Source organism: Parviterribacter kavangonensis (genome assembly GCF_056863335.1).
Genome location: NZ_JBXPJA010000002.1, coordinates 111636 through 220617, shown reverse-complemented (window position 1 = coordinate 220617; position 108982 = coordinate 111636). Strand labels below are relative to the sequence as shown.

The following is a 108982-nucleotide window of genomic DNA, read 5'->3' as shown; positions in this document are numbered from 1 at the left end:
AAGACCGGCGCCAAGGCGGTCGACCTCAACGGGCAGGTGAGCACCGCGGTCGGGCAGGGCGTCGACTACGTGACGATCCTGATCGGCGCGAACGACGCGTGCACGGAGTCCGAGGCGACGATGACGCCGGTCTCGACGTTCCGCTCGCAGATAGACCAGGCGCTGACCACGCTGTCGACCGGGCTGCCGAACGCGCGGATCTTCGTCTCGAGCGTGCCGAACGTCTACCAGCTGTGGCAGGTCGGCCACACCAACGGCTACGCCCTCGCGGCGTGGAGCGGCTACGACATCTGCCAGTCGCTGCTCGCCAACCCGACGTCGACCGCGCAGGCGGACGTCGACCGCCGCGCACGCGTGCGCCAGCGCGTCGTCGACTACAACACCCAGCTCGCCCAATCGTGCGCGCTGCGGGCGCACTGCAAGTTCGACGGCAACGCGGTCTTCAACTACGCGTTCAAGCTGTCGCAGGTGAGCGGCTGGGACTACTTCCACCCGAACAAGTCCGGGCAGACCGCGCTCGCGACGGTGACCTACGCGGCGGGCTTCGGCTGGTAGCCGCGGAGGCTCGCCTCGTACGCGACGATGTCGCGCACGTAGGTGCGGGTCTCCTCGAAGGGCGGGATGCCCTTGTGCTTGACGACGTTCTGGGCGCCCGCGTTGTACGCCGCGAGCGCGAGCTTGACGCTGCCGAAGCGGACGAGCATCGCCTTGAGGTAGCGGGCCCCGCCGTCGAGGTTCTCGGCCGGGTCGTAGCGGTGCACGACGCCCAGCTCCTTCGCCGTCGCCGGCATGAGCTGCGTCAGGCCGCGCGCCCCGGCCGGGCTCTTCGCCTTCGGGTTGAAGGCCGACTCCTTCCACACCAGCGCGGTGAGGAGCGTCGGGGCCAGGCCGTAGCGGCGCGCCGTCGCGTTGATGAGAGCCGCGTACGGGACCGTCCCCGGCGCGGAGGGCCCGGAGACGGCAGTGGCGGGCAACGTCGCTCCCGGCGCGGAAGGAGCGGCTCCAGCCGCGGTGGTCTTCGCCGGCGCGGTGGGCGTGGGCGAGAAGGGCGCGACCCCTCCGACCTGCGCGCTCGTGGCGGGCGCGGCGTCCTTCGCCAGCGTCCCGCCGGTCGTGCCGGTGACGACCGGATCCTCGGCGGCCTCGAGGCCGCCGGAGCCGGTCGCCGCGGCCGCCGCGGACGGCGCCGCGAGCGCGGACAGGGCGAGCGTGATCAGCAGCAGGCGGCGCATGGCGACGTCCCGGTGGTCGACGGCTCGCGGGTGGGTCTTGATGGCCGCTCAGCGGGCCTGGACGGCTGCAAGCGGCCCTGCAGACCGTCCACCGGCGCACGATGCACCGCTTCGTGGTTGTCTCCGTCCCGGTCGTCACATGTTGTGGACCGATCCGATGAAGAACGTCGCTCTCGCCGTCCTCGCCGCCTCGCTCCTCGCCGCCGCGCCCGCCCCAGCGCAGTCGCTCGACGAGACCTGCGTCCTGCCGCTCACGAACCTCGACGCGGGCGCGACGAACGTCCTCTACCCCGACGACTCGGCCGCGTACTTCAGCGGCGCGTTCGCCGCGGTGCCGGGCACCGAGATCCGCATCACCGGCCGGTTCCCGCATGCGCGCTACATGTCGTTCAACGTCTACGACGCCGCGCTGCGCCCGATCGACGGCCTCGCCGACGCCGCGCTCGAGCCGGATCCCGGCTCGACGAACCCGTTCCGCGCCGGCGCCGACCGCACCGCCGCGCACCGCTCCTACACCGCGCACGTCTCGTTCGCGACCACGCCGCCGCCGCAGCGCGAGCGCAACACGCTCTACGGCGCCGCCGGCCAGGGCGGCACGCCGAACCCGATCGGTCTCTTCACCTACCGCATCTACGTCCCCGACCGGGGCCGCGACGACTACGGCAGCGTCGGGCTGCCGACCGCCGAGGTCGTGCAGGCGGGCAGCGACGCGCCCGTGTCGCCGAGCGTCTGCAACGAGGTCCGCAAGCCGACGACGACGGTCCTCAACGACGCGCTCGCGCAGGCGCGGTCGATGCCGCAGACCGAGCCGGCGCAAACGGCGACGGGCCGCAACCCGCCGCGCTGGCGGAAGTTCGTCAACGTCGCCGCGGCGCTCGGCGTCGCGTTCACCGACAACCCCACGTTCAACGGGTTCGGCCAGTCGACGCTCGACGAGCGCGGCGGCAAGGGCGGCTTCCTCTCGAACACCGACAACGCGTACGTCAGCGCGCTCATCCACCGCGGCTTCGGCCCGGTCGTGGTCACGCGCTTCCGCGCGCCGAGCTTCCCCGACACCCGGCCCGGCCCGGCGCGGATGCCCGGCGGCGACCTGCGCTACTGGTCGGTGTGCCAGAACGACCCGATCACGCAACGCTTCGTCGCGTGCATCAACGACGACCGCGCGGTCGTCGGCCGCGACGGCTTCGTGACGTACGTGGTGTCGACGCCGAACGAGCGCCCGGCGAACGCGACGCGCGAGTGCGGCGTCAACTGGCTGCCGTGGGGGCCGAACGTCCGCGGCGCGCTCATCTACCGGCACATGCTTCCGTCGCCCGGCTTCGCGCAGTCGGTGCAGGCCGCCACCGCCGACAAGGAGGCCTCGACGATGGGCGACGTGTTCCCCGTCTCCGAGTACCTGCCCGACGGCGCGGCGTTCGCCGAGCGGGGCTGCGCCCGCGCCGCCTCCGGGACGCCGTCGCAGGCGGCCAAGCGCTGCGCGAGCAAGCGCCGGTTCGTCGTGCACGTCCCGCGCGGGACGCGGCGGGTCACGCTGAACGGCCGGCCGCTGCGCATCCGCAAGGGCCGGCGCGTCGTCGTCGACCTCCGCGGCCGCTCCAAGCAGGTCGTGAAGCTGCGGATCCGGCTGCGCTCCGGCCGCATCCAGACGCGCACGTACCGCACCTGCACGCCCGGCCGCCGCGTCTGACGCCTTACCTCCGAGGTCATCGACGGGCCGCGCGCGGTGGTCCACCGTGTCGGCCCATGACGACCACCACGGACCTCACCACCACCATCGACGGCTACCTGACCGCGTACGCCGAGCCGGACGCCGCGCGCCGCGCCGACCTGATCGCGACGGTCTGGGCGCAGGACGGCCAGCTGCTCGACCCGCCGCTGACCGGCGACGGCCACGACGGGATCAGCGCCGCGGCGGACGCGCTGCAGACGCACTACGCCGGGCACACGTTCCGGCGCACGAGCGCGGTCGACGCGCACCACGACCGCGCCCGCTACACGTGGGAGCTCGTCGCGCCCGGCGGCGACGTCGTGCTGAGCGGCATGGACGTCGCGGAGATCGCGGCCGACGGCCGGCTGCAGCGCGTGACCGGGTTCTTCGGCGAGCTGCAGGCCCAGTAGCGTCGGACGCCGTGAGCACCGCCGCCGACACCTCCCGCGTGGGTCCGATGCTCCGCGACTGGCGCCGGCGGCGGCGCCTCACCCAGCTCGACCTCGCGCTCGAGGCCGACGTGTCCGCCCGCCACCTCAGCTTCATCGAGACGGGCCGCGCGCGGCCGAGCGCCGAGATGCTCATGCACCTCGCCGATCGCCTCGACGTGCCGCTGCGCGACCGCAACCAGCTGCTGCTCGCCGCGGGGTACGCGCCGGCGTACGGGCAGCGCGACCTCGACGCGCCCGAGATGGCCCCGGTGCGCGACGCGCTGGAGCGCGTGCTGACCGGTTACGAGCCGTTCCCCGCGCTCGCCGTCGACCGCCACTGGGGCCTCGTCGCCGGCAACCGCGCGGTCCCGCTGCTGACCGCCGGCGTGGCCGGCCACCTGCTGGAGGAGCCGGTCAACGTCCTGCGCCTCGCGCTGCACCCCGAGGGCCTCGCGCCGCGCATCGCGAACCTCGGCGAGTGGCGCGCGCACCTGCTCGACCGCCTCGGCCGCCAGGCGGTCGCGAGCGGCGACCCCGCGCTCGCCGCGCTGCACGAGGAGCTGGCGGCGTACCCCGGCGGCGGCCCACCCCATGCCGCGACGGACCTCGTCGCGGGCGAGATCGCGACGCCGCTGCGGCTGCGCCACCCGGACGGGGAGCTCGCCTTCATCAGCACGGTGACGACCTTCGGGACCGCCGTCGACGTGACGCTGTCGGAGCTGGCGATCGAGGCGTTCCTGCCGGCCGACGCGGCGACCGCCGACGCGATGCGCCGCGCGCTCGCTCAGTAGACGCCGCCGACCTGATCGGCCAGCGACCAGAGGAAGGCGATCCGCCGCTGCACCTCGGCCAGCGGCGTCCCGTCGACGCCGGCCTCGATGTCGCGCAGCCGCTCCGTGTCATCGACGAGCTGCTCGCGCAGCATCAAGCGGAAGTCCTCGACGTCCGCGGCGTCGAGGCGCAGGGCGACGGAGGTGGGGGCGGCGGCGTTCACGCACCCGAGCATCGGCGATCCGGACGCGAGCATTCGGCCGTTCGGCGCAACTTGGCGCGCGATGATCCGAGAAGGGCACCGAACTCCCCCGATCGGCCGATCGGCCGGCGGAGGCGAGGACGTCCGATCGACGGAACCGGCGCCGCGCTCACGATCCGCGGACGCCGGCCGATCACTCGGGCGACCAGAGCAAGGAGCTACCCGTGATCGTCGCCGCCCTCATCGCCACCCTCGGACTCACCTCGGCTCTGATCGCTGTCGGCATCCTCATCGGCGCGGTCGGCGCCTTCGTCGTGCGCCTGCTCGAGCTCGACGATCCGAGCGTGCTGCTCAGCGATCCCTCCGCGCGCCGCGGCCTGCTGCACTACCAGCAGCACTGACGCCGACGGGCACCGCGGCTTCTCAGCCGACGACGCGCAGGATCAGCCGCGTCTCGGTGTCGCGGACGCCGCCCTGCTCCTTCATCAGCCGGATGAGGTCGTCGAGCTCCTGCGTGACCGAGCAGCCGACGCGCACGACGTAGTCCGCGCGACCGGTGAGGTGCATCGCCTCCATCACGATCGGCGAGCGGCGCATCATCGTCTCGAACCGCTCCGCGGCGTCCGGCGTGCGCAGGCGCACGTCGACGAGCGCCTGCAGCCGGCGGTCCGACCACTCCGCGCCGACGCGCGCATGGAAGCCCTCGATGACGCGCCGGTCGACGAGCACGCGAACGCGGTCGCGCACCGCGTTCGCGCTCAGCCCCACCTGGTCGCCCAGCTCGCGGTAGCTCATCCGCCCGTCGGCCTGCAGGAGGCGGACGATGTCGCGATCGATGGCGTCCACGGGGCGATCCTAGGGATGAGCGTGCATCCTTCGAGCCCGTGACCGACCGCGGCATCGAGTCCTGGCTGACGGACATGGACGGCGTTCTCGTCCGCGAGGAGCAGGCGATCCCGGGCGCCGACCGCTTCCTCGCGCGGCTGCGCGAGCTCGACCTGCCGTTCCTCGTCCTGACCAACAACTCGATCTACACGCCGCGCGACCTGTCGCTGCGGTTGGCGATGAGCGGGCTCGACGTCCCCGAGGGGTGCATCTGGACGTCGGCCCTGGCGACCGCCCGGTTCCTGGCCGACCAGCGCCCGCGTGGCACCGCGTTCGTCATCGGCGAGGCGGGGCTGACGACCGCGCTGCACGACGTCGGCTACACGCTGACCGAGCGCACGCCCGACTACGTCGTGCTCGGCGAGACCCGCACGTACAGCTTCGAGCGGATCGCCCACGCGATCCGGCTCGTCCTCGCCGGCGCGCGGTTCATCGCCACGAACCCCGACGTGACCGGCCCGACGCCCGACGGGCCGCTGCCCGCGACGGGGTCGGTGGCGGCGCTCATCAGTCGCGCGACCGGCGTCGAGCCCTACTTCGTCGGCAAGCCGAACCCGCTCATGATGCGCTCCGCGCTGAACGCGATCTCCGCGCACTCCGAGACGGCGGCGATGATCGGCGACCGCATGGACACCGACGTGAAGTCCGGCCTGGAGGCGGGCATGCACACGGTGCTCGTCCTCACGGGCTCGACGCACCGCGACGAGGTCGAGCGCTTCCCGTTCCGTCCCGGCCTCGTCGTCGAGTCGATCGCCGACCTCGTCGACGGCCTCGGCGCTTGATGCCGGCCAGGGGGCGTCGACCTGGTGCTCTTCGGCTCCTTCGTCTACTTCGCCTTCAACCCGTAGCCGCCGGCTGGCGCTGGTTGGCGACCGCCCACTCGAGCGCGAAGTCGGCGACCTCCTCCCAGCCCTCCTGCGACGGCATGAGGTGCGCGCGGCCCTCGTACTCGACGACCTCGGTGATCGTGTCGGACTTGTAGTGCTTCGCGTTGGAGCGCTGCACCGACGGCGGCATGAGATGGTCCTCGCCGCCGCTGATGAAGAGCAGGGGCGCGCGGTCGTCGTTGTGGTAGTCGACCCACGTCTCCTGGTGTCCGGGCTTGACGTTCGACAGCACGTTGTCCCAGAAGATCCCGCCCGACGCCGGCACGTGGTAGCGCTCGTACAGCGCGCGCGACTGGTCCTCGGGGAAGCCGTTCGTGAACGCGTAGCGCCACTGCTCGTACGAGAAGCCCACGGCGCGGTGGCGGTTCGCCGGGTTCTTCAGCACCTCGAACGTCGCGCGGATCTGCGACAGCGGCACCACCTTCACGCCCTCCGTGGGCGCCGAGTTGATCGCCACGCCGACCGATCCGTACCCGCGGTCCATCAGCAGCTGCACCATCACGCCGCCCGCGGAGTGGCCCATGAGGATCGGCTGCGTCCCCGTGCTCTCGATGACCGCGGCGAGGTGGTCGACGATCGCGGGAACGGTGAGCTGCTCGATCGGCGCCGGGTCCTCGTTGAGCGCCTCGACCTCGACCTCGAGCCCCGGGTACGCGGGCGTCAGCACGCGGTGGCCGGCCGCCTCGTAGCGGGCCTTCCACTCCTCCCAGCTGCGCGGCGTCACCCAGAAGCCGTGGACGAGCACGATGGTCTGCGGGGCCTGCGGCGCGGCGCTCATCGGGCGCCTCCTCTCTTCGGGGTCGGGCGCTCGGGCGACCCTACTTCCGCACCCCCGCCGCGCCTATGCCGCGAGGGCGCCTTTCGGCGCCGCTCGCGACATGGAGTGCGAAGCTACTTGCCGACGGGGTCGGGCACGATCCGCATCCACGGACGCGGCGCCTCGAACCCCTCGGGGTACTTCTCCTTCGCCTGGTCGTCGCTGACCGAGCCGGCGATGATCACGTCGTCGCCCGGCTGCCACTGCGCCGGCGTCGCCACCGCGTGGTTCGAGGTGCGCTGCAGCGAGTCGATGACCCGCAGGACCTCGTCGAAGTTGCGGCCGGTGGTCATCGGGTAGATCAGGACGAGCTTGATCTTCTTGTCCGGGCCCACGACGAAGACGTTGCGCAGCGTCGCGTTCTGAGCCGGCGTGCGCTCCGTCGGGTCGCCGGAGACGTCCGGCGGGAGCATGCCGTAGGCCTTCGAGACCTCGAAGTCGGCGTCGGAGATGATCGGGTAGTTCGGCGCGGTGCCCTGCGTCTCGGCGATGTCCTGCGCCCACTTCTCGTGGTTCTCCAGGGGATCGACCGAGAGCCCGATGATCTTCACGTTGCGGCTGTCGAAGTCCGGCTTGATCGACGCCATGTAGCCGAGCTCGGTCGTGCAGACCGGCGTGAAGTTCCTCGGGTGCGAGAAGAGCACCGCCCAGCTGTCCCCGATCCAGTCGTGGAAGCGGATCCGCCCCTCGGTGGTGTCCGCTTCGAAATCGGGCGCGGTGTCACCGATCGTCAGGCTCATGCGCATTCCTCCTTTTTGCAACCGGGATCAAAGGGTTTCTCTCTGGTCCCTACGGTACGACACCGCTCAAGCGGCGCGTCCGGCCCTCACCACGTTGGCGGGATCGGGCTTGTCCTCCGGCCCCGCGGTCGAGTAGTCGCCGAACGGCGCGTCGCGCTCGGCGACCAGCGCGCGGACGCTCTCGGTGCCCGCCCGCTCGATGAAGTCGAGCGCTTCGGGCGTGTTGCGCATGATCGAGTCCATCACCGATCCGAGGTACTGCGTCGCCCCGAGGCCCATGTTCTCGTAGGCCTGGTTGACGACGAGCTTCATGCACGCGAGCTGCGAGAGCGGGATCGTGGCGAGCTGCTCGGCGAGCGCGCGCGTCTCGTCCTGCAGCTGCGCGAACGGGACAGCCTTGTTGATGAGCTGCAGCTCGGCGGCCTCGACGCCCGACAGCGGGCGGCCCGTGAGCGCGAGCTCCTTCGCCTTCGCCAGCCCGAGCCGGTAGACCCACATGCCGGCGTGGTGGCAGCCCCACATGCGCGAGTACGGCGTGCCGATGCGCGCGTCCTCGGACGCGATGACGATGTCGCCGCACAACGCCATCTCGCTGCCGCCGCCGACCGCCCAGCCGTGGATCTGCGTGATCACCGGCTTGGGCGAGCGCCACAGCGACATCATGCGCGGCACCCAGCCCGTCGCGTGCGACGTGGTCATGATCAGGTCGGCGCCCGCGTCGTAGCGGCCGTCCTCGGTCGCGATCTGGTCGTTCCAGTACGTGAAGCCGCCGGCGAAGTTGAAGCCCGCGCAGAACGACGTGCCGGCGCCCTGGAGGATGATCACCTTGACCTGCTTGTCGCGGATCGCGGTGGTGACGGCGGCGTCGAGCTCCTCGAGCATCGGCGGCACGATCGTGTTCAGCTCGTCCGGGCGGTCGAGCGTGATGACGGCCGTCGTGCCCTCGACGTCGTAGGCGATCGTCTCGTACATCGCAGGTCCTTCCTGTCTCAGGTGAAGCCGTAGGGCCGGTACGGCCCGAGGACGTGGTGCTCGAAGTGCGCCATGCCGCCGGCGCCGTCGGGCGTGGTGATGCGGCAGGGGAACTCGGTCGGGCCGAGCCGGCGCCCGTCGGGCAGGTGCGGCGGGCCGCTCTTGCCGCGCTCCGGCCCGACGGGGTAGCTGTCGTGCTCGACGACTGGGCCGACGCCGCGCCACACCCCCGGGCTGCCGCCGTCGTGCCAGCCGCCGTAGTAGCCGAAGCCCTGCACGTCGGCCGGCGTGCCGGCGGGCTCGAGCCGGTGCTCGCGCCAGTCGCCCTCCTCGTCGAGCAGGCGCAGCACGCCGCCGGTCACGTACTTCGTGCCGGGGTGGTACTGCAGCTCGTGCTTGACCGCGACGAGCCGCACGCGCGACCCATCCGGGTACGTCAGGTGGCCCTCGAAGTCGAGCGTGTTCCCGTCGCCGTCCTCGTGGGTGTGGAAGAACCCGGCGTACCGGTCGGTGCCGAACGGAACCCAGATGCGGAACGCGCGGTGGTCGAGCTCGTCCGGGTCGCGCTCCCCCGTTCCCCCGTGCGGCGTCCGCGGGCCCATCATCGAGCGCACGCCCCACGAGTGGTCGCGGATCGCGTCCCAGCCGTCGACCGCCACCTCCTCGCCGCGCCACGTCACGGTTCCCGAGGTGCGGCACACCTGCGTGTAGCGGACCATGTCGTGGATGAGGTGGCCGTACTTGCGGTGCTGGTAAGGCGCCTCCAGCAGCGGCTCGTCGCGCGCCTCGAAGACGAGCTCGAAGCGCAGGTCGATCGGCGTGTCGGCCAGGCGCAGGCGGCAGCGTCGCATTGGCTCCTCGATGTCGACGCGCAGCGGGCCGACCTCGAGCTCGGTGTGCCGCGGGCGCAGCACCCGCGACGCGCGCACGACGTGCTGATGGCCGTCGCGAGCGAGGCCGACGAAGCAGTCCATGACGTTCGTGTTCGGGTGCAGCCGCAGCCCGGCGGCGACGTACCAGCCCTCCGCGAAGGTCGCGAACCAGTAGCCGTCGTTGAAGTGGACGTCCGACGTGCCCACGACGTTGAACGGCGTCGCGACCTGGTGGAACGGATAGTCGTCGAAGCTGGTGAGTCTCACGTCGGGCCTCCGCCGCGCGATCATGGCGGACCGGATGACCCATGACCACGACGACTTCCCTGAGCGCTTGTGGAGGTGGGCAGAGGCGCACCTCGGCGACGACGCCCGCATCGTCTCGACGCGACGCCTGCCGGGCCACTCCGGGATCTCGTTCGCCTTCGACGTGCGCACCGACGGCGACGGCGCGCTCGAGCGGCTCGTCATCCGGGTGCCGCCCGCCGGCGTGCGCCGGTCGGGCATCACCGACGTCCTGCGCCAGGTGCCGCTGCTGCAGGCGGTCACCGACGCCGGCGTCCCCGCTCCGCGGCCGCGCTGGTGGGGCGACGACGAGCGCTGGTTCGGCGTCCCGTACCTCGTCGTCGACCTCGTGCCGGGGGCGACGCTCGGCGACGTCTTCGAGCAGCCGCTCGCGACCACGAGCGACGAGGCCCCGCAGCTGTGGCGCCAGGCGGTCGAGGCGCTGGCGCGGATCCACGCGATCGACTGGCGCGGCCGGCTCGACGGCTGGGACAAGCCGCGCCCGCTGACCCGCCACGTCGAGCGCTGGTCGCACCTGCTCGAGCGCTCCCCCGAGCCGTCGTGGCTCGAGCCCGGCCGCGCGCTCGCCGAGCGCCTCGCGGGGTCCGCGCCCGACGACCGCGCGCTCGGCCTCGTCCACAACGACTTCTACTCGAACAACTGGATGTTCGACCAGGGCCGCCTGACCGGCGTCCTCGACTGGGAGGGCACGTTCATCGGCGACCCGCTGCTCGACGTCGGCTGGGTCTGCATGATGAGCGACCGCGCGAGCTGGTCGCCGGCCCACCGCGAGCGCATCGCGCCGAGCCCCGACCCCCAGTTCCTCGCCGACGTCTACGCCCGGGCGACGGGCGCCGACCTGTCGAACCTGTCCTGGTACCGCGCGTTCGCGGGCCTGCGCCTGGCGTCGCTGACGGCGTACTACCTCGACCTCCACCGCCGCGGCCGGCGCCGAGACGAGATCTGGGAGGACATCGGCGCGTCGGCGCCGTTCATGCTCGCGCGGGGCGCGGAGATCCTGCACAGCTGACGGACGTGGCTTGACTGCCCCCGGGGGCAGATCTCCCGTTGACGGCGCTGTCACGAGACAAGAGGGTCCGTGGGGTCCACCGAAAGGAGGCGCCATGCGCCACCGCCTGATCATCCCGGCGATGCTGCTCGCTCTGGCGGTGGTGATGCCTGCGAGTGCATCGGCGGCCGCCCCCGACTTCAAGGACCGCTTCGACGAGACGTTCGTCGACGAGGACTTCTGCGGGACCGGTGCGGACGTGCTCGTGCACGACCAGGGCGTGGCGCAGGGCTACGACGACGGCATGGTCTTCCGCATCTCGTTCAGCGACAGGACCACCCTGACGTTCGAGGGCAAGACGGTGTACGTCCAGAACGCCGGGCACATCCTCGCCGTGTCGCAGGACAACCCGTTCGACGAGCCGCACACCGAGATCATCGACGAGACCGGGATCCGCTCGAAGGTCCGTCTTCCCGGCCAGGGCACCGTGACCATCGATCACGGGCTCCTCTCCTACGAGATCTCGTTCATCGCGAACCCGAACTTCCCCGGCGAGGACGAGCCGCCGGTCATCCCCGACGAGGTCACGGTCTTCAAGGACGCCGGTGGCCACCCCGACTTCTACGACCCCGTGTGGTGCGAGACGATCACCTCGTACTTCGGGATCCCCTTCACCCCACCCGAGGAGTAGGAACCATGCGCCGTCGCATGCTCATCCCGGTCGTCCTGGTCGCCTTCGCGGTGGTGATGCCTGCGGGTGCCTCCGCGGCCGCCCCCGACTTCAAGGACCGCTTCGACGAGACGTTCACCGACGAGGACTTCTGCGGGACGGGCGAGGCCGTGACCATCCACGACCAGGGCGTGGCGCAGGGCTACGACGACGGGATGACCTTCCGGATCTCGATCAGCTCGCGGACGACGCTGACCTACGGGGACAAGACGGCGTACCTCCAGGGCGCCGGGCATGTCGTCGCGCAGTCGATCGACGCGCCGTTCGACGAGCCCCACACCGAGATCTCGTTCGAGGCCGGCCTGCGGGCGAAGATCCGGCTGCCCGGGCAGGGCGTCGTCACCAGCGACCACGGACTGCTGAGGTACAGCATCACGTTCGTGCCGAACCCGGACTTCCCGGAGTTGAGCGACAACCCGCTGATCGAGGGCGACATCGAGGTGATCAAGGACGCCGGCGGTCACCCGGCGTTCGACAGCCCGCTGGTCTGCGAGGTGCTGACCGACTACTTCGGCATCCCGTTCGACCCCTCGATGCTCGACTGATCCGCATCAGCCGCCGATGAGCTGCGGCGCCCGCGCGAACGCCTCGGCGACCGCGCGGGCGTCGGCCATCGCGGCGCTCCGGCCGGCGTCGGCGTCGGCGGTGACGAGGTTCGGCTGGAAGCGGATCTCGGCGACGTCGTCGATGCCCGCCCAGCGCAGCCAGTCGTTGAAGTACGAGCGGTGGAAGTCGCGGCCGAACGAGAGCGGCGCGCCCTCGTAGTACACGGCGCCGGTGTAGACGGCGACCGCCCGCTTGCGCTCGAGCAGCCCGGTGTAGCCCTCGGCCGGATCGAAGCCGAACACCATCCCCGGCTGGCTGATCGTGTCGATGAGGTGCTTGAGCACCCACGGCACGCTGTGGTTCCACATCGGGACCGTGAAGAGGTACTCGTCGGCGCTGTTGAAGCGGTCGAACAGGGCGCGCACCTCGGCCCAGGCATCGCCCTCCGCGCCGGACGGCCTCTCGCCGGCGAACACGGCCATCTTCGCGCCGACGCCGCGGCCGCCGAAGACGGGCAGGCGCTCGGTCCACAGGTCGAGCAGCTCGACCTCGACGCCGGGACGGTGCTCGCGGTAGACGCGCAGGAACTCGGCGGCGAGGGCGCGGGACTCGGACTTCTCCTCGCGCGGCGAGGAGTTCACGTACAGGAGCTTGGTCATGCATCGGAGCTTCGGCGCGGGCGGCGCCGGTGTCCAAGACCGGCTTCGTCTCGTGCTAGACGCGCCCGCTCTCGCGCAGCTCGCGCGCCACGCCGAGCACCGCCTCGAGTGCGCCCGACCGCGGGCCGCGGCGCCACAGGAGATCGAACGGCAGCGTCACCGGCGGGTCGATCGGGACGAAGGCCGAGCCGGTGAGCTCGTCGGCGAACGCGGTGCGCGGGTAGACCACGACGCCGAGCCCCTCGCGGATCGCCTGCAGGCCGAGGTTGGGGTACGGATCGGCGACCGTCTCGGGCTCGAAGCCCGCCCGGCGGCACAGCTCGACGACCGTGGCGGTGTAGCCCGCGGAGTCCTTGCCGCCGGCGACGACGAGCGTCTCGTCCTTCAGATCGGCGAGCGCCAGCCGGTCGCGTTGCGCAAGCGGGTGCGACGCGTCGACGTGCACGACGGCGGGCTCGTCGCGCAGGCGCTCGCGCTCGAGCGCGTCGTCGGGGGGCGCGCAGAACCCGACGACGAGGTCGAGCCGCCCGGCGCGCAGCTCGCGCAGCAGGACGCCGGTGGTGTCCTCGCGCAGGTAGACCATCACGCCCGGCGCGCGCGACGCGCAGGCCGCCGTCAGCTGCGGCCCGATCCCGAACCGCGCCGGCGGCGCGATGCCCAGCGCTACGCGCCCGACCGGTGAGCGCTCCACCTCGCGGACGGCGGCGAAGACGCGTTCGGCGCCGGCGAGCAGCTCGGCCCCGCGTTCCTGCAGGAGCCGCCCGGCGGCGGTGAGCTTGACCTCGCGGCTGGTGCGCTCGAACAGCTCGACGCCGAGCTGCTCCTCCATCTGCCGGATCGCCGCGCTCAGCGGGGGCTGCGCCATGTGCAGCCGCTCGGCCGCCCGCGTGAAGTTCAGCTCGTCGGCGACGGCGAGGAAGTACCGCAGCTGGCGCAGATCGGGGTCCACTGCTCGCGAAGTATGGAGCGAGAGCCAGCCGGTCTTGGACGCGCACCGCTCCCGGCCCGACGATCCCTCCCATGACCAGCACCATCACCCGCCAGCAGCTTGAGCGCGAGATCGCCGAGGGCACCGTCACCGTCGTCGAGACCCTCGGCGAGCTGTACTACGCCGCCGCCCACCTCCCCGGCGCGATCAACGTCCCCCACACGAAGGTCCGCGAGCTCGCTCCGTCGCTGCTCCCCGACCGCGACGCCCCGATCGTCACGTACTGCTCGAACACCGCGTGCCACAACTCGGAGGTCGCCGCCAACGAGCTCCGCGCCATGGGCTACACGAACGTCCGCAAGTACGCCGAGGGCAAGCAGGACTGGACCGAGGCCGGCCTCCCGGTCGAGTCCGCCGCCGTGGCCGTCTGAGGCCGCGGGGTGCCAGGAGGCCGCGAGGCCGCGCCGGGGGTGCCAGGCACCGGGGTGCCTGGCACCCCGGTGCCACCCCGGCGCCGCGGACTTGACTCCGGCTAACGTTGTTAGCTACTGTCTCTGCTAACAGGGTTAGCCACCGATGTTGGAGCCGCTCATGTCCGCCACCACCCTTCCGCTTCACCGCCCGTCCGGCGCCGCCCCGCGCCACCTCTCGGGCCGACTCGCGTTCGCAGTCGTCTTCATCGCCGCGCTCGTCGCGGGGATCGCCTGGCAGGGCGCGGGGACCCTCGCCTTGTGGGCGCCGCTCGTGCTCGCCGACGTGCCGCTCGCCGGCCTGCGCGACGGCGTCCTGCGGCCGCGCTGGGTTCCGGTCTACAACGCCGTCCACGCGGTGCCCGGCCCGCTCCTCGCCGGCGCGCTCGCCGCGGCCACCGGGTCGGCCATGCTCGGCGCGATCGCCCTCGGCTGGCTCGCCCACGTCGCGATGGACCGCGCGGCCGGCTTCGGGCTGCGCACCGCCGACGGCCAGCAGCGGTGAGCCGCCGCGACGAGCTCGTCGCCCTCGCCCTCGGCCTGCTCGAGGCCGAAGGCGAATCGGCGCTGACGATGCGGCGGCTCGCCGGCGCCGCCGGCATCCGCGCGCCCTCGCTCTACAAGCACGTCGCCGACAAGGCGGAGCTCGAGGCGCTGCTCGCCGCGGAGGGCCTGCGGATGATGGAGCGCGAGACGCCGCCCGGGGCGACGCTGCGCGAGCTGCTCGTCGCCTACCGCGCCTTCGCGCTCGCCCGCCCGGCGCTCTACCAGCTCATGACCGACCGCCCGTTCCCGCGGGAACGCCTCCCTGAGGGACTCGAGGACCGCGCGGCGGCACCGCTCGTCGCCGCCGCCGGCGGAGAGGACGCGGGCCGAGCCCTCTGGGCAGCCGCCCACGGCCTCGTCGTCCTCGAGCTCGCCGACCGCTTCCCGCGCGGAGCCGACCTCGACGCCGCGTGGGACGCGCTCGCGGACGCCTTCGAGCGGCGGCGCCGTGGTTCGCGAGCGCGTGCCGGCGGCTGACGGCCCACGGCTCCTCGACCGCGGCGCTGCCGCCGCCGCGGCGCACGGGCTCAGCGGCCGCGAGGACGCGCCCGTCGGGCAGGTGCTCGATGCCGGTGACCGCGCCGATCTCGGGGCTCGGCCCGAAGACGTGGCCGTAGTCGGAGGCGAGGACCTTCGCCTCCGGCGACGCGGCGAACGCGGCCTCGGCGAGCGTCGTGATGATCGTCGAGCCGCCGGGCGAGCCGACCGCGAGGAACGGCTTGCCGTCCTTCGTGACGATCGTCGGGCTCATCCAGCTGCGCGGCGGTCGGCGGCGAACTCGTCGGAGAGCAGGCCGCGCAGCGGCACGTCGAAGAACGCCGGGTCGGCGACGTAGGCGTTGCGGTCGGCGAAGCTGAAGCGCGACGCCTCGAGGAAGAGATGCAGCGCGCGCGTGCGGTCGGCGGCGAGGTCGCCGTAGCCCTCGAGGATGTTGAGCGCCTCGCCGACGGTCGAGCCGCCGCTGGACGGCAGGCCCTGTTCCAGAGGTCGAGGCCGCGGTCGCCGTCGATGCCGGACGAGAACGGCTCGGTGAGGCCGAGGACGCCGGCGGCCGCCACCGCCGCGTCGACCGCGTTGCCGCCGTCCCTCAGCGCGTCGACCGCCGCCTTCGTCGCGAGCGCGTCGACCGTCGCCGCGCGGCCCCGCCTCTTCCGACTGCCGTCAACTGCTTCTCCTGCTCAGTCGCGTGGGCGGTCACGGTCGCGTGACGGCTGCACGCGCTTCGGCTCGCCCGGCATCTTCGGGTAGTCGGGCGGATACGGCATGTCGCCGTCGCCCTGGCGCTCGTAGTGGTCGAGCAGCGGCTGCAGCGAGTGCGCCTTGTCGTCGATCGCCGCATGCGGGTCGCCGATCTCCGCGAAGCGCGCCGGCATGGTCGCGACGGTGAAGTCCTCGGGCTGCACGCTCCCGAGCTCGTCCCAGGCGAACGGCGCCGACACGGGAGCGCCCGGCTTCGGGCGGATGCTGTACGCCGACGCGATCGTGCGGTCGCGGGCGTTCTGGTTGTAGTCGACGAAGATGCGCTCGCCGCGCTCCTCCTTCCACCACTTCGTCGTCACCTCGCCCGGCAGCCGCTCCTCCAGCAGCCGGCCGAACGCGATCGCGGCGTGGCGGACGTCGGTGAACGTCCAGCGCGGCTCGATGCGCACGTAGATGTGGATGCCGCGCCCGCCCGACGTCTTCGGGAACCCGGTGTAGCCGAGCTCGCCGAGCAGCTCGCGCGCGACGCCCGCGACGCGGACCGCGTCGGCGAAGTCGGTGCCCGGCTGCGGGTCGAGGTCGATGCGCAGCTCGTCCGGGTGCTCGACGTCGCCGTCGCGCACCGGCCAGGGGTGGAACGTGATCGTCCCCATCTGCGCGCACCACCCGACGACCGCGATCTCGGTCGGGCAGATCTCGTCCGCCGTGCGCCCGGACGGGAACGCGATCTGCGCCGTCTCGATGTAGTCCGGTGCGCCCTTGGGAACGCGCTTCTGGTAGAAGGCGTCGGCGCCGCGCCGGTCCTCGCGCGTCGCCAGCACCATCCCCGGGTGCACGCCCTTCGGCCACCGCTCGAGCGTCGTCGGCCGCCGCCGCAGCGCCCGCATGATCCCGTCCTCGACGGCGAGGTAGTACTCGACGACGCCGAGCTTCGTGATCGCGGGCGTGCGGTCGGTGGCGGGGAAGATGACGCGGTCTCCGCTCGTCACGCGGAGCGGGCGACCTCCCGCGTCGATGACGGTCTCGTCGGCCCGTGCCACGAGCGCAGCATGCCAGTCATCGGTCCGACGCGAGCCTCGGGCGGTGGCTCGCGGCGCGCGCCGACGCGGAGGGCCGCGTGGACTTGAGCGGCCGGATCACCGACTTCGACGACGGCTGCCCGAACAGCTCCGGGTGCAGGTAGCGGCCCAGCTCCGCTCCGGTCTTGCGCTGGACGGCGCTGAACGGGTGCGCGTCGGCGTACGCGTCGTCGCGCGTGCCGGTGACGCTCCACGACACCTTCGTGCCGCCGTGCTCGCTGCGGACCGTGAAGCGGCCGTCGTGCATCTCGCGCTCGACGATCGCCTGCCCGAACTTCCCGATCGGCGTCAGCTGGTACCGCCAGTCGCCCGCGATCGCGTCCGCGTAGGCGGGCAGGCGAACGGTGGCGCGCCCGTCGGACCCCGTGCGGACGTTGCCGGTGTAGACGACGGTCATCGCGTCGCTCTCGACCGGCGTGTGCGTGAGCGTGCTGTGCGCCGGATCGAGCGGGTCGTCGATCCGGAACCCGGACTTCGTGCCCGTCACCGTGAGGTTGCCGTTGATCTGCACGTTGCCGTCGAAGAGGCCGGCGAGCGCGGCGGCGTTGCTGGAGGTCTCGACGCCGTGGACGCCGGCGCCGGGCCCGTTCGTCGCGCCCACGACGGCGTCGCCGGCGTTGGCCGCGTTGATGTTCTCGCCGCGCAGGCCCGTGCCGGTGCCGCCGCTGACGCCGGCTTGGCCGAGGACGCCGATGCCCCCGTTCGGGTCGGTGACGAAGCCGCGGACGCCGAAGCCGCCCCGGCCGTCATGGCGCCCGACGACGGCCCCGATCCCGTTGCACGAGCCGCCGGGGCCGGCCTCGCAGACCGCACCGTTCGCACGGGCGACGATGCCCTCCCCCGACGAGGTGTCGCCGATGACGGCGGCGGAGGAGATGCTGCCGGTCACGCCCCAGATGCCGTTGCCGCCGACCGCGTTGGCGAACACGCCGGGACCGGTGCCGAGGTGGTTCACGCTGATGCCGCGTGAGCCGTTGGTGTTCGGCATGTCGACGGTGAGTCCGTTGTTCGCGCCGGTCTGGGTGAAGTTGGCGACGTCGCTCGTGGCCGCCGTCAGGGCGAGCGGGACCGCGATGCCGAGCGTCGCGTCGCCCGACGTCGCGCCGCCGGTGAGGCCGGTGCCGGCGACGACGCTCGTGATGTCGCCGCCGCTGTTCGCGTCGGTACCGCAGCTCACGGTGCCGTTGGCGGCGACGCTCTGGATGTACTGACCGGCGCCGCAGGTGCCCGTGACGCGCTGCTGAAGAGCGCTGAGCGGGGAGCCGCCGAGCAGGTCGGCGTCGAGGCCGGAGCCCGCGCCGTCGACCGTCTTGAGCTTGGCGAGCACGTCGCCCGGGGTGTCCGGCGAACCCGCGGGACCGGTGTCGCCCTTGTCGCCCTTCAGGCCCTGCGCGCCCTGATCGCCCTTCGGACCCTGGTCCCCCTTGGCGCCGGGAGCGCCATCGGCGCCCTTCGCACCCTGCGCACCGGTGGCACCCTTCGTCCCCTTCGCGCCCTTCGGACCCCGCGGCCCGATCGCGTTGAACGAGATCTTCCGCTGGCCCTCGGGGCACTTCGCGGCCCTCGTCGTCAGGTTGAGCGTGCTGAAGCTCTTCGTGACGCACGCGTAGAAGACGCGGGGCTTCGTCGCGGCTGCCGAGGGCGACGACGTCACGGCTGCGAGGACCGCGAACGCGGCGATCACCGCGACGAGGCCGTGGGCATGGCGACCGAGGTGGGCCGCCGATCCGATGGGCATGAGGACCTCCGAACGGGGGATGGGTCGAGCCTGCCGACACTACGTCCGCGTTGAGTGCCGGATCAATCACTTCGGCGCGTCGGCGGCGTCCCTCCCGACGCACCCGCAGACCGGCGTTCGTCGCACCGATCGGGCTGTCACGGGAGGGGCCCGTTCTTCAGTGAAGGGCGACGTGCGCTCCGGCGGCGGGGCGCACCGACGGCAGCGCCGCGACGACCCCGGCCGCCAGCGCGGCGGCGATGACCGCTCCGGCCACGAACGCGTCCTGGTAGCCCTCGACGAACGCCGCGCCGCCGGTCGCCCCGCCCGCGCCGAGCGCGATGGCCGACAGCAGGGCGACGCCGAGCGCCGCGCCCACCTCGTGGGCGGTCGCCATCAGGCCGGACGCGAGGCCGGCGTCGGAGTCCGAGACGTCGCTCATGGCCGTGACGTTGGCCGCGGGCAGCACGAGCCCGACGCCGAGCCCGAGGAGGACGAACCCGGGCAGCAGGTCGGCGGCGTAGCTCGCGTCCCCGGGCACCGTGGCGAGCAGCGCGGCGGAGGCGACCATCAGGCCGAGGCCGGCCAGGGCCACTCCTCGCGTGCCGAGGTGGTCGAGCAGGTGCCCGGCGAGGTGCGCGGACACGCCGATGGCGACGGCGATCGGGAGGAACGACAGCCCCGTCTCGAGCGCCGAGGCGTCGAGCACGGTCTGGAGGTACAGCGTGTTGAGGAAGAACCCGCCGACGAGCAGCGCGGTGCCGCCGAGCATCAGCACGGCGCCGCCGGTGAGCGGCCGCGAGCGCCAGGTGCTCGGGTGCACCAGCGGCTTGGCGACCCGCCGCTCGACCGCCGCGAACGTGGCGAGCAGCGCCGCCGCGACCGCGAGCAGCCCGAGCGTGCGCGTCGAGCCCCAGCCGTGCTCGGCGGCGCCGTCGAGCGCGTAGACGAGCGTCACGAAGCCGCCGAGCGCGAGCGCGGCGCCCGGGATGTCGAAGCGGCGCCCGCGCTCGACCGGACGCGACGGCGCGACGACGTGCAGCGTCCCGAGCGCGAGGGCGACCCCGATCGGCACGTTGATGAGGAAGACCCACTCCCAGCTCGCCCAGCTCGTGAGCATGCCGCCGAAGAGCATCCCGGCCGCGGCGCCCGCGCTGGCGATCGCGCCCCAGGTCGTCAGCGCCGTCTTGCGCTGCGCGCCCGTGTAGGTGGCGGTGACGATCGACAGGGCGGCCGGCGTGAGCAGCGCGGCGCCGAGCCCCTGCGCCGACCGGGCGACGATGAGCGCCGTCGGAGAGGGCGCCAGCGCGCTCGCGAGCGACGCGCCGGTGAAGACGAGCAGCCCCGCCAGGAAGACGCGACGACGGCCGAGCATGTCGGCGAGCCGGCCGCCCAGCAGCAGCGCTCCACCCGTGAAGAGGACGTAGGCCGTGACGACCCACTGCAGATCGGCCGGGGCGAAGCCGAGCGCGTCGCCGATCGACGGCAGCGCCACGTTCACGACCGTCACGTCGAGCACGACCATGAACTGGGCGACGCTCAGGAGCAGCAGGACGGTCCACGGCACGTGCGGCGGGTCCGAAGGGTGATGAGGGTGGCGGTGGTGGTGCATCTCGCGATCCAGGGTTGACAGCGTTGTCAAGCCCGGACGCTACGCCTGGCTTGACAGCGCTGTCAACTGTGCGTGTGCTCACGCTTGTCACTCGTGTCAACCGTGGGCGTTAAGGTCGCGCCCATGGCCGTCGACCACCGCCGCGCGATCGCCGAGCGCAACGTCGAAGCTACGCTCGACGCGACCGAGCGCCTGCTCGCTCACGGCGGCGCGCCGAGCATGTCGGCCGTCGCCGCCGAGGCCGGCATCTCACGCCAGACGCTGTACGCCCACTTCGCGGACCGCGGTCAGCTGCTGAGCGCAGTCGTCGACCGCGCCGTCCGCCGCTGGGTCGACGCGACGAACGACGTCGAGCCGGATCACGGACCCGCCCCGGAGGCGCTGCAGCGCCTCCTCGAGGCCGGCTGGGAGCAGATCTCGAGCAGCTCGCACATCGCCCGCGCCGCCTCCGAGGAGCTCGACCCGGAGACGGTCCGCCAGGCCCACGAGACCGGCGTCGCGCTCCTGCGCCGCCTCGTCCGCCGCGGCCGCCGCGACGGGAGCTTCCGCACCGACGTCCCGGAGGAATGGCTCGTCAGCGCGTTCTTCGGCCTGATCCACACAGCCCGCGACGACGTCCTCGCGGGCCGCCTGACCTCCCGATCCGCGCTCCGCGCGCTGACGCGGACCGTTCCCGACCTGTTCGGCGCTCCTACGGCCAGCGCCGGACGCGCCGTCCCCGCCGGCCGCCCATGAAGGTCAGCGGCAGCAGGAAGAGGAGCGGCAGGAACAGCACATGGCCGTCGGTCGCCAGGTAGATCACCGCTGCGAGGATCAGCCCGAAGAGCAGGAATCGCATGGGAGCTTCCGGGTGCCCGCCGCCGGCCGGGGCGCAAACACGAGCTCCGCTCAGCGGTTCGCGGGCAACCGAGCGGTCTGCCGCCCCGGTCGAGCGGGTAGACGAACCGAGGTGAAAGCGCTGTTCCGCTACTTCCTCGGCCGCCGGCTCGCCCGCTTCCTGCCGGGCGGGTGGTTCGCCGTCCTTCTGCTCAGCCCCCGGACGCGCGCGCTGGCCCGCGCCCTGTGGGCTCGCCGCGGCGCAGCGGCTCGCCGTAGCGCTCGAGGAACACGAGTTCCTCGACGGGCCGCCGCCTGAGCTTCGTCGTCAGCTTCCCCTCCGGCCAGCCGATCGCGATCGTGCCGGCGACGCCGATGTCCTCCGGCATGCCGAGCATGTCCTTGATCTCGGGCTCGAACTGCGCGAGCAGCGACGTCATGGTCGCGCCGAGCCCGCGGGCGCGGCAGGCGAGCAGCAGGTTCTGCACAGCGGGGTAGACCGACGCCCCGCCGACGATGCTCGGCCGATCGAGCTGCGCGTCGGTGATGTGCAGGTCGGAGTGCTTCACGCCGATGACCACGAGCACCGGCACCTGGTCGAGCGTGTTCGCGAAGTGGTCGGCCTCCGCCACGACGCGATCGCTGTTCTCGTTGCCGATCTGCCCGCTGCGCGACTTCTCGAGGTACGCGTTCCACGGAACGAGGTACAGGTCCCGCAGCCTGCGCTTGACCGCCTGGTCGCGCACCACGATGAACCGGTACGGCTGCCGGTTGCCGCCACTCGGCGCGAACCGCGCCAGGTCGAACAGCTCCCACAGCACGTCGTCGTCGACCGGGTCCGGCCGGAACGCCCGGCACGCCCCGGTCACCCTCATCACCTCATGCAGCTCCATCTCGCGACGAAGCCTGGTTGCGGCGGAGCGTCCTCGCAAGCCGGAGATCGCGATGGCTGGTGAGAACCACCGCGACCAGCCGCCTCTCACGCGGGCGATCGGCGCGCGCCGGCCGCGCGCAGGATCCGCGCGATCTCTCGGTACCCGCGTTCCTCCGCGTGGGCGAGCGGCGTGACGCCGTCGCCGTCCGGCACGTTCACGTCGACGCCGCCGTCGACGAGCGCGCGCACCGTGGCGACGTGGCGGGGCCCGCCCTCCCCGAGCACGATCGCCTCCAGCAGCGCCGTCCAGCCCAGCCGGTTGACGTGGTCGCGGTCGATGCCCGCCTCGAGCAGCCGGCGGACGATCCGCGCGTGGCCCCGTTCGGCCGCCCGGATCAGACCGGTGCCGTTGTAGCTGTCCTTGTCGTCGACCTTCGCTCCGTTGGCGAGCGTCAGCTCGAGGAGCCGCGGGTCGTCGCCCACCTCGCTCGTGGCGATCAGGTACGCGCTCTGCTGGGTGTCGTCCTTCGTGTTGACATCGGCGCCCCGGGCGATGAGGTCCCGGGCGCGGCCGACGTCGTTCGCGAAGGCCGTCGCGATCAGCCGGCGGTCGAGGTCGGCCGAGCTCATCCGTCGCTCGTCGCCGTCCGACCCGCAGCCGGCGAGAACGACCAGCGTGAGCATCGCGAGGAGGAGGCGGCGGCGAGGGATGCCGTCCAGTGAACCAGGCGTAAGGCTCCAGCCTGCCGTGACGCTCATGGGACATGACCACCGTGAGCCGGATCCGCCAGCTCCACGAGGCCGGCGTGTCGGTGTGGCTCGACGACCTCTCCCGCCCGCTCCTCGACGACGGCGTCCTCGCAGGCCTCATCGCGCACCACGGGGTGAGCGGCGTCACGTCGAACCCCGCGATCTTCGCCGCCGCCCTCCGCAACAGCGACTGCTACGTGCCGCGGATCGAGGAGCTCGCGTCGCAGGGCACGCTCGACCCGCGGGAGCTCTTCTTCGCGCTGGCGCTGGAGGACGTCGGCCGAGCCGCCGACCTCCTGCGCGACACCTACGACCGCAGCGGCGGACGCGACGGCTACGTGTCGTTCGAGTGCACGCCGGACGTCGCGCACGACGCCCACGCCACGGTCGCGCAGGCGAAGGACGTCTGGTCGCGCGTCGAGGCTCCGAACCTGATGATCAAGGTCCCGGCGACCGACGCCGGGATCGTCGCGATCGAGCAGCTCACCGCGGCCGGGATCAACGTCAACGTGACGCTGCTGTTCGGCGCGGGCCGCTCCGAGCAGGCTGCGCGCGCCTACGTGCGCGGCCTGACACGGCGCGCCGGACGCGGCGAGCCGGTGGAGCGTGTCCGGTCCGTGGCATCGGTCTTCGTGTCGCGTGTCGACGCCCGCGTGGAGCAGCTGCTGTCGATCGAGCCCGAGCTCGCCGACGGGTCGTTCGGCATCGCGAACGCGCGGCTCGTGCACGCCCGCGCTCGCGGGGTGTTCGCCGGACACGACTGGCAGGCGCTTCGCGAGCACGGCGCGCGCTGGCAGCGACCGCTGTGGGCGAGCACCGCGCCGAAGAGCGCCGGAGTCCGCGACGTGGCCTACGTCGAGGCGCTCGCGCTGCCGGACACGATCGTCACCGTCCCCGCGAAGGTCCTCAACGCCTTCGCCGATCACGGCCTCCCGCGCCTCGCGACCGCCGAGGTCGCTGCCGCGCGGGAGGTCGCCGCGGCCCTCGCTCACATGGGCATCGATCTGGAGACCGTGGGCCACGAGCTCGAGGTCGCCGGCGTCGAGGCCTTCGGCCGGGCCTACGACGAGGTGCTCGGCGCACTGCAGGATCGGGTGCGGGCCACGGCGCCGGCAGGCCGTCGATGAGCGTCGCGTTCGTGCTCTCCGGCGGCGCGAGCCTCGGCGCGATCCAGGTCGGGATGCTCCGCGCGCTCGCCGACCGCGACATCCGGCCCGACCTGATCGTCGGCACGTCGGTCGGCGCGGTCAACGGCGCCTTCCTCGCATGCCGCGAGTTCGGGCACGAGACGGTCGCGGAGCTCGAGGAGCTCTGGCTCGGCGTGCGCCGCGGCCAAGTGTTCCCCGTCGAGCCGTTCTCGGGGCTGCTCGGGTTCCTCGGCGCGCGCCGCAACCTCGTCCCGGCCGGCGCGCTGCGCCGCCTCATCACCCGCAACACCGACTGCGAGCTGCTCGAGGAGACGCCCACGCCGCTGCACGTCATCGCCTGCGATGTGCTCAACGGCCGGGAGGTCCGTCTCTCCGAGGGCCCGCTGATCGACGCGGTCATGGCCAGCGCGGCCATCCCCGGCATCCTCCCGCCCGTCGAGTGGGGCACGCGTCTGCTCGTCGACGGCGGGGTGATGAACAACACGCCGATCACGCACGCGATCGAGCTCGGGGCCGACGAGATCTACGTCCTCCCGACCGGCGGCCCGTGCTCGCTGACCGAGGCGCCTCGCAGCGCGATGGGCATGATCGTCCAGGCGACGAGCCTGATGGTGTCCCACCGGTTCGCGGACGAGGCGGAGGCCTACGCGGACCATCCGGGCCTCACGATCCTGCCTCCCCCTTGCCCGCTCGACGTCCAGCCGATGGACTTCGGACACGCCGCGAAGCTGATCGCCCGCGCCGAGGCCGACGCCAACGCGTTCCTCGAGGAGCGCTCCCGCCGAGTCGTCCCGCTGCCCCGTCGACGCGCGTCCGCGAGCTGACGATGGAGCGCCTCTCCTACGAGGTGCGCATCTGGCGGGAGACCGTGCTGATCCGAGCCGGCTTCGAGCCGGTGCTCGCCCACGGCCTGGCCGCGGAAGCGGAGTACGACCTGCACGAGCTCCTCGAGCTCGTCGACCGGGGCTGCCGGCCCGACCTGGCCGCCCGGATCCTCGCGCCGTTGTAGAGCGCGCGCGGCCACCGCGACGGAGGGGGAGGGATTCGAACCCTCGGTAGCGGGGTTGCCGCTACAACGGTTTTCGAGACCGCCCCGTTCAACCACTCCGGCACCCCTCCACGGGCCCTGCGAGACGGGCGGTCAGGGAGGATAGCCGGGCCCCCCTGATCGGGAGTGCCGCTACGCGAGCGGGCCGCAGGCCTCCTCGGCGAGGTCTCGGACGCGACCGCCGGCGACGAGCGCGACCGCCTCGTCGATCGCCGGCGTCATGAACCGATCCGGCCCCGGGCCGCCGGCCGCGTGGCGCAGCGCGGCGGCCACGGCACCGGTGCCGGCGGCGGGCTGCAGGGGCGCGCGGAGGTCGATGCCTCGTGCCGCGGTGAGCAGCTCGATCGCGAGCACGCGGGTCAGGCCGTCGACGGCGCGGCGCAGCTTGCGGCCCGCCGACCAGCCCATGGAGACGTGGTCCTCCTGCATCGCCGAGCTCGGGATCGAGTCGACCGAGGCGGGAACGGCGAGCCGCTTGAGATCGGACACCAACCCGGCCTGCGTGTACTGGGCGATCATGAACCCCGAGTCGACGCCGGGGTCGTCCGCGAGGAACGCCGGCAGCCCGTGGTTGCGCGCCGGATCGAGGAAGCGGTCGGTGCGCCGCTCGGCCATGCTGGCGACGTCGGCGATGACGATCGCCAGGAAGTCCAGGACGTACGCCAGCGGCGCGCCGTGGAAGTTGCCGTTGGACTCCACCCGCCCGTCGAGCGTGATGACGGGGTTGTCGATCGCGGCGGCCAGCTCGTGCTCGGCGACCGCGGCGGCGTGGGCGACGGTGTCGCGCGCTCCGCCGGCCACCGCCGGCGCGCACCGCAGCGAGTACGCGTCCTGCACGCGCGTGTCCTCCGGGCCGCGGTGGCTCGCCACGATCGGGCTCGAAGCGAGCAGCGCGCGGATGTTCGCCGCGGACGCCGCCTGGCCCGGATGCGGCCGGAGCGCGTGGAGGTCGGCGGCGAACACCGCGTCGGTGCCGAGCAGGCCCTCGACGCTCATCGCCGCCGCGATGTCCGCCGTCGTCAGCAGCAGCCGCAGGTCCTCCAGCGCGAGGAGCAGCATCCCGAGCATCCCGTCCGTGCCGTTGATGAGCGCGAGGCCCTCCTTCTCGGACAGGACGACCGGCTCGATCCCGGCGTCGGCCAGCGCCTCGGACGACGGGCGCAGCGCGCCGGAGGCGTCCCGCACCGGCCCCTCGCCCATCAGCGCGAGCGCGCAGTGCGCGAGCGGCGCGAGGTCGCCGGAGCACCCGAGCGAGCCGTGCTCGTGCACGACGGGCGTGATCCCCGCCGACAGCATCGCCGCGTACGCCTCGGCGGTCGAGCGGCGCACGCCCGTGCGGCCGGTGGCGAGGGTCGACAGCCGCAGGAACATGAGCGCGCGCACGACCTCGCGCTCGACCTCCGCTCCCGAGCCTGCCGCATGGCTGCGGATGAGCGAGCGCTGGAGCTGCGTGCGCCGCTCGACCGGGATGTGCCGCGCGGCCAGCGCGCCGAAGCCCGTGGAGATGCCGTAGTGCGGCCGCGCGTCGCCGGCGAGCGCCTCGACCACCGCACGACCGCGGTCGATCTCCGCCAGCGCATCGCCGTCCAGGCGGACGACCGCGCCGCCGCGGGCGACGGCGATCACGTCCGCCGGCGCAGGAGCCGCGACGCCGATCGTCACGGCGGTGGGAGCGACACTGCTCATGCCGGTCATTGAACGCCACGATCGGCCGCATGTCATGCCGGATCCGTCTCGGATACGAGACACTGGACGGCGATGACGAACGTCCCCGCCGCCGGCCACGCGCTCGACGTGCTCGCGCTGCTCGGCCGCCACGTCGCGCCGATGCCCGCGTCGGCGATCGCGCGCGACCTCGGGCTGCCGCGATCGACCGTCTACCACCTGCTCGCCGTGCTGCGCGACCGCGGCTTCGTCGTCCACCTCCCGGCCGAGCGGCGCTACGGCCTCGGGCCGGCGGCGCTCGAGCTCGGATCGGCGTTCTCGCGCCGCGAGCCGCTGCGCTGGATCGCCGGGACCGTGCTGTCGAAGCTGGTCGCCGAGACGACGCACAACGGCCACTTCGCGGTCCTCGACGGGCGCGACACGCTCTACCTCATCGAGGAGCGAGCGGCCGGCCGGCCGAGCCTCGTCACCGAGGTCGGCGTCCGCCTCCCGGCGCCGCTGACCGCGAGCGGGCTGGCGATGCTCGCCGCGCTGCCGCCGCAGCAGGTCCGCGCGCTCTGGCCGTCCCGGCGCGACCTCGTGCGCCGGCAGGACGCCGGGCCGGCGACGCTGACGGAGCTGCGCCAGCTGCTCGCCGACGCGCGCCGGGAAGGCTTCGCGTGGGAGGACGGCTCGATCACGCCGGGCTACGCCTCGGTCGCCGCCGCGGTGCGCGACCACGGCGGCCATCCGCTCGCGGCGGTCGCGCTGACCTTCCCGGCCGGCGAGGTGGACGGCGCGGCGCGGCGCGCTCTGGCCGGCGAGGTCATCGCCGCGGCCGACGCCGTCGCACGGCACATCCGCGGCCGCCCGCTCGCCGGCGGCTAGAGGCGCCGCGTCACGGGGCGGGCGCGGGGTCGGCGACGACCGCCGCCGATGCGCACGTGGCGAGCGCCCGGGGCACGTCCTCGACCTCCATGCCGGCGAGCTGCGGATGACCGAGGTCGACAACGATCTCCGGACCGGCGGTTACACCGAGGCTTGCCCGCCCGTTGGCGACCAGCTCGGCCCACAGATCGCCGTCCGGCGCGCCGGACAGCAGCCCGAAGCGCAGCTCGCGCTCCCGCCGCGCACCGGTCTCCAGCTCGCGCACCTCCTCGAACGGGTCGACGCGGACCTGCGAGTCCGACCCGATCGCCATGCGCACGCCCGCCGCGCGGTATCGCATCGCGGGGAACCAGCCGTCGCCGAGGTTGCCCTCCGTCGTCGGGCAGGACACGACGATGGAGCTCGTTCGGGCCAGCAGTGCCACGTCGGCGTCGTCGACGTGGATGCCGTGGATGACGCTCGTCGCCGGCCCGAGGAAGCCGGTCCGCTCGAGCAGCGTGATCGGCGAGCAACGGTGCTCCGCGGCGCACTCGGCGAGCTCGCGGCGCTGCTCGTGGGCGTGCACGTGGCGCGGGAGCCCGTGCGCATCGGCGTACGCCGCGATCGCCTCCAGCCAGGCCGCCGGGACCGCCCGCACGCTGTGGGCCGCGACCGCCACGTCGACACCGGCGCGGCCCTCGGCCCACGAGCGCAGCTCGTCCACGCGCGCGAGGAACGTGTCGACGTCCGGATCGCAGAAGCGCCGCTGCCCGGACACGGGCGGTCGGTCGGCGCCGTCCCATCCGTTGCGGTGGTACGCGGCCGGGATCAGGACGATCTCGAGGCCGGCGTCGCGCGCGCCGGCGGCGACGGCGTGCGCCATCGCGTTCGGCTCGGCGTACGGCGTCCCGTCCGGCTGGTGGTGCACGTAGTGGAACTCGCCGACGACCCCGTAGCCCGCCGCGCGCATCTCGCCGTACACGCGCGCCGCGACGTCGCGCATCCGATCGGGATCGAGCGCGGCCGCGGAGGCGAACATCGCCGTGCGCCAGCTCCAGAAGTCGTCGCGCGCGTGCGCGCCGGGAGCCGGGCGCTCCGCGATCCCGCGGAGGTCGCGCTGGAACGCATGCGAGTGGGCGTTGACCATGGCGGCGACCGCGTACGTCATGCGAGCCGCTCCAGCGCGGCCGCGACCGCTTCGGCGGCGACGGCCGCGTCGGCGACCGCGACCTCCTCGGCGGGGCTGTGGCTGATGCCCGTCGGATTGCGGACGAGGACCATACCCGCGGGCCGGCGCTCGCCGATCACGCCGGCGTCGTGACCGGCGAAGCAGACCAGCTCGGGTACGTCGCCCGCGCCCGCCGCGAGCGCGGCGCGAACCGCGTCGTCGAACGTGACGCCCGCGCTGCGCGACGCCGTCGCAATCCGGATCGCGACCCGCCGCCCGTCGCCGATGCCAGCGGCCGCGTCGTCGAGCGCGGCCCGCCACGCGTCGACGTCCTCGATCCGCGGCGCGCGCGCGTCGAGCCACAGCCGCACCGACCCGGCGATCGTCGACAGGGCGTTCGGCTCGGCCAGGATCCGCGTCGGCGTGACGACGAACTCGGAGTTCGAGGCGGCGAGCTCCTCGGCGGCGACGATCACCCGCGCCGCCGCCGCGAGCGCGTCGCGCCGCTCGGTCCGCCGGGTCGTGCCCGCGTGGTCCGCCTCGCCATCGATCTCGAGCGCGACGCGCATGCGCCCGGCCAGCGCACGGACGACGCCGATCGGCGCGCCCGCTTCCTCGAGCGCGCGGCTCTGGTCGATGTGGATCTCGAGGAAGCCGCGGAGCCGGTCGAGCGCGCGAGGCGCGTCGCGCAGGCCGCCCGGGTCGACCCCGGCCCCGGCCATCGCATCGGCCAGCGTCACGCCCTCGGCGTCGGTGCGCGTCAGCACCTCCTCGACGTCGAGCCGGCCCACCACCGCCCGGCTGCCGAACGTCGGCGTGTTGTAGCGCGCCCCCTCCTCGTCGGCGAACGACAGCACCGCCACCGGCCGCGCGACGGCGGCCGCGACCGCAAACGCGCACGCCACGCCGAGCGCGCCGTCGTATCGGCCGCCGCCGGCCACCGTGTCCAGGTGCGAGCCCACGCCCCACCACGGCCCCGGCGCGTCCGGGATCGCCCAGAGGTTGCCGGCGGGGTCACGCTCGACGCGCAGCCCCAGCGCTTCGGCCTGCGCAGCGAACCACGCGGCGGCGGCCCGGTCCTCGTCCGTCCAGGCCAGACGCCGGAAGCCGGTTGCACGCCGGCCGATCGCGTCCAGTCCCGCCAAGCGCGCCTCGATCTCGCCGGCGCCGATCACGACTGCAGCCGCCACGCCTGGTCGGGACGCACGTGCACGAGGCGGCCGCCGGCGAACGCGAACGCGACCGGGTCATGCCCGAGGCGGTACGGCAGTGCCTCGATCGGCCCGTCGAGGACGAGCACGTCAGCGCGCTTGCCGGCCTCGAGCGACCCCGTCACGTCCGACCGGCGCAGCACCCACGCCGCGTTGAGCGTCGCGGCGAGCAGCGCCTCGCGCGCGGTCCAGCAGTAGCGGCGCACGGCAAGGCCGGCGATCAGCGGCATCGAGACGATCGGCGACGTCCCCGGGTTCGCGTCGGTGGCGAGCACGCCGATCGCCCCCGCGTCGGCGAGAGCACGGCCGGGCGCGAGCGTCTCGTCGCCGAGCACCTCGGCCCCCGGCAGCAGCACGGCCGCGCACTCGGCGGTGCCGAGCGCCGCGACGTCGTCGTCGTCCGCGCACGAGAGGTGGTCGAGCGACCGCGCGCCCGCCGCCAGCGCGACCGGCACCGAGCCGTGACGCGCGAACTGCTCGACGTGCGCGCGCAGGTCGAGGCCGTGCCGCGCGGCAAGCGCGCCGACGCGCTCGAGGTGCGCGTTCGTGAACGCGACCGACTCGACGTAGACGTCGAGCGCGCTCACCGCCGTCGCGCCGAGCAGCTCGGGAAGCGCGGCCTCCACGGCGTCGAGCCAGCCGTCGGCGTCGAAGCCGTCCGGCACGGCGTGCGCGACGAGCGCCGTCGACGCGACGTCCTGCTCGGCGTCGCGCGCCAGCTCGCCGGCCAGCCGCAGGGCGCGGATCTCGGCATCGACCGCCAGGCCGTACCCGCTCTTCGTCTCGAACGTCGTCGTGCCGAGCGCGAGCATCTCGGCGGCCAGCGCGCGCGCCTGGCCGAGCACCTCGGCGTCGGACGCCGCCGCCAGGGCCCGCGCCGATGCGCGGATGCCGCCTCCCGCCCGGGCGATCTCCGTGTACGGCCGCCCCGCGACCTTCATCGCGTACTCCTCCGCCCGCCAGCCGGCGAACGGCAGGTGGGTGTGGCAGTCGACGAAGCCCGGGATGACCGCGCAGCCGCGGGCGTCGATCCGCTGCGCCGCGCCGCCGCCGCCCTCGAATCCGGCGATCCGCCCGTCGTCGAGCACCACGGAGCCCGGCTCGGCGATCAGCTCAGCCGCGCGGTCGTGGCGGAGGTACGGCAGCCCGTCGGCCGGCGGCCGCAGAACCTGGTCCGCGTCTTCGATGACGACCGTCACGCGGCGGGAGCGGGGTCGAGCATCGGCAGCTTGAGCTCCGGGTGCTCCTCGGCGAACGCGATCGCCTCGGGGTAGCCCGCGTCGACGTGACGCACGACGCCCATGCCGGGGTCGGCCGTCAGGACGCGCGTGATCCGCTCGGCCGCCTCGCCCGTCCCGTCGGCGACGATCACCTGCCCGGCGTGGATCGACTTGCCCATTCCCACGCCTCCCCCGTGGTGGATCGAGACCCATGTCGCGCCCGACGCCGTGTTCAGCAGCGCGTTGAGCAGCGGCCAGTCCGCGACGGCGTCCGACCCGTCGCGCATCGCCTCGGTCTCGCGCTGCGGGGACGCGACGGACCCCGCGTCGAGGTGGTCGCGCCCGATCACGACGGGCGCGCGGAGCTCGCCGCTGGCCACCATCTCGTTGAAGCGCAGGCCCGCGCGGTGGCGCTCGCCGTAGCCGAGCCAGCAGATGCGCGCCGGCAGGCCCTGGAACGCGACGCGCTCGCGTGCCATCCCGATCCACCGCGCGATGTGCTCCTGGTCGCCGAACAGGTCGAGGATCGCGTCGTCGGTCGCCGCGATGTCGGCCGGGTCGCCGGACAGCGCCGCCCAGCGGAACGGCCCCTTTCCCTCGCAGAACAGCGGCCGGATGTAGGCCGGCACGAAGCCGGGGTAGTCGAACGCGTGCTCGTCGCCGTGGTCGGCCGCGACGCCGCGCAGCGCGTTGCCGTAGTCGAACGCCTCCGCGCCGGCGTCCTGCAGCGCCCGGATCGCGCCGACGTGGTCGAGCACCGACGCGCCGACGCGCCGCAGGTACTCGTCGGGGTCCGCGGCGCGCAGGGCGTCCGCCTGCTCGAGCGTCAGGCCCGCCGGGATGTAGCCGTTGAGCGGATCGTGCGCCGACGTCTGGTCCGTCACCACGTCGACGTGGACGCCCCGCCGCGCGAGCTCGGGCAGCACCTCCGCCACGTTCCCGAGGAGACCGATGGACAGCGGCCGGCGCTCGCGGATGGCGGCCTCCGCGCGGGCGAGCGCGTCGTCGAGATCGGCAGCGCGCTCGTCGAGGTACCGGGTCTCGATGCGCCGTTCGATGCGGTGCAGGTCGACCTCGACGCACAGCGCGACCCCGTCGCACATCGTGATGGCCAGCGGCTGCGCGCCGCCCATGCCGCCGAGCCCGGCCGTGACGACGAGCCGGCCGGCGAGCGAGCCGCCGAAGCGCTTGCGCGCGACCGCCGCGAACGTCTCGTACGTGCCCTGCAGGATGCCCTGGGTGCCGATGTAGATCCACGACCCCGCCGTCATCTGGCCGTACATCATCAGCCCGGCGGCGTCGAGCTCGCGGAAGTGCTCCCAGGTCGCCCAGTCGCCGACGAGGTTCGAGTTCGCGATCAGCACGCGCGGCGCGTGCGCGTGCGTCCGGAACACCGCGACCGGCTTGCCCGACTGGACGAGCAGCGTCTCGTCGTCCGCCAGGCGCATGAGCTCGCGCTTGATCGTCGCGTAGCTGCGCTGATCGCGCGCGGCCTTGCCGATGCCGCCGTAGACGATGAGCTCCGACGGCCTCTCCGCGACGTCCGGGTGCAGGTTGTTCTCGAGCATGCGCAGCGCGGCCTCCTGCTGCCAGCCTCGGCAGCGCAGGTCGCTCGCGGAGAGGGTCCGGTCCATGCGGCCGAGTCTCCGCTCGCCCGGCGGGACGCGCAAGGGATCGGGCCGAGGACGTGTCTCGGATCCGAGACAGCAGCGCCCGCGCGCGAACCGCCGGTCGGGTGACTAGCGTTCGTGGCATGACGCGCGATCTCGATGTGGGCGGCACGCTCTCACGCATCTTCGGCATCTACGGCGATCAGGCGGCGGTGCTGCTTGGGGCGGCCGCGGTGGTGTTCGTGATCGAGGCCGTCGTGGCCGCGGTGCTCGTGTCGATCTCCGGCGTGCTCGTCCTGGTGGCGCTCATCGTCAACGTGATCGCGTCGACGCTCTACGGCGGCATGGTCGTGAAGCTCGTCGAGGACGTCCAGGACGGCCGGCGCGACCACTCGGTGGGCGAGCTCGTCAGGGCCGTCACGGGCGTCGTCGGGATGCTGATCCTCACCGGCATCGTCGTCGGCGTCCTCGTCGCGATCGGGTTCGTCCTGCTGATCGTCCCGGGCCTGATCCTGCTGACGATCTTCTCGGTCGTCGCGCCGGTCGTCGTGCTGGAGCGCAAGGGCACGTTCGACGCCATGGGCCGCTCCCGCGAGCTCGTGAAGGGGAACGGCTGGCAGGTCTTCGGCGTGATCGTCGTGGTCTTCCTCGTGACGATCGTGCTGTCGTCGCTCATCGCCGGCATCGGCGCCGCGGGCGGCACCGTCGGGCGTGTCATCGGCCAGATCATCGGCAGCACGCTGACCGCCCCGATCGCGGCACTCGCGTCCGCCGTCCTCTACTTCGAGCTGCGCCGCACCAAGGGCGAGGTCGGGCCGGCGCCGGACGCGCCCGGCCGCGACGGCGTCCAGGGCCCGGACACGACGACGCAGGCGTTCCCGCCCGACGCGCCCGGCCCCGAGGCCGCGTTCGGCAGCCGCGAGTAGCCGCCCTCCGCGCACCATCCGGGGACTGTCCCCGGTTGGTGCGTCAGCGGCGGGCGCGGAAGAAGGAGCGGATGAGCTCGGCGCTCTCGTCGGCCAGCACGCCGGGGACGACGAGCGGGCGGTGGTTGAGCTGGGGCTCGCCGAGGACGTCGAGGACGCTGCCGGCCGCGCCGGCCTTCGGGTCGGGCGCCGCGTAGACCACGCGCGGGATCCGGGAGAGCACGATCGCCCCCGCGCACATCGCGCAGGGCTCCAGCGTCACGTACAGCGTGGACTCGAGCACCCGCCACGAGCCCAGCTCCGCCGCCGCGACCCGCAGGGCGAGGACCTCGGCGTGGGCCGTCGGGTCGCCCAGCAGCTCGCGCTCGTTGTGGCCCGTCCCGATGACGCGGCCGCCGTGGATGACGACCGCTCCGATGGGCACGTCGTCGTGCTCCAGCGCCTTCGACGCCTCCGCCAGCGCCAGGCGCATGTACTGCTCGTCACGAGGGTCGGGCGGGCTCAATCGCGGCACAACTTCCGCCGATGTTGCACGTTAAGGACCCCGCGCATGCGCCCGCCCTCGTTCCCCCGCCGCCGCCTCACGCTCACAGCGACGCTCGCCGCCGCCTGCCTGGCGCTGCCCGCGGCCGCCCAAGCGACGGAGATCGTCCCGAACGAGGTCGTCGTCAAGCGCCACGGCGAGGCCCCGCAGGTCAAGACGGTCACGAGCGTCCCGAAGGCGCTCAACGCCCTGAACAAGAGCGACGGCGTCGAGTACGCGGCGGCCAACCCGATCGCCCACGCGGCCGCCTTCTACCCGAACGACCCCGGCTTCGGGAACGGCTGGACGACCGTGCAGTGGAACTTCCTCGCCGAGGACGGCGTCAACGCGCCCGACGCGTGGCAGCACGCGATCGACGCCGGCAACCCCGGCGGGCGCGGCGTGCGGATCGCCGTGCTCGACAGCGGCGTCGCCTACACCGACCGCGGCAAGTACCGCCAGTCGCCCGACCTCGGCCAGACTCACTTCGCCCGCGGCCACGACTTCGTCGACGACGACACGACCCCGGCCGACGAGAACGGCCACGGCACGCACGTCGCGAGCACGATCGCCGAGTCGACGAACAACGGCCGCGGCCTCACGGGCCTGGCCTACGGCGCGACGATCGTGCCGGTCCGCGTGCTCGACCGCAACGGCGAGGGCGACGCCGCCCGCATCGCCGACGCCGTCCGCTGGGCCGTCCGCCAGGACGTGCAGCTCATCAACCTGAGCCTCGAGTTCGGCACCGACGTCGGCGCCCGCGAGATCCCGTCGCTGCTCGACGCGCTCGCGTACGCGCGCAAGAAGGGCGTCCTCGTCATCGGGGCGGCCGGCAACGAGGGCGACCGCGTCCTCGCGTTCCCGGCCCGGTCCGCCAACGTCCTCTCGGTGGGAGCGACCACGGAGCACGGCTGCCTCAGCGACTTCTCGAACCTCGGCCGCGGCCTCGACATCGTCGCCCCCGGCGGCGGCACCGACGCGGCGCTCGACGACCCGAACTGCGACGCGCAGGGCTACCCCGGCCGCCCGATCTACCAGGTGACGCTCGAGGGCGGCAGCCTGCGCCGCTTCGGCACCCCGAACGTCTACGAGGGGACCTCGATGGCCGTCCCGCACGTCACCGCGACGGCCGCCCTCGTCATCGCCTCGCGCGTCCTCGGCGCGCGGCCGAGCGTCGATGCGCTCACCAGGCGCCTCCAGAGCACGGCCCGCGACCTCGGCCAGCCGGGCGCCGACACGAAGTACGGCGCCGGCCTCGTCGATGCGGGCAAGGCGACCGAGCCGAACACGAAGGCCGCGCGCGCCGCGATCCGCGCCGCCGCGCGCAAGCGGCGCTGAGCGACCTACGTCGTCCTGATGATCAGGACCGAGCAGGGCGCGTGATGCGACACCTTGTTCGGCACCGACCCGAGCAGGAACCGGCGCGCGCCGGTCATGCCCTTGTTGCCGACGACGATGAGATCGGCCTTCGTCTCCTCGGCGACGTCGAGGATCGCGTCCGCCGGATCGCCCTGCCGCGCGTAGCGGGAGACGTCGACACCGGCCTCGGAGGCGACCTCGCAGGCGCCGTCCAGCGTCGAGTCGACGTCCTCGCGCGGGTTGACCATCCACTGCATGTCCTCGGGGACCTGCTGGGACTCCTCGCGCAGCCGCTGGTTCGAGACCGGCTCGTAGGCGCTCACCAGCTCGAGCTTCGCTCCGGTCGCCTTCGCGAGCTGCACGGCCTGCCGCACGGCCTCGCTGGCCGTCTCGGATCCGTCAGTCCCCACCACGATCGACCGGAACACCACGCCTCCTTCTCGAGCAGCCGAAGAGGGGCGAGACTCTACCCTCCGACGCCGTGATCGACCTCCACACCCACGTCCTCCCGGGGATCGACGACGGGCCCCCGGCGGTGGACGGCAGCCTGGAGCTCGCCCGCGAGGCCGCGCTGACCGGCGTGACGACGATGGCCGCAACCCCGCACATCACGTGGGACCTGCCCAACACGTCGCGGACCGTCGCGGAGGGGATCACCGAGCTGCAGCCGCAGCTCGACCGGGCCGGCATCGGGATCCGGCTCGTGCAGGGCGGCGAGATCGCCGCGTCCCGCGCGCGCGAGCTGCCCGACGAGGAGCTGCGCGGCCTGCGCCTCGGCGGCGGCGACTGGCTGCTCGTGGAATGCCCGCTCAGCGTCGCGGCGATCGGCTTCGACCAGGTGCTCTACGAGCTGCAGGCCCGCGGCCACCGGATCGTGCTGGCCCATCCCGAGCGCTCCCCCGCCCTGCACCGCGAGCCGCACAAGATCGAGGCGCTCGTCGGCGCGGGCATGCTCGCGCAGATCACGGCGGGGTCGCTCATCGGCCAGTTCGGATCGACCGTCAAGCGCTTCACCCACGAGCTGATCGAGCAGGGGCTCGTCCACAACCTCGCGTCCGACGCGCACGACGCCATCCGCAGGCCGCCGTCGATCGCCCATGCGATCGAGGCCGTCTGCGAGGAGCTCCCCGGCGCCGAGCCGCACACGCAGTGGTGGACCCGGGACGTCCCGGAGGCGATCCTGGGCAGCGCCCCGATCCCGCCGGCTCCCGGTCCCCCGCCCGCGCGCAAGCGCCGGCGGCGCCTGTTCAGGCGAGCTGGATGATCGCGATGACGATGCCCATGAGCACGAAGAAGACGATCGCGCCCTGGACCCAGAGCCACACCGGGTTCACGAGGCCAGCGTAGTGAGCGGGGAGCTCGGCCCCGGCGCTCGGACGCTGCTTGACGCGATCGAGCGCGAGGTCGCCGCGCGCGCCCGCGGCCTCTCGACGGTCGCGGCGGCCGACGCGCCCACCGCGCCGCTGCGCCCCGACGCCACGCTGCTGGCCGCGCTGGAGCTGGCGGTCGCGGGCCGCTCCCGCGAGCAGGTCGCGGACGAGCTTCGCCTTCCCGCCGACGCGCCCGCCCTCAACGGCGTCTTCGGCGCCGGCGACCGCCTCGAGCGGCCGCGGTGTGCCACGGTCTCGTGATGGCGCCCCGCCCCGTGTACGTGGCCGCGATCGCCGGCTGCCCGCTGTTCCCCGCCTCGAACCCGTGGAACCAGCGCGTCGACGACAAGCCCGTGCACCCGCAGTCGGCCGCGATCGTCCGCAGCATCGGGCTCGGAACGAGCGTGCACCCGGACTTCGGCTCGGGCAGGTGGGAGGGCCGGCCGATCGGCATCCCCTTCAACGTCGTCGGGCGCTCGCAGCCCAAGCAGCGCGTGCGCTTCGAGTACGCGGACGAGTCCGACCGCGGCCCGTACCCGCTGCCGGCCAGGCCCCGGATCGAGGGCGGATCGGACCGCCACGTGCTCGTCGTGCAGCGCGGGACGTGCAGGCTCTACGAGCTCTTCGCGGCCGCCCGCAACGGCGGCGGCTGGCAGGCCGGCTCGGGCGCGATCTTCGACCTGCGCTCCAACCGCCTGCGGCCGAAGGGCTGGACGTCGGCCGATGCGGCGGGCCTGCCGATCCTCCCGGGCCTGGCGCGCTACGCGGAGGTCGAGCGCGGCGCGATCCGCCACGCGCTGCGCTTCACCGCCGCGCGCACGCGGCGGGCGTACCTCTTCCCCGCGCGCCACTACGCCTCGTCGCTGACCGACCCGGACCTGCCGGCGATGGGCCAGCGCGTGCGGCTCAAGCGCAGCGTCCGCGCGGCGAGCTTCCCGCCGCAGGCGCGCGTCATCGTCCGCGCGCTGCAGCGCTACGGGATGCTGCTCGCCGACAACGGGTCGAACTGGTACGTCAGCGGCGCGCCGGACCCGCGGTGGGACAACGACGACCTGCACACGCTCGGCAGGCTCAAGGGAAGCGACTTCGAAGTCGTTAAGAGCTGAAGATGTCCCTCGTCGCGTTCCCCGCCGCGCTGGCCACCATCGCCGGCTGCCCGCTCTTCCCGGCCACGAACCCGTGGAACCAGCCGGTCGAGGGCCTGCCCGTCGCCTCGAACTCGAAGGCCATGATCAAGAACATCGGCGCCGGCGCGCGGGCGTGGCCGTCGTTCGGCTCGGGCCGCTGGCAGGGCGCGCCGGTCGGCATGCCGATCAACGTGGTCGGCCGCGACGCGAAGACGTCGACCGTGCGCTTCCGGTACGCGTCGGGGTCGGACCGCAAGCCGTATCCGATCCCCAGCGGGCCGAAGCTCCAGGCCGGCGCCGACCGCCACCTCATCATCGTCCAGCGCGAGACGTGCGCGCTCTACGAGCTGTTCGACGCGCGCAAGCGCGGCGGCAAGTGGACCGCGGGGTCGGGCGCGATCTTCGACCTGCGCACGAACGCGCTGCGCCCGGCGGGCTGGACGTCGGCCGACGCCGCGGGCCTGCCGATCCTGCCCGGGCTCGTACGCGAGGAGGAGCTGCGGACCGGCTCGATCGACCACGCGCTGCGCATCACCGTCCCGCGCACGCGCAAGGGCTACCTCTTCCCCGCGCGCCACGACGCCTCGTCGCTGCGCAACAAGGACCTGCCGGCGTTCGGCCAGCGGCTGCGCCTCAAGAAGAGCGTCAACGCGGCGAAGTTCGGCCCGCAGGCGCGCATCATCATCAAGGCGCTGCAGACGTACGGCGCGTTCGTCGCCGACCACGGTCAGGCCTGGGTGCTGTCCGGCGCGCCGAGCGAGCGCTGGGACAACGAGGACCTCCACCGGCTCGACCGGCTGAAGGGCAGCGACTTCGAGGTCGTCAACACGAGCTCGCTACCGGTGCCCGAGGTGCCGGGGACGCCGAAGCCCGCGGTTCCGGTCATCCCGCCGCTGCCCGACCTCCCGCTCCCCGCTCGGCCCACGTAGACCGGCGTCGCCGGTCACCGGTAGCGTGCGCGCTGCGGATGATCGACGTCGTCCTCCCGGTGGTGAACGAGCACGGCGCCCTGCCGGGCGTGCTGGGCGCGATGCCGCGCGGCTACCGGCCGATCGTCGTGGACGCCGGGCCTGACGACGGGGCGGCCGAGCTGGCGCGCGAGCTCGGCGCGACCGTGGTCGCGGCGCCGCATCGCGGGCTCGGGGCCGCCTGCGCCGCGGGGCTGCTGGCCGCCGACGCCGACGTCGTGTGCTTCATGGACTGCGACGGCTCGCTCGACCCGCGCGACCTGCCGCGCGTCGCCGATCCGGTGATCGAGGGGCGGGCCGACATGGTGCTCGCCGCCCGGCGGCTCGAGCCGGGCGCGCTGTCGGCGCCGGCGCGGCTCGCGAACCGCGCCCTCGCCTTCGAGCTGCGCCGTCGCACCGGCCGGCCGCTCACCGATCTGGGCCCTATGCGTGGGGCGCGGCGCCGCCAGCTGCTCGCGCTCGGGCTCCGCGACCACCACGTCGGCTGGCCGCTCGAGATGGTCCTGCGCGCCGCCGACGCGGGCTGGCGGATCGAGGAGACGCGCGTGCCGTGCCGAGCGCGGCGCGGCCGTCCGGAGCCGGCGGGCACGCTGCGCGGAACGGTCCGCGCGATGCGCGACATGCGGGCGGCGTTCGCCGCGGCGCGCTAGCCGCGCGGGCGGCGGCCGCACAGCGCGCCGCGCGACGGGCGCAGCTTGCGCCGCGGCGCGGTGGCGTCGCGCGGCTTGGCGGTCGCCCGCGCCGGCCGGTCGCGCCCGTCGTACGACGCCAGAAGCTCCATCACGAGCAGGAAGAGGACGACGTCGCGGGGGAGCTGCCAGGCGGGATGCAACGCATCCGACGCTACCGGGTCGCTCAGACCCTGTGGTGTGGCTCGTTCCAGTCGGTGTCGAGCGGCCCGAGCGGGATGATCCGCTTCGGGTTCAGCATGTCGTGCGTCGTGTAGTAGTGGCGCTTGATCTGGGCGAAGTCCGTGGTCTCCGCGACGCCCGGCCACTGGTACAGCTCGCGCGCGTAGGCCCACAGGTTCGGGTGGTCGACGAGCCGCCGGCCGTTCGCGCGGAAGTGGACGTAGTAGACGGCGTCGAAGCGCACGAGCGTGACGAACAGCCGCCAGTCCGCCTCGGTGATCCGGTCGCCGGCGAGGTAGCGGCGCTCGCCGAGCAGCTGCTCCAGCGTCGCCAGCCGGTCGAAGAGCGCGGTGAACGCCTCCTCGTAGGCCTCCTGCGTCGTCGAGAACCCGCACTTGTAGACGCCGTTGTTGACCTCGTCGTAGATGCGGTCGTTCAGCGCGTCGATCTCGGCGCGGAGGTCCTCCGGGTAGAGGTCCGCGCCCTCCGTGCCGGCCGCGTTGAACATGCGGACGATGTCCTGAGACTCGTTCGAGACGACCACCTGCTCCCGCGTGTCCCACAGGACCGGGACGGTGACGCGGCCGTCGAACTTCGGGTCGGTCGCCTCGTAGCCCTCGCGCAGGAACGACCAGCCGTTGAGGTCGTCGCTGAAGTCCTCGCCGTCGAACGCCCAGCCGCGCTCGTCGCGGTACGGGTGCAGGTAGGAGACGCCGACGACGTCCTCGAGGCCCTTCAGCTTGCGGACGATCACGGCTCGGTGCGACCAGGGGCAGGCCAGCGCGACGTAGAGGTGGTACCGGCCGGGCTCGAGGTCGTCGACCCAGCCGCGGAACGTGGACTCCTGGCGCTTGAAGCGGCCGTCGCGTTCGACCTCGCGGCCGAGGGAGAAGGTCTGGTTCACCCAGCCCGCGCTACCCGCCGAAGCGGACCGGCAGACGGACGTAGCCGTAGATGCCGTTGATCGAGTCGAGCTCGGGCTCGCCGGCCAGCTCGATCTGCGGGGCGATGCGGACGAGGTGGTGCAGCGCCTCCTCGAGCTCCGCCCGCGCGAGGTTCGCTCCCAGGCAGTAGTGGATGCCGGCACCGAACGTGAACGGCTTCGCGGCGCCGCGGTCGGCGGTGACGTCGAAGCGCTCGCCGTCGTCGACGCCCTCGCGGTTGGCGGTGACGGCGCCGACGAGGACGATCGTCCCGGCCGGGAAGAGGACATCCCGGTGTTCGACGTCCTCGAGCATGATCCGCGCCGTGAACGGCGTGATCGGCTCGTAGCGGAGCACCTCCCAGACCGCGCGCGGCACGTACGTCTCCGGGTCGTCGCGGACGATCGCCCACTGGTCGGGGTGGTCGGCGAAGAGCCGGACCGCGTGGGCGAGCTGGCTCTGCGTCGTGTCGACCCCGCCGACCAGCACGTTGAGGACGAGGTTGACGAGCTCGACGTCGGAGAGGCGGTCGCCATCCTGCTCGGCTGCGATCAGCGTGGAGATGAGGTCGTCGCCGGGCCGGGAGCGTTTGGTCGTCAGCAGGTCGCCGAGGTACGCGTAGAGCTCCTCGCACGAGCGCTCGACGCGGTCGCGATGAGCGAGCAGCGTCGGCCCGTCGAACTGGCGCTGGATCCAGTTCGACCACTCCGCGAGGCGGCCGGCGTCCTCGCGCGGCGCGCCCATCACCGTCGCGATCGTCAGCGCCGGGTACGGCTTGCACACCTCCTCGACGAGCTCGACCTCGCCGGGCCGGATGAGCTCCTCGATGAACCCGCGCATCACCGGGCGCCAGCGGTCGGCGGCGCGCGGCGTGAAGGCCGGGTTGACGAGGTTGCGCAGGCGGCGGTGGTCGTCGCCGTCGATGTGGAGGATGTTGCGGTCGATCTCCTCCTTCAGCGGCCCCTCGGCGATCCCGAACAGCTCGGCGATCTGCTTGCCGGGGAACGACGCGCTCTTCGTGCGCAGGAAGAACGCGGCGGCCTCGCGCTCGAGCACCGCGTACGCGAGCGGCGACTTCGCCAGCCACGACCGGTCGCGCAGATCGCGGACGACCGCGTGGTACCGGTCGCCCTTGAGGTCCGGGTCGAACGGGTCGAACTCCGGGAGGTCGACCTCCGAGACGAGCACGGCGCGAAGCTACACGAATGGACCATCACGCCTCGTCAGCGCGAGATCCTCACGTCGTCCGTGCAGCGCGGCTTCTCCGGGACGCGGACTTCCGCCGGCAGGAGCGTGCCTTCCTGCTCGATTCGAGGTCGTTGGTCGACGAGGCCATCTCCGCCGGCGTCCTGATGGAGACGCTGCTGACGGGCGGGGCGGACGCGCTGCGGGCGCTGGCCTTCGCGGGGCAGCCCCCGGAGGTCGTGGCGGTCTGCCGGATGCCGGACGAGCCGGCGGACGGGCTGCCGGCGTCGTCGCTCGTGCTCGCGCGCGTGGACGACGCGGCGAACGTCGGGGCGATCCTGCGGACGGCGGCGGCGCTCGGCCTTCCGCGCGTCACGCTGACGCCCGGCTGCGCGGATCCGTGGTCGCGGCGGGCGCTGCGCACGGCGCTGGGAGCGTCGTTCTCCCCCGGGCTCGTCGCGACGGAGCGGCCGCTGGATCGCCTGGGCTCGCTGCCCGGCCGGCCGCCGCTGGCGGCGGCGCTGCCGCGGGGTGGCGTCGCTCCTCACGAGCTGCCGCACGACGCCGTCGTCGTGCTGGGGTCCGAGGCCGCCGGCTTGAACGAAGCCGAGCGCCGGACCTGCGACCTCGCGGTCACGATCCCGGCGCCCGGCTTCGAGTCGCTGAACGTCGCCGCCGCGGCGGCGATCCTGGGCTGGGAGCTCACGCGGCGACGGCCGGACGCGTGAGGAGGCGGCTGCGCCGGCGGCGGCTGTTCGTCGCGCCGACGTGCGCGCGCAGGAGAGCGACGACGCCGTCGGTGCGCTCGAACGGGTCGGCGTAGACCGTGCCGTCCTCCAGGGCGACGGCGGCGAGGAGGTAGCCGTGGACCTCGGCGACGACGTGGTCGCCGTCACGGGCGGTCTGGCTGTCGAGCTGCGCGAGGCGGTCGAGCGCGGTCGCGTCGGCGCTGGTGGCGAGGCGGATGGTGAGGGGGGTGCTGGTCATGGACAGGATGTTCGTCCTGTCGAGGCATAAGTTCAAAGCACGATGTGCTCTAGACGTGATAACGTGCCGTTATGCTCGATCTGCGCCTCCTGGAGACGTTCCGCGAGGTCGCGACGCGCGGCTCGTTCTCCGCCGCCGCCGAGGCCCTCAGCTTCACCCAGCCCGCGGTCTCGCAGCACGTCGCCCGCCTCGAGAAGCAGGTCGGCGCGCGCCTCTTCGACCGCGACGCGCGCGGCGTCTCGCTGACGCCCGCGGGCGACTCGATGCTCCGTCACGCCGAGCTGCTGCTCGACGCCGCCCGCCGCGCCGAGGCCGAGGTCCGCGCCGCCGCGGGCGCGCACGCGCCGATCGTGCGCGTCGGGTCGTTCGCGACCGCCGCGGGCGGGCTCGTCCCGATGGCCTTCCAGGAGCTGCGCGCCGCGCACTCCGACCTCGAGCTGAAGCTGCGGATCCTCGAGCCGGACCAGTCGATCGAGGAGCTCTGCCGCGACCGGCTCGACGTCGCGCTCGTGATCGACTCCGAGGTGCAGCCGTTCACGGCGCCGGAGGGAACGGAGGCGGTGGAGGTCTTCCTCGACCCGATGTTCGTGCTCCTGCCCGCGGGGCACCAGCTCGCCCGGCGCCCGAGCGTCCCACTCGAGATGCTGCGCGACGAGCAGTGGCTGCTGCCGGACGTCGGCGGGACGTGCGAGGACTCGAACATCGTGCGGCGCGCGTGCTACCGCGCGGGCTTCGAGCCGCAGGTCCACTACGAGACGGACGACTACCAGGCGCTGCAGGGGCTGACGGCCTCCGGCATGGGCGTCGCGCTCATCCCGAGCCTCGCCGCGCAGTCGATCCGCAGCGACATCGCGGTCAAGCCCGTCGAGGGCGAGCCGCCGATCCGCCGGGTGCTCGCGATCGCGCGGCCGGACCGCTCGCCCGCGGTCGACGCCGCGCTCGACGCGCTGCTGCTCGCCGGCCGGCGGCTCTCGCTCGGGACGCTCAGCGCAGTCGCCGCCTGAGCGCGTCGACGCGCGCGACGGCCTCGCGCAGGCGGCGCTCGAACCGTGCGTCGCGGCGTGCGCTCGCGGCGAGCGCGCGGAGCACGGGGAGGTACGACCCGCGGCCGGTCGTGAGGATCAGGTCGTTGCCCGCCGCCATCGCGCGCACGGCCGCCGCCGGCGTCGACGTCCGCGTGACGACCGCCTTGGCCTCCATCGAGTCGGTCACGACCACGCCCTTGAAGCCGAGGCGCTCGTGCAGCAGTCCCGTGACGATCCGGCGCGACTGCGACGCGATCGTCGTCGGGTCGAGGTCGGGGTAGAGCGCGTGGCTCGTCATCACGACCGGCACGCCGGCGGCGATCGCCGAGGCGAACGGCGTCAGCTCGCCGCGGCCGGGCGCGGTGACCTGCGTGAAGTCGGTGTTGCCCCGCGCGCGGCCGAGGCCGGGGAAGTGCTTGACGGTCGGGAGCACGCGCGAGCCGCCGTACGCGCGGACCGTCGCGTCGACCAGCCGCGCCGTCGTGCGCGCGTCGCGCGAGAACGCCCGCGAACGCATGACCGACCCGTCGACGGACGCGACGTCGGCGACCGGCGCGAGGTTCACGGTGATGCCGGCGTCGCGCAGGCCCGCAGCGGTCGCCCGTGCCGTCGCCGCTGCCTCCGCGGTCGTCGAGACGGTCGGCGGCGCCTCGCTCGGCGGCGCCCACGGCACGTTGCGGATCGCGCCGCCCTCCTGGTCGATCATCACGATCGCCCGGCCGCCCGCGGCACGGTGGAACGCGTTCGTCATCGCCCGCAGCTGCGGCCGCGAGACGACGTTGTCGCGGAAGAGGATCACCCCGGCCGCCCGGCGCCGCCGCAGAGCCCGCGTCACGTAGGCCGGCGCCGTCGTCCCGCGGAAGCGCAGGATCACCGCGCTGCCGGCCAGCCGCTCGAGCGCCGCCCGCGAGAGAGGTCGCGAAGTCTCCGCCTCCACGCTCGTCGTCGCCGCCCGCGGCCGCTCGGCGGGAAGAGGGTCGTCCCCACCCCAGCCCGCGCCGACCGCGATGCCCACAAGCGCAGCGAACCCGCCGATCACGCCGAGCGCGGTGAGGCGCCGCCGGCGAACGGCGCGCCGCGAAGACTGCGCGCGGCGGCGGCGGAGGAGATCGGGGTCGAGGGAACGGCGGGAGGGGTCGGGGTCGAGGGGGTCCTCGGGGTCGTGAGGTGCGCGGGGCACGCCGTGAGGGTGGCAGGATCCGCGGCATGCCCGACCGTCCCCCGCCGCGCTTCGCGGCTCGTGGTGCCCTCGGGGCGCGGCGGGCCGTGCTCGCTCTCGCCGATCGCCTGCTGCCCGCCGACGTCGCGACGTTCTTCGCGTCGAACGGCTTCATGGACTCGCGCGTCATCGCGACGTTCTGCGAGCTGGAGCTCGGCGACGAGCTCAAGCGCGGGCCGGCGACCGCGGCGGAGATCGCGCAGCGGCGGGGCCTGCACGCGGACGCGCTGCACCGGCTGCTGCGGTACATGGCGCTGCGTGGCCACCTCAAGCTCGACAAGCGCGGGCGGTTCCGGCTCACGCGCACCGGCCGGGTCCTGGCGAAGGACGACCCGCGGTCGATCTGGCCGTGGGTGATGTACCAGATGCTCCCTTCGACGCAGGCGGCGTGGGCGCACCTGACCGAGACGGTGCGCACCGGCGAGGACGCGTTCCCCGCGGTCCACGGCCGGTCGGTGTGGGACCACTTCGCGGCGAACCCGCGCGAGGAGGAGCTGTTCGCCGCCGCGATGCGCCGCGCGACCGGATTCGACCTCCCGATCGTGACGACGTCCTACGACTGGCCGGACCACGGGCGCATCTGCGACGTCGCGGGCGGCGTGGGGACGCTGCTCGCAGGCATCCTGAGCACGCGGCCCGACCTGACCGGTGTGCTCGTCGATGCGCCCGGAGTGATCGAGGAGGCGAAGGGCCACCTCGCCGAGGCGGGCGTCCGGGACCGCGTCGAGCTCTCCGCCGGCAACATCTTCGAGCGCGTCGACGCGAAGGCGGACGTCTACCTGCTCAAGGACATCCTCCACGACTGGGACGACGCCCGGTCGCTGCAGATCCTGCGCACGGTCCGGGCGGCGATGCCGCCCGGGTCGAAGCTCGTGCTGTTGGAGAACCTGCAGGAGCCGAACGTGCCCGACCCAGTGGCGACGTTCGTCGACCTGCAGATGCTCACCCAGTGCGACGGCGGCCGTCAGCGCTCGGCGAAGGAGCTGCAAGCCCTGCTCCGGCAGGCGGGCCTCACGCCCGGCGCGGTCCGTCTGACGGCGGGACCCGCGCTGGTAGAAGGCCTGGCGAACTAGGCGGCCTAAGCGGCGAGCCCGTCGCCCTCGGCGTACGCGGAACCTGCTCCGCGCGTGTCCCGGAACTCCGACGGCGCCATGCCGTGGTGGATCCGGAAGGCCTTCGCGAACTGCGCCGGCTGGCGGTAGCCCACCCGGGCCGCCACCTCCCGCACGGTCACGCGGCCGGTCGCCAGCATGTCCGCGGCGCGTTCCATGCGCACGCGGGTGAGCTGGTCACGGAACGTCGTGTTGCCGACTTCCGCGTAGATCCGTTGCAGCTGTCGTCGTGACGTGGCGATGCGCCGGGCGACGTCGTCGAGGGACAGATCGCTTCCGTAGTCCTGCGCCACCACCGCCGTCGCGTCGTCGAACAGCGCTGCTCTGGTCCTGATCGTTGCTGGTCTCACTCCACTCATGGGTGAGGCCAGCATCTTCCGTACAGATGTTCGGATGCAACGAACCTGGCGCTTACGCGCGCCTGAAAAGAGGAGCCTCAGCTAGAACGAGTGGCGGGCCGGGAACCGCCTACGGGCAACGGCAGACCCCTTGCCGCCTGATGGGCCGCGAAGAGGATGAGGAGCCCGTTGACCGGATGCAACCCTCCCAGCACGCCGACGTCCTCGCCGGCAGCGCCGAGCGCGTGCTGGACCAGCATGAGGACGAACAGGACGATGCTCGCCTGGAACGCCTCCCGCCGCCCGATCCACGCGAGGATCGCGAGCACCAGCGCGACGACGCTCAGCAGCGACCCGACACCGGAGTGCGCGTCGAACGACTCCGCGCCGAACGCGCCGAGGCCTGCGAGGAAGAACTGCACGAGCGCGGCCACGCCGAGGAAGACCCACGCCAGGCCGCGATGGAAGGACGCCACTCCGCTTTCCGAGGTCATGGCCACATCCTCCCGGGTGCACCGGCGTAGGGTTCGTCCATGAACGGGCCGCTCCGCGTGTTCCTGTGCGACGACATCAGCGACTTCCGCAAGCTGATGCGCCTCGCGCTGGAGGACGACGGGCGGATGCAGGTGGTGGGCGAGGCGGGCGACGGCGAGGCCGGCGTCCACGGCGTCGCGCAGACGCGCCCCGACGTCGTGCTCCTCGACATCTCGATGCCGCGGCTCGACGGCATCGCGGCGATCCCGCTCATCCGCGAGGCCTCGCCGGACAGCGGCATCGTCGTGTTCTCCAGCTCGACGTACGAGGACGCGGGCGAGCACGCCATGAGCCGCGGCGCCGACCGGTACCTGCAGAAGGGCGCGGACCTCGACGAGATCCGGGCCACGCTGCACGCGGTCGCCGACGAGCGCCGCGCGGCCTAGCCGTCGGGCGGGACCCAGCCGCCGAAGCGGCGCTCCAGCTCCAGCGCCACCGCGATCGTCACGTGGTCGCAGCCCTCGGCCGCGGCGACCTGCACGCCGACCGGCAGTCCCGACGGACCGAGGCCGAGCGGCACCTGGGTCACCGGGAAGCCGAGCAGGTTGAAGACGGCGCAGCGGCTGAGCGTCCAGGGGCGGCCGATCGTGCCGTTGTGCCGCGGCGCGACGCGCGCGAACGGCGGGTGGAGCATCACGCCGTCGCCGAGCACGCCGACGACCTCGCGCTCCAGCGCCTCGCCCGCCTCGATCGCCTTGCGCGTCCGCGCCTCGGGCAGCCTGCTCTGCAGCCTCTCCGCGCTCAGGGTGATGAGCATCTGCAGCGTGTGGTCGCCGCGCCCGCGCGCGGCGTCGGTCCAGCCGCGCGGGCCGCGCGTGAACCGCTCCTCCGCGACGACCTCGGACAGCGACGTGGTCGCGCCCGCGCCGAGCGTCGCGAGGTACAGCTCGAGCACACGGCGCATCGGCCTCAGCGAGACGGTCTCGACCTTCGCGCCGGCACTCGCCAGCGCGTCGGCCGCACGATCCCGCGCCTCGCGCAGCTCGCGCGACGGCGGCAGGAACGACCCGTCGTCGTTGACGAGCACCCGCCGCCCGGCGAGCGTCACGTCCGCCGGATCCGCGAGCGCCCGCTCCTCGACGCAGCGCCGGTCCGTCCCGTCCGGGCCGGCGATGAGCCGCAGCACGGGCATGAGGTCCTCCGCCCGTCGCGCGAGCGGTCCGATCGACAGCAGCCGGGCGGCGTCGCCCTCGGTCGACGGGAACTGCCCGGTGTTCGGCACGAGGTCGGCCGACGGCTTGTGGCCGAAGACGCCGTTGAAGAACGCGGGCAGGCGGATCGAGCCGGCGATGTCCGACCCGAGCCCGAACGGCACGCCGCCGGACCCGACGGCCGCGCCCTCACCGCCGGACGAGCCGCCCGCGATCCGCCGCGGGTCGTACGCGTTGCGCGTGCGGCCGTAGACGCGGTTGTCGGACTCGATCCACATCGTCAGCTGCGAGACGTTCGTGCTGCCGACCGCGATCGCCCCCGCGTCGAGCAGCCGCTGCACCGTCGGCGCGGTGGCGTCCGCGAGCCGGCCGCGCCGGCCGACGAGCCCGGAGGTGTGCGGCATGCCCGCCAGCGCGATCGACTCCTTGATCGTGCACGGCACGCCCAGCAGCGGGGGCAGCTCGTCCTCGGTGCCCGCGGCGCGCGCGGCGGCGACGCGCTCGTCCGCGGCGCGCGCCTCGGCCAGCGCGTCCTCGAAGCGGTCGCACGCCAGCGCGTTCGTCCGCGGCTGCGAGCGGTGGAGCGCCAGGCAGTGCTCGTAGACGACCTCCTCGGCGGTCGTCTCACCGGTGCGGATCGCGCGAGCGATCGACACGCCTGACGCGGTGATCGTGGAAGTAGGGTGCGCGCCGTGCATCTGGGGGTCGCCATCTTCCCAACCGACGAGACGATCGGCCCCGGTGAGGTCGCGGAGCTCGTCGAGCAGCGCGGCTTCGAGTCGCTCTGGTTCCCCGAGCACACGCACATCCCGGCCAGCCGCGACACGCCGTACCCGGCCGGCGGCGACCTCCCGCGCGAGTACGCGCGCATCCTCGATCCCTTCGTCGCCGCCACGGCGGCGGCCGCGGCGACGTCGAAGCTGCGGATCGGCACCGGCGTCGTGCTCGTCATCCAGCGCGACCCGATCGTCACGGCGAAGGAGGTCGCGTCGGTCGACCACGTCTCGGGCGGCCGGTTCCTCTTCGGCGTGGGCGCCGGGTGGAACCGCGAGGAGATGCGCAACCACGGCACCGACCCGCGCACGCGCATGGCCCTGCTGCAGGAGCGCATGGAGGCGATGCGCGCGATCTGGACCGAGGACGAGGCGAGCTACGACGGCGAGTTCGTCTCGTTCGACCGGATCTGGTGCTGGCCCAAGCCGGTCCAGCGCCCGCACCCGCCGGTGTTCGTCGGCGGCAACGGCCCGACCGTGCTCGACCGCGTCCTCGCGTACGGCGACCACTGGATGCCGAACGTCTTCGACGACGACCTCCTCGTGCGGCAGATGGCGGAGCTCGAGCGGCGCGCCGCCGACGCCGGCCGCGAGATCGGCGTCACGATCAACGCCGCGTCGACGCGCCCCGAGCGCATGGAGCGCTACGCCGAGGCGGGCGTCGACCGTGCGGTCTTCTACCTGCCCCCCGGCGACCGCGACGAGGTGGAGCGGCGGCTCGACACGCTCGTCCGGCGCGTCGACGGCTGGTAGGCCGCTAGCGCGCGAACAGCGACCGCGCGATCGTGCGCAGCTGGATCTCCTCGGACCCCTCGGTGATCCGGTATCGCCGGTGGTGGCGGTAGATGTGCTCGAACGGCAGGTCGCGCGTGTAGCCCATGCCGCCGTGAACCTGGATCGCGCGGTCGGCCGCCTCGCAGACGAGCTTGTTAGCGCGGAAGTTGCACATGGAGACCTCAGTGCCGACCTGCGCGGAGCCGACGGCGTCCATCTGCTCCGCGGTCGCGCGCACGAAGCCGCGGACGAGCGCGCACTCGGTGTGCAGCTCCGCCAGCGGGAACGAGATCGCCTGGTTGCGGGCGAGCGGCTTGCCGAACACGATCCGCTCGTTCGCGTAGGCGACGCTGCGGTCGACGCAGAACTGCGCGGCGCCGACGCCGCTCGCCGCCTGGCGGATGCGGTTCTCGTTGACGAAGAGGAAGACCGCGGCGAGGCCGGCGCCCTCCTCTCCCACGATCGCGCTGTCGGGGACGCGCACGTCGGTGAAGGACACCTCGGCGTGGTCGGACGGCATGTTGAACGTCCACCAGTGCGACAGCACCTCGACGCCCGGCGTCCTCGTCGGCACGAGGAACGCGGTGATGCCGCGCGGATGGCCGGCCTCGCCGGAGGTGCGCGCGAAGACGAGGTCGTACGTCGCGCGGTGCATGCCGGTGTTGAAGCGCTTCGTCCCGTTGATGACCCAGTCGCCGCCGTCGCGCCGCGCCGTCGTCTCGAGCCACGTGGCGTCGCTGCCGTGGTTCGGCTCGGTCAGCCCGAACGCGATCGGCTCGTCGAGGCGGATGTTCGGCTCGATGAGCTGCTTCTGCTCCGGCGTGCCGAGCGCGTGGAGGACGAGCGCGATCGGGAAGTTGCCGACGACCGACGTCTCCGTCTGGAGGTCGGAGTGCAGGCGTAGCGGTAGAAGCCCGCGGCGTCCGCGCGCCGCGTCATCTCGAGCAGCAGCTCCTCCCACTCCTCGCGCGGGATCCCGCCGCGGTCGGCGTCGGTGCGCGCGAACTCGCGGCGGTGATCGAAGTACTGCGGGTGCTGCGCCTGCAGCGGCGCGAGCTCCCGCTCGATGAAGGCGTCGAGTGCGCCGAGGTCCAGCATGCCAACCCCTTGCCGTTCCGGGGCGGCGAACCTACAGTCTTCCTGTGCTCGTCTTCTGCCTCGCTCTCCTCATCGCCGCCCTCGTCGTGTCCGTCCGCCTGCGGCCGCGGTTGAGCAAGAGCGCCGAGGCCGCCACGCTCTTCGCCGTCCCGGCCGCGCTGCTCGCCGCGCCGGCGGCGTTCCTGGCGGCGACCGGCGAGACGATGGCCGCCGAGCCGCTCGCGACGCTGATGGGCCTCTGCGCGATCGCCGCCTGGCTCTTCGCTCCGACGAAGCGCGGCCGCTTCGCGAGCTTCGAGCACCAGTTCCGCGCGCACGCGCAGCGCGCGAACGGCTGATCACCGCGCCGGCACGTACTCGAGCAGCCTGCCGAGGTCTCGGAACCCGAGCGAGCGGTAGAGGCGCTCGGCCATCGCGCTGGCCTGCAGCGTCGCGGTCCGGCGCCCGCGCAGCTGCGCGCCGCGCAGCAGCGCGACGGTGACCGCGCTCGCCAGCCCGCGCCGGCGAGCGTGCTCGAGCGTGGCGACGTTGTAGATGCCGCAGTCGTCACCGAGGTCGTAGGCGAGCCCGCCGGAGACCCGGTCGCCGTCCGTCCCGGCGAGGACGACGTGGAACGCGGCCGGGTCGACGTCCGCCAGCAGGCCGTCGGGGAAGCCGGACCGGCTGAGGAACGCGAGATACGCCGGCCAGTCCGCCCTCGCGACCGGCAGGGGCGATCGGGGCGCCCGAACCTCGCCGAGCTGCATGCCCATCGCCCGGGTCGCGGTGTCGATCGTGTAGCCGCGCCGCTCCAACGCGATGCGCATCACGGCGTCCCCTTCGTGGACCCATGCGGCGTAGCGATCGACGCCGGCCGCCGCGTACGCCTCCTCGAGCGCGTCGATCGCTTCGCCACGTTCCACCGCGCCCGGGCGCGGCTCGATCAGCGCGTTGTTGTAGACGGACCGCTGCGGCTCGCGGGGGAAGACCGCCGCCACCACGCCGGGCAGACGCAGGACCGCCGCGCCGGTTGACCCCCGCGCATAGGCCTCCCACGACGCCGCCAACGTCGCGTTGCCGCGGTCCAGCAGCGCGGCGTCGCCCGCCGTCAGCTCGACGTCCATCGCGACCACGGGACGATCCCGGCCTCGGGCCGCGGAGGCTCGTCGAGCATCGCCAGGTACTCGAGCATGTGCCCATCCGGGTCGCGGAAGTAGACCGCCGCGGCGGGCATCCAGCCGATGACGCTGGGCTCGTCGGTCTCCTCGCCGAAGAACGAGAGCGGCGTGACGCCGGCGGCGCGCAGGCCTTCGCAGGCCCCGAGCACGTCGGCCGTCGACGTGCGCAGCGCGACGTGCAGCTGCATGCCCATGGGGGCCGACCCCATTGACCACAGCCCGAGCATCGCCTCGCCGGGCGCTCCCACCCAGAGGAAGGCGGCGCCGCGCTCCGGCAGCTCGAGCGCGACGGGCAGCCCGACCACGTCGCGGTAGAACGCCGTCGACCGAGCGACGTCGGCGACGGTGAGGTGCGCCTCGAAGAGACCGGTGACGGTTGGCCGCTGCGTGCTCATCGCCGTCAAGCACCGTACGCTCCGGCCTCCGTCCGTTACAGGCGCGGCTCCAAGCGCCGCGGCGGCGCTGCGAAGGCGGTCGGCGAGGTCGCGGACGTCGGCGTTCGGCTCTCCCGACGCCGGGAGGACGAGGACGAACGAGCGCGGGAACGTCAGGCCGTCGACGCCGACCTCGACGAAGTGGTGGCCGCGCAGGACGCTGCGGGCGAGCAGGACCGGCGCGTTGCGGGAGATCGCCTCGCGGCGCGCCGTGCCCGGCGTGGACGCCTGCACGATCGGCGGGGCGGCGGTGAGGCCGTGGCGGCGCAGCTCGGCGTCGACGGTCCAGCGCGCGTTCGAGGTGGGATCGCGGACGACCATCGGCGTGCGCAGGAACTCGGCCTGCGTGATCCGCCGCCGGTTCGCCCACAGGTGGCCGCCGGGCACGGCGCAGATGACGGCGTCGGCGGCGAGGTGCTCCTCGCGGACCTCGGGGTTCGGCGTCGCCTCGGGGCGGCTCGCGGCGACGCCGAGGTCGGCGCGCCCGTCGGCGACGAAGGCGCGGACGACCTGGCTGTTGGCGGTGACGAGCTCGACGGGCGCGTGCTGGTCGTCGCCCCGCTCGGCCAGCGTGTCGGCGACGAACGCCTCGGAGGCCGAGTGGCTCGCGGCGAGCCGGACCGGGACCATCGTGTGCTGCAGGCTCAGGATGACCTGCTCGAGCCCCTCGGCCTGCGCGAGCACGCGGCGCGCCTCCTCGTAGAGGCGCCGCCCCGCGGGCGTGAGCGAGACGCCGCGCGGCGAGCGCTCGAGCAGCTGCACGCCGACGAGCTGCTCGAGGCCCTGGATGCGCTTCGACAGCGCGGGCTGCGAGATCCGCAGCCGCAGCGCCGCACGCCCGACGCTGCCGAGATCCGCGGCGGCGCAGAAGCCGCGTAGTTCGTTCAGATCGGGGCTGCGGACGAGACCGGACATCGCTCCGGGGAGAGTACGGACCCCATTCCCGGAAGTGATGAGCCTCGCGCAAGCCAGCATGGCTTTCGCCCATGAACACGGGCGAACAGAGGGTGGTGGGCCGATGATCGTGATGCATCGGATGAATCGCCTCGGAAGGAGCCACACGATGTCAACCCTCACCGACCACCCCCTCGAAGAGCAGCTCGCGCAGTCCCCGCTGGACGCTCCCCCCGTCGTCGACGACCGCAAGGTCGCCCGCGAGTGGGTCCTCGTCGCGGTCGGGCTCGTCGGGCTCGTCGCGATCATGGCCGTCGTCGTCGCAGCGTTCGCCCTCGCCGGGTCGTCCGGCGACAACGCGACCACCGTGACCACCGCCGCTCCGAAGGCCGCCGCCGCCGCGCCGGCCGCGGCCGCCACCCCGACGCTCGCCCAGTCCAAGGGCGTCGCGTTCGAGAGCTTCAAGTGGGTCGACCCCACGCTCCCCGCCCCCGTCACCAAGGTGAAGGTCGACGTGTTCCAGCACGTCACCCAGGTCTCCAAGGACCTCGCGCCGACGGAGATCTGGAGCTTCGCCGTCAACGGCAAGTACTACCGCGGCAACGGCCTCTCGGCGCCGATCGTCGTCGAGGAGGGCACCAAGGTCGACTTCACGATCACGAACGGGTCCGAGAAGGCGATGAACGTCGACCTGCCGCACTCGCTCGACTACCACTCCGCCGAGGTGAACCCCGGCAAGCGCTACGCCGACATCCTGCCGGGCAAGTCCATGCACTACACGTTCGTGGCGAAGCACCCCGGCGTGTTCATGTACCACTGCGCGACGCAGCCGGTCCTCATGCACACCGGCGCGGGCATGGTCGGGATGATGATCGTCAAGCCGAAGGGCCTCGCTCCCGTCGACCGCGAGCTCTTCATGACGCAGCAGGAGTTCTACATCGGCAAGCCCGGCCAGGACGCCGACATGACGAAGATGGAGGCCAAGAAGCCTGACGTCATCGCCTTCAACGGCTTCGCGAACCAGTACAAGGACCAGCCGATCGAGGTCCGCAAGGGCGAGCGCATCCGGATGTACGTCCTGAACGCCGGCCCGAGCATCTGGTCCGCCTTCCACGTCATCGGGACCGTCTTCGACAAGACGCACGTCGAGGGCACCGTCGGCCGCGACTCGCAGACGATCAACCTCGCGCCGTCGCAGGGCGGCTGGGTCGAGTTCACGCTCGACGAGGAGGGGACCTTCCCCTTCGTGACCCACGCCTTCGGCGACGCGGTCAAGGGAGCGATCGGCGTCCTGAAGACCGCAGACGCCGCGACCGCCGGCGGCGGCCATGACATGGGCGGCAGCGCCGGGTCGCAGCCGGCCGCGGCCAAGGGCGACGTGAACGTCGAGCTCGGCGACATGTTCATCAAGGCCGACAAGGCCGAGTTCAAGGCGGGCAAGGTCACCTTCGCCGTCAAGAACTCGGGCAACACGATCCACGGGTTCGCCGTCTCGCCGGCGCCGGCCAAGGTCGATGGCGGCCTGGTCGACCACGAGTCGCTGCTCGCCTCCGGCAAGGACATCGCGGGCGGCGCGACCGACACGGTCACCGCCGACCTGAAGCCCGGCCAGTACGAGCTGATCTGCCACATCCCCGGCCACTACTCGATGCAGCACATCCCCTTCACGGTGAAGTAGCCGCGAAGTCCATCCGAGGCAACGGAGCGGGCGCCCAACGGGCGCCCGCTCCGCGTTGTGCGTCAGATCCGCAGGCGGCGACCGGCGTACGCCGACGCGAACCGGAAGAAGACGCCGCCGTCGGTGCGCACGGTCGTGCAGCCGTCGGCGCCCGCGCCGAACAGCAGGCCGATCACCCCGGCGCGCCTCGTCCGCCGCAGGTGCGCGCGGTTGCCCGGGCGCAGCCACCACTCAAGGCGGTTGTCGCGGAACTTCGCCCACGTGTCCGGCAGGCCCGACGAGCCGACCGGCAGCTGCCACAGCGCGACCGGCGTCCGCGTCGCGCGCGTGAACGCCGAGAGGTAGACGTCGTGGCGGCCGAAGTCCCCGCGGTCGAAGTGGTCGCGGGCCACGCGCTCGCCGTTGACGTGCACGCGCCAGCCGTCGTCGCGGTCGGCGACGTCGTTGAAGACGAGGTCGAACCGGGCGCCGAGCGAGCGGTAGAAGGACGCCGACCGCCGCGCGAGCGCGCGGGTCCGCGCCGCCGCGAAGTTGCCGGCCGTGTGGGAGCGGTTCGTCCCCCACGAGCTGAGGTGCCACGCGAGCAGCACGTTCGGCGCGTAGCGGTCGCGCAGCCGGATGAACCGGCGCGCGAAGGCGACGGCCCCCGGCACCGTGCTCGCGTCGTCCCGCGTCGCGGCCATCTGGACGTAGCCCCAGAGGTCCGGCTCGACGTGGACGACCGCGCGCGCCCGGCCGATGCGCTGCAGCGCGAGCTTGAAGTCGGCGAAGTAGCGCTTGAGCTGCGGCGTGTCGGCGAGCAGGCCGAGGTCGCGCTCGGCCTCGTCGCCGCCGCCCCGCGACGAGGGCAGCGCCTGGTAGTACGTGAGCACCGGCAGGACGTGCGCGGCGCGCGACTCGGCGACGTAGCGGCTGACGAACGTGCCGTCCTCGTTCCAGCGCGACCACCCGTTCCCGTCGAGGCCGCCCGTGAGGTACTGGTAGCGGAGGTCGACGCGGCCGAGACGCTTGAGCGACGCCGCCCCGCCGGGCTGATCCGCCGCGCCGATCGCGAGATGGTGGGGCCACCCCGCCGGGGCCCGGACCGCACCGACGGGAGAGGCGGCGAAGAGGAGCGCCGCGAAGGCGGCGACGGCGGCGAAGACGGGACGGACGGCCACGCGGGCCGGAGGGTAGGGGATCGTTCAGCGGACGGTGATCGGGACGCGCTGGACGTCGGTGTTCGCGTAGCCGCCGACGTTCCAGGGCGGGGCGTCGGGCTGGGCTCGGCCGGTCGCGTCGCGGGCGCGGCAGCCCAGGACGTGCTCGCCGGGCGTCGCGTCCCACGCGAACGTCCACGGCGTCCACGCGTACGGCCCGGGCGGCTCGCCGACCTCGGCGGCCGACCACGTCACGCCGTCGTCGGTGCTCACCTCGACCGCCTCGATCGGGCCCCAGCCGGACCACGCGCGGCCCGTGATCTCGAGCAAGCCGGCCTCGGCGAACCGGCGCCGCGTCATGAAGTCCGGGATGCCGGGCGGCGCCATGAGCGCCCGCGGCTCGATCCGGGTGACCGGCGTGCCGGGATCGTCCTCCGTCGTGCGCCAGCGGTAGGCGGTCGCCTGCTGGTAGCCGGTGTACGGCTCGTCCAGCACGGTGATCCGCGCGAGCCACTTGACGCTCGTCATGCCGTACCAGCCGGGCACGACGAGCCGCAGCGGGAACCCGTGCTGCGGCGGCAGCGGCACGCCGTTGACCGCCCACGCCAGCAGCACCTCCTCGCGCAGCGCGTCCTCGACGGTCAACGCGCGGGCGTACGCCTGCTCCTCGCCGCCCTCGACGCCGCGATCGAGCCCGGTGAAGAGCACCTCGGCCGCCCCGTCCTCGACGCCGGCCGCCTCGAGCACCCGAGGCAGCGGCACGCCCGTCCACGCCGCGGTGCCGACCGCCTCGAGCAGCCATGGCTGGCTGACCGGCCGCGGGTCCAGCCGCGCCCGCCCGTTCCCCGCGCACTCCATCGTCACCGGCTGCGTCACCGTGCCGAGCGCCTGCAGGTCCTCGAGCGCCAGCGACGCGGGCCGCGCCACGCTGCCGCCGACCTCCAGCCGCCACGCGGCCGCGTCGACGACCGGGATGTCGTAGTGCACCAGGAGGTAGTGCAGGCCGAGCGGCGTGAGCTCGTGGCGCAGCGCCTCGAGCGGCATGCCGTGGTTGCGCGCGGCGAGCTGCAGCTCCTCGACCGAGATGCCCGGCGGCGTCGTCGTCATGTGCGACCGACCCTACCTCCGCCGTGCGACGATCGGGCGGATGCACGGGCTCGCTCGCCAGACCTCCATCTACCTCCAGGGCGTCGCCGGCCGCCGGCCGCGCGTGCCCACCGACGCCACGAACCTCGAGGAGAAGGCGCGCGGCGCGATGTCGCGCGACGCCTTCGCGTACATCGCGGGGGGCGCCGGCACCGGACGCACGATGCGCTCCAACCGCGAGGCGTTCGACCGCTGGCAGATCGTGCCGCGGATGCTGCGCGACGTCGGCAGGCGCGACACGCGCGTCGAGCTCTTCGGCCGCACCCTGCCGGGGCCGTTCCTGACCGCGCCGATCGGCGTGCTGGAGATGGTCGATCGTGGCGCCGACCTGAACGTCGCCAAGGCCGCGCGCGAGACCGGCACGCCGATGGTGATGTCCAACCAGGCGTCGAAGCCGATGGAGGAGATCGCGCGGGCGCTCGGCGACACGCCGCGCTGGTTCCAGCTGTACTGGAGCACCGAGAACGACCTCGTCGCCTCGTTCGCGTCCCGTGCGGAGGCGTGCGGCGCCGACGCGATCGCGATCACGCTCGACACGACGATCCTCGGCTGGCGGACGCACGACCTCGACCGCGCGTACCTGCCGTTCCTCCGCGGCAAGGGCATCGCGCAGTACACGAGCGACCCGGTCTTCAAGCAGCTGCTGCACGCGAGCGGCGTCGACCCGGCCGGCGATGCGACGCCGCAGCCGAAGCCGACCCCGGCCGCGATCAAGACGCTGATCCAGCTGACGCGCGCCTACCCGGCGCCGTTCCGCGAGGCGCTGGCGAGCGGCGACGCCCGCGCCGCGGTCCAGCGCTTCACGCAGATCTACTCGCGCCCGAGCCTCACCTGGGAGGACATCCCGTTCCTGCGCGAGCGGACGTCGCTGCCGATCCTGCTCAAGGGCATCGTCCATCCCGACGACGCGGCGCGCGCCGTCGACGAGGGCATCGACGGCATCGTCGTCTCGAACCACGGCGGCCGCCAGGTCGACGGCGCGATCGGCACGCTCGACGCGCTCCCGGCCGTCGCCGACGCGGTCGGCGGCCGCATCCCGGTCCTGCTCGACAGCGGCATCCGCAGCGGCGCCGACGCGTTCAAGGCCCTCGCGCTCGGTGCGACCGCCGTGCTGCTCGGGCGGCCCTACGTGTACGGGCTCGCGCTCGCGGGCGCGGCGGGCGCGCGCGAGGTGCTCGAGAACTTCCTCGCCGACTTCGACCTCACGATGGGGCTCGCCGGCTGCGCGTCGATCGGCGACATCGACCGCGACGCCGTCGTGCGAGTCGAAACCGCGCCCGTCAACGCCTGACGACACGCGCTTGGGGTAGACGACCCACGTGGCGTCCCTGATCCTCGGCCCCGTCCTGCGCTACGTCGACGAGACGGAGGCGACGGTCTGGGTCGAGACCGACGCGCCGTGCGAGGTGACGATCCTCGGCGCCTCGGCGCGGACGTTCTGCGTCGGTCGGCACCACTACTCGCTCGTCCACGTGGAAGGGCTCGAGCCCGGCAGCCACAACCCGTACGAGGTCGCGCTCGACGGCGAGGTCGTCTGGCCGCTGCCCGACAGCCCGTTCCCGCCGAGCAGCATCCGCACGCCCGCCGACGACGAGCCGGCGCGGATCGCCTTCGGCTCCTGCCGCGTCTGCCTGCCGCACGAGCCGCCGTACGCGCAGCGCAAGGACGACGACGATCGCGGGCGCGAGGTCGACGCGCTCTACGCGCTCGCGCTGCGGATGCGCGACACCGATCCGAGCACGTGGCCGAACCGCCTGCTCATGCTCGGCGACCAGGTGTACGCCGACGAGGTTTCGCCGCGGACGCGCGAGTACATAGCCGCGACGCGCGGGACGGACAAGCCGCCGGGCGAGCAGGTCGCGAACTTCGAGGAGTACACGCGGCTGTACTGGGAGGCGTGGGGCGAGCCGGTCATGCGCTGGCTGCTCTCCACCGTGGCCACCGCGATGATCTTCGACGACCACGACGTCCACGACGACTGGAACATCTCGAGGGCCTGGCTGGACGAGATGCGGTCGCTCGGCTGGTGGGACGAGCGGATCGTCGGCGCGTTCTCCTCGTACTGGGTCTACCAGCACCTCGGCAACCTCCAGCCCGAGCACCTGCATGACGACGAGGTGCTCGATCAGGTGCTCGCCGCCGACGACGCGATGGACGTGCTGCGCGAGTTCGCGCGCAAGGCGGACTACGAGACCGAGGGCACGCGCTGGAGCTACTGCCGCGACTACGGCGGCGTGCGCGTCATGGTCATCGACTCGCGCGCCGGCCGGGTGCTCGACGGCGAGCGGCGCCGCTGCATGGTCGACGACGACGAGTGGGACTGGATCTGCGAGCGCCTGACCGGCGACTTCGACCACCTCGTGATCGGCAGCTCTCTGCCGCTGCTCCTCAGCCACGGGCTGCACTACCTCGAGGCGTGGAACGAGGCGATCTGCGGCGGCGCATGGGGCCGCCCGGGACGGTGGCTCGGCGAGAAGGTGCGCCGCGGCCTGGACCTCGAGCACTGGGCGGCGTTCCACGAGTCGTTCGACAAGCTCGTCACGCGGATCTGCGAGGTCGGCGCCGGCAAGCACGGCAAGCCGCCGGCGTCGATCACGGTCGTCTCCGGCGACGTGCACCACGCCTACCTCGCCGAGGTCTCGTTCCACCCCGACCACGAGGTGGAGAGCAACGTCTACCAGGCGGTCTGCTCCCCGTTCCGCAACCCGCTCGACCGGCGCGAGCAGCGGGCGATGAGGATCGCGATGTCGCGCACGGGCGGGACGATCGCCCGCTGGCTCGCGCGCAGCGCCGGCGTCCGCCCGCCGGATGTGGAGTGGGAGTTCGTGCACGGGCCGACGTTCGACAACCAGGTCGCGACGCTCGAGATGCATGGCCGCGGGTCGCGGCTGAAGCTCGAGCGGACGCTGCCGAGCGAGTGGCGCGCCCCGGACCTGCACGAGGCGCTGAACCGCAAGCTCGCCTGAGCGGCCTACGCCGCCGTTCGCTCCGCGCGCGGAACGTGCAGGTGCTTGTGCGACGGGCAGAACGACAGGCCCGGCAGCGGCTCGCGGCGGCATGCCGTCCCGTGACGGGTGACCGCCGCGCACCGCAGCGCGCCGCCGAGGCCGTCGCGGCGCTCGGACCGCATCCGGACCGACGCGTCCCGCGCCGCGTCGACGTAGACGTCGACGACGCGCCAGACCCGCGGCTGAGCCGCGAGCGGGAAGCACTGGCGGATGTCGCGGAACAGCGCCCGGGCAGGCCGGGCGCTCGCGTACGGATCCTCGGCGATGCGGGTGATCGCGTCCTCGCAGGACGCGAGCACCCGCATGCGCGCTTCCTCGATGTCGACACCGACGAGCGGCTGCACCTCGTCGTGCAGCTCCCGGTAGATCGCACGGCTGAACTGGAACATCGGTAGGACTGCCCTCCTCCAAGAGGCATGGCGAGCCTGCCATTTCCGGGCGAAGTCCCGGCGCAGCGCGTGTTGACTGCGTGTTAAGGCGCCGGCGCGCTCACGGCCGGTTGCGGCCGTGGAGGTCGTGCGCCTTGACCCACTCCTCGGCGACGATCGCCGAGCCGAGCGACAGCTCGCCGCACAGCACCGTCGCGGCGACGATCTCGGTCAGCTTGCGCACGTTGTCCCGGCCGTAGCAGCCGAGCAGCTCGAGGCACTCGCGCTGCGTCGCGAGACCGGTGCCGCCGCCGTACGTCGCGACGATGAGCGACGGGATCGTGACCGAGTAGTAGTAGTCGCCGTTCGGCCGCAGCTCCGCGTAGACGAAGGCCGCCGAGGACTCCGCCACGTTCGCCGCGTCCTGGCCGGTGGCGATGAACATCGCGGTGATGCCGTTGGCGGAGTGGGCGCCGTTGTTGTTGACGCCGGACATGAAGCCGCCGAGGTTCGAGACCTGACGGGCCCGGTACATGAGCTCGGTGTTCGAGCGCATGATCGACTCGAACAGGTGGTTCGGGATCGTCGCCTCGGCGATCACGCGCTTGCCGCGCGTGTGCAGCATGTTCACCTGGGAGCTCTTCTTGTCGGTCGCGAAGTTCGACTCGAGGAAGTACTGCTTGATCGTCGGGTTGTTCGCCTGGATCCACGTGCACGCGGCGTGCGTGGCCTTGCCGGTGAGGTTCTGACCGGCGGCGTCGCCCGTCGTGTAGTTGAAGCGCGTGTAGAGCATCCGCCCGGCGGAGTAGCGCTCGATGTCCTGCAGCTTGCCGCTGCTCGTCGTCGCCTCGGCGGCCTGCTTGATCTCGTCGAAGTGCTCGTCGAGCCAGCCGTTGAACGCGCGCGCCTCGCGCGCGCTCTCGAAGAGGAACGCCGGGGCGCGCTGCATCCGGTCGTCCATGATCGTCGTGGTCACGCCGCCCGCCTCGTGGAGGAGGCGCATGCCGCGGTTGTACGACGCGACGAGCGTGCCCTCCGCCGTCGCGAGCGGGACGTAGAACTCGCCCTGCGCATGCTCGCCGTTGACGAGCAGCGGGCCGGCGAGGCCGATGGGCACCTGCGCGACGCCGACGAAGTGCTCGACGTTCCCCTTGAGGATCTGCGGGTCGAACGAGTAGCTGCCGACGTGCTCGAGGTCCGCGCCCGTCCGATCCCTGGCGAAGTCCCGCCGCGCACGCGCGGCATCGTGGGTGAAGTCGTCCTCGCGGTCGCGCGGGACGGGAACGCGCTGCGTCGTGTCGGTGCCCATGGCCGTTTGCCTACCCCGTCCGCGTGGAACCGTCAACGCCATGCCACTCCGGGTCATCGCCGCGCTGCTCCTGTCCCTGCTCGCGGCCGCCCCGGCGCGGGCCGACGGGCCCCTGCTGAGCGTCCCGGCCGACGCGCTCGCGAAGAGCCTCGTCTGCACGGGCGACCTCGCGTCGGGCCGGACGCCGGTGCTGCTCGTGCCCGGCACGGGCGAGGACCCGGACTTCTACGACTGGAACTACAAGCCGGCGCTCGCGAAGCTCGGGCTGCCGTACTGCACGGTGACGCTGCCGGGCCACTCGACGGACGACATCCAGGTCGCGGCCGAGTTCGTGGTGGGTGCGATCCGGACGATGCACGCGCGAGCCGGGCGGAAGATCGCGGTGCTCGGCCACAGCCAGGGCGGCATGGTCCCACGGTGGGCGCTGAAGTGGTGGCCCGACACGCGGGCGATGGTCGACGACCTCGTGGGGCTCGCGTCGTCGAACCACGGCACCACCGGCGCCCGCGCGGTCTGCTCGCAGCAGTGCACCGCGGCGACGTGGCAGCAGCGCGACGACTCGAAGTTCATCGCCGCGCTCAACGCCGGGGCGGAGACGTACGCGCCGATCTCCTACACGTCGGTCTACACGCGCTTCGACGAGGTCGTCACGCCGAACCAGGACGCGGCGACCGGGTCGACGGCGCTGCGCACCGGCGACGGGCGCATCGCCAACGTGGCCGTGCAGGACCTCTGCCCCGCGGACCCGACGGAGCACCTCGACCTCGGCTCGCGCGACCCGGTCGGTTACGCGCTCTTCGTCGACGCCATCACCCACGACGGGCCGGCCGATCCGGCGCGCATCGACCCGGCGGTGTGCACGCAGTTCGCGCAGCCGGGCGTCGACCCCGCGACATACGCGGCCGACTCCTCCGCTGCGTACGCCAAGGTGCTGGCGCAGTTCTCGACCGGCTCGCCGTACCTCACCGCCGAGCCGCCGCTGAAGTGCTACGCGGGCGGCCCGTGCCCCGCCGGGAGCGCCCCGGCGACGTCGTCCGCTCCGCGCCGCACGAAGCTCTTCGTCACCGCCTCGCCCCAGCGCGTCCGCCGCGGCGTGCGCACGGTCCGCGTCCTCGTCCGCCGCACCACCGGCAAGCGGCTCGTCGCCGTCCGCGGGGCGCGGGTCTGGCTCGCGGGCGCGCGCGGGACGACAAACCGCCGCGGCGTTGCGGTGCTGCGCAAGCGGTTCGTCGACCGCGGCCCGCGCCGTGTCCTCGCGACACGCCGCGGCTTCATCGCCGGGCAGGCGATCGTCCTCGTACGGTAGTTGCACGCGCAATCATTTGCGCTACACTGCGTGGCATGGAACTCGGACTCGCCACCTTCGCCGACCTCGGCTCGGGCGTCAGCCCCGAGCAGCGCATGCGCGAGCTCATGGAGGAGGTCGAGCTCGCCGACCAGCTCGGGCTGGACGTGTTCGCCATCGGCGAGCACCACCGGCCGGACTACCTCGTCTCATCGCCCGCGACCGTGCTCGCGGCGGCCGCCGTCAAGACGGAGCGCATCCGGCTGTCCAGCGCCGTCACCGTGCTCAGCTCCGACGACCCGGTGCGCGTCTTCCAGCAGTTCTCCACCGTCGACCTGCTCTCCGGCGGGCGCGCCGAGATCATGGCCGGGCGCGGCTCGTTCATCGAGTCGTTCCCGCTCTTCGGCTACGACCTCGACGACTACGACGACCTCTACGCCGAGAAGCTCGACCTGCTGCTGCGCATCCGCGACGACGTCTCCGTGACGTGGTCGGGCCGCCTGCGCGCGCCGCTCGAGAACGCGTCGGTCTACCCGCGGCCCGTGCAGGACCCGCTGCCCGTGTGGGTCGCGGTCGGCGGCTCGCCGGAGTCCGTCGTGCGCGCCGGCCGCCTCGGCCTCCCGCTGACGCTCGCGATCATCGGCGGTCCGTTCGAGCGCTTCGGCCCGCTCGTCGAGCTCTATCGCGAGGCGGGCACGCGCGCCGGGCATGACCCCGAGTCCCTGAAGGTCGCGATCAACACGCACGCGTTCGTCGGCGACACGCGCCACGATGCCGACCGCGCGTTCGCGGCGCCCTATCTCGCGATGATGAACAAGATCGGTCGCGAGCGCGGGTGGCCGCCGTCGGGCAAGCCGCAGTACGACGCGCTGACGTCGCGCCCCGGTGCGGTCACGCTCGGGTCGCCCGAGGAGGTCGCGGACAAGATCCTGCGCCAGCACGAGATCTTCGGCAACGACCGGTACATCGGGCAGATGAGCCTGGGGTCGGTCGGCCACGCCGACGTGCTGCGGTCGATGGAGCTGTTCGGCACGCAGGTGGCGCCGGTGGTGCGCGAGGAGGTCGCGCGCCGCGAGGCCCCGGCCCCCGCGGCCGTGGACTAGGGTCGGCGCCATGGTGAGGCTCGGCGCGTTCGTCATCCCGTCCGCCGAGGACCCGGCGGCGACGGTCGAGGAGATCGTGCGCGCCGAGCGGCTCGGGCTCGACCTCGTCGGCGTGCAGGACCACCCGTACCAGCGGCGCTTCCTCGACACGTTCTCGCTGCTGACGTGGGCGGCCGCGCGAACCGCGAAGGTGACGCTGTTCCCCGACGTCGCGAACCTCCCGCTGCGGCCGCCGGCGATGCTCGCCAAGCAGGCGGCGACGATCGACGCGCTGAGTGGCGGGCGGTTCGAGCTCGGCCTCGGCGCCGGCGCGTTCTGGGACGGGATCGCGGCGATGGACGGGCCGCGCCGGTCCGGCCCCGAGTCGGTCGACGCGCTCGTCGAGGCGATCGAGGTGCTGCGGCGCTGGTGGCGCGGCGACGGGGGGCCGTTCGAGGGAACCCACTACGCCCTGCGCGGCGCCAAGCCGGGCCCGCCGCCGCCGCACGACATCGGCATCTGGCTCGGCGCGATCGGCCCGCGGATGATGCGCGTCGTCGGGACGCTCGCCGACGGCTGGGTGCCGTCGCTGCCGCGGATGCCGCTCGACGAGGTCGCCGTCAAGCGGCGCATGATCGACGACGCGGCCGAGCGCGCCGGCCGCGACCCCGCCTCCGTCATCGGCGTCGCGAACGTCAACGGCGTCATCACCGACGGTCCCGCCGAGGACTGGCTGCGCGGCCCCGTCGACCACTGGGTCGAGCAGCTCGAGATGCTCCACCGCGACCACGGCTTCGAGGCCTTCGTCCTCTGGTCCGACGGAGGCCCCGAGCAGCTCGACCGCTTCGCCGGAGAGGTCGCGCCGGCCCTCCGCGCCGCCGTCGGATGAGCCCTGCCGGAGACCCCGTCTCGACGCCCCCGACCCCGTCCGCTCCGTCCACCCATCGGGTGGACCTCCCGGCCCGCGTGCCGTTCGATGCCGGCGCCCTCCTCGCGTTCTTCGCGCGGCGAGCGGTGCCGGGCGTCGAGCGGGTCGACGGCGACGTCTACGCGCGCAGCCTGCGTCTTCCGCGCGGCGCCGGCGTCGTCGAGCTTCGCCCGGCGACCGATGGCGTCGAGGCGACGTTCACCCTCGACGACGCCGCCGACCTCGACGAGGCGATCGCGCGGACGCGCGTGATGCTCGACCTCGACGCCGACCCGAAGGCGATCGGCGCGGTCCTGTCCGCCGACCCGCTGCTCGCGCCCCTCGTCGCGCGATCGCCGGGCCGGCGCGTGCCGGGCGCGGTTGACGGTCACGAGCAGGCGGTCCGCGCCGTGCTCGGCCAGCAGATCTCCCTGGCAGGAGCCGCGACGCTGGCCGGCCGTCTCGTCGCAGCGCACGGGGAGCGGCTGCGCCATCCGGCCGCCGGGGTCACGCACCTCTTCCCCACTGCGAAGGCGATCGCCGCGAGCGACCCGGACCAGCTCGCGATGCCGAGGTCCCGCCGCCGCGCGCTCCTCGGCCTGACGGCGGCGCTCGCGTCCGGCGAGGTCGAGCTCGGCGACCGCGACGCCCTCCTTGCCGTGCCCGGCATCGGCCCCTGGACCGCCGACTACATCGCGATGCGCGCCGTCGGCGACCGCGACGCGTTCCTCCCCGGCGACCTCGGCGTCAAGCACGCCCTCGCGAGGCTCGGCGCCGACGTCACACGGGCGGAACGCTGGCGCCCTTACCGCGCATACGCGCTCCAGCATCTGTGGGCGTCTCTCTGACTGGTCGTCAGCGCAGTGTCTCCGGAGCGGTTCCACTTCGCTGATGTGCGCAAAGGATGCTGCACACGCAACGAGGAAGTCGCATTGGCACCAAATCGAGCGATAGGTTCGGGGATCCAATGCCCAAGGAACCTCTGGATCCCGATCTGCTGAGCGCTCTGTCCCATCCCCTTCGCATCTCGATCATGCGCGAGGCGGGGTCTCCGTTCAGCCCGAAGCAGCTCTCCGACCGCTGGGGCGGCGAGGTCTCGCTGCAGCTGATCGCGTACCACGTCCGCCTCCTGGCGGAAGCGGGTCTGCTGAAGCTCGAGTCGACGCGCCCCCGGCGCGGCGCCGTCGAGCACTTCTACAAGGCCGCCCCGCGGGCGACCAAGCGCCTCCAGGACGCGGGCAAGGCGCTCGACGGCCTGGCCGGCGGGCTGACCAAGTAGACCGGCCGGTCACATCCCGACGGTGCGCCGGAAGAGCAAGGCGCACACCGCGGCGACGATCGCCGCGAGGATCGGGGTGCCCCACCCCATGACGCCGGCGATGGCGAGGACCGCCGTGACGACGGTGACCACGCCGGCCGCGCCACCGGCCAGGACGAGCCGGTAGGCGCGGTCCTCGCGCTGGCGGCGGGAAGGGCGGCCGCCGGGGCGGCGGGAGAGCTCGGACATGCGTGAAGCATCGCGCACCCTCGCCCCGGGAACCGGTTCGACGCGTGCGCACCGTTCTACGGCGTCAAGCCTTCACGACGTCCTGCGGCCGCGCCCGGATCGGCGCGAGGACACGGCGGCCGAACGCGATCGCGCACAGCGCGACCCACGCCCAGCCCAGCGCGAGACCCGCCACGACGTCGCTGAGCCAGTGGACGTCGAGCAGCACGCGGGTGCCGGCGATCGCGACCGGCACCGCGGCGGCCAGCCCGGCGAGCACCGCCCGCACCGGTACCGGCCGGCCCCGCGACAGCAGGATCGCCGCGACGGCGCAGAACGCCGCCGACCACGAGGAGTGCCCGCTCGGGAACGACGGGCCGAGGTGCTCTGCCAAGGGGTTCAACGCGGGCCGCGCACGATCGATCCCCTCCTTGACCAGCCGGGTCAGCAGCCCGGTGCCGCCGACCGCCACGAGCACGAACGGGACGATCCACCGGTCGCGGGTGCGGACCGTCTCGACGATCGTTAGCAGCACGGCGAGCGCCGCCGCCGACGTCGGCGCACCGAAGAACGTGATCGCGTCGAGCGCGTGCGTCGTGAACCCCGTCGCGTGTCGGTTGCCCCACTCCGCGACGCTCTCGTCGATCCGCACCAGGTCGTTGCTGCTGCGCACGAGCGCGGCGAGCACGCCCAGCGCGACACCGCCGGCGACGCACACGACCAGCGCCGCGATCAGCGCCCCCGCCAGCCGGGGCGCCCCCTTCACGCCGCGCGAGAGCTCGGCCCGCCGCGAGTGATGCAGCGTGAAGGCCCACACGGCGAGGCCGGCGACGGCCGCCAGCAGAAGATCGAGCAGCAGCGCCACCGCGCCGTCACCTTGCTCTGACGTTCATCGTCATCGTCGTCCGGCCGACTCCTTCCACCGGGTACCTCCTACCCCACCTCAAGGAGGGAGGAGCGAGATGGGAGCCATGTCGGGAACCGCGGTTGACCACCGCGAGGGACGATGGACCCGTCGGCCGGCCCCTGGCCGGACGCGGGAGGACGACGTACGCCGCGACGACGGCGTGCCGGCGCTGGCCGCGCGCCGCGGCAGCCTCGCCGCGCGCTTCGCGGGCCGGCTCGCCGGACGCCATCCCGCGCTCGTCTTCTTCGCCGCCGTCCTCGCCGGCTGGCTCGCCCTCGCTGCGCTCGCCATCGGCATCGGGCTGCTCGTCACCGAGGTGCTCGTCCCGGCCGGCGGCATCGGGCGCACCGACGAGCGCTTCATCCACACGCTCGCCGCGGACCGCACCGCCACGCTCACCGACGGGTCGTCGATCGGCTCGGCGATCGGCGGCGCGCCGGTCCTGCCGATCCTCGTCGGGCTCATCGGCGTGGTCTGCGCCGTGCTCAAGCGCTGGCTGATCGCCGGCTTCGCCGTGTTCGTGCTCGCCGTCGAGTCGCTGACGTACCGCGTCAGCTCGCTCGCCGTCCCGCGCCACCGGCCGTTCGTGGACCGCCTCGAGGACCTGCCGGCGAACGCCAGCTTCCCGTCCGGCCACACCGCCGCGTCGATCGCCGTCTACTGCGGCCTGACGGTGCTGCTCACGTCGCGGATCCGCAACCGCGGCGCCCGCTTCGCCGCGTGGACGATCGCGCTGCTGCTGCCGGTCGTCGTCGCGATGTCGCGCATGTACCGCGGCATGCACCACCCGCTCGACGTCGCCGGCGGCGTGGTCATCGGCATCGGCGCGATCGCCGTCCTCCTCTTCGCCTGCCGCGCCGCCGGCGCGGCCTCCGCACTTCGACAGCACGACAGGGGGCAGTAGATGCAGCACGCAGTGGCACGAGGGCCCGGCCGCGTCTCGATGGGGCGCGCGCGGGCCGAGGGCGAGCAGGCGGCGGGCAGCCGCTGGCTCGAGTGGCTCGCACGCGCCGGGCTGGTGGCCCGCGGCGTGGTCTACGCGATCATCGGCGTCCTGGCCATCAAGCTGGCGCTCGGCGACGGGGGCAAGGCGACCAACCAGCAGGGCGCGCTCGAGACGATCGTCAAGCAGCCCTTCGGCAAGGTCCTGCTCGTCCTGGTGGCGATCGGCCTGTTCGGCTACGCCGCCTGGCGGCTGCTGCGGGCGGCGATCGGCCACGGCCGCGAGGCGTCGGACGACACGAAGGAGCGCATCACCGGCGCGGTGAGCGGCATCGCGTACGCGGTGCTCTTCGTGACCGCGATCCGGATCCTCACCGGCTCCGGCGGCGCGAGCGGCAGCGGCAAGGCGCAGCAGACGACCGGCGGCGTGCTCGACTGGCCGGGCGGGCGGTACATCGTCGGCCTCGCCGGCATCGTGATGATCGGCGTCGGCATCGAGCAGGGGATCAAGGGCGTCAAGCGCAAGTTCCTCGAGAAGTCGAAGACCGAGCAGATGAGCGAGCGGGTCGAGAAGGGCTTCACCGCCCTCGGCGTGTTCGGCCACCTTGCGCGCATGGTCGTCTTCGCGCTCATCGGCTGGTTCCTGCTGAAGGCCGCGATCGACTTCGATCCCGACAAGGCGGTCGCGCTGGACGGCGCGCTCGCGAAGCTCGGGCAGGCGTCGTACGGCCCGTGGCTGCTCGGCGCTGTCGCCGCCGGCCTCATCGGGTTCGCGGCGTACTCGGCGGCCGACGCCAAGTACCGGCGCGTGTAGTCGTCAGGCGGACGTCGGGGCGTGCTCGCGGAACCCCGCGAGCAACGCCTCGAGGCCCGCCACGATCCGCTCCTCGCGCTCGGGGTCGCCGACCGCGACGTGCTGCACGCCGAGCCCGTCGAGGAAGGCGACGACGAGCGGCGCGGCGCGCTCGGCATCGCGGACCCCGAGGCGGCGCAGCAGCCCCTCGGCGAGGTCGCGGTACGCGGCGAGCGACTCGGCGACGACCTCGCGCAGTGCCGGCCGCCGCGACGCCTCGACGTAGAGCTCGAACTGCGCGGCCGACTGCGCGTCGCGCAGCCCGGCGGCGACGGCGCGGATGACCTCCGACGCGCTGCCATCCACTTCCGCGACCTCCTCGGCCAAGGTCCGCAGCGACGTGACCTCGTCGGCGACGAACAGCCGCATCGCGTCCTCGAGCAGCTCGTCGATCGAGTCGAAGTAGTAGGTCGTCGTGGCGACGGGCACGTCGGCCGCCTCCGCGATCGCGCGGTGCGTCGTCGAGCCGACCCCGCGCTCGCCGATCACGGCAAGCGCGGCGCGGAGGATGTGCTCGCGGCGGCGGCGGCCGCGGGCCCGGTGAGTGCGCTCGGGCATCCGATCTCCATTCGTAGCACCGGGAAGAAGTTTGGACAAGTGTCCAAAGTTGGTACTCTGCCCCGCCGTGAGCCTCCGGTCCCCCCGCCTCGACCGCCGCGCCTTCCTCGGCGCGGGCGGCGCCGCGATCATCTGCACGATCGGCGGCGAGCGCGTCGTGCTGCGCTCGCCCGCCGACCTGGCGAAGGCCGACGCCGCCGCGCGCAAGGTCAAGCGACCGAAGGCGATCGCCGCGCAGGCCGGCACCCGCGGCAACCCGAACGCCGGCCCGTTCCCCACCCCGACGCCGGCCGACGGCGGCCAGGTCCGCGAGTACTGGATCGAGGCGCGCACGACGACGTGGGACGTCGTGCCGAGGAAGCGCGACGAGTGGCACGACCGGAAGATCACCGGCCGCACGAAGTTCCGCGCCTTCCTCTACCAGCAGATGTCCACCGGCTTCGCCGCGCCCATCGGCGCCGCCGGCATGCCGGGCCCCACGCTGCACGCCGAGGTCGGCGACCTGCTCGTCGTGCACTTCCGCAACGGCGACGAGACGCTCGACCAAGCGGTCACGATGCACCCGCACGGCGTCAAGTACAACCCGGACTACGACGGCGCCTACATGGGCGACTTCACGCGTGCCGGCGGCTTCATCGCGCCCGGCGAGGAGTTCACGTACCGCTGGGAGTGCACGCCGGACTCCGTCGGCGTGTGGCCGTACCACGACCACGGGCCGAACCACACGGTCAACCTCCAGCGCGGCCTCTTCGGCTCGATCGTCATCCGCGAGCGCGGCGCGAAGGCGCCGGACGTCGAGCACGTGCTCCACCTGCACTCGCTCACGCCGCCCGTCACGGGGCTGCCCCGCCAGTTCCAGTGCATCAACGGCCGCGCGTATGCGGGCAACACGCCGACCATCACCGCGCGCGTCGGACAGGACGTCGCGCTGCACGCCATCGGGATGGACGGCAACTTCCACGACTTCCACATCCACGGGCACCGCTGGAAGGACGCTGCCGGCGCTTTCGTCGACACGCCCTCCCTCGGTCCCAACGAGTCCATAACCGCTCGCTTCGTCGAGGACAACCCGGGCCGCTGGCTCTACCACTGCCACGTCTTCGCCCACCAAGACGGTGGGATGACGGGCTGGTACGACGTGCAGCCCTGATCAAGGAGAGAGGGTCCCGTTGCTCCGTTCCACCGCCATCGCGACTGCCGGCGTGCTCGCCCTGGCCGTCGCCGTGCCCGCCACCAGCGGCGCGGTGACGTACCCGCCGCCCACCAACCCCGGCCAGGTCAAGGGCAAGCCGAAGGGCCCCTTCAAGACGCTGCGCGTCGGCAAGGGCAAGCAGTTCAAGTTCCACAAGATCCAGGCCGCCGTCGCCAAGGCCAAGCCCGGCGACACGATCCGCATCGCGAACGGCACCTACAAGGAGTCCGTGCGGATCGCCGGTCAGAACAAGCGCTTCATCAAGCTCATCGGCAATCCCGCGGCGCCGCAGAAGGTGGTGCTCGAGGGCTCGGGCAAGCTCCAGAACGGCATCTTCGTCAACGGCGCCGACGGCGTCGGCATGCAGGGCATCAAGGCCCGCCGCTACAAGGCGAACGGCTTCTTCGTCACGAACGCGACCGGCTACGTCATGGACCGGCTCATCGCCGAGCTGCCGGGCACGTACGGGCTCTACGCCTTCAACGCGAAGGGCGGCTCGATGACGAACTCGCTCTCCTACCTCGCGGCGGACGGCGGCTACTACGTCGGCCAGACGCCCGAGCAGACCAAGCCGCTGCGCACGATCATCAAGAACGTCGTGGCCTGGGGCAACGTGACCGGCTACACCGGCACCAACAGCCGCTACGTCACGCTGACGAAGTCGAAGTTCTTCAACAACGCGGTCGGCGTCGTGCCGAACACGCTCGACAGCGAGAAGTTCCCGCCCGACGAGCAGAACGTCTTCGCTGACAACGACGTCTTCTGGAACAACTTCGACGTCTACGCCAAGTCGAACACGAAGTTCAAGCCCAACCGCGGCGACGACTTCATCTACCCGCCGGGCCTCGGGATGATCCTGCTCAGCGGCCGCACGAACCGCTTCGAGAACAACCGCATCTACGGCAACTACCTGTCGGGCATGACGCTCGTGCAGAACGTCTTCTTGAAGGCGACGGACGCCATCGACATGATCGACAACTCCGTCACCGGGAACGCGTTCGGCCTGAACGCCACCGACAAGAACGGCCGCGACATCGTCTACAGCGGCAACGGCTCGGGCAACTGCTTCTCCGGCAACACCGGCGTCGAGGTCACCGTCCCGGCCGACCCCGCGACCCTGCCGGGCTGCCCGTTCTCCGGTGCGAACACGAGCAACGGCGACAACGGGGCCTTCGACATCATGCTGAAGGCCGGCGTCCAGGGCCAGTACCGCGACGTGTGGGTCCAGCACCCGCACGCGTCGTCCGATGAGCTCGACCCGCTCGTCGACTGGGAGGACGGCAAGACCTACGGCCCGACCGGCCTGTAGTGCGCCGTCCGCTCGTCGTCCTGCTGATCGCCGGCGCCGCCCTCGCGGCGGCGCCGGCGCAGGCCGGCCCCCGGAAGAGCGTTCAGGTGCTCGACAACTACTACCTGCCCGCGAAGGCCACGGTGAAGCCGAACACCACCGTCGCGTTCAAGTGGCCGGCAGAGGGCGGCGACGTCCACGACGTCAAGCTCAAGAAGGCGCCGGCGGGCGTGAAGAAGTGGCAGTCCGACCCGGGCTCGAGCGGCTACGTCTACAAGCGGACGCTCAAGAAGCCCGGTACGTACTTCATCGTCTGCACCTTCCACGAGGAGATGACGATGACGATCAAGGTCCGCAAGTAGCGGGCGGCGGTCAGCGCGCGGGAGGGCCCTCGTTGGGGGAGAGCGGGCGACGCCGCTCGAGCTCGGCGCGGTCGCCCTCCAGCTCGGCCGCCTGACGCTCGATCTCGGCGTTGCGCCGCTCGAGCTGCGCGCGTTCGGAATCGCCCACGCGCTCCCAGAACTCGGCCGACTCCGTGTGGCGGTCGGCCGCTTCCATGTGCGTGCGCCGAGCCCGCTCATGGATCTCGGCGCCGTCGCTCACGACGGGGATCGTAGAGCAGCCGCGAGCGGGTGCGTACATCTTGCGTCATGGTGGGAGACTGGGGTGATGGCACCGGCCACCATCATCGCCATCGGCGCCTCGGCGGGCGGCGTCGAAGCCCTCACCACGCTGGTGCGCGAGCTGCCACGCGACCTGCGGGCCGCGATCCTCGTCGTCCTCCACGTCCCGGCGAGCGGCACGAGCGTGCTGCCGCAGATCCTCGACCGCGCCGGGCCGCTGCCCGCGGTGGCGGCCGAGGACGGGATGCCGGTGGAGGCGGGCCGCATCCACATCGCCCCGCCCGACCGCCACATGGCGCTCGAGGACGGCCACCTTCGCCTGCTCGTCGGGCCGCGGGAGAACGGCCACCGGCCCGCGATCGACCCCACCTTCGCCTCGGTCGCCTCCTTCGACGGCCCCAGCGCCGGTGTCATCCTGTCCGGGACGCGCGACGACGGGACCCGCGGGATGATCGCGATCAAGACCGCGGGCGGGCGGATCTTCCTCCAGGATCCCGAGGAGGCGCTCTTCGATGGCATGATCCGGAGCGTCCTGCGGTACGTGCCACCTGACGCCGTCCTGCCGCTCTCCGCGCTCGCAACGGCGCTCACCCAGTTCGCGAATGCCATGAGCAACGACACCGACGACGACCGCGAGCCCGCGCTCGAGACGGACGACCCCTCGGCCACGCGCTACACGTGCCCCGACTGCGGCGGCGCGCTCTGGCGGTACGAGACCGGCGACGTGCTGTCGTTCCGCTGCTCGGTCGGCCACGCGTACTCACCGGAGAGCTTCGACGCGGAGCAGGGCCGGGACATCGAGTCCGCGCTCTGGGCGTCGGCGCGCCTGCTCGGCGACCGCCGGACCCTGCTCGAGGAGATGGCGTCGCGCGCCGAGGCCAACGGCCACGACCGCAGCGCATTGGCGTTCCGCGAGCAGGCAGAGGAGGTCACCAAGGCCGGCGAGACGATCCGCCGCCTCATCGAGGACGGCCGGCTCCCGCTCAACGCCGTCTCCCCTGCCATCCTCGACGAGTAGGACATGACGGAGCTTCCGGAAGGCTTCGACGCCGTTCTCGACTACCTGAAGACCACCCGCGGGTTCGACTTCACGGGCTACAAGAGCGCCAGCATCAACCGGCGCATCACGAAGCGCATCGAGGCGACCGGCTGCACGTCGTACACGGAGTACCTGGACTACCTCCAGGTCCATCCCGACGAGTTCCCGGTCCTCTTCAACACGATCCTCATCAACGTCACGGGCTTCCTGCGCGACCCCGAGTCATGGGACACGCTGCGCGACGAGGCGCTGCCGGGCGTCCTCGAGGCGGCCGAGTCCCGGCCGCAGGTCCGCGTCTGGTCGGCGGGGTGCGCGTCGGGCGAGGAGGCGTACTCGCTGGCGATGCTGCTGTGCGAGGCGCTCGGCGAGCGCGCGTTCCGCGAGCGCGTGAAGATCTACGGGACCGACGTCGACGAGGAGGCGCTCGACCAGGCGCGGCAAGCGGTCTACTCGACCAAGCAGCTCGAGTCGGTGCCCGAGGACCTGCGCGCCAAGTACTTCGAGCGCATGGATCAGCGCTTCGTCTTCCGCAAGGACCTGCGGCGGGCGCTGATCTTCGGCCGCAACGACCTGGTGCAGGATGCACCGATCTCGCGTGTTGACGTCCTTGCGTGCCGGAACACGTTGATGTACTTCAACGCCGAGACGCAAAGCGCGATCCTTCGTCGGTTCCACTTCGCGCTGCAGCCGACGGGCTGCCTGTTCCTCGGCAAGTCCGAGATGCTTCTCACCCGTGGTGAGCTCTTCCGCCCCATCTCCCTCAAGCGCCGCCTCTTCAGCAAGGTCGAGCGGCCCGCCGTGCGTGAGCGCATGACCGTCGTCCCGCCCGAGCCGAACGGCCACACGGACGACGACCTCGCGCTCGCCGCGTTCGACGCCGGCCCGGTCGCGCAGCTCGTCGTCGATCGAGCGCGGACGCTGGTCGCCGCCAACGAGGTGGCCCGCTCGCTGCTGCAGATCGGGTCCGAGGACATCGGGCGCCCGCTGAAGGACCTCCGCGTCTCCTACCGCCCCGCCGAGCTGCGTGCCGGGCTCGATGCGGTGTTCGGCGACGGGCGCCCGGTCGAGGCGGGGACGGTGACGACCGGCGAGGGCGCCGACGCGCGCACGCTCGAGGTGCGGCTCGCGCCGATGCAGGCCGACTCGGAGATCTCGGCCGTGACCGTCACGTTCCTCGACGTGACGCCGCAGAAGCGGCTCGAGCAGGACCTCGAGCGCTCCAAGAGCGAGCTGGGCGCGGCCTACGAGGAGCTGCAGTCCACGATCGAGGAGCTCGAGACCACCAACGAGGAGCTCCAGTCGACGAACGAGGAGCTCGAGACCACCAACGAGGAGCTCCAGTCGACGAACGAGGAGCTCGAGACCATGAACGAGGAGCTCCAGTCCTCCAACGAGGAGATGGAGACGACCAACGACGAGCTGCGCTCACGCTCGCTGCAGCTCAACGAGGCGAACGCGTTCATGGACACGATCCTCTCGAGCATGGGCGTCGGCGTCGTGGTCGTCGACCACGACCAGCGCGTTCGGGTCTGGAACGCGCAGTCCGAGGAGCTGTGGGGCGTCCGCCGCGACGAGGCGGTGGGCGAGCACATCCTCGCGCTCGATGTCGGGCTGCCGCTCGACCGGCTGCGCACGCAGCTGCGGGAGGTCCTCAGCTCGGGCGGCGAGCCGGAGGAGCTGGCGATCGAGGCGATCGACCGGCGCGGCCGCGCCTTCCGCTGCCACGTCACGATCGCGCCGCTGGCCATCGCCGGCTCGGACGGCTCCGCGGCGATCCTCCTGACGAAGCGCTTGGCCGACTAGTCGCCCGGCCGCGTGATCCGCGCGCGGCGCCCTTCGGCGAGGCGCTCCCGGAGCTCGCGGCTGCGCGCGGCGACCGCGCGCGAGGATTCGATGATGTGGTCGACGTCGCGCGTGCGGTCCGGCAGGCCCTCGCGCACCGCGGCGATGCGGTCGTGCAGCGCGGTGATGTCGACGTTCGCGCGGAGGCGCGACGGCAGCGCGGCGGACTCGGCCGTCTTCCCGTTGCCGCCGGTCGCTCGGCGTATGCGGAGCGGGCGCGCGCGCTCCGGCGAGGCGCCGGGGTCAAGCCGCTCCCACGAGTCCGGCGCGAGCAGGAACGCACCGTCGTCCCGGCGCACGACCTCGCCGCGCTCGGCCAGCTCGGTGAGCGCCAGCGACACCGTCGGCCGCTCCGCGCCGGCCAGCCGGCCGATCGTCTCGTGCGTCAGCACGAGCGGCACCACCACGCCGTCGGGCGTCATCCGGCCCCAGCGCTCGCCGAGGTGCCAGAGCACCGCGAGCACGCGGTCCTCGATGCGTCGCAGCTTGCCGATCGCGGCGTGGACCATGAGGCGGTGCTCCTGGGCCCCCAACCGGTCGTGCAGCGCGATGATCAACTCTGGCCAGCGCCGGATCGCGGCGATGAAGCGGCGGTCGAGCAGCGCGAGGCGCGCGCGTTCGCTGACCGAGTAGGAGAGGTGGCTGGGGACGCTGCCGGCGGTTCCGGTGCAGGCATGCAGCACGTCGCCGGGGCCGGCGAGCAGCGACCCGATCCGGTCGTCGAGCGCGATGTTCACCGTGACGAACCCCTCGAGGACGAGGAGCCCGAGGTGCGGCTCCTCGGCGAGCTGCTCGAGCTCAGCGGCGCCCGTCGCGACGGTGAAGCCCGGGACGACGACGAGCCGCTCCGCCAGCGGCCGGTCGGCGGGAGGGATCGCGGCGCCGAGCTCGGGGTCCTCGACCAGCAGGGCGATCGCGCCACGAGCGATGCCGCCGTCGCGCACGTGGCTGGAGAGGGCGACGACCTGCGTCACGTCAGCTCTCCTTCGCGTGCCCGCGCATGAACTGGTCATGCGCGCGCTCGTGGTCGGCGTGGATCCGCTGCTCCGCCGCGAGATGCCGCTCGAGCGCGGCGGCCTCGTCCTGGCGCACTGCCGCCCGCTCGTGCGCCTCGATCTCGTGCTCGTGGGCCCGGCGCGCGCGGTCGGTGGGCGCCTCGGCGAGCTCCTCGCGGGCGATCTCCGCGCGCTCGCGCGCCCGGACGGCCCGCTCGGCAGCGGCTTCCGCGCGACGCTCCGCTACATCAGCGAGGCGCTCCGCCCGCTGCGCGGTCGGCGGCGCAGCGTCCCGCCGGTCCATGGCCATGGACCGACGATACCCCTCTCCCGTCAGATTCATAGGTGGCGCGCGAGCGCTCCGAGTGGGACGGCGGTGATGCGGTGCTTCCGCATCACCGCCGTCCGCCGGTCACTTCTTCCCGCAGGCGGGCTTGACGGTCGCCGTCGCGCCGCGCGCGACGGTGACCTCCTGCGTGGACAGCACCTTGCCGTCCGGCGTCTCGCAGGTCAGCGTGAACGCCTCGGTCTGCCCGGTCGGCTCGATGCGGTCGGGCTGGCTCACGAAGCCCTGGACGGTCGCCGTCCAGTCGTTCGCCGCGGTGACGTAGTAGATGACGCGCAGCACGTACGTGCCGGCCTCGGGGTCATCGAGGACGACCTGCTCGGGCGAGCCCGGCGCGTTGCCGGAGTCGCCGACCTGCTGGCGGGTCCCGTCGGCGTTGACCTTGTAGACGACGAGGTCGTAGTCCTCGGGCGTCGCGGCCCAGTTCAGATCGACGTGCACGCTGTCCGCGCTGCCGTCGAGGGTGAACTCGCGCTCCACCGAGCCCTGCTCCTCGTCGGCGGCGCCGAGGACGAGCTTGTTCTCGTCGGCGGTCGGCGTGAACGTCTGCGGCTCGCCCACCGGCTGCTCGGTTCCGTCGATGTACCGCGTCCCGACGAACGGCCGCGTGGACGGGTTCACGTGCCAGGTGAACTTGCCGCCCTTCGGCACGGTCATCGTGCTCTGGACGTAGTCGGCGAACGACTGCTTCTCACCGCGTGCGGGGCAGTCGGCCGGCGTGCCGCCGCCCGACGAGTTCAGGTAGCCCTGCGCGTAGAGGCAGACGGCGCTCGTCTCGGTCTGGAACTCCTTCTTGATGCGGAGCACCGAACCCGCCGGCGCCTTGCCGGTGATGATCGAGTGGTCGGGCGCGCTCGCCGCAGTCTCGGCGCCGAGCAGCAGCGCCTCCTTGAGGCCCTTGCCCTCGCTCGGCGTGCCCGCCTTGCCGTCGAACTCGTCGATGACGCCCGTCTGGTACGGCATGTGGAACTGGCCGCCCGAGGGGCCCATCTCGATCGTGTAGCCGTAGCCGCCCTGCGCGGCGTACGTGTAGTCCTCCGTCGTGCCCGACGTGTCGTAGAGCTGGAAGCCGAACTGCGACGTGTAGCCCGTGGCGTCCGCCATGGCGTCGCCCAGCTTCTTCAGCGCGGGCTCGTCCGGCGCGCGGCCGGCGTCGTGCAGCCCCGGCGGGCGCAGCACGAGCGCGGCGACGTTGTGGATGCTGATCAGCGTCGTGACCTGGCGCTCGCGGCTGAACTGCCAGACCGCCTGCGTCTCCGGCTCGGAGAACGGGCCGGGCCCGCGGTAGGACTGCGTGATCGGGTCGGTGCCGGCGCCGTTGCCGCCCCAGCCGCTGCCGTAGTTGCGGTTCGGGTCGACGCCGTACTGCAGCGTGCAGGGCACGTCGCCCGACGGGATCGCGCCGTCGCAGTTCTTGCGGCGGTAGGCGAACGAGCCGCCGAGCAGCGCGACGCCCTCGACGGTCTGCAGCGGCGTGATGCCGGTGCTGTCGGCCGGATCGGGCAGGCCGAGCATGCCGCCCTCGCGCGACTCGACGAAGCCGTCGACGTTGACGATCGGGACGACGACGATGCGCTCCTTGCCGAGCAGGTCGGTGATGCGCTGGTCCTTGCCGTAGGACTGGGCGAGCAGCGTGGCGAACTCCATGCCGGCCTCCGCCGACGGCCACTCGCGGGCGTGGTGCATGCCCATCACGAAGTACGTCGGCTTGCCGTCGTCGGTGCGGTCGACGCCCTGCGAGATCTCGACGCCCATGATCTCGCGGCCCTGGAACGTGCGCTGCGGCAGGACGACGGGCTTGACGATGCCGGGGTAGTTCTCGGCGAGCGCCTTCAGCTCGTCCTGGTAGTCCTGCAGCACCCGGTAGTCCTCGCGGCCGCTCGGCAGCGGCGACTCGCCCGCGGCGCGGACGCGGCGCAGGTCGGCGGCGCGCGCCTTGGTGGCGTCGGCGACCATGTCGGGGATCTCGACCTCGAACGGCAGGCCGGTGTCCTTCAGGGCGGCGAGCTGCTTCGCGCCGGTGACGATCACGTCGGCCTTGTTGCCGTGGATGTCGTGCGTGACGTCGAGGCCGGCGTGGTCGAGGCGGGCGAGGTCCGCGTTGTTGCGGAACTTCACCTCGACGAGCTGCGGCGTGCCGTCGGGCTTCGGCGGCGTGACGTCGTAGAGCTTGACCGTCAGCGGCAGGTTCTTCGCCCGGCCGCTGAGGCGCGTCGCGCGCAGCCGGATCCGCTGGCCGGAGGTGACGTAGGTCTGGGCGACCTCGCGGGCGGAGAACCCGTGCGAGGCGGCGAGCTTGCGACCGCTGCGTGCGTCGATCAGATCGAGGTCCCAGTCGCCGCGCGCTCCCCCCGAGCGGACGGTGATGAACCCGGACATCGGTGCGACGTACACGGGGGCCGCCTTCTTGGCGACCGCCGTGCGCTTGACGAGCGGCAGGCTCGCCGGCGTCGCGGCACCGGCTACGGCCGGTACGGCGAGCGCCAGAGCGCCGGCCACGAGGGGCCCGGCGATGGACATCGGCTTCGTGCGCATGCCGCGATGAACGCAGCAGGCGTCACGAACTTGCGCGTTGCGTCAGCGGCGCGTGGTGGCCCGCGTCGTGCGCTCGCCGTTGACGCGCCGCGTCAGCTTGAGCGGGTTCGCGTCCTGCAGCGCGGGCGGCAGGAGCGCGTCGGGCGTGTTCTGGAAGACGACCGGACGGAGGAACCGGTCGACCGCCGTCGCGCCGACCGACGTATGCGCGGCGTTCGAGCTGGCGGGCCACGGACCGCCGTGGTGCATGGCGAGCGTGACGGACACGCCGGTGGGGACGCCGTCGAAGATCACGCGGCCGGCCTGCTCGGCGAACCGCTCGACGAGCGGCTGCAGGCTCCCGTGATCGGCGGGCTCCGCGAAGACCGTGCAGGCGAGCTGTCCCTCGAGCGCATGGAGCGCGCCGAGCAGGTCGTCCTGGCCGCGATGCTCGAGGACGACCACCGCGGGCCCGAAGTGCTCCTCGCGAAGCTCGGGCGTCGAAGGGACCGCCCGCGCCGGAGCGCGGAAGACCGCGGGCGGAGCGAAGAACCCCGCCCCCGACGACTCTCCGCCCGCGGCGTCGCCGCCCACTCTCTTCACGCCCTCGGAGGCGGCGAGGCGGCTCAGCCCCTCTTCGAGGCCGGCGTGCACGCCGCGGTTGAGGAGGACCTGCGGGCCCTTCTGCTCGAGCGCGCTCGCGAGGCGGTCCGCGAGGTCGGTTCCCTCCGGCGCGAAGACGAGGCCGGGCTTCGTGCAGAGCTGGCCGCCGAACGTGCCGACGGCGCCCGCGAGGGCGTCGACGATCTCGTCGCCGCGGGCCTCGAGGGCGCGGGCGGTGACGACGACGGGGTTGAGGCTGCCCATCTCGGCGTAGACCGGGATGGGGTTCGGGCGCGCGTTCGCGCGGGCGAGCAGCGCCGCGCCGCCGCGGAAGGAGCCGGTGAAGGCGACGGCCGCAGTCGCGGGATGGTCGACGAGCGCCTCGCCGACGTCGAGGTCGGCGGCGAGCAGGTGCGCGAACGCGCCCGACGGCAGGCCGGCCTCGGCGATCCCGGCCTCGATGACCTCGGCGACGACCGTCCCGGTGCCGGGGTGCGAGGGATGGCCCTTGACGATCACCGGGCAGCCGGCGGCGAGCGCGGACGCGGTGTCGCCGCCCGCGGTGCTGAACGCGAGCGGGAAGTTGCTCGCGCCGAAGACGACGACCGGGCCGAGCGGCAGCTTGGCGCGGCGCAGGTCGGGGCGCGGGACCGGCTTGGCGTCCGGGTCGGCGAGGTCGATGATCGCGTCGTGGTGCTCGCCCGCGGCGACGTGGTCGGCCAGCAGCTCGAGCTGGACGGCGGTGCGCTCGAGCTCGCCGCGCAGGCGCACCTCGGGCAGACCCGTCTCGACGGTCGCGACCGACACGATCTCGTCCGCGCGCCGGCGCAGGCCGGTCGCGATGGCCCGCAGCGCCCGCGCGCGACGCGCGTCGTCGCGCAGCGCGCCCGAACGAACGACCTGCAGCGCGTCGTCGAGCGCGACCTCGACGTCCGCGACGGTGGCGGCGGGATGGCTGTCGGCGACCTCGCCGGTCCGAGGATCGACCGCTTCGACGGTTGACATGCCCGCTATCGTACCAACTGGTTCTCAAAACGGACCAGTCGCTCCCGCGCCGAAGATCATCGCGCGCGGCGCCGGGCCACCGGTCATGACCATCTCGACTCCCATCCGCCAGCGGTACGAGCAGATCGCCGACCACCTCGTCGGCGAGATCGCGGCCGGGCGGCTCTCCCCCGGCGATCGTCTTCCGGGCGAGCGTGAGCTGGCGCAGCAGCTGGAGGTCGGACGCGCCTCGGTGCGGGAGGCGCTCGGGTTCCTGCAGGTGCAGGACCTGATCGTCACGCGACCGGGGTCGGGCTCGTACGTCGCCGACGACGTGCTCCAGCGCCTCGCGGCACGGACGACCGGTCCCGTCGCCGCACCGGTCGCGGACGCCGGTCCGACCGCAGTACTGCAAGCGCGGCTCATCACCGAGCCCTCCGTCGCGCGGCTCGCCGCGACGCTCGCTCCCCATCCGGCCGAGACCCTGACCGCGCTGCTCGAGCAGATGGACGCCTCGATGGACCCGGCCGACCCGGACCAGCGGCGCCGCTGGAGCGACGCCGACCGCCTCTTCCACCGTGAGATCGCGGTGCTCACCGGCAACCCGGTGCTCATCGCGATCGCCGACCAGCTCGCCCGCACGATGGACGAGCCCCTCTGGCAGCGCCTGCGCGACGAGTCGATCGCCGTGCCCGGTCGCACCACCCTGCAGCTCGCCGAGCACCGGCTCATCGCCGCCTCGATCCTCGAGGGCGATCCCGACGCCGCCGAGCTGCACGCCCGCCAGCACATCCACCGCGCGCGCCGGTACATGGCGCTCGAGGACAACCCGCAGGAGCACCGATGAGCACCTTCCCCGGCATCATCCCCGCCGTCGTCGTCCCCTTCGCCGAGGACGGCTCCATCGACCTCGCCGCCCTGCGCGCGAACGTCACGCACCTCCTCGACGGCGGCATCCACGGCCTGGTCGTCAACGGCACGATGGGCGAGGCGGGCAGCCTCTCCGACGACGAGCGCCGCACGGTCATCGCGACGGTCGTCGAGCACGTCGACGGCCGCGTCCCCGTCACGGCCGGCGTGTCCGCCGGCTCGACCGCCGCGTCGGTCGCCTACGCGCGGATGGCGCGCGAGGGCGGCGCGAGCGGCGTCATGTGCCTGCCGCCGCTGCTCTACCGCGGCACGACCGACGAGCTCGCCGCCCACTACGCCGCCGTCGCCGAGGCGGCGCAGCTGCCGGTCATGGCCTACAACAACCCCGAGGCGTCGAACATCGACCTCACGCCGGACGTCATCGCGGAGATCGCGCAGGCGGTGCCGGGGATCGTCGCGGTCAAGGAGTGCTCGGGCGACGCCCGCCGGATCGCCGCGCTGCTCGGCGCGACTGACCTCGAGGTGCTGGTCGGCGGCGACGACTGGGCGCTCGAGGGGTTCGCGGCCGGCGCGACCGGCTGGGTCTCGGGCGTCGCGAACATCGTGCCCGCGGAGTGCGTCCGGCTGCAGGACCTCGTGGCCGCCGGCGACCTGGTCCCCGCGCGCGAGCTGTATCAGCGCCTCCTGCCGCTCTCACGGCTCGACATGACGCCGTGGCTGGTCCAGTACTTCAAGGGCGCGATGGACGCCGTCGGCCTGACCGGCGGGCCCAGCCGCGCGCCGCGCCAGCCGCTGACGGCGGCGCAGCGCGCGATCCTCGACGAGGCGGTCGCCGCGCTCGGGGCGCCGGTCGCGGCATGAGAGCGGCGCGCGCGTTCAGCGCGGTCGACTCGCACACCGAGGGCATGCCGACCCGGGTCATCACGGGCGGCGTGCCCGCCCTGCCGGGCGCGACGATGCTCGAGCGCAAGCTGCGCTTCGAGGCCGAGCGCGACCACCTGCGCCTCCTGCTCATGCAGGAGCCGCGCGGCCACGGAGCGATGTCCGGCGCGATCCTCCAGCCGCCGACGCGGCCGGACGCCGACTGGGGCGTGCTCTTCATCGAGGTCTCCGGCTGCCTGCCGATGTGCGGGCACGGGACCATCGGCGTCGCGACCGTCCTCGTCGAGACGGGGATGGTCGAGGTGAGCGAGCCGGAGACCGTCATCCGCCTCGACACGCCCGCGGGGCTCGTCGAGGCGCGCGTCGCCGTCTCGGACGATCGCGCGACCGCGGTGACGTTGCGCAACGTGCCGTCGTTCCTCCACGAGCAGGACGCCGTCATCGAGGTGGCCGGTCTCGGACCCGTCACGTACGACATGGCGTTCGGCGGGAACTTCTACGCGCTCGTCGACGCCGCGAGCGTCGGCCTCGACCCGGAGCCCGCACAGGCGCAGCTCCTCATCGATCGCGGACTCGAGGTCATGGCGGCGATCAACGCGAGCGCCGCGCCCGAGCACCCGGAGGACGAGCGCATCCGCGGCTGCCGCCACGTCGTCTTCCACAAGCCCGGAACCGACGGCGCCCACGCGAAGGCGGCGACCTCGATCCACCCGGGCTGGCTCGACCGCTCGCCGTGCGGCACCGGCACCTCCGCCCGCCTCGCCCAGCTCGTCGCGCGCGGAGAGCTCGGGATCGGCGAGCCGTTCGTCAACGAGTCCGTCATCGGCACGCGCTTCACCGGCCGCGCGATCGAGGAGACGACCGTCGCCGGCCGCCCCGCGATCGTCCCCGAGATCACCGGCCGCGCGTGGATCACCGGGATGGGCCAGTACCTCCTCGACCCCACCGACCCCTTCCCCGCGGGGTTCGCGCTGTGAGAGGAGCCGGCTCCTCTCCCGCCGCGGCGGCCGCCGAGAGCCGGCGGCTCGCCGGCGGTGACGATCCGCGGGGGGCGCGGCCGTGACCTCTTCGGACGCGGTCGTCGTCGGCGCGGGGATCGTGGGGACCGCGGCGGCGTTCGAGCTGGCGCGGCGGGGGCTGTCGGTCACGCTCGTCGATCGCGCGGGGATCTCGGAGGGGACGACCGGGCTGGGCGAGGGGAACGCGCTGTGCTCGGACAAGGACGCCGGCCCGGAGCTCGAGCTCACGGTCGCCGGCATGCGGTACCTGGACGAGCTCTTCCCGCTGCTCGGCGACGCGGCGCGGGTGCGGCGCAAGGGCGCGCTCATCGTCCATCCCGACGAGCGGACGTGGGCGGCGGAGGACGCGCGCGCGGACCGTCTTCGCGCCGCCGGCGTCGACGCGCGGCTGCTCGACCCCGATGAGGTGCTCGCGCTCGAGCCGCGGCTGACCGGCGCGGTCCACGGCGCGCTCTTCGTCCCGACGGACCTGCAGTGCGATCCGCAGGCGATCGCCCGCGGGCTCGCGGCGCTCGCGCAGGAGGCCGGCGCGGTGATCCGCACGGGCGCCGAGGTGACCACGATCGACCGCGGCGTCGTCCTCGCCGGGGGCGAGCGTCTCGACGCGCGCGCGGTCGTCCTCGCCGCCGGACCATGGTCGGCGCCGCTCGCCGCGACCGCCGGCCTGACGCTGCCGGTCGAGCCCCGCAAGGGCCAGCTCACGCGCCTGCGCCTCGAGACGCCCGACCCGGCCTTCCTGCGCCGCAAGGTCGTCGACGGCTCGTACCTGCTGTCCGTCGGCTCGGCCGACCCCGGCCGCCAGGTGTCGACCGTCGTCGAGACGACGTGGGACGGCCACGTGGTCGTGGGCTCGACGCGCGAGCGCTGCGGCTTCGACCCCGCCGTCGACCTCGACCTCGCCGAGCAGGTCCGCGCCCGCGCCGCCCGGCTCGTCCCGGACGTCGCCGCGCTCGAGCTCGACGACACCTGGGTCGGCTTCCGCCCGTGGCTCCCGGACCACCTCCCCGCGGTCGGCCCGTCGAAGGCCGCCGAGGGGCTCTTCGTCGCAACCGGCCACGAAGGCGCCGGCGTGCCGCTCGGCCCGATCTCCGGCCGCCTCGTCGCGCAGATGATCGCCGGCGAGACGCCCGACCTCGACCTCGCGCCCTTCGACCCCGACCGCTTCGCGAAGGTCGTCGCGGGGGCGACCCTCTAGATCGTCTTCCCCGGCCGCGCCGCCGGAGTGGGCGACGTCAGGCGGCGCGGTCGCGCTGCTCTTCGAAGAGCGGCGCGTTGATCGCGATCCAATGCTCGATCGCCGCGTCGACGCCTTCGCGGTCGCCGGTCGCGAGGAGGTCGAGGAGGAGGCCGCGGGTCACGGCGACGCCGAGGCGGGCGAACGCGTACGCCGTCTCTCGCGGCAGGCCGGCGGACTCGGCCATCGCCGCCGTCGGCTCGACCCACGACGCGATGTCGCCCTCGAGCATCTCCGCCGCCGGCGAGCGGCCGTGGAGCGCTTGGGCGTAGACCTCGAAGAAGAGCCGCTCGTTCGGCCACAGCGACGGGTCGGAGATGTGCCGCCACCACGCGCGCGTCGCGTCGGCGAAGGACACCGCGGGATCCGGGACGAGATCGGCGATGCCGGCCCGCTGGCGCGCCTCGACCTCGCGGACGATGGCCACCCAGAGCCCCTCCTTGGACCCGAAGTGGTGGATGAGCATCCGGTGGCTCGTGCCCAGCTCCTCCGCCAGCCGGCGGAGGGACAGGTCCGTCAGCCCGTGGCCGGCGACGTAGTCGATCGCCGCGTCGAGCAGCCGCTGCCGTGCGTCACCGGGCGCCATCGCAACCGACTGTACCACTCGGTACATCGATGGTGTACCATGCGGTACATGCCCAAGCCCGTCACCGTCAGCGTCGAGGTCCCGCAGGACCGCGAGCGCGTCTACGACTTCCTCGACGTGATGGCCAACCACGAGCCGTTCACGAACCACCTGCTCCGCGACTGGGAGCTGAGCGGTCCGCCGCGCGGCGTCGGCTCCAAGGCCCGCGTCCACACGAAGGCGCTCGGCGTCAGCGACGTCGTCGACATCGAGGTCGTCGACGCCGAGGCGCCCGCCCGGATCGTCGAGCGCAACGTCGCCCACAAGGCCGGCCGCACCGGCGAGGGGACCTACTTCCTGGAGCCGCTGCCGGACGGCGGCACCAAGATCACCTTCGAGTACAAGTGGATCGAGACGCCGGTCGCGGACAAGCTGACCGCCCCGCTCGCGCGCGCGTTCATCCGCCGCACGAACGCGACGGCGATGCGCCGCCTCGCCGAGCAGCTGGCGACGGCCTGAGCCGCAGCTACAACCCGGCCGGGTGGCGCACGGCGAACCCGCCACGCCTCCCGATCTTCGGACGCCAGCGCACGCCCATCCGGCCGGTGGGGTCGCCGACGGGGCTCGTGTCGAGCCGCAGCCCGGCGACCTCCATGTACACGTGCCCGTTGTTCGCGTAGACGGTGATCCAGCGCCCGTAGCCGCCGGAGCCCCAGCGCGCGAGCTGCCCGCTCACCATCGTGCCGCCCAGCAGCGACGCGCGGATCAGCGCGTACCCGACGGCGCCCGAGCAGTCGTAGCCGGAGTCGTACAGCGACCCGTGGCCGCCACCCCACTTGTATGGCCTGCCGACGATCTGGTTCGCGGCGGCGATGACGCGGCGCACGCTCTTCGGCGCCCCGATCGGGATCGCCGCCCTGCCGTCCGCGCGCATCCGCGCGACGCGGCCCGCGATCGCCTTGCCCTTCGGCACGATCGGCAGGTACCGCTTCGGCGCCGGGCTGCTCGGCCGCTGCTCTGTCCCCTTGGGAGCCGGGCGGGCCGGCACGCCGACGTCGCCCCACGCGCGGTCGTCCTTCGCCGCGTCGCCCGCCCACCACGGCTGGGCGTCCGCGGGAGCGTTCCCCGTCGTCGTCTCGGCCACGGCGGCCTGGTCGTCCCAGGCATCGGCGAGCGCCGGGGTCGCGGGCAGGCAGAGCAGCAGCAGGATCAGGGCGAGCGGAAGGGAGCGAAGGCGAACCATCGCTCCTCACATCGGTGCACCCGCACCGGGGTTGAGCGGCGGTCACCGTCTCTGGACGGGCGCTCAGGTCTTGACGACGAGCTTCGTGGCGGGCTGCAGCCACGCCTCCGCGGCGTCGTCGAACGGCACCACGGTCGTCTCGATCGCCAGCGGGTCGAAGCGCCCGTCGGCCGCCAGCCGCAGCACCTCGGGCAGGAACCGCCGGCTGTCCGCCCGCCCGACCTCGAACGTGACGCCCTTCGAGTACATCTCGAAGAGCGGCACCGGCGTGAGCGCCGAGAAGTGGATCGCGACGGGCGTGCAGACGCCGTAGTCGTCCGTCGAGCGCAGCGTGCAGTGCAGGCCCTCGGGCGAGCCGCTGTTCTCCACCGTGATCGGCGCGCGGTCGAAGCGCCGCGGCCAGTCGCCGGTGTGCTCGATCGCCTCGGCGCCGAGCCGCTCGGCCTGCGCGAGGCGCCCCGCGTCGCCGTCCACGTACCGCACGCGGCCCGCCCCGAGCGCAACCGCCAGCGCCACCGTGTAGAGCCCGATCGACGCGGCCGCCCCGCCGACGACGAGCACCTCCGCCCCGGGCCGCGCGGCCAGCGGCGGCCCGACGGTGCGGTACGCGTCGACGACGTTGTCCGGCAGCGTGCAGAGCTGCTCCGGCGTCAGGCCTCCGGGCGCCGGCTGCAGCATGTGGTCGGCGTGCGGGACGAGCAGCCGCTCGGCGACCGCTCCGCCGTGCCCGCCGCCCGACTCGCCGAACCCGAACGCCGCGCCCGCGCGCGCCCGGTGCGTGTGGCACGCGGCGAAGCGGCCCTCGCGGCAGGCCACGCAGGCGCCGCACGAGACCTGGAACGGCACCACGACGCGATCGCCGGGCCGATGCGCCGCGACCCCGTCGCCCGTCTCCACCACCTCCGCGACGACCTCGTGCCCGACCGGGTACGGGCCGGGGAAGAGCCCGAACGCCGCCATGATCGGATCGAGGTCGCAGCGCGCGATCGCCAGCGGCCGCACGATCGCCGCGCCGCCGTCCGGGAGGACCGGGTCGTCCGCCTCCTCGAACCCGACGTCGCCGCGATCCCGGAAGACGAGGTGCCGCATCGCGCGAGCCTTCCAGAGTCGGGGCCGGTCGTGTGTGACGATCGTGAGGTGCCGGGCGCGCGCGGGTAGAGGTCTTCCTGCGGTCGAGCCGAACGCCGGGGTGCGACCGCGTCGTGCTCTTCGATGACGATCCTCCGCCCGTTCCTCATCGCCCTCGCGGCCCTGACCGCGTTGCTCGCCGTGCCCTCGGCCGCCGGCGCGTACGCCCTGCTCGGCGGCAGCTGGCCGACCCGGACGATCACGTACGCCACGACCGGCGCGACGCAGTACGACGGCACCGTCCGCGCGGCCGCGCGCATCTGGAACCGCGCCGACGTCGGCGTCCGGTTCCGCGAGGTCGGCGCCGACGCGGCCGAGGTGACCGTCGACTACGGCGGCGTGCGCTGCCAGGGCTACACCGACGTGCGCTTCGGCCGGCGCTACGCGTTCGCCGAGGTGTCGCTCGGCCGCGGCTGCGACAAGCGCCTCATGCGCCTCGTCGCGGTTCACGAGCTCGGCCACGTCCTCGGGCTCGACCACGAACGCCGCCGCTGCGCCCGCATGAACCCCACCTTCGACCAGCACGGGACGCCGACGAGCTGCGCCCCCCGGACGCTGTCGGCCTGGCTGCGTCACCCGCTCCTCCCCGACGACCTCCGGGGAGCCCGCTCCATCTACCGCTGAACGCGGGGGAGCTACTTCACCAACCACCGGAAGATGGACGTTCTAGCGTCCGCCGCGTGCATCGGAGAACCGCTGTCCTCACAGCAGCGGCCGCTCTTGCGACCGCTGCCATCGCGTCGCCCTCGCAGGCGACGACCCTCGCGCCGGGCCCCTTGTCCATCGCCAGCTTCGCCAGCCCGTTCGCACCGGGCTGCGGCGGGCCGGGCGAGGCCTTCGCCTCGAGCGTGAACTACCTCAACGCCGAGGTCGAGCCGCACCTCGCCGTCAACCCGCTCAACGGCTCGCAGATGGTCGGCGGCTGGCAGCAGGACCGCTGGAACGACGGCGGCGCCCACGGCAACGTCTTCCAGGGCTCGAACGACGGCGGCGCGACGTGGACCGGGACGTGGCCCGCGTTCTCGCGCTGCGCCGGCGGAACGCCGACGAGCGCAGTGCAGGGCACGACCCTGGCCCCGCGCCCGAGCGACTACCAGCGCGCCACGGACCCGTGGGTCTCCTACGGCCCGGCCGGGCGCGTGCACTCGATCTCGATCGGGTTCGACAACGACTCGCCGCGCAACGCGATCCTCGCCGCGTTCTCCGACGACAACGGGGCGACGTGGAGCGCGCCACGCGAGCTGCGGTTCGACAACCCGCGGGCGCTCGGCAACAACTTCAACGACAAGGAGACGATCACCGCCGACCCGACGAACCCGAACCTGGTCTACGCGACCTGGCAGCGGATCGTCTCGCCGAGCGAGCGCACGTCGGCGAGGGGCTACGAGAACGCCGCGAGCTACTACTCCGAGGCGTACTTCGCCCGGTCGACCGACGGCGGCGTGCACTGGGAGCCGGCGCGCGCGACCTTCAAGCCGCAGGGCCGCTTCGCGCAGGTCATCGGCAACGAGATCGAGGTCCTGCCGAACGGCACGCTCATCAACGGGTTCAACCGCATCCAGGCGGTGAGCAACCGGAAGAAGCAGCGCGGCTACAACGTCGCGCTCCTGCGGTCGTTCGACAAGGGCCAGACGTGGACGGGCGTGACGCAGATCGACCGCCTGCTCGTCGACGAGGTGCAGGACCCGGACACCGGTCATGACGTCCGCACCGGCGACATCATCCCGATGTTCGCGGTCGACCGGTCCAACCCGAACGACCCCGACGGCAGGATCTACGCGGTCTGGATGGACACGCGCTTCAACGATCCCGATCACAACGACATCCTCCTGTCGCGGTCCGACAACGGCGGGACGGAGTGGACCGATCCGGTGGTCGTCGATCGCGCGCCGGCAGGCGTCGACGCCTTCACCGCGAACGTCGACGTGGACGCGCAGGGCAACGTGGCGGTCAGCTACTACGACTTCCGCAACGACCAGGCGGGCGACGACGTGCTGTCAACCGACATGTGGCTCGCGCACTCGCACGACCACGGGGCCACCTGGGACGCGGAGACGCGGCTGACGCCGGCCTCGTTCGACATGCGGACCGCGCCGGACGCCCTCGGGTACTTCGTCGGCGACTACACCGGCCTGGACCACTTCGGCACCCGGTTCGACTCCCTCTACGTCGCGGCGAACGACGGCGACACGGACAACCGCACGGACGTCTTCCACAGGAGCGCGGCACCCTAGGAGGAGGGGCGGTACCGCAGGCCGTCGAGGGCGACGGCCAGGACACGCTGGACGTCGGCGGGGTCATCCGCGGGGATCTTCGCGATCCCACCCACCATGCGGATGACCTCGTCGATCGTCACGTCGGGGCGGACGACGCCGGCGTCCTGCGCGCGCTCGAGCAGCGCCCCGCCGGCGGTGAACATCGCCTGGCGGCAGCCGAGGAAGACCGGCTTGTCCCGGTTGTCCCCCGCGAAGAGCTCCTCGGCGAGCGCCTGCTTGGTGTTGACGTAGGACACGAACCGCCCGAGCCACTCCCGTAGCGACTCCCACGGATCGCCGCCTGCGAGTTCCTCGGCGCTGCGGCACAGCGCCTCGACCTCGTCGACGTAGACCGCCTCGACGAGGTCCGCACGGGTGGGGAAGTTGCGGTAGAGCGTCCCGATGCCGACGCCGGCCCGCCGCGCGATGTCCTCGAGCGCCGCGGAGCGATCGGCCTCGGTGAACGCCTCGCGGGCGGCCGCGATCAGCTTCTCGTAGTTGCGGAGTGCGTCGGCGCGCTTGGGGCGCTCGACGAGCTGGGTGGGATCGAGTTGGGACACGCCAGGTTCACTGACCCTTGCAAAGCGGAGGGTGCCTCCGCTATTGTTCCCTCTCAGAAACCGGAGGCAACCTCCATATGTAGTGGAGGTGCCCTCCAGTTTAGCTCGTCGCCCACGACTCCGAAAGGGCTCCCCTCTTGTCCTCGCGTCCAGTACGCCCCGCGCTCGTGCTCGGGGTGATCCTCTCCACCTACCTCATGATCGTGCTCGACGTGTCCGTGGTCATCACGGCGCTCCCGAGCATCCGTGACTCCCTCGGCTTCTCAACCGCAGATCTGTCCTGGGTCCAGAGCGCGTACGCCCTGACCTTCGGCGGCCTCCTGCTGCTCGGCGCCCGCGCCGGCGACGTCTGGGGCCGCCGCCGCATGTTCACGGTCGGCATCGCCGTCTTCACGCTCGCGTCGCTGCTCGGCGGCCTCGCGCAGTCCACGACGTGGCTGCTCGCCGCCCGTGCGCTGCAGGGCGTCGGCGCCGCGATCGCCGCGCCGTCCACGCTCGCGCTGCTGACCACCACCTTCGCCGAGGGCCCCGAGCGCACCCGCGCGCTCGCCGCCTACAGCGCGGTGGCAGGCGGCGGGGGCAGCGTCGGGCTCGTGCTCGGCGGCCTGCTCACCGACCTCATCTCGTGGCGCTGGGGCCTCTTCATCAACGTCCCGGTCGGCGCGCTGCTGCTGTGGCTCGCTCCGCGCGTGCTCGAGGAGACCGAGCGGCGTCCCGGCCACTTCGACCTCACCGGCGCCGCCCTCTCGACGGCGGGCATGACCGCGATCGTCTACGGCTTCGTCCGCGCCGCCGAGGACGGCTGGGGAGAGCGGTTCACCGTCGTCTCGTTCGTCGCCGGCGTGCTGCTGCTGGCCGCCTTCATCGGCGTCGAGCGGCGCGCGGCGCAGCCGATCACGCCGCTGCGGCTGTTCGCGAGCCGGCAGCGCGCGGGCGCCTACGGTGCACGCCTGCTGCTGGTCGGCGGCATGTTCTCGATGTTCTTCTTCCTCAGCCAGTGGCTGCAGGGCGTCAAGGGGCTCGACCCTCTCGAGACCGGCATCGCGTTCCTGCCGATGACCGCCGTCATGTTCGCGATGGTCCGCGCGGTGCCGACGCTGTCCGCGCGCTGGGGCGACACGCGCCTGCTCATCACCGGTGTCACCGTGGCGCTCGTCGGGATGACGTGGCTGAGCCGCCTCGACGTCGGGACCGCGCTGTTCCCCGGCATCGCCGTGCCGCTCGTGCTGCTCGGCCTCGGGATGGGCGGCGCGCTCGCGCCGCTGACCGCGGCGGCCATCGCGGGCGTGGAGCCCGGCGACGCCGGCGCCGCGTCCGGCGTGGTGAACGCCGCCCAGCAGCTCGGCATGTCGCTTGGCGTCAGCGTGCTCGTCACGGTGTTCGCGAGCGCCGGCGGCGACGCCGCGGTGTCCTCGGCGGGCGCCGCGCGCCAGCACCTCGCCGACGGCGTGGCGAGCGCGCTGACGGGGTCGGCGGTGCTGCTCGCGCTCGGCCTCGGCGTCATCGCCCTGGTCGTCCGGCGCGGCGCCGAGCGCGTCAGCGCCCCGGCGTACGCGGAGGCCGCGCGATGAGCCCGGCCACCGCCTCCCACGTCGCCGCGGGCGTCACGACTGCGTACCTTCGCGAGCTCGCCGGCCCTCGAGCGGCCGCCCGAGCTGCTGCGCCTGCGCCTGCAGCGCGGCGGACTCCCCGCGCAGCGCAGCGGACCGGTTGCGAGCGTCCCTTCCGCGGGAGCCCACGTCGCCGGTGACCCGGCCGGCGAGCGGGACCTCGCGGCCGGGCTCCGCCTCCAGGAGCGTGCGCAGCATCTCCCGTGAGCCGGGGAGCAGGAGCCAGCAGCCGTCGGCGCGCCGCTGCACGAGCCGCGCGTCGTCGAGCTTCTGCAACGCCAGCGACACCGTCGGCCGGCGCGCCGCGACGAACTGCCCGAGCATCGCGTGCGTGAGCGGGAACGGGACCGTCGCGCCGTCGCGCCCGACGCGTCCCCAGGAGTCGGCGAGGTGCCACAGCGCCGCGAGCAGCCGCAGCTCGACGTTGGGCAGCTGCACGATCGTCCCGAGGATGGCTGCGCGCTGGCGCTGGTCGTTCGCCCGGCGCAGCAGCGTGAAGTGCAGCTCGGGCCACCGCCCCACGGCCTGCGACACGGTCCGCGTGAGCGCCAGCAGGCGCGTGCGCTCGACCGCCGTGAAGCTCTCGCCGACCGGCAGCTCGCCCTCGATCGTCCCGTCGACGACGATGACCTCGCCGGGCCCGAGCAGCTCGGGCAGCACCGCGCGGCCGAGGCGCGTGCAGCGCAGGACGATGCCGGAGATGACGTAGAGCGCGGTCGCCTCCGCGACCTCCGGCACGTGCTTGCCGGGCGCGACGTCGATCGTCCGGCCGGCCAGCGCGCGGCGCGCAAGCTGCCGGTCGTCCGGGGGGACGAGCGACGTGAGCTCGGGGTCGTGATCGAGGATCGACGCGACGGGACCGGCCGCGGCTCCGTCCACGCCGTCGGACGTCATGGCCGCGCATTCTTACGGTCCCGGAAGACGGCTCCGCGCCAAGAGCGCCGCCCGCGCGTGCTTCACCTACCCTCCTGCGGATGGCACCGCTTGTAGGCGAGTACGAGCCCAGCCCCGTCGGCTGGGCGCGCGAGCAGGTCGAGGAGTACGAGGCCTCCAACGGGCAGCGGGCGAACACGCTGCGCGACACGGACTGGCCCATCATCGTCGTGACGTCCCGCGGCAACAAGTCGGGCAAGCTGCGCAAGACGCCGCTGATGCGCGTCGAGCACAACGGCGAGTACGCGCTCGTCGCGTCGCTCGGCGGGGCGCCGAAGCATCCCGTCTGGTACTTCAACCTCAAGGCGGACCCGACCGCGGTCACGATCCAGGACGGGCCCGAGCCGTTCGACGTCGTCGTCCGCGAGCTCGAGCCGGGGCCGGAGCGCGACGAGTGGTGGGCGCGCGCCGTCGAGGCGTACCCGCCGTACGCGGAGTACCAGGAGAAGACCGACCGGCTCATCCCGGTCTTCGTCGCCACCCGGGTCTAGGCGACCAGGCGGCGGATCATCTCGCCGCCGATCGCCCGCAGCTCCAGCACGTCTCCGCCGCGGCCCAGCGTGGCGAGGATGAGGTCGCGGAAGCCGCCCGTGATGACGATCGCGACCTCGATCGAGATCGGGCGCAGCGAGGGATCGGACTCGCGCGCCTGCTCGATCATGGCGGCGATCGCGTGCGCCCAGCGCTCGGTCATCTCCCGCGAACGGTCGGTGCCGGTGGGCCCGATGCTCGGCAGCTCGAGGATGCACGTGCGCGCGACGACAGGGTCCTCCGCGATGGCGCCGAGGTAGGCGCCGAGCGAGCGGTCGAGCCGCTCCTCCCACGGCCCCGCCTGCGCGGCCGCGCCGGCGAGCGCCGTCATCGTCCGGTCGCTGAGCTCGTCGACCAGCGCAAGGAAGCACGCCTCGCGGTCGGCGAAGTGCTCGTAGAACGTCCGCCGCGACGTGCGCGCGTGCCGCACGACGTCGGCGACGGTGATGGCGTGGATCGAGCCGTGCTCGCGGATGGCCTCCGCGAGCCCGTCGACGAGGCGCGCGCGGTGGCCGCCGTCAGGCCGCGAGAGGGAGCGCGTCGTCGTGCTCATCCTCGCCCTTCGTGCGCGGCTGGGAGCGCTTGCGGACGAGCGCCTGCCCACCCGCCGACGGCGCCCACGCGACGCCCTTGAACTTCCACGGCTCGGCCGGCGCGTCCGTCGGCAGCAGCTCGACGCGCTCGAGCAGCACCCGCAGCACGATGTCGAGCTCCATGTGCGCGAACGTGGCGCCGATGCAGCGCCGGATGCCGCCGCCGAACGGGATCCACGAGTACGTGTCGGGCAGCGCGTCGACGAAGCGGTCCGGCAGGAAGCGGTCCGGCTCGGGGAACAGCTGCGGGTCGTAGTGCGTCAGCCCGGCGCTCAGCGCGATCAGGTGATGCTCGGGGATGCGGTAGCCGCCGAGCTCGAACGGCTTGATCGTGTTGCGGCCGGCGAACGAGATGACCGGGCGGACGCGCTGCACCTCGCGGATGGTCGCATCCCGGTAGGCCTTCCCGTCGGCGGCGTCGACCTCCTCGACGAGGCGCGCGAGCACCTGCGGGTGGCGGCGCAGCCGCTCGACCGCCCAGCTCAGCGTGTGCGCCGTCGTCTCGTGCCCGGCCGTGAGCATGGTGACGAGCTGGTCGCGGATCTCCGCGTTCGTCATCGGCGAGCCGTCGGTGTGCGTCGCCTGGACCATCATCGCGAGGACGTCGGTGCGCTCCTCGAGGTCCGGGTCGCGCTTGGCCTGATCGATGAGCCGGTCGAGCACCGTGTCGGTCTTCGCGCGCAGGCGCAGGAACCTGCCCCACGGGCTGCGCGGGCCGAGGTCGTGGTGCAGGAACGGCCACCGCGTCATGAACTGGCCGTGCTCGGTGAGGGCGGGCATGAGCTCCTCGAGCTCATGCAGCGTCGCGCCGGTCGCGCCGAACACCGCGCGCAGGATCGCGCGCAGCGTGATGCGCTGGAACGGGCCGCCGGTCGCGAACTCGACGCCCTCGGGGAAGCGGTCGATCTCCTCGGTCGCGATCTCCTCGATGAGCGACTCGTAGGTCTTCATCCGCTGGCCCTTGAACGGCGGCAGCAGGAGCTTGCGCTGCTCGAGGTGCTGGTCCTCGTCGATGCCGAGCAGCGAGTTGTCGCCGAGCACGCGGCGCAGCGGGCTGCGCGTGCCCGCGTGCAGCACGGTCGGGTCGGCGCGGAAGGTCTGCTTGATGAGCTCGGGGTCGGAGACGACGACGATCGGGTCCATCGCGGCGACGCGCAGCGTGAACATCGAGCCGTACCTGCGCCGCTGACGCTCGAGGAACGGCCGCTGGCGGTTCACCATCGCCATCGTCTGGAGCGGCATGGGCATCCGCGGCCCGGGCGGAGCGCCCTCGATCGGCCGGTGGGTCGTCGTCTCGGTCATCGTGGTACGGCACCGTACCAGACTCGGTACGCGCGTGTACCAGTCGCGTAGACGCTAGGGAGCGAACGTGCGGCGGAACGGCACGGCGCCGTCCTCGCGGACGAGCTGGAGCTCGAGCCGGGCGTCGCCCCCGCGCCCGCGGACGTCCAGCTGCGCGACGTGCGAGCGGTCGTCGTCGGCGTAGAGGACGCCCGGCTGCTTGCGCGCGTCCTCGGCCACGTTCGGCTGCGTGAGCGTGATGTCGTTGGGCGTCGGGATGCCGAGCGGGCACGGGCGAACCTCGAAGAGCCCGTCGCGCTCGTAGGCCATCGTCCAGTGCGTGTCGCCGGTGACGAACAGCGTCGTCCCGCTCACCCGGTCGGCGACGTGCTTGAGCAGCAGGTCGCGCTCGTGCGCGAACCCTGCGGCCCAGCTGCCGTCGCGCGCGTTGGCGTCCAGCGGCGCGAGCGTGCACGGCGAGCAGATGACCTTGAACGGCGCGCGCGAGGCGGCGAGCGTACGCAGCAGCCACGCGCGCTGGGCGGCGCCGAGCAGCGTCTTGCCGTCGCCGTCCGGCTGCTCGGGATCCGTCTTGAAGCGGCGTTGGTCGAGCACCCACACCTCCGCCGCCCCCGCGCGGAAGCGGTAGTAGGTGCGCGCCTCCATGAGCGACTCCCACGGCTCGAGCCCGTGCGGCACCAGGATCGTTGAGTTCGCGTCCTGGACGCCGTAGTCGTGGTCGTCGCGCTGCACGGCGAACGCGGCGCGGGAGACGATCGGCTCGAGCCGCGGGCCGGCGAGCAGCTCGCGCCAGATGCCCGCGTAGCCGGTGAGCGTCTGCGCGAGCGGCCCGACCGTGTCCGGGTAGTTGAGGTCGCCCTGCCAGACGAAGACGTCGGGACGCCGGGCGGCGATCTCGTCGAAGAGCGGGCCGAACTGCGCCGCGCAGGCGCCGATGGCGAGGCGCACGGGTCGCGGGTCGCCGGCGCCGGGCAGGACGCGGAAGCTGCGCGCCGGGCCGACGGTGCGCACGCCGCGCCGCGTGAGACGGACGCGCCAGTGGACGGTCCTTCCGGTCGGGAGGCCGCGGACCGCGCGCAGCACGGCGTTGTACGGGTCGGTGCCGGTTGGCCGCAGAGTGCGCGAGCGGCGGAACCGCGGGTCGGTCGAGACCTCGATCGCGACGCGCGCGGGGACGTCGGTGGCGACGCGCAGGATCGCCCCGCGCGCGAGCGGCGCGCCGGTCGTCGCGGCGATCGCCGTCGGAGCCGTCACCTTCGGCCGCTCCGCCGTGCGGATCTCGAACGCGCGCAGCACGAGCGTCGATGCCTCGCGGATGCGATCCATGAGCGCGCGGCCGACGCCCGTGTCGAGGAACGCCTGGCCCTCCTGCACGCCGTACGGCAGCAGGTGCACGTTGCCGAGCGCGGGCAGCGCGGCGGGACCGGCGCTGGGGAAGAGCGTCTGCGCGGTGGCGAGGACGCCGGCGTCGCCCGCGCGCTGCAGCTCGTGCGCGCTGTCGGCGGCCTCGACGACGAGCGGCGGCCGGCCGGCGCGTTCGAGCCGCGCGGTGAGTCGCGTGGGTCGCCGGCCGGCGACCGAGAGGGTCAGCGTCGCGGCGCCGCCGCTCCCGCCTCCGGACCCTCCGGGCGCCGTTCCCCCGCCCTCTCCGCCGATCGCCGGCAGACCGCCCGTTCGCCCGAGGACGTCGATCCCATCGGGTGTCCGGCGCACGATCGTCAGCTCTCCGCTGCCGGGCGCGTGGATCACCGCGTAGTACGTGCGGTGGCCGACCCGGCGAGCGACGACGCCGGCCGCGGCACCGAACCGTTCGATGGTCGCGGTGACCTCGCCGTCGGCGAAGCGGTGGTCGACCGCGAAGGCGACGGGGCGCGGGTCGTTCGGGAAGACGTCGGAACCGGCCTCCAGGACACCCCGGCCGCCCTCGACGCGCACGTTCGCCACGCCCGGCGCGGCGAAGCCCGGCCACCCCGTCGCGTCGGGGAGCGCGGAGAAGTCGACCCGGCGCCCGCCCGCGGCAGAGACCGTCGCCGCGCCCCCGAGCGCGATCCCCGCACCGAGCGCTGCACCGGCGACGAGCACCTCCCGGCGGCTGACGCCGCCATCGCGGCGGCGCGGCGCGACGACGTCCTCGTCTTCCCCCATCTCGGGGCTCAAAGCCGCCGGCTGGTCAGGACCGACGCCACCTGATCCTCTCCGGACTGGGCAAGCAGCCGCACCGTGTAGTCGCCGCGCGGCAGGCCGCGGGCGGGCAGCGAGAACCGGATCGTGCGCTCGGCCGGCCGCTCGGTCGTGGCGAACGTCTTGACGACCTTGCCCGCGCGGCTGACGGTGACGGTGACCTTCGCGCGCTCCGCCAGCCGGTACGACCCGGCGAGCGGCGTGCCGCGCGTGCCGCCGAACACCGGCCGCTCGAGCTTGAACGCGCGCAGCAGGTTGCACGACGCCCGGCGGTAGTGCTCGGGCCGCACGCGCCAGCGGCCGCTCCCGTCACGCGACAGCACGACGCGCCGCGTGTCGTAGCGCTTCGTTCCCTTGAGCATCCGGAAGCGCACGAAGTACGTGCCCGGTCCGGCCGACCGCCCCGCTCCCTTGCGGTTCGGCTTGCCGTTCCACGTGAACGTCCGCGAGCGGCCGGTGAACCGCGCGACGAGCCGCTCGCGCAGCACGCGGCGGCCCTGCGAGACGCGGAAGACGTCGACGCCCACCGGCAGCTTCGCGCGGCGCGTGAACCGCAGCTGCACCGCGCGCCCCGCGGGCCGCGCGCCGACCGAGAGGAACCCGGACGTGTCGGTGCAGCCGGCGGCCGAGCCGAGGCTCTCCGCGAACGGCCACACCCGCGGGTCCATCTTCAGCGCGTAGAAGCCGCTCGTGCCGTCCGAGTACCAGATCTCCCCGCGCTCGGGGACGAACGCCGGCTGCGACATCGCCCAGTTGGCCTTCTCGTCGATGACCGGCCCGCCGGTCGCCGAGATCGTCGACGGCGGCGCGACGTGGTACGCGATCTCCTTCGGGTGCTCGGGGTCGCGGATGTCGAACACGCGCAGCCCCGAGAGGATCATCGAGCAGGCCATGATCCCCGGCTCCTTGCGCTGCGGGACGTTGCAGTAGTGCGCCGCGTAGCCCTGAACCGGGCTCTGCGCGCCGGGGTCGTTCGCGATCGCCGCGCGGTTCTCGGGCTGGTGGACTGCGAGGCGGATGTTCGACACGACGAACGGCTTCGTCTCGTCGGAGATGTCGATGATCCGCGCGGCGCCCACGCGCGGGCCGTTGCCCGCGACGCTCGCCCCGCCGCCGTCGTCGCCCGTCGAGTACTCGTCGACCTCTACGAGGTACGGCTTGCCCTTGATCGTCACCGGCACCGCGTACTGCGGGATCGTCATGTTCGACCACGTCAGGCGGCTGATCTCGCGCACCTGCGGGTCCGGCTTGCGCGCCTGGATCTCGGACAGGTCGGCGATGACGAGCCCGTCGCCGGTGGCGAAGTAGCCGCGGTTGCCGTCGTCGGAGACCGACATGCCGTGGGTGCCGTAGCGGCCCTCCCAGATGCGCGTCGGGAGGCGCGGGTTGGAGAGGTCGACCGCCGTCGTGTGGCCGGTGCCGATCGACGTCGGGTAGAAGGTCCGCCCGTCGGGGGCGAAGCCGCTCTCGTGGCCGAAGATGCTCGCGGGCAGCGAGGCCTGCAGCTCCGGCTGGCGGCAGTCCTTGCTGATGTCGTAGACGTCGACGATGCCGGGGTACGCGGACGGGTTGCCGGTGACGGCGGCGAGCAGCCCGCGCTCGACGCTGATGTTCACCGACTCGTGCGGCGTCTGCATCGCCGGCGTGACGAGCGTCGTGGTGCGCACCGGCTTCGCCGGGTCGGTCATGTCGAGCACGGCGACGCCGGTCGGCTCGGCGCTGAGGCTGAGCGCGTTCGTCGGGAACAGCAACGCCGTGTCGTAGTAGGCGCACTCGTGCCCGGCCTTGTCGATGTAGCGGTGCACCCGGAACCCGCCGGTCGAGCCCGAGTGGCCGATCACCGTCATGTTGCAGCGCCACCCGTTCGCGAGGCGGCCGCTGGTGACGTCGTCGGCCGACACGCGGCCCTGCAGCTCGCCCTCGGGCACGCTGCCCGGCAGGCAGTCCGCCCGCGGCGGCACGGTCACGGCCGGCTCGCTCGCGGCCCGCGGCTGCGCGGCCGCGAAGTTCGCGGCGCCGTCGTAGTAGACGCCCTTCGCCGCACCGCTCGGCCCCGATCCGCCGTGCGCGCCCGCCGTCGCAGCCGCGACCAGCACGGCGACCAGCGCCGCGATCCCCGCTCCGGTTCGCCTCACGGCGCGGGAGTCTCGCACCGGATCGGCGAGTCTTGCGCCGGTCGGCGTCAGGCCGCACGCAGCGCCTCGAGCGCCGGATGGGCGGCCAGCTCGTGCAACGCCCGCAACTCGAGGTGCCGCGCGCGCGGGGCGGAGACGTGGAGCTCGCCGGCGACCTGCGCCAGCGTCCGCTCGCCGCCGCCGTCGAGGCCGTAGCGCAGCTCGACGACCCGCCGCCGGCGCGCGTCGAGCGACTCGCACGCGCGGCGCACCGCCGCGTGCCCGTCCGCCTCGGCGATCGCGTCGACGGCGTCGTGCGCGGCCGCGTCGGGAAGCCCGTCGGCGATGGTCTTGCCGTCGCTGCGCGGCTCGTCGAGCGACAGCGTGCGGCGCTCGCCGCGCCGGAACGCGGCGGACGCCGCGAGCCGCTGCGGCACGCGGATCGTCCGCGACTGGGTGCCGAGCGCGTGGCAGATCGCCTGGCGGATCCACCAGTGAGCGCACGTGGCGAAGCGCCCGCGGGCCGGATCGAAGTGCCCGGTCGCGCGCAGCAGGCCGACGTTGCCCTCCTGGACGAGGTCGGCGAAGTCGAGGCCCATGTCGCGGTAGCGGCGGGCGATCCAGACGACGAGCCCGAGGTTGGCCTCGACGAGCTCGTTGCGGGCCTGCTCGTCGCCCTGCGCGATGCGGGCCGCCAGGCGGCGCTCGCGGGTGGCGGTCAGGCGGGGGCGGCGGGGGGAGGTCTCTTCAACGCTGGCCATGCCCCGCAGCCTGGACTGCGGGGACCGTGCTCGCATCGGTGGTTCCGCCGAACTGCGGGTGGCGCGCGAGCTGCGTGCGCGACGTGACGTCGAGCTTCGCGAACACGTTGCGCAGGTGCGCCTCGATCGTCCGCGGCGAGAGGAACAGCTGCCCGGCGACCTCCTTGTTCGACAGCCCCTCGGCCACCAGCCCGCCCACCTGCAGCTCCTGCGGCGTCAGCTCGGCGAGCGTGCTCGCGTCCCGGCGCCGCGCCGTCTCCCCCGACGCGCGCAGCTCGGCCCGGGCGCGCTCCGCCCACGGCTTGGCTCCCAGCCGGTCGAAGCCGGTGATCGCGGCGCGCAGGTGCTCGCGCGCGTCGACACGGCGGCGCCCGCGCCGCAGGTGCTCGCCGACGACGAGCGCGATCCGCGCCGCGTCGAACGGCCGTGCGTCGCCGGCCGCGGCCGCCGCCTCGGCGAGCCGTTCGCCCGCCGCCGGCCCCTCGTCGAGCTGCGCGTGACCGAGCGCGATGAGCGGGACCGTCCACGGCTCCCCCGACGCGCGCCCCCATGCCTCGAAGTTCTCGAGCGCCATCCGGCCCGCCTCCGGACGGCCCGCGCGCGCCGCGCATTCGACGAGGTCCGGCGCGGTCATGATCGCCACGAACGCGGTGCTCACGCCCGGCTCCGGGGTGGCGATCGCCTGCAGCCGCTCGAGGGCGTCGGCCCAGCGACCCTCGGCCATCGCGACCTGCGCGAGCGCCCACGACGCCGCGGCGGCCGGGGCAGGCGTGCCGTGGCGCAGCCCGAGCTCCCGCGCGCGCTCGGCGAGAAGGCGGGCGGCGTCGCCCTTCCCCCGGTTCGCCTCGATCACCGCCCGCACCGTGAGGGGGAACGGCAGCAGGTGCTCGTAGCCGAGCTCGCCGGCGAGCGCCTCCGTCTCGGCGGCCGCGACGAGCGCGTCGTCGAACCGCTGGGTGAGCAGGAGCAGCGGCGCGCGCATGGCCAGCGCCTGGGCGAGGGCGCCCATCGCGCCGCTGGCCCTGGCGAGCGTCGCGGCCCGGTCGAGCAGCCGCGCCGCGACGTCGGGGCGGCCGTGCCAGCTCGCGTTCGTGGCGACGAGGATCAGCTCGCGCGGGTCGTCGCTCGCGTCGGCGGCGGCGACTGCCCGGTCGGAGAGGCCGCGCCCGCGGACGCCGTCCCCTGACAGCGAGGCGGCGAACGCGCGCATCGCGAGCGCGATGCAGGACTCGTCCCGGGCGAGGTCCGGCAGCGAGGCGGCGATCGAGGCGATCTCGATCATCGGCTCGGTGGCGCCCGTGTCGCGCGCGCCCTCCGCGGCCTGGGCGAGCAGCTCGAGCGCCTTGATGACGTTGCCGACCGTCGTCGCCTCCGCGAGCAGCAGCCGGTGCGCCTCGCCGGCGCGGCCCCGCCGCAGCTCGGCCGCCGCGCGCACGCGCACCACCTCGGCCCGCAGCAGCGGGTCGTCGACGAGCGGCTCGGCGCGCTCGGCGAGCGCCGCGCCGTGGTCGACCTGCCCCGCCAGGCTCGCGGCGCGCGCCGCGGCGACGAGCCGCCGCCCGCGCGGGCCGAGCTCCGCCGACAGCTCGGCCGCCCGTTCGAGCGCCTTGGCGGCGGCCGGGAAGCCGGTGCGCTGCATCGCCCGCTCCGCCGCGGCCTCGAGCGCGGCGACCGCCTCGGCGTCGGGCTCGAGCGCGGCGGCGGCGAGGTGCCAGGCGCGGCGGTCCGGGTCGTCGACGGTCACCTCCGCCAGCACCCGGTGGGCCTCGGCACGGTCGATCGCCGTCGCCGCCTCGAGCACGGCCGAGCGGACCAGCGGGTGGCGGAACGCCGCGCGCCTGCCCTCGACGCGCAGCAGGCCGGCGCGCTCGACGTCCGCCAGCGCCTCGAGCGGGATCCCGCTGCGCTGGAGCGCGCTCGTCAGCGTCCCGACCCGCTCGGCGTCGTCCGCGGCGGCGATGAGCAGCAGCCGCTGCGCCGGCTCGGGTAGGCGCCGTACGCGCTCGAGGAACACCCGCTCGAGGTCGTCGGTCAGCGGAAGCACGTCCGGCAGCGGCTCGTCCCCCGCGAGCTGCGACGCCGACAGCCCCGTCGGGTACTCGAGCAGCGCGAGCGCGTTCCCGCGCGCGTGCCCGAGGAGCCAGTCGGCGACGTGGCCGGCCGGCGCGACGCGAGCCGTGTGGGCGAGCAGCTCGCGCGCGTCCTGCGGGTCGAGCCCGCCCACGCGCAGCACGGGCAGGTCCGCGGCTTCGAAGTCGGGTCCCGCGTCCTCGCGCACCACGAACAGCAGGGCGACCGCCTCCGCCTCGAGACGGCGGGCCACGAACCGCAACGCGTCGGCGGTGGCGTCGTCGAGCCAGTGCGTGTCGTCGAGAAGGCAGAGGACGGGCTCGTCCTCGGCGAGGTCGGCGAGCAGCGTCAGGACGCCGGCGTAGACGAGGAAGCGCTCGGTGGCGCCCGTCGCGGCGATCCCGAGCGCGCCGCGCAGCGCGTCGGCCTGCGGCCCGGGCAGCGCCTCGAGGCGCCCGAGCGCGGGCCGCAGAAGGCGGTGCAGCCCGGCGAACGGCAGCTCGGACTCCGACTCGACCCCGCGAGCGGCCAGGACCCGCATGCCGGCGGCGCGGTCGCGCGCGTCCTCGAGCAGCGCGCTCTTGCCGACGCCGGGCTCGCCGCGCAGCACCAGGCCGCCGCCGCGCGCGGCGCGCGCGTCCTCCAGCAGGGCCCCGATGCGGGCACGCTCCACGTCCCTGCCGTAGAGCATCTCCCGATGCTACGGGAGTGCGAGCCGCTCGTGGCGATCATCACGCCGCCCGGGGCAGCGGCACCGGCGCCGCGTCCGGCCGCGCGACGGGCACGGAGACCGCGCCGCCCGGCCCGATCCGCAGCGCCGCGCCCTCGTGCTCGACCTCGAGGCCTGTTCCCTCGACCAGGCGGTAGGCGGTCGCGCGCGGCGTCATGTCGACCTCGAGCAGCTGGCCGCGCACCGCGATGCGGAACCGCAGGCGGCCCCACGCCGCGGGCAGCCGCGGCCGCAGGCGCACGCGGCCGTCTTGGTCGCGCAGGCCGGCGAAGCCGGCCACGAGCGCCAGCCATGTTCCGCCGCACGACGCGACGTGGATGCCGTCCGCGGTGTTGCCGTGCGCGTCGGCGAGATCGACGGCGGCGGCCTCGACGAAGAGCTCGAGCGCCCGGTCCTCGTAGCCGCAGGCCGACGCGACGACGCTCTGGATGCTCGCCGACAGCGTCGAGTCGCCGGTCGTCAGCGGGTCGTGGAAGTCGAACGTCCGGCGCACCTCGTCCTCGTCGAACCGATGGCCGGCGAGGTAGGAGGCGAGCACGACGTCGGCCTGCTTGATGACCTGATGCCGGTAGAGCTCGAGCGGATGGTGGTGCAGGAGCAGCGGGTAGCGCTCGGGCGGCGTGGCGCCGAAGTCCCACGGCTTGCGCTCCAGGAAGTGCTCGTCCTGCAGCACGATGCCCCGCTTGGGGTCCCGCGGGATGCGCATCCGCGCCGCCGCCTCCGCCCATGCCGGCGGCTCTTCCGGCGTGAGCCCGGTCGCCGAGGCGAGGCGCGCGTAGGCGAGCGGCTCGGTCTGCGCGAGCCACTCGACGACGCGCACGGCGCCCTCGAGGTTCTCCTTCGCCATGAGGTTCGTGTAGGCGTTGTTGTCGACGACGGTGGAGTACTCGTCAGGCCCGGTCACGCCGTTCAGGCAGAACGCGCCGTCGTGCGCGTCTGAGAAGAAGCCGAGGTCGAGCCAGGCCCGGGCGGTCTCCACGAGCACCTCGGCCGCCTCGTCGCGCAGGAAGGCGTCGTCCCCCGTCACGTCCGCGTAGTGCAGCAGCGCGTGGGCGACGTCCGCGTTGATGTGGACCTGCGCGGTCCCGGCGGCGTACCACGCCGAGGCCTCCTCGCCGGTGATCGTCCGCCAGGCGAAGCGCGCGCCGCGGTGGCCGAGCTCGCGGGCGCGCCGGCGGGCGGCGTCGAGCAGGCCGCAACGGAAGCGCAGCACGGCGCGGGCGCGGTCCGGGTCGGTGTGGACCAGGAGCGGGGCGACGAAGATCTCGCCGTCCCAGAAGCAGTGGCCCTCGTAGCCCTCGCCCGTCAGGCCCTTCGCCGGGATGCCCAGCCCGTCGGCCCGCGCCGTGGCCTGCAGCACCTGGAAGAGCGAGAAGCGGACCGCGAGCTGCAGGTCCGGCGCGCCGTCGAGCTCGACGTCGGCGCGGTCCCAGAACGCGCGCACCGCTCGGCGATGGAGGGCCTCGGCCTCTGCGAAGCCCGCGCGCTCGGCGGCGTCCAGAGTCCGAGCCGCGCGCTCGGCCAGCGGCTCGCCCGGCCCGCCCCAGTGGTGGGCGACGAACTTCGACAGCCGGACGGCGTCACCGGCGCCGCAGTGCGCGAGGACGGCGACGCGCGCCTCCGCGCCCGCGGCCGACACGTCGACGGAGCACGGCACCGACGTCTCGATCGCGTGGCCCATCGCGACGGCGACGTGCAGGCCGCTGCGCCGGGTGCGCAGCTCGAGCGCCGCGCGCAGGCCGAGCGTGTTCGCGGCGAGCGGCCGGAGGACGGGGGCGCGCGACGCGCGCCCGCGGCGCGGGTCGTCGCCGGCGCCCGCCATGGGCCGATGGGTGACCAGCTCCGACGACAGCGTCACGTGCGCGTCGCCGTCGAGCGGCTGGACCTCGTACTGAACCGCGAGCAGGTGGCGGTCGTCGAGCGACGCGAACCGGCGCGAGCGGATCAACACGCTGCGCCCGCGGGCCGTCCGCCAGACGACCTCCCGCGTCAGCACGCCGCCGCGCAGGTCCAGCCGGCGGTCGTAGCTGAGCAGCTGCGCGGTCGCCGGATCGAAGAGCTCGTCGTCGACGAACAGCCGGACGACGGTGCCGTCGGGGACCGGGGCGATCGTCTGGCCCGTGCGGGCCAGCCCGTAGGCGTCCTCCGGGTACTCGATCGGCCACGTCTCGTGGAAGCCGTTCAGCAGCACGCCGGGCGCGTGGGCGGGGGTTCCTTCGTCGTGCGTCCCCCGCGCGCCGAGGTAGCCGTTGGCCACGGCGAAGAGCGACTCGCGCCGGCCGTGGTCCTCGCGCGGGAACGCCGTCTCCACGAGCTCCCACGGCACGGGCGGGAACTGCTGCAGGTGCGCGCGCAGGCGCGCCGCGCTTCGGTCGTGGCTCATCGGAGCATCTCCCCGAGGTCGGTGACGACGAGGTCGGCGCCGGCTGCACGCAGGGCGGCCGGCTCGGCGGTCCGCGCGACGCCGATGACGAGGCCGAAGCCGCCGTCGCGACCGGCGCGGACGCCGGCGAGGGCGTCCTCGACGACGACGGCGCGCTCGGGCTGCACGCCGAGGCGGTCGGCCGCTCGGAGGAAGCCGTCGGGCGCGGGCTTGCCGCGCAGCCCGAGCCGCGCGATCGTGCCGCCGTCGACGACCTCGTCGAAGAGGCCGGCGATGCCGGCGGAGGCGAGCACGGCGGGGCAGCTGACGCTGGACGACACGACCGCGGTGGCGAGGCCCTGGCGGCGCAGGCGCAGGACCCAGCGCACCGAGCCGGGGAACACGCGGACGTCGCCGGCGGCGAGCGCCTCCTCGGCGAGCGCGCCCTTGCGGCGTGCGATGCGGGCGATCTCGGCGCTGCCGGCCGGCAGGCCGCGGGCGGTCAGCACGGCGCGCGCGCCCTCCGCGCGCGGCCTGCCGTCGACGTGCCGCGCGAAGTCGGTGACGGCGTCGAACGGCGGCTGGCCGGCACGGGCGAGGATCGGGTCGAAGACGCGCTTCCAGCAGGCGAGGTGCAGCGCCGCGGTCGAGGTCAGCACGCCGTCGAGGTCGAAGAGGACAGCTTCGTAACGCATGGCCCGACAGTGCTCGCGGCACGGGCCGCGTCGCATCGGTGAGGTCACCGAGCTTCCCGCCGCTTGCGCCCGCGCTGTCGTCGCCCTCCCGGCGCGTGCCGGTTAGGTGGATCACGCGATGCGGCGGCCCGGTGCGCGGACGCATGACCCGCGGCGTTCGTCCCCCGGTTCCTCCAAGGAGGCCTCCATGCCCATCGATCCCGTTCACTACGCCAGGCGCTGGAAGACCCTCGCGGTGCTGGCTCTGAGCCTCCTGATCATCGGGCTCGACAACACGATCCTCAACGTCGCGCTCCCCAGCCTCCAAGAGGAGTTCGACGCGTCCTCCTCGACGCTGCAGTGGATCGTCGACTCCTACCTGCTCGTCTTCGCGGGCCTGCTGCTGACGATGGGAACGCTCGGCGACCGGTTCGGGCGCAAGTGGGCGCTGCAGGCCGGGCTCGCGATCTTCGGTGCAGCGAGCCTGCTCGTCCTGTGGGCCGAGAACACGGACCAGCTCATCGCCATCCGGGCGCTGATGGGCGTCGGCGGCGCGCTGATCATGCCCGCGACGCTGTCGATCATCTCCAACATCTTCCCGCGCGAGGAGCGCGGCAAGGCGATCGGCATCTGGGCCGGCATGGCCTCCGTCGGCATCGGCCTCGGGCCGCTCACCGGCGGCCTGCTGCTCGAGTGGTTCGACTGGACCTCGGTCTTCATGGTGAACGTCCCGGTGGCGCTCGTCGCGCTGATCATCGGGTTCCGCCTCGTGCCGAACAGCCGTGATCCGGAGCCGGGGGCCTTCGACCTCCCCGGCGCGGCGCTGTCGATCAGCTCGCTGACGACGCTCGTCTACGCGATCGTGGAAGCGCCCGAGCGCGGCTGGACCGACATGCGCGTGCTGGTCTGCTTCGGAGCCTTCGTCGTGCTCGCCTACGCGTTCGCGCGGTGGGAGCTGCACACGAAGGAGCCGATGCTGAACCTCGGCTTCCTGCGCAACCGCCGGTTCAGCATCGCGTCGGGCGGCATCAGCCTCGCGTCGTTCGCGCTGTTCGGATCGATCTTCGCGATGACGCAGTTCCTTCAGGACGCGCACGGCTACTCGGCGCTCGAGGCCGGCGCGGCGATGTCGCCGATGGCGCTCGGGCTGATCGCCGGGTCCACGTCGAGCATCCGCATCGTCGAGCGGATCGGGACGACGAAGGTCGTGACCGCCGGCCTGCTCGGCGTGTCGTTCCTGCTGTCGCTGTCGCTGATGTGGACCGCGGACATGCCGTACTGGCCGCTCGCGCTGTGGTTCCTCGGCGCCGCGCTGTCGATGGGCTGGGTCATGGCGCCCGCCACCGAGTCGGTCATGGGCGCCGTGCCCGAGGAGAAGGCGGGCGTGGCGTCGGCGATGAACGACGTGACCCGCCAGGTCGGCGGCGCGCTCGGCACCGCGGTCATCGGGTCGCTCATCAGCTCGATCTACGGCTCGAAGATCGCCGACTCGGTCGCCACGCTGCCCGACTCGGCCCGCACCGCCGCCGAGGACTCGATCGGCAAGGCGAACGGCGTGGCCGAGCAGCTGCCCGCCGACCAGGGCACGCACCTGATGGACGCCGCGGCCGACGCGTTCACGTCGGCGCTCGGCATCGGGTTCACCATCGCCGCCGGCTGCGCGCTGGTCGCGGCGATCGTCGTGAAGCTGTGGCTCCCGCCGCAGCACACGACCGAGGCTCGCGACGTCGTCATCGGCGTCGTCGAGGAGGAGGCGGTGGCGGCGGAGCCGCTGGCCGCCTGACCGGGACGAACCGGGGCCGGCACCCTTCGCGGGTGCCGGCCCTGCCGTCGTCTTCGGTGTCAGTCGGCGAGCAGCCGGCGGTCGAACCCCGCCGGCGCGTGGATGT

At 73.4% G+C, this 108982-nt stretch carries 113 protein-coding genes, 1 tRNA gene and 2 pseudogenes (2 of these 116 only partly in view); 55 read left to right on the top strand and 61 right to left on the bottom strand.

Annotated elements, in window-relative coordinates:
- Positions 1 to 555, top strand: partial view of an SGNH/GDSL hydrolase family protein gene (locus AC1UE4_RS16865; protein ID WP_482918468.1) — the 3' portion only. Its footprint begins 285 nt before the window's first position; the window shows 555 of its 840 coding nt (coding positions 286-840); its start codon lies beyond the left edge, outside the window; the stop codon is at positions 553 to 555.
- On the opposite strand, the gene AC1UE4_RS16860 is transcribed toward AC1UE4_RS16865, so the two are convergent.
- On the bottom strand, positions 531 to 1232 hold the full coding sequence (locus tag AC1UE4_RS16860) for a lytic transglycosylase domain-containing protein (RefSeq protein ID WP_482918467.1): 702 nt from the start codon (positions 1230 to 1232) through the stop codon (positions 531 to 533). The genes AC1UE4_RS16865 and AC1UE4_RS16860 overlap by 25 nt on opposite strands.
- A gap of 139 nt (positions 1233 to 1371) precedes the next feature.
- Here AC1UE4_RS16860 and AC1UE4_RS16855 point away from each other — a divergent pair, with 139 nt between their 5' ends.
- Genes AC1UE4_RS16855 through AC1UE4_RS16845 form a run of 3 tightly spaced genes read left to right on the top strand, consistent with a single transcriptional unit; the run spans position 1372 to position 4162 of the window.
- Complete coding sequence (locus AC1UE4_RS16855; RefSeq protein WP_482918466.1) at positions 1372 to 2919, top strand: hypothetical protein; 1548 nt, start codon at positions 1372 to 1374, stop codon at positions 2917 to 2919.
- A 56-nt stretch (positions 2920 to 2975) separates the two neighbouring features.
- Positions 2976 to 3350 (top strand): nuclear transport factor 2 family protein, encoded by a 375-nt coding sequence (locus tag AC1UE4_RS16850; protein WP_482918465.1) that lies wholly within the window; start codon positions 2976 to 2978, stop codon positions 3348 to 3350.
- Positions 3351 to 3397: 47 nt separating this feature from the next.
- The gene (locus tag AC1UE4_RS16845; RefSeq protein WP_482919041.1) at positions 3398 to 4162 is read left to right on the top strand and encodes a helix-turn-helix domain-containing protein; all 765 of its coding nucleotides are present in this window, start codon (positions 3398 to 3400) and stop codon (positions 4160 to 4162) included.
- On the opposite strand, the gene AC1UE4_RS16840 is transcribed toward AC1UE4_RS16845, so the two are convergent.
- Positions 4156 to 4365 carry a hypothetical protein gene (locus AC1UE4_RS16840; protein ID WP_482918464.1) on the bottom strand — a complete coding sequence of 70 codons (210 nt, stop codon included), beginning with the start codon at positions 4363 to 4365 and terminating at the stop codon, positions 4156 to 4158. The two genes, AC1UE4_RS16845 and AC1UE4_RS16840, sit on opposite strands and share 7 nt — an antisense overlap.
- 203 nt (positions 4366 to 4568) lie before the next feature.
- On the opposite strand from AC1UE4_RS16840, the gene AC1UE4_RS16835 reads away from it, so the two are divergent.
- On the top strand, positions 4569 to 4745 hold the full coding sequence (locus tag AC1UE4_RS16835; RefSeq protein WP_482918463.1) for a hypothetical protein: 177 nt from the start codon (positions 4569 to 4571) through the stop codon (positions 4743 to 4745).
- A gap of 22 nt (positions 4746 to 4767) precedes the next feature.
- Here AC1UE4_RS16835 and AC1UE4_RS16830 read toward each other — a convergent pair whose 3' ends face one another.
- Positions 4768 to 5190: an Lrp/AsnC family transcriptional regulator gene (locus AC1UE4_RS16830; protein WP_482918462.1), complete on the bottom strand. Its 423-nt coding sequence runs from the start codon at positions 5188 to 5190 to the stop codon at positions 4768 to 4770.
- A gap of 74 nt (positions 5191 to 5264) precedes the next feature.
- On the opposite strand from AC1UE4_RS16830, the gene AC1UE4_RS16825 reads away from it, so the two are divergent.
- Positions 5265 to 6011, top strand: coding sequence for an HAD-IIA family hydrolase (locus tag AC1UE4_RS16825; RefSeq protein WP_482919040.1), 747 nt, complete (start codon positions 5265 to 5267; stop codon positions 6009 to 6011).
- A 55-nt stretch (positions 6012 to 6066) separates the two neighbouring features.
- On the opposite strand, the gene AC1UE4_RS16820 is transcribed toward AC1UE4_RS16825, so the two are convergent.
- The 4 genes from AC1UE4_RS16820 to AC1UE4_RS16805 form a co-directional block, all read right to left on the bottom strand.
- Complete coding sequence (locus tag AC1UE4_RS16820) at positions 6067 to 6894, bottom strand: alpha/beta hydrolase (protein WP_482918461.1); 828 nt, start codon at positions 6892 to 6894, stop codon at positions 6067 to 6069.
- Between the two features lie 113 nt (positions 6895 to 7007).
- Complete coding sequence (locus tag AC1UE4_RS16815; RefSeq protein ID WP_482918460.1) at positions 7008 to 7673, bottom strand: peroxiredoxin; 666 nt, start codon at positions 7671 to 7673, stop codon at positions 7008 to 7010.
- Between the two features lie 66 nt (positions 7674 to 7739).
- A complete protein-coding gene (locus AC1UE4_RS16810) occupies positions 7740 to 8645 on the bottom strand; it encodes a crotonase/enoyl-CoA hydratase family protein (RefSeq protein WP_482918459.1) in 906 nt (301 codons plus the stop codon).
- A 17-nt stretch (positions 8646 to 8662) separates the two neighbouring features.
- Positions 8663 to 9784, bottom strand: coding sequence for an Rv3169 family protein (locus tag AC1UE4_RS16805; RefSeq protein ID WP_482918458.1), 1122 nt, complete (start codon positions 9782 to 9784; stop codon positions 8663 to 8665).
- A 34-nt stretch (positions 9785 to 9818) separates the two neighbouring features.
- On the opposite strand from AC1UE4_RS16805, the gene AC1UE4_RS16800 reads away from it, so the two are divergent.
- The 3 genes from AC1UE4_RS16800 to AC1UE4_RS16790 all read left to right on the top strand — a co-directional run bounded on the left by AC1UE4_RS16800 (position 9819) and on the right by AC1UE4_RS16790 (position 12086).
- Positions 9819 to 10832, top strand: coding sequence for a phosphotransferase family protein (locus tag AC1UE4_RS16800; protein ID WP_482918457.1), 1014 nt, complete (start codon positions 9819 to 9821; stop codon positions 10830 to 10832).
- 94 nt (positions 10833 to 10926) lie between these two features.
- Positions 10927 to 11502, top strand: coding sequence for a hypothetical protein (locus AC1UE4_RS16795; protein ID WP_482918456.1), 576 nt, complete (start codon positions 10927 to 10929; stop codon positions 11500 to 11502).
- Positions 11503 to 11507: 5 nt separating this feature from the next.
- A complete protein-coding gene (locus AC1UE4_RS16790) occupies positions 11508 to 12086 on the top strand; it encodes a hypothetical protein (protein WP_482918455.1) in 579 nt (192 codons plus the stop codon).
- Positions 12087 to 12092: 6 nt separating this feature from the next.
- On the opposite strand, the gene AC1UE4_RS16785 is transcribed toward AC1UE4_RS16790, so the two are convergent.
- Together AC1UE4_RS16785 and AC1UE4_RS16780 are read right to left on the bottom strand one after the other, a co-directional pair.
- Complete coding sequence (locus AC1UE4_RS16785; RefSeq protein WP_482918454.1) at positions 12093 to 12746, bottom strand: FMN-dependent NADH-azoreductase; 654 nt, start codon at positions 12744 to 12746, stop codon at positions 12093 to 12095.
- A gap of 55 nt (positions 12747 to 12801) precedes the next feature.
- Positions 12802 to 13695, bottom strand: a complete 894-nt coding sequence (locus tag AC1UE4_RS16780) for a LysR family transcriptional regulator (RefSeq protein ID WP_482918453.1) — start codon at positions 13693 to 13695, stop codon at positions 12802 to 12804.
- Between the two features lie 71 nt (positions 13696 to 13766).
- On the opposite strand from AC1UE4_RS16780, the gene AC1UE4_RS16775 reads away from it, so the two are divergent.
- The 3 genes from AC1UE4_RS16775 (at position 13767) to AC1UE4_RS16765 (ending at position 15167) form a co-directional block, all read left to right on the top strand.
- Positions 13767 to 14105, top strand: a complete 339-nt coding sequence (locus AC1UE4_RS16775; protein ID WP_482918452.1) for a rhodanese-like domain-containing protein — start codon at positions 13767 to 13769, stop codon at positions 14103 to 14105.
- 160 nt (positions 14106 to 14265) lie between these two features.
- Entirely contained in the window at positions 14266 to 14649 is a 384-nt protein-coding gene (locus AC1UE4_RS16770) for a DUF4260 family protein (protein ID WP_482918451.1), read from the top strand.
- A complete protein-coding gene (locus tag AC1UE4_RS16765; RefSeq protein ID WP_482918450.1) occupies positions 14646 to 15167 on the top strand; it encodes a TetR/AcrR family transcriptional regulator in 522 nt (173 codons plus the stop codon). Before AC1UE4_RS16770 ends, AC1UE4_RS16765 begins: the two co-directional genes overlap by 4 nt.
- Before the next feature lie 7 nt (positions 15168 to 15174).
- Here AC1UE4_RS16765 and AC1UE4_RS16760 read toward each other — a convergent pair.
- The 4 genes and pseudogenes from AC1UE4_RS16760 to AC1UE4_RS16745 all read right to left on the bottom strand — a co-directional run.
- Positions 15175 to 15688: pseudogene (locus AC1UE4_RS16760) on the bottom strand (gamma-glutamyltransferase); the annotation flags it as partial.
- A 180-nt stretch (positions 15689 to 15868) separates the two neighbouring features.
- Positions 15869 to 16930 carry a DNA polymerase domain-containing protein gene (locus tag AC1UE4_RS16755; protein WP_482918449.1) on the bottom strand — a complete coding sequence of 354 codons (1062 nt, stop codon included), beginning with the start codon at positions 16928 to 16930 and terminating at the stop codon, positions 15869 to 15871.
- Positions 16931 to 16946: 16 nt separating this feature from the next.
- On the bottom strand, positions 16947 to 18707 hold the full coding sequence (locus tag AC1UE4_RS16750; protein WP_482918448.1) for a hypothetical protein: 1761 nt from the start codon (positions 18705 to 18707) through the stop codon (positions 16947 to 16949).
- Between the two features lie 157 nt (positions 18708 to 18864).
- Positions 18865 to 20328 carry an MFS transporter gene (locus AC1UE4_RS16745; protein ID WP_482918447.1) on the bottom strand — a complete coding sequence of 488 codons (1464 nt, stop codon included), beginning with the start codon at positions 20326 to 20328 and terminating at the stop codon, positions 18865 to 18867.
- 93 nt (positions 20329 to 20421) lie between these two features.
- Between AC1UE4_RS16745 and AC1UE4_RS16740 the strand changes: the two genes are divergently transcribed.
- Positions 20422 to 21033, top strand: a complete 612-nt coding sequence (locus tag AC1UE4_RS16740) for a TetR/AcrR family transcriptional regulator (protein WP_482918446.1) — start codon at positions 20422 to 20424, stop codon at positions 21031 to 21033.
- On the opposite strand, the gene AC1UE4_RS16735 is transcribed toward AC1UE4_RS16740, so the two are convergent.
- The 3 genes from AC1UE4_RS16735 to AC1UE4_RS16725 form a co-directional block, all read right to left on the bottom strand.
- Positions 20990 to 21136: a hypothetical protein gene (locus AC1UE4_RS16735; protein ID WP_482918445.1), complete on the bottom strand. Its 147-nt coding sequence runs from the start codon at positions 21134 to 21136 to the stop codon at positions 20990 to 20992. The two genes, AC1UE4_RS16740 and AC1UE4_RS16735, sit on opposite strands and share 44 nt — an antisense overlap.
- Positions 21137 to 21326: 190 nt before the next feature.
- Complete coding sequence (locus AC1UE4_RS16730) at positions 21327 to 22007, bottom strand: nitroreductase family protein (protein ID WP_482918444.1); 681 nt, start codon at positions 22005 to 22007, stop codon at positions 21327 to 21329.
- Between the two features lie 86 nt (positions 22008 to 22093).
- Positions 22094 to 22672 (bottom strand): ankyrin repeat domain-containing protein, encoded by a 579-nt coding sequence (locus AC1UE4_RS16725; RefSeq protein ID WP_482918443.1) that lies wholly within the window; start codon positions 22670 to 22672, stop codon positions 22094 to 22096.
- Positions 22673 to 22752: 80 nt separating this feature from the next.
- Here AC1UE4_RS16725 and tal point away from each other — a divergent pair, with 80 nt between their 5' ends.
- Genes tal through AC1UE4_RS16710 form a run of 3 tightly spaced genes read left to right on the top strand, consistent with a single transcriptional unit; the run spans position 22753 to position 24895 of the window.
- Complete coding sequence (gene tal, locus AC1UE4_RS16720; protein WP_482918442.1) at positions 22753 to 23865, top strand: transaldolase; 1113 nt, start codon at positions 22753 to 22755, stop codon at positions 23863 to 23865.
- Entirely contained in the window at positions 23862 to 24710 is an 849-nt protein-coding gene (locus AC1UE4_RS16715; RefSeq protein ID WP_482918441.1) for a patatin-like phospholipase family protein, read from the top strand. The genes tal and AC1UE4_RS16715 overlap by 4 nt, the downstream gene beginning before the upstream one ends.
- Positions 24711 to 24712: 2 nt before the next feature.
- On the top strand, positions 24713 to 24895 hold the full coding sequence (locus tag AC1UE4_RS16710) for a hypothetical protein (RefSeq protein ID WP_482918440.1): 183 nt from the start codon (positions 24713 to 24715) through the stop codon (positions 24893 to 24895).
- A 20-nt stretch (positions 24896 to 24915) separates the two neighbouring features.
- Here AC1UE4_RS16710 and AC1UE4_RS16705 read toward each other — a convergent pair.
- A tRNA-Ser gene (locus tag AC1UE4_RS16705) sits at positions 24916 to 25005 on the bottom strand.
- 61 nt (positions 25006 to 25066) lie between these two features.
- On the bottom strand, positions 25067 to 26620 hold the full coding sequence (gene hutH, locus AC1UE4_RS16700; protein WP_482918439.1) for a histidine ammonia-lyase: 1554 nt from the start codon (positions 26618 to 26620) through the stop codon (positions 25067 to 25069).
- A gap of 72 nt (positions 26621 to 26692) precedes the next feature.
- On the opposite strand from hutH, the gene AC1UE4_RS16695 reads away from it, so the two are divergent.
- Complete coding sequence (locus AC1UE4_RS16695) at positions 26693 to 27466, top strand: IclR family transcriptional regulator (RefSeq protein ID WP_482918438.1); 774 nt, start codon at positions 26693 to 26695, stop codon at positions 27464 to 27466.
- A gap of 10 nt (positions 27467 to 27476) precedes the next feature.
- Here the strand turns inward: AC1UE4_RS16695 and AC1UE4_RS16690 are convergent, their stop codons facing one another.
- The 4 genes from AC1UE4_RS16690 to hutU are packed head-to-tail and all read right to left on the bottom strand — an operon-like array spanning position 27477 to position 32678.
- Positions 27477 to 28613, bottom strand: a complete 1137-nt coding sequence (locus tag AC1UE4_RS16690) for a formimidoylglutamate deiminase (protein ID WP_482918437.1) — start codon at positions 28611 to 28613, stop codon at positions 27477 to 27479.
- Positions 28610 to 29803 carry a hydantoinase/carbamoylase family amidase gene (locus AC1UE4_RS16685; protein WP_482918436.1) on the bottom strand — a complete coding sequence of 398 codons (1194 nt, stop codon included), beginning with the start codon at positions 29801 to 29803 and terminating at the stop codon, positions 28610 to 28612. Before AC1UE4_RS16685 ends, AC1UE4_RS16690 begins: the two co-directional genes overlap by 4 nt.
- Positions 29785 to 31023 (bottom strand): imidazolonepropionase, encoded by a 1239-nt coding sequence (gene hutI / locus AC1UE4_RS16680; RefSeq protein WP_482918435.1) that lies wholly within the window; start codon positions 31021 to 31023, stop codon positions 29785 to 29787. The genes AC1UE4_RS16685 and hutI overlap by 19 nt, the downstream gene beginning before the upstream one ends.
- On the bottom strand, positions 31020 to 32678 hold the full coding sequence (hutU, locus tag AC1UE4_RS16675; RefSeq protein ID WP_482918434.1) for a urocanate hydratase: 1659 nt from the start codon (positions 32676 to 32678) through the stop codon (positions 31020 to 31022). Before hutU ends, hutI begins: the two co-directional genes overlap by 4 nt.
- Before the next feature lie 119 nt (positions 32679 to 32797).
- On the opposite strand from hutU, the gene AC1UE4_RS16670 reads away from it, so the two are divergent.
- A complete protein-coding gene (locus tag AC1UE4_RS16670) occupies positions 32798 to 33580 on the top strand; it encodes a YciC family protein (RefSeq protein WP_482918433.1) in 783 nt (260 codons plus the stop codon).
- 43 nt (positions 33581 to 33623) lie between these two features.
- On the opposite strand, the gene tadA is transcribed toward AC1UE4_RS16670, so the two are convergent.
- On the bottom strand, positions 33624 to 34085 hold the full coding sequence (gene tadA, locus AC1UE4_RS16665; RefSeq protein ID WP_482918432.1) for a tRNA adenosine(34) deaminase TadA: 462 nt from the start codon (positions 34083 to 34085) through the stop codon (positions 33624 to 33626).
- Between the two features lie 45 nt (positions 34086 to 34130).
- Between tadA and AC1UE4_RS16660 the strand changes: the two genes are divergently transcribed.
- Positions 34131 to 35441, top strand: a complete 1311-nt coding sequence (locus tag AC1UE4_RS16660) for a S8 family serine peptidase (RefSeq protein ID WP_482918431.1) — start codon at positions 34131 to 34133, stop codon at positions 35439 to 35441.
- A 5-nt stretch (positions 35442 to 35446) separates the two neighbouring features.
- Here the strand turns inward: AC1UE4_RS16660 and AC1UE4_RS16655 are convergent, their stop codons facing one another.
- Positions 35447 to 35890 (bottom strand): universal stress protein, encoded by a 444-nt coding sequence (locus AC1UE4_RS16655; protein WP_482918430.1) that lies wholly within the window; start codon positions 35888 to 35890, stop codon positions 35447 to 35449.
- Between the two features lie 53 nt (positions 35891 to 35943).
- Between AC1UE4_RS16655 and AC1UE4_RS16650 the strand changes: the two genes are divergently transcribed.
- The 5 genes from AC1UE4_RS16650 (at position 35944) to AC1UE4_RS16630 (ending at position 39577) form a co-directional block, all read left to right on the top strand.
- Positions 35944 to 36726: a tyrosine-protein phosphatase gene (locus tag AC1UE4_RS16650; RefSeq protein ID WP_482918429.1), complete on the top strand. Its 783-nt coding sequence runs from the start codon at positions 35944 to 35946 to the stop codon at positions 36724 to 36726.
- Positions 36727 to 36808: 82 nt separating this feature from the next.
- Positions 36809 to 37093, top strand: coding sequence for a hypothetical protein (locus AC1UE4_RS16645; RefSeq protein WP_482918428.1), 285 nt, complete (start codon positions 36809 to 36811; stop codon positions 37091 to 37093).
- Entirely contained in the window at positions 37093 to 37938 is an 846-nt protein-coding gene (locus AC1UE4_RS16640) for a hypothetical protein (protein ID WP_482918427.1), read from the top strand. Before AC1UE4_RS16645 ends, AC1UE4_RS16640 begins: the two co-directional genes overlap by 1 nt.
- 2 nt (positions 37939 to 37940) lie before the next feature.
- On the top strand, positions 37941 to 38888 hold the full coding sequence (locus AC1UE4_RS16635; RefSeq protein WP_482918426.1) for a hypothetical protein: 948 nt from the start codon (positions 37941 to 37943) through the stop codon (positions 38886 to 38888).
- Positions 38889 to 38926: 38 nt separating this feature from the next.
- Entirely contained in the window at positions 38927 to 39577 is a 651-nt protein-coding gene (locus tag AC1UE4_RS16630) for a glycosyltransferase (RefSeq protein ID WP_482918425.1), read from the top strand.
- On the opposite strand, the gene AC1UE4_RS16625 is transcribed toward AC1UE4_RS16630, so the two are convergent.
- The 3 genes from AC1UE4_RS16625 to AC1UE4_RS16615 are packed head-to-tail and all read right to left on the bottom strand — an operon-like array spanning position 39574 to position 41889.
- Entirely contained in the window at positions 39574 to 39759 is a 186-nt protein-coding gene (locus AC1UE4_RS16625) for a hypothetical protein (RefSeq protein WP_482918424.1), read from the bottom strand. The genes AC1UE4_RS16630 and AC1UE4_RS16625 overlap by 4 nt on opposite strands.
- A gap of 23 nt (positions 39760 to 39782) precedes the next feature.
- Positions 39783 to 40682: a glutathione S-transferase family protein gene (locus AC1UE4_RS16620; protein ID WP_482918423.1), complete on the bottom strand. Its 900-nt coding sequence runs from the start codon at positions 40680 to 40682 to the stop codon at positions 39783 to 39785.
- A 10-nt stretch (positions 40683 to 40692) separates the two neighbouring features.
- Positions 40693 to 41889, bottom strand: a complete 1197-nt coding sequence (locus tag AC1UE4_RS16615; RefSeq protein ID WP_482918422.1) for a cytochrome P450 — start codon at positions 41887 to 41889, stop codon at positions 40693 to 40695.
- 131 nt (positions 41890 to 42020) lie between these two features.
- Between AC1UE4_RS16615 and AC1UE4_RS16610 the strand changes: the two genes are divergently transcribed.
- Positions 42021 to 42614 (top strand): TrmH family RNA methyltransferase, encoded by a 594-nt coding sequence (locus AC1UE4_RS16610; protein WP_482918421.1) that lies wholly within the window; start codon positions 42021 to 42023, stop codon positions 42612 to 42614.
- Here the strand turns inward: AC1UE4_RS16610 and AC1UE4_RS16605 are convergent.
- Positions 42589 to 42873, bottom strand: coding sequence for a hypothetical protein (locus AC1UE4_RS16605; protein WP_482918420.1), 285 nt, complete (start codon positions 42871 to 42873; stop codon positions 42589 to 42591). The two genes, AC1UE4_RS16610 and AC1UE4_RS16605, sit on opposite strands and share 26 nt — an antisense overlap.
- Positions 42874 to 42944: 71 nt before the next feature.
- On the opposite strand from AC1UE4_RS16605, the gene AC1UE4_RS16600 reads away from it, so the two are divergent.
- Positions 42945 to 43877, top strand: a complete 933-nt coding sequence (locus AC1UE4_RS16600; protein ID WP_482918419.1) for a LysR family transcriptional regulator — start codon at positions 42945 to 42947, stop codon at positions 43875 to 43877.
- On the opposite strand, the gene AC1UE4_RS16595 is transcribed toward AC1UE4_RS16600, so the two are convergent.
- A complete protein-coding gene (locus AC1UE4_RS16595; RefSeq protein ID WP_482918418.1) occupies positions 43858 to 45078 on the bottom strand; it encodes a glycoside hydrolase family 3 N-terminal domain-containing protein in 1221 nt (406 codons plus the stop codon). The two genes, AC1UE4_RS16600 and AC1UE4_RS16595, sit on opposite strands and share 20 nt — an antisense overlap.
- Positions 45079 to 45104: 26 nt before the next feature.
- Between AC1UE4_RS16595 and AC1UE4_RS16590 the strand changes: the two genes are divergently transcribed.
- On the top strand, positions 45105 to 46190 hold the full coding sequence (locus AC1UE4_RS16590; RefSeq protein WP_482918417.1) for a methyltransferase: 1086 nt from the start codon (positions 45105 to 45107) through the stop codon (positions 46188 to 46190).
- Positions 46191 to 46195: 5 nt separating this feature from the next.
- Here the strand turns inward: AC1UE4_RS16590 and AC1UE4_RS16585 are convergent, their stop codons facing one another.
- Together AC1UE4_RS16585 and AC1UE4_RS16580 are read right to left on the bottom strand one after the other, a co-directional pair.
- Complete coding sequence (locus AC1UE4_RS16585; protein WP_482918416.1) at positions 46196 to 46579, bottom strand: helix-turn-helix transcriptional regulator; 384 nt, start codon at positions 46577 to 46579, stop codon at positions 46196 to 46198.
- Positions 46580 to 46665: 86 nt separating this feature from the next.
- Entirely contained in the window at positions 46666 to 47061 is a 396-nt protein-coding gene (locus tag AC1UE4_RS16580) for a DUF6220 domain-containing protein (RefSeq protein WP_482918415.1), read from the bottom strand.
- A gap of 39 nt (positions 47062 to 47100) precedes the next feature.
- On the opposite strand from AC1UE4_RS16580, the gene AC1UE4_RS16575 reads away from it, so the two are divergent.
- Positions 47101 to 47487 (top strand): response regulator, encoded by a 387-nt coding sequence (locus AC1UE4_RS16575; protein WP_482918414.1) that lies wholly within the window; start codon positions 47101 to 47103, stop codon positions 47485 to 47487.
- On the opposite strand, the gene AC1UE4_RS16570 is transcribed toward AC1UE4_RS16575, so the two are convergent.
- Positions 47484 to 48908, bottom strand: a complete 1425-nt coding sequence (locus tag AC1UE4_RS16570) for an amidase (protein WP_482918413.1) — start codon at positions 48906 to 48908, stop codon at positions 47484 to 47486. The two genes, AC1UE4_RS16575 and AC1UE4_RS16570, sit on opposite strands and share 4 nt — an antisense overlap.
- A 36-nt stretch (positions 48909 to 48944) precedes the next feature.
- Between AC1UE4_RS16570 and AC1UE4_RS16565 the strand changes: the two genes are divergently transcribed.
- Entirely contained in the window at positions 48945 to 49778 is an 834-nt protein-coding gene (locus AC1UE4_RS16565) for an LLM class F420-dependent oxidoreductase (RefSeq protein WP_482918412.1), read from the top strand.
- 4 nt (positions 49779 to 49782) lie between these two features.
- Here the strand turns inward: AC1UE4_RS16565 and AC1UE4_RS16560 are convergent.
- Positions 49783 to 50897, bottom strand: a pseudogene (locus AC1UE4_RS16560) (acyl-CoA dehydrogenase family protein).
- Between the two features lie 44 nt (positions 50898 to 50941).
- Here AC1UE4_RS16560 and AC1UE4_RS16555 point away from each other — a divergent pair.
- A complete protein-coding gene (locus AC1UE4_RS16555) occupies positions 50942 to 51235 on the top strand; it encodes a hypothetical protein (RefSeq protein WP_482918411.1) in 294 nt (97 codons plus the stop codon).
- On the opposite strand, the gene AC1UE4_RS16550 is transcribed toward AC1UE4_RS16555, so the two are convergent.
- Both AC1UE4_RS16550 and AC1UE4_RS16545 read right to left on the bottom strand, forming a co-directional pair.
- The gene (locus tag AC1UE4_RS16550; protein WP_482919039.1) at positions 51236 to 52000 is read right to left on the bottom strand and encodes a GNAT family N-acetyltransferase; all 765 of its coding nucleotides are present in this window, start codon (positions 51998 to 52000) and stop codon (positions 51236 to 51238) included.
- Positions 51985 to 53403 (bottom strand): LysR family transcriptional regulator, encoded by a 1419-nt coding sequence (locus AC1UE4_RS16545; protein WP_482918410.1) that lies wholly within the window; start codon positions 53401 to 53403, stop codon positions 51985 to 51987. The genes AC1UE4_RS16550 and AC1UE4_RS16545 overlap by 16 nt, the downstream gene beginning before the upstream one ends.
- A gap of 148 nt (positions 53404 to 53551) precedes the next feature.
- Between AC1UE4_RS16545 and AC1UE4_RS16540 the strand changes: the two genes are divergently transcribed.
- Entirely contained in the window at positions 53552 to 55060 is a 1509-nt protein-coding gene (locus AC1UE4_RS16540) for a multicopper oxidase domain-containing protein (protein ID WP_482918409.1), read from the top strand.
- Between the two features lie 62 nt (positions 55061 to 55122).
- Here AC1UE4_RS16540 and AC1UE4_RS16535 read toward each other — a convergent pair whose 3' ends face one another.
- Together AC1UE4_RS16535 and AC1UE4_RS16530 are read right to left on the bottom strand one after the other, a co-directional pair.
- On the bottom strand, positions 55123 to 56220 hold the full coding sequence (locus AC1UE4_RS16535) for a hypothetical protein (protein WP_482918408.1): 1098 nt from the start codon (positions 56218 to 56220) through the stop codon (positions 55123 to 55125).
- Between the two features lie 24 nt (positions 56221 to 56244).
- Positions 56245 to 57306 carry a sulfite oxidase gene (locus AC1UE4_RS16530; RefSeq protein WP_482918407.1) on the bottom strand — a complete coding sequence of 354 codons (1062 nt, stop codon included), beginning with the start codon at positions 57304 to 57306 and terminating at the stop codon, positions 56245 to 56247.
- On the opposite strand from AC1UE4_RS16530, the gene AC1UE4_RS16525 reads away from it, so the two are divergent.
- Positions 57305 to 58636 carry a lactate 2-monooxygenase gene (locus AC1UE4_RS16525; protein WP_482918406.1) on the top strand — a complete coding sequence of 444 codons (1332 nt, stop codon included), beginning with the start codon at positions 57305 to 57307 and terminating at the stop codon, positions 58634 to 58636. The two genes, AC1UE4_RS16530 and AC1UE4_RS16525, sit on opposite strands and share 2 nt — an antisense overlap.
- 28 nt (positions 58637 to 58664) lie before the next feature.
- Positions 58665 to 60311 carry an alkaline phosphatase D family protein gene (locus AC1UE4_RS16520; protein ID WP_482918405.1) on the top strand — a complete coding sequence of 549 codons (1647 nt, stop codon included), beginning with the start codon at positions 58665 to 58667 and terminating at the stop codon, positions 60309 to 60311.
- 5 nt (positions 60312 to 60316) lie between these two features.
- Here AC1UE4_RS16520 and AC1UE4_RS16515 read toward each other — a convergent pair whose 3' ends face one another.
- Both AC1UE4_RS16515 and AC1UE4_RS16510 read right to left on the bottom strand, forming a co-directional pair.
- A complete protein-coding gene (locus tag AC1UE4_RS16515) occupies positions 60317 to 60742 on the bottom strand; it encodes a hypothetical protein (protein ID WP_482918404.1) in 426 nt (141 codons plus the stop codon).
- Positions 60743 to 60842: 100 nt separating this feature from the next.
- A complete protein-coding gene (locus AC1UE4_RS16510; protein WP_482918403.1) occupies positions 60843 to 62030 on the bottom strand; it encodes a hydroxymethylglutaryl-CoA reductase in 1188 nt (395 codons plus the stop codon).
- A gap of 40 nt (positions 62031 to 62070) precedes the next feature.
- Between AC1UE4_RS16510 and AC1UE4_RS16505 the strand changes: the two genes are divergently transcribed.
- The 5 genes from AC1UE4_RS16505 (at position 62071) to AC1UE4_RS16485 (ending at position 66583) form a co-directional block, all read left to right on the top strand.
- Positions 62071 to 63336, top strand: a complete 1266-nt coding sequence (locus AC1UE4_RS16505) for an esterase/lipase family protein (protein ID WP_482918402.1) — start codon at positions 62071 to 62073, stop codon at positions 63334 to 63336.
- A gap of 35 nt (positions 63337 to 63371) precedes the next feature.
- Complete coding sequence (locus tag AC1UE4_RS16500; RefSeq protein WP_482918401.1) at positions 63372 to 64418, top strand: LLM class flavin-dependent oxidoreductase; 1047 nt, start codon at positions 63372 to 63374, stop codon at positions 64416 to 64418.
- Positions 64419 to 64428: 10 nt separating this feature from the next.
- On the top strand, positions 64429 to 65286 hold the full coding sequence (locus AC1UE4_RS16495; RefSeq protein ID WP_482918400.1) for an LLM class flavin-dependent oxidoreductase: 858 nt from the start codon (positions 64429 to 64431) through the stop codon (positions 65284 to 65286).
- Between the two features lie 59 nt (positions 65287 to 65345).
- Positions 65346 to 66152 carry a DNA-3-methyladenine glycosylase family protein gene (locus AC1UE4_RS16490; RefSeq protein ID WP_482918399.1) on the top strand — a complete coding sequence of 269 codons (807 nt, stop codon included), beginning with the start codon at positions 65346 to 65348 and terminating at the stop codon, positions 66150 to 66152.
- A gap of 119 nt (positions 66153 to 66271) precedes the next feature.
- Positions 66272 to 66583 carry an ArsR/SmtB family transcription factor gene (locus AC1UE4_RS16485; RefSeq protein WP_482918398.1) on the top strand — a complete coding sequence of 104 codons (312 nt, stop codon included), beginning with the start codon at positions 66272 to 66274 and terminating at the stop codon, positions 66581 to 66583.
- 9 nt (positions 66584 to 66592) lie between these two features.
- On the opposite strand, the gene AC1UE4_RS16480 is transcribed toward AC1UE4_RS16485, so the two are convergent.
- Both AC1UE4_RS16480 and AC1UE4_RS16475 read right to left on the bottom strand, forming a co-directional pair.
- Positions 66593 to 66811 carry a hypothetical protein gene (locus AC1UE4_RS16480; protein WP_482918397.1) on the bottom strand — a complete coding sequence of 73 codons (219 nt, stop codon included), beginning with the start codon at positions 66809 to 66811 and terminating at the stop codon, positions 66593 to 66595.
- Positions 66812 to 66875: 64 nt separating this feature from the next.
- On the bottom strand, positions 66876 to 67655 hold the full coding sequence (locus AC1UE4_RS16475; protein WP_482918396.1) for a phosphatase PAP2 family protein: 780 nt from the start codon (positions 67653 to 67655) through the stop codon (positions 66876 to 66878).
- A 202-nt stretch (positions 67656 to 67857) separates the two neighbouring features.
- On the opposite strand from AC1UE4_RS16475, the gene AC1UE4_RS16470 reads away from it, so the two are divergent.
- Positions 67858 to 68601 carry a phosphatase PAP2 family protein gene (locus tag AC1UE4_RS16470; protein WP_482918395.1) on the top strand — a complete coding sequence of 248 codons (744 nt, stop codon included), beginning with the start codon at positions 67858 to 67860 and terminating at the stop codon, positions 68599 to 68601.
- A 12-nt stretch (positions 68602 to 68613) separates the two neighbouring features.
- Complete coding sequence (locus AC1UE4_RS16465; protein ID WP_482918394.1) at positions 68614 to 69453, top strand: DUF1206 domain-containing protein; 840 nt, start codon at positions 68614 to 68616, stop codon at positions 69451 to 69453.
- Positions 69454 to 69456: 3 nt separating this feature from the next.
- Here AC1UE4_RS16465 and AC1UE4_RS16460 read toward each other — a convergent pair whose 3' ends face one another.
- Complete coding sequence (locus tag AC1UE4_RS16460; RefSeq protein WP_482918393.1) at positions 69457 to 70050, bottom strand: TetR/AcrR family transcriptional regulator; 594 nt, start codon at positions 70048 to 70050, stop codon at positions 69457 to 69459.
- Positions 70051 to 70117: 67 nt separating this feature from the next.
- On the opposite strand from AC1UE4_RS16460, the gene AC1UE4_RS16455 reads away from it, so the two are divergent.
- Genes AC1UE4_RS16455 through AC1UE4_RS16445 form a run of 3 tightly spaced genes read left to right on the top strand, consistent with a single transcriptional unit; the run spans position 70118 to position 72892 of the window.
- On the top strand, positions 70118 to 71200 hold the full coding sequence (locus AC1UE4_RS16455; protein ID WP_482918392.1) for a multicopper oxidase domain-containing protein: 1083 nt from the start codon (positions 70118 to 70120) through the stop codon (positions 71198 to 71200).
- 19 nt (positions 71201 to 71219) lie between these two features.
- Complete coding sequence (locus AC1UE4_RS16450; protein WP_482918391.1) at positions 71220 to 72551, top strand: right-handed parallel beta-helix repeat-containing protein; 1332 nt, start codon at positions 71220 to 71222, stop codon at positions 72549 to 72551.
- The gene (locus AC1UE4_RS16445) at positions 72551 to 72892 is read left to right on the top strand and encodes a cupredoxin domain-containing protein (protein ID WP_482918390.1); all 342 of its coding nucleotides are present in this window, start codon (positions 72551 to 72553) and stop codon (positions 72890 to 72892) included. Before AC1UE4_RS16450 ends, AC1UE4_RS16445 begins: the two co-directional genes overlap by 1 nt.
- 10 nt (positions 72893 to 72902) lie before the next feature.
- Here AC1UE4_RS16445 and AC1UE4_RS16440 read toward each other — a convergent pair whose 3' ends face one another.
- Entirely contained in the window at positions 72903 to 73133 is a 231-nt protein-coding gene (locus tag AC1UE4_RS16440; RefSeq protein ID WP_482918389.1) for a hypothetical protein, read from the bottom strand.
- A 66-nt stretch (positions 73134 to 73199) separates the two neighbouring features.
- Between AC1UE4_RS16440 and AC1UE4_RS16435 the strand changes: the two genes are divergently transcribed.
- Entirely contained in the window at positions 73200 to 74171 is a 972-nt protein-coding gene (locus AC1UE4_RS16435) for a chemotaxis protein CheB (RefSeq protein ID WP_482918388.1), read from the top strand.
- A gap of 3 nt (positions 74172 to 74174) precedes the next feature.
- Entirely contained in the window at positions 74175 to 75995 is a 1821-nt protein-coding gene (locus tag AC1UE4_RS16430; protein WP_482918387.1) for a CheR family methyltransferase, read from the top strand.
- Here the strand turns inward: AC1UE4_RS16430 and AC1UE4_RS16425 are convergent.
- The 4 genes from AC1UE4_RS16425 to AC1UE4_RS16410 all read right to left on the bottom strand — a co-directional run bounded on the left by AC1UE4_RS16425 (position 75992) and on the right by AC1UE4_RS16410 (position 81497).
- Positions 75992 to 77008 carry a helix-turn-helix domain-containing protein gene (locus AC1UE4_RS16425; RefSeq protein WP_482918386.1) on the bottom strand — a complete coding sequence of 339 codons (1017 nt, stop codon included), beginning with the start codon at positions 77006 to 77008 and terminating at the stop codon, positions 75992 to 75994. The two genes, AC1UE4_RS16430 and AC1UE4_RS16425, sit on opposite strands and share 4 nt — an antisense overlap.
- 1 nt (position 77009) lies before the next feature.
- Complete coding sequence (locus AC1UE4_RS16420; protein ID WP_482918385.1) at positions 77010 to 77339, bottom strand: hypothetical protein; 330 nt, start codon at positions 77337 to 77339, stop codon at positions 77010 to 77012.
- Positions 77340 to 77441: 102 nt separating this feature from the next.
- Positions 77442 to 79910 carry a M14 family zinc carboxypeptidase gene (locus AC1UE4_RS16415; RefSeq protein ID WP_482918384.1) on the bottom strand — a complete coding sequence of 823 codons (2469 nt, stop codon included), beginning with the start codon at positions 79908 to 79910 and terminating at the stop codon, positions 77442 to 77444.
- 42 nt (positions 79911 to 79952) lie between these two features.
- Positions 79953 to 81497 carry an aldehyde dehydrogenase family protein gene (locus tag AC1UE4_RS16410; RefSeq protein ID WP_482918383.1) on the bottom strand — a complete coding sequence of 515 codons (1545 nt, stop codon included), beginning with the start codon at positions 81495 to 81497 and terminating at the stop codon, positions 79953 to 79955.
- Between the two features lie 85 nt (positions 81498 to 81582).
- Between AC1UE4_RS16410 and AC1UE4_RS16405 the strand changes: the two genes are divergently transcribed.
- From AC1UE4_RS16405 to AC1UE4_RS16390, 4 genes are all read left to right on the top strand, one after another.
- Positions 81583 to 82323, top strand: a complete 741-nt coding sequence (locus AC1UE4_RS16405; protein WP_482918382.1) for a FadR/GntR family transcriptional regulator — start codon at positions 81583 to 81585, stop codon at positions 82321 to 82323.
- Positions 82320 to 83207 carry a dihydrodipicolinate synthase family protein gene (locus AC1UE4_RS16400; protein WP_482918381.1) on the top strand — a complete coding sequence of 296 codons (888 nt, stop codon included), beginning with the start codon at positions 82320 to 82322 and terminating at the stop codon, positions 83205 to 83207. The genes AC1UE4_RS16405 and AC1UE4_RS16400 overlap by 4 nt, the downstream gene beginning before the upstream one ends.
- Positions 83204 to 84205, top strand: a complete 1002-nt coding sequence (locus AC1UE4_RS16395; RefSeq protein WP_482918380.1) for a proline racemase family protein — start codon at positions 83204 to 83206, stop codon at positions 84203 to 84205. The genes AC1UE4_RS16400 and AC1UE4_RS16395 overlap by 4 nt, the downstream gene beginning before the upstream one ends.
- Positions 84206 to 84287: 82 nt before the next feature.
- Positions 84288 to 85442, top strand: a complete 1155-nt coding sequence (locus AC1UE4_RS16390) for an NAD(P)/FAD-dependent oxidoreductase (RefSeq protein ID WP_482918379.1) — start codon at positions 84288 to 84290, stop codon at positions 85440 to 85442.
- Between the two features lie 37 nt (positions 85443 to 85479).
- Here the strand turns inward: AC1UE4_RS16390 and AC1UE4_RS16385 are convergent, their stop codons facing one another.
- Entirely contained in the window at positions 85480 to 86067 is a 588-nt protein-coding gene (locus AC1UE4_RS16385; RefSeq protein WP_482918378.1) for a TetR/AcrR family transcriptional regulator, read from the bottom strand.
- A 48-nt stretch (positions 86068 to 86115) separates the two neighbouring features.
- Between AC1UE4_RS16385 and AC1UE4_RS16380 the strand changes: the two genes are divergently transcribed.
- Positions 86116 to 86565, top strand: coding sequence for an SRPBCC family protein (locus AC1UE4_RS16380; RefSeq protein ID WP_482918377.1), 450 nt, complete (start codon positions 86116 to 86118; stop codon positions 86563 to 86565).
- 7 nt (positions 86566 to 86572) lie between these two features.
- On the opposite strand, the gene AC1UE4_RS16375 is transcribed toward AC1UE4_RS16380, so the two are convergent.
- Both AC1UE4_RS16375 and AC1UE4_RS16370 read right to left on the bottom strand, forming a co-directional pair.
- Positions 86573 to 87289 carry an NlpC/P60 family protein gene (locus AC1UE4_RS16375; RefSeq protein WP_482918376.1) on the bottom strand — a complete coding sequence of 239 codons (717 nt, stop codon included), beginning with the start codon at positions 87287 to 87289 and terminating at the stop codon, positions 86573 to 86575.
- 63 nt (positions 87290 to 87352) lie between these two features.
- Positions 87353 to 88378: an alcohol dehydrogenase catalytic domain-containing protein gene (locus tag AC1UE4_RS16370; RefSeq protein ID WP_482918375.1), complete on the bottom strand. Its 1026-nt coding sequence runs from the start codon at positions 88376 to 88378 to the stop codon at positions 87353 to 87355.
- Positions 88379 to 88501: 123 nt separating this feature from the next.
- On the opposite strand from AC1UE4_RS16370, the gene AC1UE4_RS16365 reads away from it, so the two are divergent.
- Complete coding sequence (locus AC1UE4_RS16365; RefSeq protein ID WP_482918374.1) at positions 88502 to 89041, top strand: matrixin family metalloprotease; 540 nt, start codon at positions 88502 to 88504, stop codon at positions 89039 to 89041.
- Between the two features lie 56 nt (positions 89042 to 89097).
- Positions 89098 to 90651 carry a sialidase family protein gene (locus tag AC1UE4_RS16360; RefSeq protein WP_482918373.1) on the top strand — a complete coding sequence of 518 codons (1554 nt, stop codon included), beginning with the start codon at positions 89098 to 89100 and terminating at the stop codon, positions 90649 to 90651.
- On the opposite strand, the gene AC1UE4_RS16355 is transcribed toward AC1UE4_RS16360, so the two are convergent.
- Entirely contained in the window at positions 90648 to 91232 is a 585-nt protein-coding gene (locus AC1UE4_RS16355; protein ID WP_482918372.1) for a TetR/AcrR family transcriptional regulator, read from the bottom strand. The two genes, AC1UE4_RS16360 and AC1UE4_RS16355, sit on opposite strands and share 4 nt — an antisense overlap.
- 167 nt (positions 91233 to 91399) lie before the next feature.
- Here AC1UE4_RS16355 and AC1UE4_RS16350 point away from each other — a divergent pair, with 167 nt between their 5' ends.
- A complete protein-coding gene (locus AC1UE4_RS16350; protein WP_482918371.1) occupies positions 91400 to 92803 on the top strand; it encodes an MFS transporter in 1404 nt (467 codons plus the stop codon).
- Positions 92804 to 92836: 33 nt separating this feature from the next.
- Here the strand turns inward: AC1UE4_RS16350 and AC1UE4_RS16345 are convergent, their stop codons facing one another.
- Positions 92837 to 93736 carry a Crp/Fnr family transcriptional regulator gene (locus tag AC1UE4_RS16345; protein ID WP_482918370.1) on the bottom strand — a complete coding sequence of 300 codons (900 nt, stop codon included), beginning with the start codon at positions 93734 to 93736 and terminating at the stop codon, positions 92837 to 92839.
- Between the two features lie 80 nt (positions 93737 to 93816).
- On the opposite strand from AC1UE4_RS16345, the gene AC1UE4_RS16340 reads away from it, so the two are divergent.
- On the top strand, positions 93817 to 94266 hold the full coding sequence (locus AC1UE4_RS16340; protein ID WP_482918369.1) for a nitroreductase family deazaflavin-dependent oxidoreductase: 450 nt from the start codon (positions 93817 to 93819) through the stop codon (positions 94264 to 94266).
- Here AC1UE4_RS16340 and AC1UE4_RS16335 read toward each other — a convergent pair.
- The 8 genes from AC1UE4_RS16335 to AC1UE4_RS16300 are packed head-to-tail and all read right to left on the bottom strand — an operon-like array spanning position 94263 to position 107114.
- The gene (locus AC1UE4_RS16335; protein WP_482918368.1) at positions 94263 to 94859 is read right to left on the bottom strand and encodes a TetR/AcrR family transcriptional regulator; all 597 of its coding nucleotides are present in this window, start codon (positions 94857 to 94859) and stop codon (positions 94263 to 94265) included. The genes AC1UE4_RS16340 and AC1UE4_RS16335 overlap by 4 nt on opposite strands.
- Positions 94825 to 96201 (bottom strand): cytochrome P450, encoded by a 1377-nt coding sequence (locus AC1UE4_RS16330; protein ID WP_482918367.1) that lies wholly within the window; start codon positions 96199 to 96201, stop codon positions 94825 to 94827. The genes AC1UE4_RS16335 and AC1UE4_RS16330 overlap by 35 nt, the downstream gene beginning before the upstream one ends.
- Positions 96202 to 96255: 54 nt before the next feature.
- Positions 96256 to 98346: an alkaline phosphatase D family protein gene (locus tag AC1UE4_RS16325; RefSeq protein ID WP_482918366.1), complete on the bottom strand. Its 2091-nt coding sequence runs from the start codon at positions 98344 to 98346 to the stop codon at positions 96256 to 96258.
- Between the two features lie 8 nt (positions 98347 to 98354).
- Entirely contained in the window at positions 98355 to 100517 is a 2163-nt protein-coding gene (locus tag AC1UE4_RS16320) for an LVIVD repeat-containing protein (protein ID WP_482918365.1), read from the bottom strand.
- A gap of 47 nt (positions 100518 to 100564) precedes the next feature.
- Positions 100565 to 101257, bottom strand: coding sequence for a sigma-70 family RNA polymerase sigma factor (locus AC1UE4_RS16315; protein WP_482918364.1), 693 nt, complete (start codon positions 101255 to 101257; stop codon positions 100565 to 100567).
- Positions 101244 to 104018, bottom strand: a complete 2775-nt coding sequence (locus AC1UE4_RS16310; protein WP_482918363.1) for an ATP-binding protein — start codon at positions 104016 to 104018, stop codon at positions 101244 to 101246. Before AC1UE4_RS16310 ends, AC1UE4_RS16315 begins: the two co-directional genes overlap by 14 nt.
- A 40-nt stretch (positions 104019 to 104058) precedes the next feature.
- Positions 104059 to 106440: a glycoside hydrolase family 65 protein gene (locus AC1UE4_RS16305; RefSeq protein WP_482918362.1), complete on the bottom strand. Its 2382-nt coding sequence runs from the start codon at positions 106438 to 106440 to the stop codon at positions 104059 to 104061.
- Positions 106437 to 107114, bottom strand: coding sequence for an HAD family hydrolase (locus AC1UE4_RS16300; protein WP_482918361.1), 678 nt, complete (start codon positions 107112 to 107114; stop codon positions 106437 to 106439). The genes AC1UE4_RS16305 and AC1UE4_RS16300 overlap by 4 nt, the downstream gene beginning before the upstream one ends.
- Positions 107115 to 107301: 187 nt before the next feature.
- On the opposite strand from AC1UE4_RS16300, the gene AC1UE4_RS16295 reads away from it, so the two are divergent.
- On the top strand, positions 107302 to 108876 hold the full coding sequence (locus AC1UE4_RS16295) for an MFS transporter (RefSeq protein WP_482918360.1): 1575 nt from the start codon (positions 107302 to 107304) through the stop codon (positions 108874 to 108876).
- Between the two features lie 59 nt (positions 108877 to 108935).
- On the opposite strand, the gene AC1UE4_RS16290 is transcribed toward AC1UE4_RS16295, so the two are convergent.
- Positions 108936 to 108982 carry the 3' portion of a cupin domain-containing protein gene (locus AC1UE4_RS16290; protein WP_482918359.1) on the bottom strand. The gene runs 313 nt beyond the window's last position, so the window shows 47 of its 360 coding nt (coding positions 314-360); the start codon falls outside the window, past its right edge; its stop codon occupies positions 108936 to 108938.

Coding starts and splice junctions, on each gene's coding strand:
- AC1UE4_RS16860 (WP_482918467.1), bottom strand. CDS start 1,232: ATGCGCCGCCTGCTGCTGATCACGCTCGCCCTGTCCGCGCTCGCGGCG.
- AC1UE4_RS16855 (WP_482918466.1), top strand. CDS start 1,372: ATGTTGTGGACCGATCCGATGAAGAACGTCGCTCTCGCCGTCCTCGCC.
- AC1UE4_RS16850 (WP_482918465.1), top strand. CDS start 2,976: ATGACGACCACCACGGACCTCACCACCACCATCGACGGCTACCTGACC.
- AC1UE4_RS16845 (WP_482919041.1), top strand. CDS start 3,398: ATGCTCCGCGACTGGCGCCGGCGGCGGCGCCTCACCCAGCTCGACCTC.
- AC1UE4_RS16825 (WP_482919040.1), top strand. CDS start 5,265: ATGGACGGCGTTCTCGTCCGCGAGGAGCAGGCGATCCCGGGCGCCGAC.
- AC1UE4_RS16820 (WP_482918461.1), bottom strand. CDS start 6,894: ATGAGCGCCGCGCCGCAGGCCCCGCAGACCATCGTGCTCGTCCACGGC.
- AC1UE4_RS16815 (WP_482918460.1), bottom strand. CDS start 7,673: ATGAGCCTGACGATCGGTGACACCGCGCCCGATTTCGAAGCGGACACC.
- AC1UE4_RS16810 (WP_482918459.1), bottom strand. CDS start 8,645: ATGTACGAGACGATCGCCTACGACGTCGAGGGCACGACGGCCGTCATC.
- AC1UE4_RS16800 (WP_482918457.1), top strand. CDS start 9,819: ATGACCCATGACCACGACGACTTCCCTGAGCGCTTGTGGAGGTGGGCA.
- AC1UE4_RS16795 (WP_482918456.1), top strand. CDS start 10,927: ATGCGCCACCGCCTGATCATCCCGGCGATGCTGCTCGCTCTGGCGGTG.
- AC1UE4_RS16790 (WP_482918455.1), top strand. CDS start 11,508: ATGCGCCGTCGCATGCTCATCCCGGTCGTCCTGGTCGCCTTCGCGGTG.
- AC1UE4_RS16785 (WP_482918454.1), bottom strand. CDS start 12,746: ATGACCAAGCTCCTGTACGTGAACTCCTCGCCGCGCGAGGAGAAGTCC.
- AC1UE4_RS16775 (WP_482918452.1), top strand. CDS start 13,767: ATGACCAGCACCATCACCCGCCAGCAGCTTGAGCGCGAGATCGCCGAG.
- AC1UE4_RS16770 (WP_482918451.1), top strand. CDS start 14,266: ATGTCCGCCACCACCCTTCCGCTTCACCGCCCGTCCGGCGCCGCCCCG.
- AC1UE4_RS16750 (WP_482918448.1), bottom strand. CDS start 18,707: ATGCCCATCGGATCGGCGGCCCACCTCGGTCGCCATGCCCACGGCCTC.
- AC1UE4_RS16740 (WP_482918446.1), top strand. CDS start 20,422: ATGGCCGTCGACCACCGCCGCGCGATCGCCGAGCGCAACGTCGAAGCT.
- AC1UE4_RS16735 (WP_482918445.1), bottom strand. CDS start 21,136: ATGCGATTCCTGCTCTTCGGGCTGATCCTCGCAGCGGTGATCTACCTG.
- AC1UE4_RS16730 (WP_482918444.1), bottom strand. CDS start 22,007: ATGGAGCTGCATGAGGTGATGAGGGTGACCGGGGCGTGCCGGGCGTTC.
- AC1UE4_RS16725 (WP_482918443.1), bottom strand. CDS start 22,672: ATGCTCACGCTGGTCGTTCTCGCCGGCTGCGGGTCGGACGGCGACGAG.
- tal (WP_482918442.1), top strand. CDS start 22,753: ATGACCACCGTGAGCCGGATCCGCCAGCTCCACGAGGCCGGCGTGTCG.
- AC1UE4_RS16715 (WP_482918441.1), top strand. CDS start 23,862: ATGAGCGTCGCGTTCGTGCTCTCCGGCGGCGCGAGCCTCGGCGCGATC.
- AC1UE4_RS16710 (WP_482918440.1), top strand. CDS start 24,713: ATGGAGCGCCTCTCCTACGAGGTGCGCATCTGGCGGGAGACCGTGCTG.
- hutH (WP_482918439.1), bottom strand. CDS start 26,620: ATGAGCAGTGTCGCTCCCACCGCCGTGACGATCGGCGTCGCGGCTCCT.
- AC1UE4_RS16695 (WP_482918438.1), top strand. CDS start 26,693: ATGACGAACGTCCCCGCCGCCGGCCACGCGCTCGACGTGCTCGCGCTG.
- AC1UE4_RS16690 (WP_482918437.1), bottom strand. CDS start 28,613: ATGACGTACGCGGTCGCCGCCATGGTCAACGCCCACTCGCATGCGTTC.
- hutU (WP_482918434.1), bottom strand. CDS start 32,678: ATGGACCGGACCCTCTCCGCGAGCGACCTGCGCTGCCGAGGCTGGCAG.
- AC1UE4_RS16670 (WP_482918433.1), top strand. CDS start 32,798: ATGACGCGCGATCTCGATGTGGGCGGCACGCTCTCACGCATCTTCGGC.
- AC1UE4_RS16660 (WP_482918431.1), top strand. CDS start 34,131: ATGCGCCCGCCCTCGTTCCCCCGCCGCCGCCTCACGCTCACAGCGACG.
- AC1UE4_RS16640 (WP_482918427.1), top strand. CDS start 37,093: ATGGCGCCCCGCCCCGTGTACGTGGCCGCGATCGCCGGCTGCCCGCTG.
- AC1UE4_RS16635 (WP_482918426.1), top strand. CDS start 37,941: ATGTCCCTCGTCGCGTTCCCCGCCGCGCTGGCCACCATCGCCGGCTGC.
- AC1UE4_RS16630 (WP_482918425.1), top strand. CDS start 38,927: ATGATCGACGTCGTCCTCCCGGTGGTGAACGAGCACGGCGCCCTGCCG.
- AC1UE4_RS16605 (WP_482918420.1), bottom strand. CDS start 42,873: ATGACCAGCACCCCCCTCACCATCCGCCTCGCCACCAGCGCCGACGCG.
- AC1UE4_RS16600 (WP_482918419.1), top strand. CDS start 42,945: ATGCTCGATCTGCGCCTCCTGGAGACGTTCCGCGAGGTCGCGACGCGC.
- AC1UE4_RS16590 (WP_482918417.1), top strand. CDS start 45,105: ATGCCCGACCGTCCCCCGCCGCGCTTCGCGGCTCGTGGTGCCCTCGGG.
- AC1UE4_RS16580 (WP_482918415.1), bottom strand. CDS start 47,061: ATGACCTCGGAAAGCGGAGTGGCGTCCTTCCATCGCGGCCTGGCGTGG.
- AC1UE4_RS16575 (WP_482918414.1), top strand. CDS start 47,101: ATGAACGGGCCGCTCCGCGTGTTCCTGTGCGACGACATCAGCGACTTC.
- AC1UE4_RS16550 (WP_482919039.1), bottom strand. CDS start 52,000: ATGGACGTCGAGCTGACGGCGGGCGACGCCGCGCTGCTGGACCGCGGC.
- AC1UE4_RS16545 (WP_482918410.1), bottom strand. CDS start 53,403: ATGTCCGGTCTCGTCCGCAGCCCCGATCTGAACGAACTACGCGGCTTC.
- AC1UE4_RS16540 (WP_482918409.1), top strand. CDS start 53,552: ATGTCAACCCTCACCGACCACCCCCTCGAAGAGCAGCTCGCGCAGTCC.
- AC1UE4_RS16525 (WP_482918406.1), top strand. CDS start 57,305: ATGTGCGACCGACCCTACCTCCGCCGTGCGACGATCGGGCGGATGCAC.
- AC1UE4_RS16530 (WP_482918407.1), bottom strand. CDS start 57,306: ATGACGACGACGCCGCCGGGCATCTCGGTCGAGGAGCTGCAGCTCGCC.
- AC1UE4_RS16515 (WP_482918404.1), bottom strand. CDS start 60,742: ATGTTCCAGTTCAGCCGTGCGATCTACCGGGAGCTGCACGACGAGGTG.
- AC1UE4_RS16510 (WP_482918403.1), bottom strand. CDS start 62,030: ATGGGCACCGACACGACGCAGCGCGTTCCCGTCCCGCGCGACCGCGAG.
- AC1UE4_RS16505 (WP_482918402.1), top strand. CDS start 62,071: ATGCCACTCCGGGTCATCGCCGCGCTGCTCCTGTCCCTGCTCGCGGCC.
- AC1UE4_RS16500 (WP_482918401.1), top strand. CDS start 63,372: ATGGAACTCGGACTCGCCACCTTCGCCGACCTCGGCTCGGGCGTCAGC.
- AC1UE4_RS16495 (WP_482918400.1), top strand. CDS start 64,429: ATGGTGAGGCTCGGCGCGTTCGTCATCCCGTCCGCCGAGGACCCGGCG.
- AC1UE4_RS16485 (WP_482918398.1), top strand. CDS start 66,272: ATGCCCAAGGAACCTCTGGATCCCGATCTGCTGAGCGCTCTGTCCCAT.
- AC1UE4_RS16480 (WP_482918397.1), bottom strand. CDS start 66,811: ATGTCCGAGCTCTCCCGCCGCCCCGGCGGCCGCCCTTCCCGCCGCCAG.
- AC1UE4_RS16460 (WP_482918393.1), bottom strand. CDS start 70,050: ATGCCCGAGCGCACTCACCGGGCCCGCGGCCGCCGCCGCCGCGAGCAC.
- AC1UE4_RS16435 (WP_482918388.1), top strand. CDS start 73,200: ATGGCACCGGCCACCATCATCGCCATCGGCGCCTCGGCGGGCGGCGTC.
- AC1UE4_RS16430 (WP_482918387.1), top strand. CDS start 74,175: ATGACGGAGCTTCCGGAAGGCTTCGACGCCGTTCTCGACTACCTGAAG.
- AC1UE4_RS16420 (WP_482918385.1), bottom strand. CDS start 77,339: ATGGCCATGGACCGGCGGGACGCTGCGCCGCCGACCGCGCAGCGGGCG.
- AC1UE4_RS16415 (WP_482918384.1), bottom strand. CDS start 79,910: ATGCGCACGAAGCCGATGTCCATCGCCGGGCCCCTCGTGGCCGGCGCT.
- AC1UE4_RS16410 (WP_482918383.1), bottom strand. CDS start 81,497: ATGTCAACCGTCGAAGCGGTCGATCCTCGGACCGGCGAGGTCGCCGAC.
- AC1UE4_RS16405 (WP_482918382.1), top strand. CDS start 81,583: ATGACCATCTCGACTCCCATCCGCCAGCGGTACGAGCAGATCGCCGAC.
- AC1UE4_RS16400 (WP_482918381.1), top strand. CDS start 82,320: ATGAGCACCTTCCCCGGCATCATCCCCGCCGTCGTCGTCCCCTTCGCC.
- AC1UE4_RS16395 (WP_482918380.1), top strand. CDS start 83,204: ATGAGAGCGGCGCGCGCGTTCAGCGCGGTCGACTCGCACACCGAGGGC.
- AC1UE4_RS16385 (WP_482918378.1), bottom strand. CDS start 86,067: ATGGCGCCCGGTGACGCACGGCAGCGGCTGCTCGACGCGGCGATCGAC.
- AC1UE4_RS16380 (WP_482918377.1), top strand. CDS start 86,116: ATGCCCAAGCCCGTCACCGTCAGCGTCGAGGTCCCGCAGGACCGCGAG.
- AC1UE4_RS16375 (WP_482918376.1), bottom strand. CDS start 87,289: ATGGTTCGCCTTCGCTCCCTTCCGCTCGCCCTGATCCTGCTGCTGCTC.
- AC1UE4_RS16370 (WP_482918375.1), bottom strand. CDS start 88,378: ATGCGGCACCTCGTCTTCCGGGATCGCGGCGACGTCGGGTTCGAGGAG.
- AC1UE4_RS16365 (WP_482918374.1), top strand. CDS start 88,502: ATGACGATCCTCCGCCCGTTCCTCATCGCCCTCGCGGCCCTGACCGCG.
- AC1UE4_RS16345 (WP_482918370.1), bottom strand. CDS start 93,736: ATGACGTCCGACGGCGTGGACGGAGCCGCGGCCGGTCCCGTCGCGTCG.
- AC1UE4_RS16340 (WP_482918369.1), top strand. CDS start 93,817: ATGGCACCGCTTGTAGGCGAGTACGAGCCCAGCCCCGTCGGCTGGGCG.
- AC1UE4_RS16335 (WP_482918368.1), bottom strand. CDS start 94,859: ATGAGCACGACGACGCGCTCCCTCTCGCGGCCTGACGGCGGCCACCGC.
- AC1UE4_RS16330 (WP_482918367.1), bottom strand. CDS start 96,201: ATGACCGAGACGACGACCCACCGGCCGATCGAGGGCGCTCCGCCCGGG.
- AC1UE4_RS16325 (WP_482918366.1), bottom strand. CDS start 98,346: ATGGGGGAAGACGAGGACGTCGTCGCGCCGCGCCGCCGCGATGGCGGC.
- AC1UE4_RS16315 (WP_482918364.1), bottom strand. CDS start 101,257: ATGGCCAGCGTTGAAGAGACCTCCCCCCGCCGCCCCCGCCTGACCGCC.
- AC1UE4_RS16310 (WP_482918363.1), bottom strand. CDS start 104,018: ATGCTCTACGGCAGGGACGTGGAGCGTGCCCGCATCGGGGCCCTGCTG.
- AC1UE4_RS16305 (WP_482918362.1), bottom strand. CDS start 106,440: ATGAGCCACGACCGAAGCGCGGCGCGCCTGCGCGCGCACCTGCAGCAG.
- AC1UE4_RS16300 (WP_482918361.1), bottom strand. CDS start 107,114: ATGCGTTACGAAGCTGTCCTCTTCGACCTCGACGGCGTGCTGACCTCG.
- AC1UE4_RS16295 (WP_482918360.1), top strand. CDS start 107,302: ATGCCCATCGATCCCGTTCACTACGCCAGGCGCTGGAAGACCCTCGCG.